Below are 115,343 nucleotides of genomic sequence, written 5' to 3'. Positions count from 1 at the left end.
TCAATACCCTGACCAATGCGGTTTGGACCACTTCCTAAAATGACAACTTTTTTTCGATCCGAAATATTCGCCTCACATTCCGTTTTATTTTCAACATCACCCTCATAGCAGCCATACATATAAGCAGTGCTCGATTCAAATTCAGCTGCACAGGTGTCTACACGTTTATAAACTTGTTTAGTACCAAACCTTTTCCTTATTGCTTCAATTTGCTCTACTTTCTTATTGCTTAACTTTGCCAACCTTGCATCTGAAAATCCCATTTTTTTCAGCTCTAACATTTCATATGCAGTTCCAGGAAGGCCATTTTCCTTGATTTTTTGTTCAGCTAATATAATTTGCTGTATATTCTGCAAAAACCATAAGTCATATCCTGTAATCGAATTTATTTCTTCTATGCTAATTCCGTGGCGCATTGCGTCAGCAGCAATCAGTAATCTGTTTGGCAGCAATTTTGCTAATTGAGATCTGATGTGATCAATATCAGTATTTTCAGGAAATACTTCATCAAGTCCTGTAAGATCAGTTTCAAGTGAATGAAAAGCTTTCTGCAGTGACTCATTAAAAGTGCGGCCGATCGACATTACTTCCCCCACCGATTTCATGGAAGTTGATAGTTCACAATTCGTCCCCTTAAATTTCTCAAACTCAAATCGAGGAATTTTAGTGACGATGTAATCAATCGCTGGTTCAAATGCAGCAGGTATAACTGGAGCGCAATCATTACGTATCTCATCGAGTGAATAGCCGATAGCAAGTTTAGTTACAACTTTTGCAATAGGATAACCTGTTGCTTTTGAAGCAAGTGCAGAAGAGCGAGAAACCCTTGGATTCATTTCAATCACAACGAGGCTTCCATCTTCTTTAGGATTCACTGCAAACTGCACATTTGCACCACCGGCGCTAACATCAATTTCCCTCAGCACTGCTATAGATGCATTTCTCATTTGTTGATATTCAGCATCACGCAGAGTCAAAGCAGGAGCAACTGTGATACTATCTCCGGTGTGCACTCCCATTGGATCAACATTTTCTATTGAACACACTATTATACAGTTATCCTTGCAGTCACGGATAACTTCCATTTCATATTCCTTCCAGCCGATAATTGATTCATCTATCTGAACTTCATTTATTGGTGAAATTTTGAGAGCACTTTCTGCGATATTGAAAAACTCCTCTTTATTGTATGCTATGCCACTACCTGCGCCACCAAGAGTGAATGATGAACGGATGATAGCTGGTAATCCAATGTAATCCAAAGCCTTTTTTATTTGTTCTTGATTTTTTATAATGATACTTTTGGGGTATTTTAGCCCTATTTTATCCATAGATTGGCGAAATAATTCTCTATCTTCCGCTTTTTTTATTGCTTCTCTATTTACTCCTATTAATTCGACGTTGTATTTGTCTAACACTCTATCATCTGCAAGTTTTATTGCACAATTAAGTGCTGTTTGCCCTCCTATTGTTGGTAATATTGCGTCTGGCCTCTCCTTAATTATAATTTTCTCTATGATTTCAGGTAGCACCGGCTCAATATAAGTTGCATCAGAGAATTCAGGATCTGTCATTATAGTTGCGGGGTTGGAGTTAACTAAAATGACTTTATAACCTTCACTTTTTAATACTTTACAGCTTTGCGTTCCAGAATAATCAAACTCGCATGCCTGACCTATAACTATTGGGCCTGCTCCTATTACTAATATAGATTCTATATCTGTGCGTTTTGGCATAATTACAATAATAGTCTCGACTCAAATAATGTTACCAATCTTTCCTGTATATGTGAATTTTTATTAAACCTAACTACCTTTAGGCTTAACGGTATCTTTGCAGATACTATGGTAATTTATTCGGGAGATTTACTAAGTGGTAAAATTTGTCCTGATATGCTACAATCTTCAGAAGCAAGTTCCACAAATTTGTCTGTCAGTTTATCAGGTGGTATCAATTCAGATGTATCTTTTCCAGGAAATGCTTGCTTGTACATTTCACTATCGACAGGACCTTCCGAATATACAGCATTTACGCACAAATTCGTATGTTTTGTCTCAGATGCATATATCTGCACCATTATTTCTAGTGCAGCTTTACTTGCAGCATACGGCATCCAATATGGATAGGAGGAAGGAGAAAGTGTCACCTCTGAGGTCATGAATATTACCCTTCCAGCATTAGATTTTTTTAGAATTGGATCTAAATTTTTTAGCAAGTACCAACTGGCAGTGAAATTTGTATTCATTATGTTCTGTAGATCTTCAATCTCATAGTCGTGAATGGGATTAAGTTTTCCTAAAATTCCAGTACACGCAACTAGTATATCAAGTGCTCCAGATTTTGATAATTTCAGGCTTTCTATCATGTTTGGCAGTACTTTTACGCTCTCAAAATCCAAAAGATCAAGTTGAATTAGTTTTACAGAGTCTTCTCTAAGCTCTTCAATTTCGTTGTATAGTGACTTAAGATTATCAAGAGATCTGGAAATCAGAATCACAGATGCACCTTCTTTTACAAATTTTTTTGCGACAGAAGAGCCTATTTCATCTGAAGCCCCGGTAATTAAAGCTATTTTACCTTCTAAGTTACCCATTTCTTTCTCCTTAGCAAGATTCATTGAAATATTTTAGCTGAAAATTAAATTTTGCTCCATATATAAAAATCAAACTTAGCACATAAAAAAATAGTAACGATACTACCACACCACCTAAACTTCCATATATCAAATTCAGTTGGTCAAAGGAAGCTTTTAAATATTGTTTGAAAGCTGAAGCAGAGATCGTCCAAAGAATAACAGCCACACAAGATCCGGGAAATACGTCTGATAAGTTTTGTTTTATGTTTGGCAATGTAAAATATAGCCAAGATACTATAGTAAAAAGCACAAACTCAATAAGTAAATATCTAGTATAACTTAGCCCTTGGTAAGAAAAATCAATTAGCATTGGCACTAATGTAGAGAACACTATAGTTAGAGTTATAATGAGTGTGATCACTAAAAATTGTAATATACTGAGCACTCTTCTCAAGATATAAGGTGGCGAAACTGGAATTTTATAGGCCTTATTGAGTATTGTTCTAAATCCTTCAATTGTCGATGAGGCAGTCCAAACAGCGCCTACAATTGCCAAGGTTAATAAGCTTTGCGGAGGGCCTGATATTATCTCCCTAATACGCGGCATTAAAGATGATAAAATATCCTGTGGCATGTTATCAATAATAAATGCCCAGCCGACATTGTATTGATCTAAGAAATTTGCGAATGTTGACGCCACAGCCATTAAAACAATAAGAAAAGGAAATATTGATAACAGAATTAAAAATGATAGATACCCTGCGTGCTCCACTCCATCATTGTAAATTGTGTCAATCAAAGCACGATAAAGGCAATAAACGATGCTATAAAATTTCTGTAGCACTTGTAATATAAATAAACTAAGAAAAGTATTCTAAATGAAATAAAGCATACTTTTAAGCAAAAAATCCTCACCGTTTACTTAAATTTAATCAAAATGATAGATAATTCAGCGTTAAATACGGAGGCATAATGAAAAATTTTCTTCTACTTGTAGCTTTAATTCTTTCCTTTGCATTTGATAATGCTTTTGCTGCTGATGTTACTGATGATGCAACAACCAATACAATATGCAAAATAGTAGGCTATACTCACGGTATAGGAGGACCTATGATTACAATAGTGATAATAGGTGCAGCTTTGCTTGCAATATTTGGCAGAATGCCATGGCCAGCGCTTTTTGCACTTGGTGCATTTACTGCTGTGTTTTTTGGTGCACCTGTAGTTGTTTCAAAAATAGTACCAGGTGGTGTGATTTGTAAAGATGGTGCAACTGCTTGCCCTGATGGTAAAAGATGGGATGCAACAAAAAATACATGCGTATAATAAGCATTAAAGCTTCAAAACATTAGCAAATGATGCTTCTTAAAGAAGCACCATGACTGTACGAACTTGTGATTTAAGAGCAATTTTTGCCAGTTCATCCAAGTACTGGTTTACTTTATGATGTTGTCATCCAAGTGTCATGCACTGGGATGACGAAGCTACTTTAATGACAAGAAAGAAAGCACTGGTCTCACATACATCTAAACGGATACATAAACTTTCATTCACAATTAGTCCTCAAATAGTCTAATTTTCTTTATCTATGAAATACAGCAACTTGTGTTTTTACCAACTGATGTACGCTTTTTTGTAGAACACTGTTCAGATTGTAATACAGACGGTTGGTCAAGTATTGGTTTGGGCTTATCATTAAAAGAAGATCGTGCTGAAGATTGGCCAAAGCCACTATCTTTAGCCGAAGCATCATCCCCACCTTTATCTCCACCATAGTAGTCGTGACTAAGGAATTTGCTTGCGTTTGGGGCAAGAGTTTGTGGTTTCATAGCTGGCACACGCGCAGGATCAATGGATAGCTTATGATCTTTGTTGATTACAGAGCTCTCTATGATCTTATCCATCACACAGTAAGCAATGTCTGGGTTAGCACAATCTATTGCATACAATCCTTGATTGTCCGATTCCAATTTCTGTGAAACATGACCCTCAACATTATTTAATATAACCATACCAAATACATTATTAACGTGCTCCGCTTCTTCTTTTGTTAAATATCTATCACCATTACTACCACTTACAATAGGAATTAAAATTGAATCTTCGTCACTGTCTGAGTAAGATGCACGCTCCGTTTCAACAACTGATATGTTTGCTTTACGAAACAAATTAACCACTGCAAATTTCAGCATGTCAGTAACTCCAATCTCGTCTTTTGGAGTATCAAAACAACGACATATCGATGATGCTCTACGCTTTACTATGTCTTGAACAAACTTAAGATCATCAAAAACGCCTTTCTTTAAATATACATAATGCCCCTTCTCTTCTAAAAAATCCTTAAAATTTTTAGGACTATTTTCATAACCTTCCATTCTCGATGAGAATAATTCTACAAAAGATTCTTTTAATTCTCGCTTATCAAAGCCCTTACAGTATAAATAAGATTTTCTGTCAAAACCCACATCATATACATTTTTTTCCACATAATCTGGACCTTTAGGATGATCGTCTATAATACTTTCTATTGTGAATCTTATAAGTTCATTAGCTAGCAAATATTTTAGATTACAAACTACCTCTTTTTCAATTGGCACTGAAAACCTATGTCTGCTATTATCTGTAGTCCATTTTCCTTGATTAAAGTTAAAAGGAAAAGAGTCTGTATAAAAAAGATCATTGGCAGCCTTTTCGACAAAAACTTTTTCATCCTCATCTTCATTATCTCCACAAAACTTTCCTACTATACTCTCTCTCATATTTTTCAAGTAGTCTTTGCACTGACCAATATTCATATCTTTATCAAATGAGAGAACAACATGATCTTTTTCTATAGTGAGATTAGTAATAGCAGTATTATCAAAAAGAAGAACACTATTAAACGCTTTTACTAATTCTCGATTTATTTTACTTTTATTAGGCATAACGCCACCTCTCTAATTAACCAACATAATTACTTACCACTCCTACTGCTGCCCTGACCACTAGATTGATTTTTCTTTCTTTCCTCTTCACGTCTAATCATGTCTCTAAAATCATCTATTTTCTTTGGATCTACTTTGCTCCGATCAACCCTTCCTCCTCCTGGAGCAGTATTATCAAATACTCTTTTTCCTGAACCATTGTTACCATGCATATCAACCTCTAAATTAAATTATTATGTAATGAGTATATTAAGAATCAATTATTAGCACAAGCAGTTTTTTAACATAAATTTTATTCACCATTTTTATACTCCTGGATTCCAGACTGGGATGACAAGAGAGAGAGCTACTTAGATGACATTCCGCCATGTCATTCCAGCACTTGATGCTGGAATCTAGAAGAAAAATGGATCCTAAACTGGAATGACAACTTTTTTTAAACTAAGTTTTCTGGATCCCAGTGTCAGCTACTTGGATGACAACGGAGGGGCCACTTGCATGACAGCCTTTTAAAATTGGTATGACACCTTTTTGGTACACAACCTTTGGTGCATTATGCACTCAAGACAATGTCATTCCAGTACTTCCTCTCTTGTCATTCAAGTAGCCTCTTTGGTGTCATCAAGTAGCTCCTTTAATGTCATTCCAGTGCTTGACACTGGAATCTAGTAAACTTATTTATTATATATGAAAAGTTATTATATTTATATACTTGCAAGTGAACGCAATGGAACCCTATATACAGGTATAACATCAAATTTGACTAAACGAATTTGGGAACACAAAAGCAAAGCCATCTCTGGTTTCACGTCAAAGTACAATGTTTGTAAACTAGTCTATTTTGAAGAATTTCAAGAAATAAACTTAGCAATTAGTAGAGAAAAACTCCTAAAAAGCTGGCAGAGAAAATGGAAAATAAACTTAATTGAAAAAACAAATCAAGAATGGAAAGATTTATATGATGAAATTGTGTCTGGATGACAGTGTCTGAGTACACAACTGTACGAACATTGCAATATGGCGCATCGTTGGCACTGGCTTCCATTCAAGACGGTGTCATTCCAGTCTGGAATCTAGAAGAGAAAATGGATCCTAAACTGAAATAACAACTCTTTTAAACTAAGTTCTCTGGATCCCAGTGTCACGCACTGGGATGACAAGAGAGGAGGTAATGGGATGACATCAAAGGAGGCACTGGAATGAAAATGAAGGGCTACCTGAATGACAGACCGGTTTTCATTCAAATTTTATTCAAGACGATGTCATTCCAGTCTGGAATCTAGAAGAGAAAATGGATCCTAGACTGAAATGACAACTTTTTTAAACTAAGTTCCTGGATCCCAGTGTCAGCTACTTGGATGACAAGAGAGGAGGCACTGAGATGACAACAAAGGGGCTACTGAAATGACAAGAGAGAGCTACTTGTCCGCCATGTCATTCCAGCACTTGATGCTGGAATCCAGATAAAAAACCAGTCTGGAATGATAAAAAGAGAGAGAACCTTTACACACCTCTCTCTTTGACTGAAGAAGCGTGGTTTTCAACTCTTACACCATCAGTTAATCCTCCTGGCAGTTCCATAGAAGCATTAGACTTTTGCTTACTATCATTAGAAAACTCTTTTCTCTTGTGTTTCTTCCCACAAACATCCTTTAATGTGTTGTTTCTTCTAATTCTCCTGTATTCCTTTTGCCGTGGAGCAGGTGGACAGACAGCTAGCTTTGGTTTTTCATTTTTCTCTTCTTTATTCATTTTTTCCAGTTTTTGTACTTCACTATCTTTGTCGCTTATAACAGGTTTAGGTAGAGTGTCTACTAATTTTTCTATAGGCTTTGGTAAAATAGCACGTTCTTGCTTATTCAGAGTGATTGGCATTGGAACTTGAGATGAAAAATTAAATAGGTGAACTGGCGCAACTTCATTCACTTTTGTTTCTATTTCTTGATGAACTTCTTTTGCTTCTGCTTTTTTGTCTTCCTTTTTCTCGGTTGCATTTTGTTCCAGTACTGCTGCTAAATCAACTGCAAAAATTTCTGCAAACATTGCAATGACTGAGCCCACGAGAAAAGTTTGCAGCTTCAATTTTAAATTTTGCAACGCTTGCAAACGTTCGAGTATTGCTATTTCCTCTTCCGGAGATAACCCACCACTTAGTAATTTCTCCTGCAATTCTTTTATCTCTTTGTCTAGCCTTTTATCCCAACTTAAATCTTTTTTGAAGATCTTTTTAACTAATTCCTTAAGCTTATCACGCAAAAACTTAATTATCGAAAGAAACAGATTTTTCTCTTTCTTCTCCTTGAGCATTTTGTAGACTTTCGGATCTACATTTACTTCAAAAAGATTAAAGAGGGATTCAAAGAAATTTGCGAATACCCCTTGATTATTATCAGTAAAGTAATCCTCATTATCTCTTATCTTTAGCTCTACTTGAGATAATGTTTCATCAATGCAACTCGCAGCCTGACGCTCAAGCTCTATTCTCTTGAGCTCAGCTTTCCTAGCAAGCTCCTCCATGAATCCTTTTAATTCATTAAGCTTCTGCTCTGCAGAGAGATCTTGCTCCCTAATTCGATTAATGAAGATTGAGCTACCGTCCTCTTCGGTGTTATTGATTAAAAAATTTTCCATTGCTTTTTCTCCATTAATTAAATTACTGTTTCTATAAGTGTTTAGAAAGATTTTTACCATTTTATCTTAAGTCTATAAAACACAATAACTCAATCTTACAATATGAAGTATTTAATAAGTATTAATCTTAAAAAGTATTAATAATTTATTGATATTTTTACATTTATACTACATACAGCCTATCATATATTACATAATCTTTCAAGAACATATTCACTATAATAGAAGACTTTCTTATTTGCCTTTAAAACACCCGCAAAGCATATAACTAAGAGAATATTATAGTGTTAGTGTAATATTATACAATGTACTAAATATGTTATAATGCTAGCATACCACTGAATTGATGCTGAGATATTCCTTTGCTTGATCAGTTAAAACACGTCCTCTTGGTGTGCGCTTTACGAAACTGACCTTGATTAAATAAGGTTCTACTGTTTCTTCAATATTGCCAACATCTTCAGATAGTGCAATAGATATGGTGTCAATTCCAATAGGTCCTGAGGTGTTAAACAAAAATCTCAGATAATCCATATCTAATTTATTTAGTCCCATTTTATCTATACCCAATTTTGATAGTGCAGAACTGGCAATTTTACAGGTAATTTTTTTATCATCTTTTACTTCAACAAAATCTCTTATTCTTCTGAGTAATCTCAAAGCAATTCTTGGAGTACCACGGGCGCGGCAGGCAATTTCCTGCACAGCATCCTTTTCGATTTCAGCACAAAGAACTCGTGCACCTCTTTTGATAATATCAATCAGTTCCTCAAAAGAATAAAACTCAAGATGCAGGGGAATACCAAAACGATCCCTCAGCGGTGCAGAAAGCAGTCCAAGCCGTGTTGTTGCCCCAATCAGTGTAAATGGTGGTAAATCTATTCTTAAAGTTCTGGTAGATGGGCCCTCACCTACTAGTATATCTAGGCAAAAATCTTCCATAGCAGTATATAAAACTTCCTCAATGCTACGATTTAATCTATGGATCTCATCGATAAATAGAACATCTTTTGCATTTAAAGTAGTGAGCACTGCAGCTAAGTCCCCAGCTTTACTAAGCAATGGACCAGAAGTTGCACGAAAGCTAACCCTTAACTCCTTAGAGACAATTTGTGCTAAAGTTGTTTTACCAAGCCCTGGAGGACCATAGAGTAATACGTGATCCAAAGCTTCAGCTCTCGTCTGTGCAGCATTTATAAACACTTTTAAATTTTGTATTAAATCTTTTTGCCCGACAAAATCATCAAGTTGCTCAGGCCTGATATTTAAATTACGTACATCTTCAGAGTATTCCTTACTACATGATATTGACTTCATATTGTTTTAAGCGCCATACGAATAATATCTTTAGTGTCCAAGTTTGGTGATTCATCTTCTATTTTTTTTATTGTATCATAAGCTTTTGTTCTTTCATATCCAAGATTGATCAAGGCTGAAAGAGCATCTTCACTAATTGAGTGAAAATGATTGTTATTTATCTCTAATTTACTTACTTTGCCATTCAGCTCAGTAATAATTCGATTTATGAGTTTCGGGCCAAGTCCACTCACCTTAAGTGCTAGTTTATCCTCATTTATAATTGCCAAAAATAGTTGCTCTGGAGTTAATTTGCTCAAAATTGACATTGCGGTTCTATAGCTGACACCGCTCACTTTAACTAATAAACGCAGACACTGCTGTTCTTCTTTACTTATAAAGCCATATAGCTGAGCAACGTTTTCTCTGCTATTTGCATAAGTGTCGATAAGTAATTTTACTCTACTTCCGATTGAACAAGCACTTAAAATTTTGGCTGAAAGATACACTATATAGCCAACATCATTCACATTCAGGATTATGTGATCGCTGCACACTTCATCAACTATTCCGCTTAGATTTCCTATCATTTTTAGTACTGTATAAAGTTCAGTTTAAATGCTCCTGAATCTTAGGTCAAGCAAACGAACATTATAGCAGTGGTTTCAGTTTCAATCATTGCAGACAAGTTTGCAGGAAATCTATTTGAATATGTTATTCCAGATCATTATGTAATTGAACCACAAGTTACTCCGATAGAAGTAGAATTGCAGTCTCCTAACTTAGCTAAGTAGTAGAAATTTCCATCTTTGGCGACATTAAGGTAATTGTTTGCTGTTTGCAAAAATATTTGCATAATTTAAGTAACACTACTTGATAAGAATTAACTATGGAGCTTAATAAGATTGCAGCATCGATTTTACTTTCTGGATTAATAATTATGATAGTTAGTAATGTAGTTGATACGCTCTATAACCCAGAGGATTATAAAATTGAACACCAAACAATAGTAGCAGCCAGAAATGGGCCTCAGCAAAAGATTGAACAAGTGGCACTTGATATTGGGGAGCTCATGCAAAATGCTAGCTTTGAAAAGGGGAAGTCAGCAGCAAAAAAATGTATAGCTTGCCACAGTTTTGAGAAAGGTGGAATGAATAAAGTAGGACCAAATTTGTGGAACGTAGTTGGAAATAAAAAGGCCCATCTTGGCAGTTCGTTCAATTACTCAAAAGCACTGTTTGAAAAAGGTGGAAAATGGGAATATGAAGAATTATTTACTTTTTTAAAAAATCCAAAAGCCTATATAAAAGGTACACGTATGGCATTTGCAGGCATTTCCAATCCACAAGAAATTGCAGATCTAGTCAGCTATTTGCGTTCGATGAGCGATAGTCCGGTTGCCTTGCCAAAGTAGTATGAATTATTGTAAATTACTTGATGGAAGTAATGGCCATATAGCATATCGAAAGCTACAAGGAAAGAAGGCTTCTATAGTTTTTCTTAGTGGTTTTGCATCCAATATGGATGGAACTAAAGCAACTACTATTTACAAATTTTGCCAAGAAAATGACGTAGCACTTGTGCTCTTTGATTATTTTGGTCACGGTAATTCAAGCGGTGACTTCGCTGATTATACAATAAGTGATTGGCAAAAAAATTGTGCTAAAGTGATAAGCGAATTAACTAGCAGCAAACAAATAATTATAGGCTCAAGTATGGGTGGATGGCTGATGCTGCTCACTGCCCTTCAATTTCCAGAAAAAATTGCAGCGCTAATTGGTATATCGTCTGCTCCTGACTTCACTGAAGATTTAATATTTAAGCAATTATCAGATAAGCAAAAAGAAGAGCTGTGTTCTAAAGGTGTAATAGATTTTACTTCAGGGTACTGCGCGTACAAAATCACTAAAAATTTGATCGAGGATGGCAGAAAGAATCTCCTTTTAAATCAAGAAACAATAGATATAAACTGTCCTGTGCGCTTATTGCATAGCATTAATGATAAAGATGTTCCTTATCAAACTTCATTGAATTTAGCTGAAAAAATTAAGTCAACAGACGTTGAAGTACACTTAATAAAATCAGCAGAGCACAATATGTCTGATAATCATTCACTGAAAATTTTATTTAAGACCATCAGAGAATTTTTGTCAGGAGAAATATATAATTGAAGTAATTTAGATGTGTTTGTCGTAAGAACTGCAGTTATAGCTTCAACAGTAGGCGCTATTCTTGATCACCTCAACATTTTCTCTTGGCAGTTCTTTAATAAATCGAGAAGTGCGCATTGGTTGCCACTGATTATTAATCTCCCTCCTATCTGCACATGAAATGACTAACCTTTCTTTGGCTCTGGTTATGCCAACATATGCAAGTCTTCTCTCTTCTTCCAAAGCTTTACCACTTTTATCTTCAAAAGATCTTTGATGAGGAAATAATCCTTCTTCCCAACCAGGTAAAAACACGCACGGGAATTCAAGCCCTTTAGCTGCATGAAGAGTCATAACATATACATTGTCATCGCTATTCATATTATCCACTTCCATCACCAAACTAATGTGCTCCAAGAAGGTTATAGCGCTGTCAAAATTCTTCAAAGATGCAATGAGCTCTTTAACATTTTCTATTCGCGCTAAACCCGTCACTCCTTCATTCTCAAGCATTTCCATATATCCTGATTGATTTGCTACGATTTTAACGAATTCATGCAGCGGTTTTACGCTTACTATTTCTTCCCAAGCTTTAATTTTATTTAAAAAATCATTTAGTGAGAGTTTTATTCTCTCAGTCACCTGATTACCATCAACTAATATTTTTGCTGCTTCAAAAAAAGAAGTCTTGTTATCTTGGGCAGTTGTGTATATCTTCTTGAGAGTTGTAGCTCCTATACTTCTTTTTGGACGATTTACGATCCTTTCAAAGGCAAGGTCATCGTTATTATTTGTCACAAGCCTTAAATGTGCGATTATATCCCTTACTTCTTGACGTTCGTAGAATTTTACGCCACTTATAATCCTATAGGGAATTGAGTATTTTATAAAATACTCTTCGAGAACTCTAGTTTGAAAAGTGGCCCTAACCAGCACTGCAATGTCACTAAATTTGTATTTGTTGAGCTTTAATATCTGTTCGCTTATAAACCTTGCTTCAGCTTTTCCGTCCCACAATTTTATTAGACTTACCTTTTCTCCTTCAATATTTGTTGTCCACAACTTTTTCTCTAATCGAGTCTTATTGTGATTGATAATATATGATGCAGTTGCAAGTATATGTGATGTTGACCTGTAGTTACATTCTAATTTTACGATTTTTGCATTTTTAAAATCATCAGAAAACTTCAAAATATTTTCAACTTCTGCACCACGCCAACTGTATATCGATTGATCATCATCTCCTACACAACAAATATTTGAGTGCTCTTTTGCAAGGTATTTTAGCCAAAGATATTGTATTGCATTTGTGTCTTGATATTCATCTACCATGATATATTTAAACTTGTTTTGGTAGTAGGACAAAATTTCGGTCTTTTGATTAAAAAGTTGTATATTGTATAGCAGTAGGTCACCGAAATCGACAGAGTTAAGGAATTTTAACCTTTCCTGATACTGGTAATAGACCTTGAGTGCAGTTACATATACTGGCCTAAATGATTGAATATCTTCCACTTCAGATGGCAATAAGCACTTCTCTTTCCATTGCTGAATAATATTCATAATGGTCTTACATTTTTCCGATAGGTAATCAGGATTTATTTCATCGATAATATTTTTTATTACCTGTAATTGATCATCCACACCAATGATTGTGAAATTGGAATTTAAGCCCACAATTTCAGCATGATGACGTAAAATTTTTGCTGCAATTGCGTGGAAGGTGCCAAGCCATGGTATATTTGTGCCCGTAAGTTCAAGCACTCTTGATATCATTTCATTTGCTGCTTTGTTCGTGAATGTAACTGCTAAGATCTCATCGGAGTAAGCGTAGCCATTTCGAATTATGTGCGCTATCCTTGAAGTGATCGTTCTTGTTTTTCCTGTTCCGGCTCCTGCTAGTATCAAAGTTGGTCCATTTACGTTAGTTACAGCTAATTGTTGCTCTGGATTTAGCAGTGAGAGATAATCGTTCATTGAAGCCCTATAGACTATGACTTCGTAAAGTTAAACCTATGATCCAAATATTGTAAAGATTTTATTGAATAGAACAGTTTAAAGAATACTTCACTCAAGTACTACATATTTAAACGTAGGTTTTGTATCTATCTTGTTTTAGTAGCTTCAGCTGTATGTAGAGTAACAACAACTTGATTTGAGGTGTTGGCACTAGAGCTTCTACTTGTTGGGTGGATAGGTGGAGTTTGGAATGGCTTAGACTTACGATTCAGTTCCTTCATCTCTATTTCCTCAGCTTTAACAGGAAGTTCTTCTGGAATATAGAAGTTATGCATTTCAGGTCGTTCAGTGAGATTTTCATATGTTTATTTCAACCAAGATCCGATATCATATATAAACTCATATGCTTCTTCTTTAAATTCTCTCCATGATCTACCTAAACTGGCTAGTGTGTTATTGAAGTAAATTTTCACATAATCTCTTGTGGTATATTGATAACTCTCTCTATTTAATTTTTTACTTTGCTTGTCACAAGTTTTGAAGTAACCAAATATGTTATACATTTTGAGCCATCACTAACTATTAATATACATATACTATAAGTTAATAAATTAAAACCGTCAAGAGTGTTTATTGCATTACTGAGAAAATGCTCTATTTAAAATGGAGCTGAAGCTTGTAGTACAATGTTTTTAAACGTTTAATATAATATTGACTTTACGGCAATAATTATTTTAAGTTAGTAACTATTGTTGCAGTTAAAGTATCGATGCCTTTTTTCTTTTATTTTTTCGCAATTCTTAGCATTTTATCTGCTATTTGTGTAATTAGTGTAAGAAATCCTGTGAATGCAGTATTATTTTTAATTTTTACCTTCGTTAACTCTGCAGTGCTTTTCATTCTCCTTGGAGCTGAATTCATTGCTATGATGGTACTGATAGTATACATCGGTGCGGTCGCAGTGTTATTCCTCTTTGTAGTTATGATGCTCGATATTGATTACATAAGGTTGCGCCAGGGTTTTGTAAAGCATTTCACTCTTGGTACTATATTATGTGTTGTGTTTTTTCTAGTCATCAGCTTTGTAATCCGCAGCTCAGCACCAAATATAAGCAATGTTATAAACTATAATACTAATAACGTGAAAGCTATCGGTAATTTGCTCTACACTGACTACATGTACGCTTTTCATCTCTCTGGTATTCTGCTGCTTGTTGCAATTGTTGGTGCAATTGCTCTTACTTTGCAGGACAAGAAAAAAGGAGTTAAAAAACAGAATGTATTAAAGCAATTGACACAATCTTCATCTGTAAAATTGGTTAAGGCTAAATTTGGAAAAGGAGTAGAATGGAAATAGGATTAAATTATTTTTTGATAGTTGCTGCTGTTTTGTTCACTATTGGGGTGTGCGGTATTTTCATTAACCGTAAGAGCATAATCAACATACTGTTATCAATAGAAATATTATTGCTGGCGATTAACATCAATTTAGTTGCTTTTTCTGCCTTTATGAATGATATAGTTGGGCAAATTTTTGTGATGTTTGTGTTGACTGTTGCGGCAGCAGAGTCAGGAGTTGGACTTGCAATATTGGTTGTATATTATAGAAGCCGTGGCAATATAGACGTTGAACAAGCAAATTTAATGAAAGAATGAAAGTATGATGAATATACTGAAATTAATAGTATTTTTGCCACTCTTTGGTTCGCTATTTGCAGCACTTTTTAGAAAAAGTCAGTTAGTTACAACGGCGGGGATTGGAATATCTGCAGTTTTATCTTGGTATGTTTTTCTCACCTTCTCTGAAAATTATCACTTGAGTTTATTTCCTCTATTTTCATTAAGTGTATTAAAAGTAAATTGGGCAATTAGTGTGGATGCTCTCTCATCCTTAATGCTTATTGTTATTACCACCGTTTCACTAGTAGTCCACCTCTATTCTATCGGTTATATGGAGCATGACAAAGGAAAGTCGAGGTTTTTTTCTTACCTATCGCTATTTACGTTTTGCATGATTGTGCTGGTTGTAAGCGATAATTTCGTGCAGCTTTTTTTTGGCTGGGAAGGGGTTGGCCTGTGTTCTTATTTACTCATAGGATTTTGGTTCCAAAAATATTCTGCAAATAATGCAGCAATTAAAGCATTTGTTGTGAATAGGGTAGGAGACTTTGCACTATTGATTGGAATCTTTCTTATTTATTATACATTTCACTCTTTGAATTTTACTGAAGTTTTTGACACAACTGATCTTCTTGGCACGCAGAACATTAGGCCATTCTGCTGTGAATTTAAAATAATTCATATAATATGCATATTACTTTTTATCGGCTGTATGGGTAAATCTGCACAGCTTGGTTTACATGTTTGGTTGCCAGATGCAATGGAAGGGCCAACCCCTGTTTCTGCACTCATTCACGCAGCAACGATGGTAACAGCAGGTATATTTTTAGTAGCAAAATGTTCTCCATTGTTTGAGTTATCAAATGTGGCACGAGAATTAATAGTTATCGTTGGTGCACTTACTGCTTTTTTTGCAGCCAACGTTGCGATTACTCAGAATGATATAAAAAAAATAATTGCTTATTCAACCTGCAGTCAACTTGGTTATATGTTCATGGCATGTGGGCTTTCTGCTTACAATTTTGCTATTTTTCACTTAATGACACACGCTTTTTTTAAAGCTCTACTATTTCTTGGTGCTGGCAATGTAATTCATGCAACGCATCATGAGCAAAACATTCAGAAAATGGGAAATTGCTGGAAGAAAATCCCTTGCACTTACGCTCTCATGTGGATTGGGTCTCTTGCGCTTTCTGGAATATTTCCATTTGCAGGTTTTTACTCAAAGGATTTGATAATTGAACATGCTTATAGCACGGATAGCTTTGCTTTTGTAATAAGCTTAGTTGTTGCATTCTTCACAGCGTTTTACTCTTGGAGGTTATTGCTTCTTGTGTTCCATAGCCAAAAACAAAGTAAAATTAATATACATGAAGCACCAAAGATTATGCTTATACCATTACTGATACTTGCTTTTGGATCGGTATTTTCTGGAGTGTGGGGAGCAAATATTTTGAACATAACTAGTAATGCGTTTTGGAAATCAAGTTTAATGGTGATTGATGAGCATGGAGTTCATAATTTCTTTATAAAACTGCTGCCAACCTTAGCGAGCCTAAGTGGAATAGCACTTGCGTACCTAATTTACCAATATCAAGTAATTAGGAAAATTAAGAGTAAATTTTTACTTAAGTTTTTGCAGAATAAATGGTACTTTGATGAGGTGTATGAGTTTGTTATAATTGCACCGATAAGGTTTATATCTAGGCTTTTATGGAAGTTTGATGTTAAGGCTATTGATTCATTTGGACCAAATGGTGTTGTAAGGTTGGTTAATGAATGTTCAAAAATTTCTATAAAGTTACAAAATGGTTATATATTTGATTATGCATTTATTATGTTTGTTACTTTAATAATCGGTGCTTTATATATTATTGGAATTAAATAGAAGGTGTTGTTACTTAGTATATTCTTGCTTCCACTGATAGGAGCGTTGATTTTATCCTCGATCAGGATTAATCATCAATCTATACACCTAAGATTCCTTGCCCTATTTTTTACTATACTTCCATTTTTGCTTAGCATTGTAACTTGTATAGAATTTGATTATAACAATGCGGACTTTCAGTTTGTCAGCTATCCAATCAAGAATGTAGGAATAGGGATAGATGGTATATCGTTGCCTTTCCTTCTGCTTACAACTTTCTTGTTTGTAATTTGTATACTCTATAACTGCAAAATGAGTTATACGAACCTAAAAGCCTATATGGCATTATTTCTACTGCTTGAGAGTTTTGTAGTCGGGTTTTTTGTTTCACTGAATGCTATAAGCTTTTATGTGTTTTTTGAAGCTGTTTTAATACCAATGTTCTTTATTATTGGCATTTGGGGAGGAAAACACAGGGTATATGCAACGTTTAAGTTATTTCTTTATACATTAACTGGCTCATTATTATTTCTACTTGGATTAGTGTACATCTATAGCATTTTTGGGACGTTTAATATACAAAAATTAGCCACATTAGTGCCAAGCCTTGATCTTGGAGTACAGTCATTGCTGTGGATTGCATTTTTTATTTCTTTTGCAATAAAAGTCCCAATGTTTCCATTTCACACTTGGCTTCCTGATGCACATGTGCAATCACCAACTTCTGGGTCTGTGATTTTAGCTGGCTTGCTTATTAAAATGGGAGGATATGGATTTTTGAGGTTTTCTATTCCAATGCTTCCTCAGGCAAGTTTGTATTTTTCAAATTTTGTTGTTGTGCTGAGCATTATTGCGGTGATATATGCTTCTCTAGTTGCGTTTGCTCAAAATGATATAAAGAAGTTAATAGCTTATTCTTCAATAGCACATATGGGAATCGTTACCGCTGGCCTCTTTTCATTTTGTGAGGAAGGAGTGCTGGGTAGCGTATTTCAAATGATTAGTCATGGCCTTATTTCTGCTGCTTTGTTTTTGTGTGTTGGAATGTTATATACTCGAACTGGAACTTTGGAAATTGCAAAGTATTCTGGCATAGTAAATACAATGCCAAAATTTGGTTTTATGTTCATTTTATTTTCAATGGCTTCAATAGGGCTACCCGGAACATCTGGGTTTATAGGCGAGTTTTTGGCTATGGTTGGAATGTTTAAGAGCATAGGGTTTTTTACAGGATTTATCGCACTTGGCACTATTTTAAGCGCAGTTTATATGCTGAATTTATGTAAGCAAATAATATGGGGGGTTAGCTATTCTAAATTATTAAATGATCGCTTGGATAGCATAGAATTTTCTGTCTTAATTTTGCTTGCAGTGTTTGTTATTTTGCTTGGATTTTACCCAACTCTTGCACTGAATTATTTGAAGCCATGTATGGCAAATTTGTTAGTAAAATATAATGCGCTATGAATTATATACAGATATTGCCGGAAACGTTCTCTATTATCTCCTCATTAGTGTTGCTACTGCTTGGAATTATATTTAACCGCCGAACTATCAACTTATTAGCACTTGGCTGCACAGTGGTAACTTTGATTATTTTAATTATTTCGGCAGAAAATAATGAAATTTTTCTCTTTAATTCGTTGTTAAAACTCAATTTATACATCAGGTCAGCCCAAGGGTTAATTCTCAGCACAGGAATTTTAATACTTTTTCTGCTGAATTTATCAAAATATGACTATAAATATGAATTTTCAATACTGATTCTTTTTGCGCTATTTGGCATGATAACCTTAGTTTCAGCAAATAGCCTGATTTCTTTTTATTTAGCTTTTGAGTTGATGAGTATATCTTTGTATGTTCTTGCGAGCTTTAATAAAGATTCAGCTTATTCATGTGAAGCAGGAGTGAAATATTTTACACTTAGTGCACTATCTTCCTGCATTATGCTATATGGAATGTCGCTGCTTTATGGATATACAGGACAAGTTAATTTCTCTGAGCTCGGTTCATTCTTGCAAAACCATCAGATAACTTATGGAATAGTTTTTGGGTTAGTTTTTATCCTTATTGGTTTGTGTTTCAAGCTTGCTATTGCTCCTTTTCATATGTGGGCTCCAGATGTCTATCAAGGTGCACCTACCATAGTAACTGCGTTTTTTTCTACGGCCCCAAAAGCTGCACTTGTAACATTTTTAATTCGATTGATGAATGAAGAGTTAGTAAATGTAAAAAGTTATGTTCAGCCTATTTTCTTATACGTTTCAGCATTGTCTGTGCTTATCTCAGCTTTTGGGGCATTGCGTCAGCAAAACTTAAAAAGGCTGCTTGCTTACAGTTCAATTGGTCACATTGGTTTTATATTTGCTTCACTTTCTATTTTTACACAAGCAGGAACAGATAGTGCCTTAATGTATCTGGTGATATATATCATCACAAGCATAGGGCTATTCTCATATCTCGTACAAATTGACGATGATGATTGTGATGTTGCAAGTTTATCTGGTATAGGAAAGAAACGCCCAATTGTAGCATTTCATCTTTCTGTACTGTTACTTTCAATGTCGGGAATACCTCCACTTGCAGGTTTTATCGCTAAATTTTTTATATTCAAAAGTTTAATAAATTCTGGCTTTATCAGCCTGTCTTTGATCCTTGTAATAGCGAGTGTGATATCATGCTACTATTATTTAAATGTCATAAAAATTATGTATTTCGATAAAGCTAGTGGTAATAAGGTTGCTTATTCTAAGGGTCTATTCATGATCACTTCAGTAGCTTCAGTGATCAACCTCGTTCTTTTCTTGTATGTAGAAGATCTTTACTCATTGATTAATTCATTGACAAATTAACAATTTAGTGTTTATAATTAGTGATTAATTAATATGGTGTAGTGAACAATGAGTAAAGGAAAAACTGTTTTGAAATTTTCAATTGCCGCTCTCTTGCTAGGAGGATCGAGCACTGTAGCTGTTTTATATTTTCCTTATGTTGCTTTAGTAATTAAATTTGGTATTGTAATTTCTACAGCTCCTCTGGCAATTTTTGCCATTTTTGTAGTTTCTGCATTAGATTCAGTAATTACATTAGCAGCATTTACTATTTCCGCCATACGCAGTAAGGGTAAATCTAATAAGGTTAGTAGCGAACCAAGAAGTAAAAATGAAGAAAAAGGACAAAGTCTAGTACAAGAAAAAGATGCACCTACTCCTACGCCACCGTTGCTTTCGCAAGAGTCTGAAAAGTCGGTTATTCCTATTCCACAACAACCACCAGCAGTGGAAGAAACAGAAACACCGCAACCTGAAAACGTTATGGTTAAAGGTGCTGATCAGCAAGCTAAACAAACAGAGGAATCGTTGCCACCATATCCAGAACCCACCTCGCCTCTAAATAGCATGGATCAACTCAAATCGTTTCCTGAATTGCCGTCAATTGTTGTGGATGCGCACAACAATTTGGGAGATGGTAGTAATTCCATCAAAAATTATCAAGAACATATGTCACTTCCAATATATTTGCCCCAACAATCTCAGACTTTACATAATGCAAAACTGGCCTTGGGGCTTAGTTATGCATTAAATGAAAGAAGGCAACAACCTAATCAGGCTAGTACAATAGATATTGACGTTTCCTGGGGCAGTGACTTTGAGGACTCAATAATTGCCAACAATAGCCTTCCTAGTGTTAGTATCACCCAAGAATTAGAAGAACGGTCAGGAGGAGTTAGGTTTTTTTCTGAACTAAATAATGTTCATGATATATTCGAGTATCGAAGACGGGTATCTCTTATGCGTAATTGCTCTAGCAGTTGTCATACTTCTATGTTTTCATCAATACAAGAATCAGAGAGTCTACAAGCAAGCTTAGGAAGTGATAATCCATCAGTGCAGTCTTTTCAACCAGAGAAGGAGCTTTTATATGATGTAAATAAAAAAAATTTTGATAGCGTTGATTATGAAGTAAATTATACTAGACTTTCTGAGAATGCAGGGGAAGCTCCTAATTACGAACGGGAATTTCCACTTACTGAAACAAATGTTAACAGCGGTCCTGAAGCAATGTCCTATGATGTAAATGATAATAGGGTTCCATGCGAACAAACTAGAGAGAACACATTATTAGATTCATTGCCTTCTTATCCAAGCACGTCTTCTCCTCTAAACAGTCTAGGTCAAGCATTGACTAGCTTACCAATGTTTGCTAAACTACGGGTAGCACTTGATCAACGTAAACAGCAACAGCCTAATAGTATTGATTTTCACAAAGCTGATGATGTATGTAGTGTAACTTCAACTGACGTTTCAATAACTACATCTGCGTCTTGTTCTAATCATGCTAGTATGGCAAATAGTTATACTTCTTGGGATACTAATTGGGGTGATTCAATTACACCATCACTAGCTTACCAATATAAACCATCTTTAACCTCAATAATTGAAGGTGTGGAAAGTGGTCCTGAAGCAACGTCCTATAACGTAAATGACAATAGGACTCCATATAGCAGTATGCAATCACCTGTATTATCAAGTTCTGCTAACCGTAGCAACAGTTTTTCTGGATAATTTTTGATAGAATTAAGAAAATGATCCCTGAAGTATTTGAGTGCTTTCATATTCATTACTACAAAGAAGTTTCAAGTACTAATAAAGAAGCATTGGATTTAATTGAGAAAGGGATATCTAATGAAACTGTCATTATTGCTGATAAACAAACAGAAGGTAGGGGGCGCACTAGAAAAAGCTGGATTTCTCTCGAGGGTAATTTTTATGCAAGTTTGGTAGTAAACCTCTTTAACAATTATCTCGATAAAAGCCCACTTTCGGTGTCATTACAGCGCGTGACGCTGGAATCTAGGAATCAAGAAGCATGGATCCCAGTGTCAAGCACTGGGATGACATCGGATGGTACTGGGATAACAGTAGGCTTAACGAGTCAAGTTAAAGACATCAGTAAATTAACAGAATTGACTTTTGTGACTGCTGTTGCTGTTGGCAATACATTACTGTCATTTATAGCTGATAGTAATGTTCAATATAAATGGCCAAATGATGTTTTGATTGATGATAAAAAAATCAGTGGAATATTGCTTGAAAGAAAGTCCAATTCGCATTGGCTTGTTATAGGAATTGGAATTAATGTCAATCATGCACCACTTCCAGGAACAATGTGCATTAGCAATTACGGTGAATCTGTGTCTAACATGGATCTATTAAAGGAATTAATAATAAATTTTAATAAGCTAAGAAAGCAATGGCTATTTGATGGGTTTTATGCTATAAGAGAAATGTGGCTCACAAGAGCATTCAAAGTGAACGAGCAAATTACTATAAAGTTAGCTGATAAATTGTATGAAGGAATTTTTGCTGATGTAGACAAAAGTGGTAAATTGGTGTTGCAGCAAAAGGATGGAAGCTTAATTTATTTTGATGCAGGTGAGTTATTTATTGGCAGTGCATTATGAATACATATGTAATTTTTGCTTACCTTATTAGTTTCATACTGATTGGTGGAAATTTGATTTTTACCGTTTCTTGCTATATAAAAAGTAAAAAAAACTTAGAAAGTCTTAAAAGCAACAATGAAGAAGAAACATAAGCGATTACTTATAACTTCAGGAATTTTCTGCTTTTTAAGTTGTGCAGTTTTTTTTATTTTAACAACGCTCAAAGAAAATATCTCATTTTTCTATACAGTAAGTGAGGCAATAGTTTTACCAAATAATCAAAAGCCAATCCGTGTTGGTGGAATGGTTGTTGAAAATAGCGTGATACGGAGCGAAAGCGAAGTAGTTTTTCAGATGACAGATTTTAACAAAAGCGTTGTGGTGAGATATCAGGGAATACTTCCACCAATGTTTTCAGAAAAAAGTGGTGTTGTTGTGCAAGGTAAAATGTCTGATAACAGTACCTTTTTTGCAGATATGGTGTTTGCAAAACATGATGAGAACTACAAGCCGAAAGTTTTAAACCAAACTCCCTAACCCAATTGTATCCAAAAAGTATGTGAAAAGAGTAACAGCCTGCTAGCACGCTATTGCTTTTATAATTGCTGCAATATAGCTATTACTCCCAGCCATCTATGTTATTATGGTTTATTGTCTCTAATTCTACAATTTCGCCTTGAATTCTATTCAAGTTTTCGATAAGTAGGTAAAATTCATTATTTAATTTAGGAACAAGTGTCTGATTAAAATCGTTGGTAAATTTTTCTATGATTACGTTAACGTAGCTAGCTGATACAGGGTTGTCTTTAATATCCTCAAAGTTTTTAGGTCTAATTTTGACTTCTAAGTCATTTATTGCTTTATAGTCAAAATCCCTCATTTCGCTCATTTCTTTTTCACTGTAATTACTCATATTAATTCCTATAGAAAAATTAAAATTATATATGCAACTTCTTCTAGCCTACTGATAGTCAAATTAAAGATGATCAGGTTAACGCTCTTATACTGCTATTAGTTCAATATTATCACCTTTAAATTGTGGAGCTTCCCATTGATCCTCGTCAGTTGGGTCTATCACATTCATTGATTTTAACTCATCTATTTCGTCTCTCAACTTCTTAAGCTGTTGTTTTAAAGTGTTTGGTATTTCATCACTACCGATCGTATTAATTAATTTACTAAAATGTTCCTCTAATAGAGGAACAAAGTCCTTATTTAGATCGATGACGACCTTATCCAGAATGCTATATAACTCTTTAGCATGTATTGTATCTTTATTTTCCAGGCTCTTACTCCTAAATTTAGGCTCAAATTTGCTTAGTATTTTAAATTCTGTGCCATTATTCATATTGACTCCTATAAAAAGTTAAAATTTCAAAATTAGTTAAACTGGATTAGACGATTTTCTCCAGATCTTTTAAGCGAACGTTATTTCATCATACGTAACTGAATACGCTATTTTATTGCTGTCAAATTCAGTATCAGTACCTTGAAAATATGGAGCCTCCCATTCATTTTCGTTAGTTGGGTCTATATCTTTACCACTTACTACTTCAAGTTTTTTAAGCATCTCAATCATCTCTTTCTGCTTTTCATTGCACTCCTTGGACTTCTTTTCCAACTTCTCGTCCAACACCTTTTTCAACATTTCAATGGTAACATTAGACTGATCTTGATTGCTGAGATCACCAATCACAGCTGTCACTTTCTCATAAGGCAGCTTGTGAATGATGTCTTTAAGCTCTTCTGCACCTAAATTATCCAAAAGTTCTTTAAACTGCTCATGAGACAGATTGCGAGCAAAAGCTTGAAGTTTTTCTGGGTTGTTAGCTAAAGACTTAACAACCATCTGAATCTTATCAGAATCATCAGTTAACTCTCGAGCTACTATTGCAAGTTTATCGTGGTCTAGCTTCTTAACTAAATTATGTAATGTATCTTCTTCTAAAGTTTTTACTAAAGTTGGAAGTCGATTTTTTAATGCTTCGTCAAAAAGAGTGCTTAAAACTTGCTCAGGTGCATCTTGTATTAGTTTTACAAACTGATCATTACTCATTGTCTTGATAACCACCTGGAGCTGATCCATTGTAAGGTGAGGGAAAATTTCTTTTACTTGATCTAGGTTAAAGTCTTTTACTAAGTTCGTAACCTGATCCTTATTTAATAAGGGGACTATTATTTTTAACTTTTCTTGATTTAATTCATGAACAAGAATGTGTAATTGGTGGTTGGTTAAATGACTCACCAAAGCTTGCCATTGATTATCTGTTAAGTGCTCTACTAAATCCTCTATTTGGCCTGGACGAAGAGTATTGGCAAGAATTTCTAACTGACCTTCTGTTAGTTCCTCAACAAAAATTTTAGCAAACATCTTTGATAGTATTATATTCTCTGGTATTTTAGATAATATATCTTTTATTGTTTCTTCACTGACATCCAGTCCAATATATTGTAATGCCTGATTGTCAGGTGAATTAATAATATTTCCTTGATAATCTGAGAAATAATATTTGTAAGTATCATCCAGCTCTTCCTGTGTTACATAATTATGTTCCGATCTCTCAGATTTAACATTATTACGCAAACTACTACCACCATCTCCTCTACTTATAAACTTCGATTCCATTGATAGCTTGACCAACATATCACCGTAATATACAAATGCACAATCGTTTTCTGAATAACCTGGTTTATTTCTAGAAAGAATACTTTTTAGGGCATTCCCCTCTTCATTCCTTATGCAATAAAACCCATCTCTAGCGATGTTATTGCCGCATAATCTTATTGGTAATTCTATCGCTTCATCTTCTTTTTCCAGTTGCACAAGCTTAACTTTTTTAACAGATTGAAACCGAAAAAAGTCAGGCCAATAGACGCTGCTACCAAATCCTTTTGATAATTCCTCTCCGGGTACCATCTTAAAGACAAGTTTTTTTCCACTCATAAGTATTATCTAATAAATTTAATTATATCTATTCTAACATTTATTGATTAATTTATGATTAAATTGGTTTGTACTAGAATTGTAATAACAAATATTACTTGCATAAAGAAAAGTTACAGAAAGAGGGATTTTTTAGGAAACTAGTATAAAACACTCCTAGATTAAAATCACAACTGTACGAACGTTGTAGTTTGGGCCACTAGTGGGGTGTCATCCCAGTGCCCAGACACTGGGATCCAGCTTCTATGCAACTTAATTAAAAACGTTTGTTTTAGCATAAGACAACGACCTTTAGCTCATCAGCTCAGTTATAAGCAAAATTTCTGGATTCCAGTGTCAAGCACTGGAATGACACCATTTGCTGTGCAATTTACCTCCAAAAATGAATGTTCGTACAGCTATGGATCAAAATAAGCTGTTTTGACAGGTTTTGTGGCGTGCTAGAGCTAATATAGACTGGTGGAGGCAAGCGGGATCGAACCGCTGACCTTCTGCGTGCAAAACAGATGCTCTACCAGCTGAGCTATGCCCCCACTTCTTGCTTAAAGCATAAATAACTCAGGCTGAAATGCAAGAAATATTTATCTGTTACTCAATAGTGCACAAACTCTGCAGTTATGTAAAATTCTCTATCTTTTTAGAGTTGTATGTCAGCTTTGCCAAATAAATCTGTTAATTAACAAGAAGTTTTCCTTCAAAAATTTTTAATTAAATTATCACTAATGCAGTACATTATGTAATTTATTTAATCACACATGAAAATTTTAGTTTGATTAAAACGGATAAAAACTATATTACTGTTTAGTGTAGCTGAAAAATAAAATGATCCCGTAGCTCAGCCGGTAGAGCAACTGACTTTTAATCAGTGGGTCACGCGTTCGAATCGCGTCGGGATCACTTAGAATCTTAAAAGCATGCTAAAAGAACAGGATAAAATATTCATAAACTTAAATGGTAAAGAAACACCACTACTTGAAGGTGCAAAAAAACGTGGTAGTTGGCAAAAAACAAAGGAATTACTGGATTTAGGATCAGAAAAAATCATTGATGAAGTAAAGAAATCTGGCTTGAGAGGTCGAGGGGGTGCAGGATTTTCTACTGGCCTTAAGTGGAGCTTTATGCCTAAAAATCCTTTAAAAGCGTATTTAGTAGTCAATGCAGATGAGTCAGAACCTGGTACGTGTAAAGATAGAGATATATTACGATATGAGCCACATAAGTTACTTGAGGGAATTCTTCTAGCTGGCAGAGCGATCAGCGCATCAGTTGCATATATTTATATCAGGGGTGAATTTTATAATGAATATTTAGTTCTAAAAAAGGCACTTGAGGAAGCCTATAAAGAAAACTTAATTGGAAAAAATACCTGCAAATCAGGTTATGATCTTGATGTATTCATTCACAGAGGTGCAGGAGCTTATATATGTGGAGAAGAAACAGCTCAACTTGAATCAATTGAAGGAAAAAAGGGCTTTCCTCGAATGAAACCTCCATTCCCTGCGGGTGTTGGACTTTTTGGCTACCCAACCACAATAAACAACGTTGAAACTATAGCCATGGTTCCAGATATTCTAAATCGCGGAGGAGAGTGGTTTGCATCTCTTGGTAAACCAAATAATACTGGCACTAAGGTCTTTTGCATTTCAGGGCATGTAAATAATCCATGTAATGTTGAAGAAGAGCTTGGAATTTCACTGCGTGAATTAATTGAAAAATACGCAGGTGGAGTGCGAGGAGGTTGGGATAATTTACTTGCTGTAATACCTGGTGGGTCTTCAGTCCCATTAATTCCAAAGTCTATATGTGATACTATTGAAATGGATTTTGATTCATTAAGGGCTGCACAATCAGGGCTTGGTACTGCTGCTGTAATAGTGATGGATAAATCAACTGACATAATAGCTGCAATAGAAAGATTATCACATTTCTATATGCATGAGTCCTGCGGACAATGTACACCATGCCGTGAAGGCACTGGATGGATGTGGAGAATTATGAGAAGAATGGTAGCAGGAAATATTAAACCTGGTGAAGTAGATAAGCTACTTGACCTTACAACTCAAATAGAAGGGCATACAATTTGTGCACTTGGCGATGCTGCAGCTTGGCCAGTTCAAGGATTAATCAGACATTTTCGTCATATAATTGAAGAGAGGATAGTAACTTAACTTATACTTTTAAATGATTTTACTACTTAGCAGCTAAAGTTAAAGAATATTGATTTCCTTCCCTTTTAGGTGCTAATTCTACTTTTGAAATATCTTCAGCGTCTCTAATTAGCCGTTCTAATTTTTCCAGTCCAATTTCAATGTTCATAAGCTCTCTCCCTCTAAATTTCATTGTGACTTTAATTCTATGTCCATGCACAAGAAAATCCCTTGCTTGACGCAATTTTGTTTCGTAGTCGTGATCACCAATATTAGGACCGAGTTTAATTTCTTTTATAGTTAATGTTTTTTGTTTCTTTTTTGCTTCACTTGCCTTCTTTTTTATATCATACTTTTGTTTGCTATAGTCCAGAATCTTACATACTGGAGGAGTTGAATCAGGTGCAATTTCTACCAAGTCTAAATTAACACTTTGTGCAACTTCCAAAGCTTGTCCTATTGGAACAATTCCAACCATTTCACCATTATGATCAACTAAGCGTACTTCCTTAGCTGTGATGAATTCATTAATTTTGTTTTTATTATTCTTTTGAACTTGCAAATTTTTCTCCCTTAACTCAAATTAATACTTTTTAAAAGCAATTCAGTAGCCTTTTCCAAAGGAAAAGACTCTTGTTCTTCTGACCCTAAATTTCTCACTGACACAGTTCTATTGATGATCTCATTTTTACCTATAACCCATAATATAGGTACCTTATTTGAACTATGCAAGCGTATCTTATAACTAATTTTTTCATTGGTCAAATCGTTCTTAATTCTAACACCTTGTTCTTTTAAAATATTGCTGATTTCAGTAGCATAACCATCAGCTTCATTTATAATGGTCAGAATAGCAAGTTGCGTTGGAGCAAGCCAAATTGGAAATTTTCCTGCATAATTTTCTATCAAAATCCCAATAAAACGTTCAAAAGTTCCAAGAATTGCTCTATGTAGCATAACAGGGTGGTGCTTTTGTCCGTCTGCTCCTATATAAAAAGCTCCAAGCCGCTCCGGTAAAATAAAATCAACTTGCAACGTTCCACATTGCCAATTTCTACCTATTGCATCTTTCAAAATAAACTCTAACTTTGGACCATAAAATGCACCTTCACCAGGATTAAGTTCATAACTAAGCCCTGCTTCTTTAACTGCTTCAAGCAGTGCTCTTTCAGCTCTATCCCACACTTCATCATTACCTGATCTAGTATCTGGACGGTCTGAAAATTTCACAGAAATTTCATTGAACCCAAGTTCTGAATATACTTCTTTTAAAAGGTCACAAAACTTTACAGTTTCAGAATTCACTTGTTTTTCCATACAAAAAATATGTGCATCGTCTTGCGTAAAACCACGCACTCGCATCAGTCCATGCAATGAGCCTGAGCTTTCATTTCTATGGCATGTGCCAAACTCTGCCATACGTATCGGTAAATCACGATAGCTTCTGATGTGAGAATTAAAAATCTGCACATGACAAGGGCAATTCATGGGTTTTATTGCTAGCTTTTTACTTTCAGATTCATCAATAATGAACATATTTTCACGAAACTTATCCCAATGTCCCGATTTTTCCCACAGCTCTTTGCTTACTAAAATAGGGGTTTTCACCTCAAAGTAGCCATTGTTCATTAACTTTTTTCTGATGTAAGACTCAAGAACATTATATAAAGTATATCCCTGTTCATGCCAAAAAATCTGCCCAACAGCTTCCTCTTGAATGTGAAATAAGTCCATATCCTTAGCAATTTTGCGGTGGTCGCGTTTTTCTGCTTCCTCCAGACGTTTAAGATAAGTATTTAATTCATCCTTATTTCTCCACGCGGTGCCATATATTCTTTGCAACATTGGGCCCTTAGAATCGCCACGCCAGTATGCACCTGCTACTTTCATAAGTTTAAACGCTTTAACTCTGCCAGTTGATGGTGAGTGCGGACCACGACATAGGTCTACAAAGTTGCCTTGTTTATAAACAGTTAGGTTTTCGTTTTCTGGTATTGATGAGACAATATCAACCTTGTATCTTTCACCTATATCACTAAAGAAATCAATTGCCTGCTTACGAGTCCAAACTTCTCGGACGAATCTGTGGTTACTTTTTATAATTTCCTTCATTTTTTTTTCTATTGCAGCAAGATCGTCCGTGGTAAAGGTACGATCTGTAGCAAAATCATAGTAGAAACCATCTTGAATTGTTGGCCCGATAGTAATCTGAGTATTAGGAAAGAGCTCTTTTACTGCCTGCGCCATTATATGAGCAGCATCATGCCTTATTATATCTAAACCCGCTTCGTCACTCAGTTGTATTACCTCTATCTCTGTATCAGATTCAATTTCACGTGAGAGATCATACAACTCACCATTTACCTTAAAGGCAATTGCTTCTCTCAAAGCATCCGGTTGTAATATATCAAAGCCAGTGACTCTACCACTGTATTCTTTTACTTTTTGTTCGGCTAAAAAGGTAACTTTTATCATTCATTAGACCTTTTATCATCCCAGTGCTTGACACTGGGATCCATGTTTCTTTCTTTTCTAGATTCCAGCGCCACGCGCTGGAATGACACCAAAAGGTGAGCTACTGATCTTTCAGTTAAATAACAGTTGTACAAGAGATCTATTACATACTTGCTGTAAGAAATTTTAATTGTTGACATACCTAGTTAATAATACGGCCTATTCTTTTTTAACCTGAGTGCAATTGCTTCTTCCCAAACTTCACCATTACGCAATAGCTTTTCTTTATTGTACATTAGCTCCTCTCTTGTTTCAGTAGCAAATTCAAAGTTAGGACCCTCCACAATTGCATCAACTGGACATGCTTCTTGGCAAAGTCCGCAATATATGCATTTTGTCATGTCAATATCATAGTGTGTGGTGCGGCGACTACCGTCTTCTCTTTCCTCTGCTTCAATAACTATTGCTTGAGCAGGGCAGATAACTTCGCATAACTTACAAGCTATGCATCGTTCTTCACCATTTGGATACCTACGCAGCGCATGCTCACCACGAAACCTTGGACTTAAAGAGCCCTTCTCCATAGGATACCTCAAAGTAACCTTTGGTTTGAACATATATTTTAATGTAATAACAAACCCTTTAATTAACTCTACAGAAGACCAATACCAAGCTAATTTCTTGAGCATAATATTTAAAACTTGTGTCAGTCATTATAAATCATATTATCAGTTTTCAAAATAAATATTTTCATCTGGATGACTTTTGTAGTTTTTCTATACAATATATTTACTAATACTGCATTTATATGAATAAGTAATATAAGCAAAAATTTTTTAGATTAGGTATTTCGATTTCTTAAATTGCTAAGTAGTTTATATAAATAATGACAAACACAAATGAAACTATTTTTGCTTTGTCGACCGTATTTGGTAAGTCAGGAGTTGCAGTAATCAGAATTTCAGGCAACTACACCCTTAAAGCTTTAAATCATTTTCATATTAAGAAAAAAATCAAACCAAGATTTGCTACTTTAGTTGATCTATATGATGATTCCAATCAATTGATAGATAATGGAATAATCATCTATTTCCCTGCTCCAAACAGTTTCACTGGCGAGGATGTTATAGAGTTACAAGTGCATGGAAGCAAGGCTGTCATAAAAATCATCTTGGAGAAATTATCAAAAATTTTCGTTATGGCCAGGCCTGGAGAATTCTCACTTAGGGCTTTTCTAAATGGTAAATTTGACTTAACGCAAATAGAAGGAATTGCAGACTTAATTGATGCTGAAACGAAAATGCAAGCTAAACAAGCGATTAAGCAGATATCAGGAGAATTGGAGAGACTATACAGCAATTGGAGGCAAAGATTAATAACGATACAATCCAAAATCGAAGCATATATAGACTTTCCAGAGGACATTTGGGCAGAAAAAAGTGAATTGGAAAAAATTAATAATGAAGTGCAATCTCTCGTGCAGTTGATACAAGAGCATTTAAATGATAATAGACGGGGCGAAAGGTTGCGTGAGGGTTTACATATTGTAATAACTGGTGAACCAAATGTCGGTAAATCAACTCTGTTTAATTTCTTAGCCAAGCGTGATATTGCTATTGTTTCTGAATATGCAGGCACAACAAGAGATATACTTGAAGCTCATATTGACATTGGGGGATACCCAATCATTCTCTCTGATACTGCTGGAATTCGTGAGAGTTCAGATCCAATAGAATCAGAAGGTATAAGTCGAGCGAAAAAAAGGTCTTTTGAAGCTGATTTAAGAATAGAACTATTTCCTTTTGAACAGCGTCATAATATCAATTGCAACGTTGTAAATAGCGATACTATTTATGTATTGAGCAAAGCTGACGATGCAATTAATGACAGAAATATACTGATTGGCGGTGTAGATTTTCTACCTATTTCTATTTTAAAGGGAATAGGTACAAACAAGTTGATCTCTCTCATAAAAAAGAAGGCAGAGGAAAAATTTGGGCATGATAGAGACACTCCTGTGATTACTCGGCAAAGACATAGGAGTCACATGCAGAAAGCACTGGAACATTTACAACGTTTTAATATCGATAATCCAATTGAGTTGATATCTGAAGACTTGAGGCTTGCTGCATTTGAACTTGGTGCAGTGATTGGAATTATTAATGTTGAGGAAATATTGGATAGTGTGTTTAGTAGCTTTTGTGTAGGCAAGTAAGATTTTTATAGATTGCTTGAAATTAAATATTGTGGTAAAAAAGAGGTGGACGGATGGCCGAGCGGTTTAAGGCACCAGTCTTGAAAACTGACGTACGGAAACGTACCATGGGTTCGAATCCCATTCCGTCCGCACTTACTTCTCAGATTTAAAATGTTAGTTAATTTTTAGAGCTTATTTAGATGGTTCATAACGCTGGAAATCTTATCTAATCTAGCCACATCTTTTAAAAATACATCCCTTTGTAAATTGACCTTGTTAGCAAAGAAAGCTAATATCTATAAATAGATCACCATCTGAATATGGAAACCGATATAGTAATAATAGGTGCAGGGCCTATTGGAATATTCACTGCTTTTCAAGCGGGAATGCTTGATATGAGATGTCATGTAATAGATGTTTTGGATCAAGCAGGAGGACAATGCACAGCTCTTTACTCAGAAAAGCCAATATATGATATACCTGGTTATCCTGTAATTACTGCCCAAAAATTAATTGAGCAGTTAATGGAGCAAGCTTCACCGTTTGAGCCTGTTTACCATTTAAGTCAAAAAGTGGAAAAGATTTCAAAGAACGAAGGTGAAAACTTTACTATCATAACGAACATAGGTACAGAGGTAAAATGCAAAGCCGTTATCATTGCTGCAGGTAACGGAATGTTTGAACCTAACCGTCCACCCTTAAGTGGTATATTAGAATATGAAAATAAATCTGTATTTTATAGTGTAAATAAAATTTCTGATTTTCAGGACAAAACTATAGTCATTGCAGGGGGGGGTGATTCTGCGGCTGATTGGACTGTAGAACTTTCTAAAGTTGCGAAGAAAATTTATGTGATACATAGGAGAAAGGAATTTCGCTGCACTCCTGAAACTAGAAATAAATTAGAATCACTTGAAAATAATGGAAAGATAGAACTGGTAGTGCCATATCAATTACACAAACTAGCAGGAGGTGATGGGCAATTGAGCGCAGTGATAGTAAAAAACATTGCCTCTAAGGAAGAAAAAGAAATATCCGCTGATTTTTTGCTGCCATTTTTTGGATTGTCAATGAATCTTGGACCAATAAACAATTGGGGTATAGAGTTAGAACATGGCCGCATAATTGTCGACCCAGCTACACTTAGAACCAGTAGAGATAGAATATATGCAATCGGAGATATAGCTACTTATCCAGGCAAACTAAAATTGATACTAAATGGTTTTGCTGAGAGCGCCATGGCTTGTTATGACATATACAAAGTAATTCACAATTCTCCAGTTAATTTTCAATATTCAACTTCAAAGGGAATTCATGGAAATAAAGAGTAACATAAACCTACATGGAGTTATCTCAAGCATAAGGGAATACAAACGAAAAGATTACTTTACAAATTTCCCCAACTCCCTTATCATATCAATAAGAGTATTTATCCTTGTTTTTAATCTCTGCAGATTTAACAACAAAATTCAGTAAAAAACTCAGGTATATATTGGCAGATTACATAAAATTATAGCGGCTGCATGTCTTTTTTATTTTTTCTACATTCAGCCAAAACGCGCTTTAAATAAGCGTTAGCACATTATTACAATGCCAATTTACATTATTATAGGGTCAAAACTCGTTACACGGGGATTCTTTTGCCTTTTTTTCTTCATTTGGTGAATTTCTTAATACTTGTAACTAAAGCTTCAGGCCAGCACTTGATGCATAGCTATACGGAGATTGAAGATGTCATTCCAGTGCGTGACACTGGAATCTAGGAATTTTTTGAGCACAAGAGAAGTCGTTTATGGTAAGTTTTTGTTGGTAAAGAAGGCTGGATCCCAGTGTCAAGCACTGGGATGACAAGAAGGGAGAGTACTCTGATGAGAAGAAGGAGGGTACTCGGGTGACAACGAAGGGCAATTTGAATAACACCATCTGACCTTACCCAGAAAAAGTAGAGAGGAAGTTAAGCCATTTTTGTTACGAAAATGATGAATCAAAATTTTCAGGAATGCACTAATTAATAGTAGAATGTCTACGCTGTTTGTTATAAAAAACTTCTATGTACTCAAATATAGCAGTTCTAGTTTGCTGAGCAGAGTGTTGCGAGGTATCAATAAGAAGCTCACGTTTGAGTGAGCTGAAAAAGCTTTCAACAACAGAGTTGTCATAACAACAACCTTTATGACTCATGCTGGAAATGATGTTTTTTGTGTTCAGCAAAAATTGATAATTTTTAGAGGTATATTGTGAACCTTGATCGCTATGGAATAGCAGATTTTGACAGGTTTGCGCCTATCAACAGCCATCAATAAAGCATCTATAACTAATCGCTTAGCTATTGTACTACTCATTGACCAGCCAACTACCATACGTGAATATAGATCAATTATTGCTGCCAAATATAGCCAGCCATCCTTAGTTTTTATGTATGTAATATCAGTTGCCCATACTTTATTTGGCCGATCAGTAGTAAAGTTTTGGTCCAGTATATTAGGAGTTATAACTCTATTATCAGTCTGCTGTTTTCTGCTTTTGAATCTTCGCCTCAGTCTAGCTTGAATACCATTTTTTTCATGATATCCTGCACTGTTTTGATATTGTAATTTTTGCCTAAAGCATTTAGTTCAGCATGAATTTTAGGTGCCCCATATCTACAATTAGATGCTTGGTATATTTTTTGAACGTCTGCTAGAAGTTGCTCCCTCATTAATTCTTTGCTGCTTTTCTTCTTGCTAGTCCATTTGTAGTAACTGCTAGCAGACACTTTCAAAATCCTGCATAACTCCTGTACTTTATAGTAGTTTCTATGCTTTTTGATAAATAAATATTTTACTCTTTGTAACTGGCAAAATATCCCAGGGCTTTTTTTAAAATGTCTCTTTCTCTAGTAACTTTTGTTAGTTCTTTCTTTAATTCAAACTTTTCTTTATCACATGGTGCCAATTTTCCCTTGCCAGGAAATGCTTCTGCTAGTGATCCTTTTTCGTTATATTTTTTTATCCAGTCACTTAGCGTACTGTTATCTATTCCTAAATCTTTAGCTATTTTGCTTGCTGACTGCCCCGTTTCCTTTACCAATTTTATTGCCTCTAATTTAAATTCCACTGTGTACTTTTTTCTGTTGTTTACCATAATAAGCCCTCGTAATCATATTTTATTTTACTTCAAAAATGGCTTAACTTCTTCTCACGTTTTTCTGGGTAAGGTCCAATCATAAGGTGAACCAGTGTCAAGCACTGGAATGACAAGGAAAGGGCTACTTGGATGACAAGAAAAAGGACGCTGATATGACACCAAAGAGGCTGACACCACCATAAAGTAAATTCCACTAACACTATAGGAGACTAACATGAACTTTTTAAAATTTATCGAACTATGCTTTCAAACGGTGATGCCGGGATGTGAGTATAACAATTATCAGTATATAAAAATTATAGCAGACAGGCTAGAAGCAGCAAGCACTGGTGAAGTGAAGCGAATAATATTCAATATGCCTCCGCGCTCAATGAAGTCTATGTGCGTGAGTGTTGCATGGCCTGCATGGATACTTGGTAATCAGCCAACCGCAAGGATAATAGTTGCAAGCTATTCTCAGCGGCTTAGCGAAAAGCATTCGCTTGACACCAGGTGCGTGATGCAGTCTAGTTGGTATAGAGTGCTATTTCCAGAGGTAGAACTATGCAAAGACCAGAACACTAAATATAAATTTCAAACAGTGCAGAGAGGATGTAGGATTGCAACATCTGTTGGTGGAACACTGACTGGTGAAGGTGGAGATTTTATCGTCGTGGATGATCCACTGAGTTCCTCTCAAGCTTTGAGCGAGACGTTTAGAAAACGTGCCACAAACTGGTTCGATCAGACTCTAATAACCAGGCTCAATGATAGGAAAAAAGGAGTTATCGTTGTTGTAATGCACAGACTACATCAAGAGGATTTGACTGCGCATCTTCTCTCCAAACCAAGAAATATATGGCATCATATTTGTTTGCCAATGATCTCTGAAAATAAGGAAATTATCTATTCAATCAAAAGATCAATTCTCCCTTCTCCTGTTCCTATTATTCAAGTAACTACAAATGAGTGCAAAAGCTCAACAGGCGCTACATCTTCAAGGATTTTATACTTAAAAAAGGAAGGTCAGCTGCTATATCCCCTAGATGTAGGAGAAATTGAAATGATAAAGGCTGAACTTGGGAGTTATGCTTTTGCTGCTCAATATCAACAAAATCCTCTGCCACTTTCAAGTGGTATAATTAAGCAAGAATGGTTGAAACGCTATAGAAATTTTCCTGACAATCTCTCACATATAACTCAGAGCTGGGACACTGCTGTTTCAACAAACGATTCTAGCGGCTTTAGTGTCTGCACCACCTGGACAAAGGTGAATAATAAGTTTTATTTACTCGATGTATACCGTGCGAAGCTTGAGTGTCCAAAACTTAAAGAACAAGTTCTATCACTAGCTGCAAGGTGGAAGCCACACGCAATTCTAATCGAAGCAAAGACAAGCGGTCAACAATTGATTCAAGAGCTAAAGGCAATACCTATTATCGGAATAGTGCCGCATAACAGTAAAATCGCTCGATTACACCAGATTGTTCCGATAATAGAATCTGGCAAGGTTTTTCTGCCGCATCAAGCAACATGGCTCAGCGATTTTGAGTATGAAATTTTAATGTTCCCAGAAACCCGCCATGACGATCAAGTAGACAGCACTGTGCAATATCTTCAGTGGATGAGAGATAGTAGTTCTCGAACCGCAGCTATACGGACATTGTGATTCAAGAGGCAATAATTTGCTACCCACAATTTCGATTATAAGCTCATTTAAAATAAATATTGATTTCTTATATTGATTATTTAAAAATTAAAATAAATTATTTAAGATTAGGATAAAAATTATGACAATAAATTATCAGCAGTGGCGGGAAGTATTAAGTACGGTTAATAGTGATAATAAATTAGATAAAAGGAACGTAATTGAAAAAGTAAAAGAAGAGCTAAAGGCAAGCAATGAAGAGGTATTTAAACAGTGGGAAGAGAGTAATTTTTATGTAAATTATAAATTTGAAGTTGGAGATAATGAATTCACATTATTACATTTAACTGCTAAGTTAGGCTATACGAGCTTGACAAAGGCTTTAATAGTAACAAAAGGGATAGATGTTAATATAAAAGATAAGAATAAAAAGACACCTTTACATTTAGCTGCTGAAAATGATTATAAAGAGGTAGTAGATGCTCTGTTGGAAAAAGATGAAATCAGGATTAATGAACAAGAAGATAAGGAGGGATGGACACCTTTACATTTAGCTCTTATGAATGGCCATGCAGACGTGGTAGAATCTCTCGTAAGAAACGGTGCGAATGTTAATATAAAAGATGACTATAGAGTGACACCTTCATCTTTGGCTATTCAAAGAGATTATGTATTTACTCCGCCAAAAAAACGTGAAGGCTCCTATGTTAATGTGAAAAATCATGCTAGAACTGCTTCTAGGAATTTAACTAAAGAGGAAAAACAACGCACATCAGCAATTGCGAAAGGTTTTTTTGCCGGTAGTGCAACTGCATTATCAGGTGTTTTAATAGCGAAAGCACTTTCTGCAACTGGAATAGTTACAGTTGAGTCAAAACGCTCTACACCAATAGCAGTGGCTAAAACTGCAGCTATAGCGCTAGTAGTTGGCAGTGCTGTATATGCATTGTCAAAACCTGATACTCAAGTTGATAAACCAGTCTTAACAAATGGACAGCAAGAAGCTGCTAGCACTAGTAGGGTTTCCTAGCGCGTATTCGACCTAAACACTGATCATAGGGAATGACATTAAAGGGACGCTGGAATAACGTAGGAGAGAGCGCTGACAACTTTCGTTTAGGCAAGATTATACCTTGAAAAAATTAAGCTTTAGTGCTATTAAATAGTTGTAAATTTTGTCTCTTTGGTAGCTTTATGAATGTTGAAAGTAAGAAAATACATGATACTAAAATAAAATTACCAATATTTCTCGATTATCAATCTACTACTAAAGTAGATCCTCGTGTTTTGGAGGTGATGATACCTTATTTTGGTGAGTTTAGTAATGCACACTCTCGTAGCCATTCATTTGGTTGGAAAGCTGAGGAAGCAGTAGAAAAAGCAAGGAAGCACATTGCTGATTTAGTGAATGCAGACAGCAAAGAAATCGTCTTTACCTCGGGTGCAACTGAATCAAATAACATGGCTATCAAGGGTGTTGCTCATTTTTATAAGAATAAGGGGAATCATATAATAACTGTCTGCACGGAGCATAAGTGCGTTTTAGATTCTTGTCGACATCTAGAAAATGAAGGCTTTAAAGTTACATATTTGTCCGTTAAGCAAAACGGAATTATAGATTTGTTGAAACTTGAGGAGGCAATCACTGATAAAACAATTCTGATTTCAGTGATGATGGTAAATAATGAGATCGGAGTAATGCAACCTGTCAAAGAAATTGGTGCAATGTGTAGAAAGCATAATATATTTTTTCATACAGACGCTGCTCAAAGCTTTGGAAAAGTTCCAATAGACGTAAATGAAATGAACATTGATCTTATGAGCCTTTCTAGCCATAAAATTTATGGACCTATGGGAATAGGTGCATTATATGTCCGTAGAAAAAATCCTCGTGTTAGGTTGACGCCACTAATTAGTGGTGGTGGACAGGAGAGAGGCATGCGCTCTGGAACAGTTCCTACTCCCCTTGCAGTTGGTTTTGGTCAAGCGGCACGTATCGCTAAAGAAGAAATGGAAATAGAAGCAAGCAAATTAGAAGAGTTGAGAGATATTTTGTACAACAAAATAAAAGAGGCATTTCCTGATGTTGTTTTAAATGGTGACTATGAAAATAGGATTCCTGGTAACCTCAACTTAAGTTTTCCTTATGTTGAGGGTGAGTCTCTTATCATGGCAATCAAGGATTTAGCAGTAAGCTCTGGTTCTGCATGCACATCTGCATCCCTTGAGCCTTCTTATGTCATAAGATCACTAAACAATGGCCACGATCTTGAGCATTCATCAATTAGATTTGGCCTTGGCCGATTTACAACTAAAGATGAAGTTCTATATGCAGCAGATCTTGTTACTAAAAATGTTGGACGGCTAAGAGAAATGAGCCCACTTTTGGAAATGGTACAAGAGGGAATAGATTTAAGCACCGTAAAATGGGATTCTCATTGAAGAATAAGACGTTAACCATTAGCAGAGTGATGGTTGTCTAAGCTCTTTCTATGGGTGAAATCGGAAACTTAGCTTTAAGTCCTTTATAGATGCCACGGAACTAAGTAGCAATCCTATACATATTAAGCTCGCAGCAGTTGTGCTTCCGCCATAGGATAGAAATGGAAGTGGGTCACCTATTATAGGTAAAAGGCCTATTGTCATTCCAATGTTTATAAAGAAATGAGCACCAAAAAAGGCGAAAACCCCGATAGATATTAACTTAGAAAAATAATTTTTTGACCTGTAAGCGATAGAGAATATTATAGCGAGGAATGTGGTATAGAGTAAAATCAAAGTCATGCTGCCTAAGAACCCCCATTCTTCACTAAGTACCGCAAAAGCAAAATCTGTGCGTTTCTCTGGCAAAAATCCAAGTTGAGTTTGACTCCCATTAACAAATCCCTTACCAAACAAACCTCCTGAACCAATAGCTATTTGAGATTGCTGTGCATTATAACCTATTCCAAGTGGATCTACTGATGAATCCAAAAATGATAATATCCTTTGCTTGTGATAAGGGCGCAAAAAAGGCCAAATAGCTGGTATTGCGAAAATGCCAAGAGTTCCAAAAATTATCAAATGAGGTCTCTCCATTATTGCTGTGAATATGATTGATGCTCCTATAAACAATATTATTACAGCCGTTCCTAAATTAGGTTGCTTCAATACAAGGAATACAGGTAAGAAAATAATTATAAGTGGCTTAAATAAGCTTTGAAATTTCATCATTTTATACACACTTTGTTTATTAAAATAACAAGCAAGTGCAAGTATTAAGCTCACTTTTACAAATTCTGATGGTTGTAAACTAATTGACCCAATTCTTATCCATCTCGTTGCACCCATTATATGCGAGCCAAAAAAATTTACTGCTAACAGCGCAATTACTGCTACTATGTAAAAAAAATAAGCGTGCTTCAAATAAAAATCTAGCTCTATAAATGACATAGCTATAGCAAGCAAAAAGAAGAAAGAGAATATGACCAATTGGTGAATTGCAAATGGAGCCCACTTTCCTCCAGCAGAAGAATATTGAACAACAATGCCAACGCAAAACAGAGCTATTACGTTAATGACTAATAATAAGTGAATCTTCTTCAGCTTATCCACAGCAAAAACTTTACAGACTTTGAGATACAATAAAACATAAGAAAATCAAAAAGCAAATTTATTAATTACCAACCGAATTGGACTACTATATATCCCAGTTATTACCGTTAAAATTGCCATAAATAATAGACAAAAGAGCATAAGCAATGGTACCTCATTAAGTGTCATTCCAGCGTTTGATGCTGTACTGTTTTCAAAATATATTTTCTCAACCATTCTCCACATATATATTAGTGCAAGAAAAGAGCCAGCAGCAAAAACTATAAGGGAAATCCATGCATGAGATTCTATAATTGCTTTCATCATATACCACTTACTTACAAAGCCATTTGTCAAGGGTACACCGATTAATGCTAAACTAAGTAGAGTAAATGCAAGTGTTGTATAGGGCATTGACTTTTTTAGTCCTGATAAATTCTCTATTTTTGTCATACCAACCTTATAAGAAATACACCCTGCAGTCATGAATAAAGACGTTTTTATCATGCTATGATTTACTATGTGAAGAACTGCTGAAAACAAACCTGCTTTTGAATTTAAACCCAGCATTAAAATTATATAGCCAATCTGACTGATACTGGAGTGAGCAAACAGTCTTTTTATATCTTTTTCGATTATTGCAGATATTGATCCAAATACAATAGCGCAAAGTGCAAGAATGATCATCACGTTGCTTAGTGGTAAGAAAAAATTTTGCTGGAAAACAGTGTAAAAGATTCTGATAAAAACATACATCATTACTTTGGTTACTGTGCCTGAAAAGAATATGCTAATGAAACTAGGTGCTTCACTATAAGCATTAATTAGCCATTTACTGAGTGGAAACAGTGCCATTTTGATTGAGAGACCAACAAAAATGAACAATGTACCAAGTCTTATTATGTTATTATCATATAATGGCACTATCCTTTCAGCCATGTCAGACATGTTGAGCGTTCCTGTCATAGAGTATAAAAGCCCGATGCCAAATAAGTAAAATGTTGCTCCTACAGTACCGCTAATTAGGTATTCAAATGCTGCAACTAAAGCTTTCTTATCCCTTCCCATTGAAACTAGAACATAAGAAGAAAGAGATGAAATTTCTAAAAAGACATAAAGGTTGAATATGTCATTTGTGACTAAAATCCCAAGTAATCCACTTAGGCACAGTAGAAGTAGAGAGTAAAAACCAGTGATTTTGTTTTTGCTAATCTCCTTTTCATTAATATGAAAGCTATAAAGCACACTAATCAGCGCTATAAAATTCACCAAAGTTAGAATCAAGGAGTTCAACATGTCGATTCTCAACTCTATTCCGTATGGAGGAGCCCAATCTCCAAGATAATAAGTTATAATTTCACCATTGTATGTTTTCACTAGCAACGTTAATGAAATAAAGAAAGTAGCTGTCGTTGTAAAAAAAGAGATAAACCAGGATACCCTATGTTTCCTGGTAAGAAAGCAGAACATCGATGCAATTATTGGTATAATAACTTGTAGAATTGGTAATTGCATTAAACTGTTGTTAATACATCGTTAAAGTATTAGTATATATAATACTTTTTGTTTTAATACCTTTATGTTATCTAAAATTTATAATTCAGTAACAAACTTATTAAGGAGAAAAGGTAAACTTATAGGTAGGGATGAAAACGGAAATTCTTACTATGAGTCAAGTAAAGGGAAAAGATGGGTAATATATGACAATGTTTCTGAGCCTACAACAATTCCTCCAGCATGGCATATATGGCTGCATTATACTGATAATGCAGTACCAATTAATAATAATACAAGAAAAACTCCTAATTTAACGGGTACAAAAGATGCATACTACCCAAAGCAAAAGGTGAAAAATTACTATGAAAGCTGGAATCTTAATAACTAAAGATGCGAAGGTCAAATATACTTGAAATAATTGCTGGATCATTTGTATTAATTTTTACTATTTTTCTTATCTTCTTCGCTATTGATAAATTATCTTACATAAAGAAAAGCTATAAGGATTGTTATAAAATACATGGCCTTTTTACTGATGCTAATGGTGTAGGAGTTGGTGATAGTGTCAAGATCTCTGGTGTGGAAGTCGGAAGCATAACTGGTGTATCACTCGACAAAGCTACCTACATAGCACGAATCGACATGTGTATAAGTAGGGATATAAAACTCCCAGTTGATAGCTCAGCCCTAATCACTAGCAGTGGAGTTGTTGGTAGTAAATTTGTTAATATATCACCTGGCGCAGATCCCAAATTAATTTCACACGGTGGTAAGATAGCACACACTCAAGCTGAAGCAAATATGGGCGGAATAATGGATAAAATTATTGGCATGTTTACAAAGTGAGAATAAGAACACATAAGCCAACTTGGCCTATGTACAATTAAGGGATTTTTCTATCAATAGCTTGAAGTTGTTCAGCGTTTGAATTATCAAGATTTCTGCTAGGTTTTACATTCCTAATAATCTCAACAAATGCTTGTACTTTCAGTATAGGAGTGTTTTTTCTTACGTCACTTAGATCTATCAAGTCAATTAGAGATATTTGTGATTTTTTTCTAAAATCCTCTTTATGAACGTCAAAAAAATTTCTGATATCAGTAAACGTCATATCTTTGAAGCTATATTGATAATGTTCTGACAAAGGATCAAGTAGTAGCTTATTATTATGTAGAAATATTTTTCTTCTTATGTCATCGGCTTTGTTGATTAAAATGTCAGCATATTTTGAATACCGTTCTTTTAAAATCTCTTTTAATTCCTTATTTAAATCTCTACCAATAAATTTGTTTCTTATATATTCGCTTTCTTCCCACATTTTAACTAGCACATTAATGTTACTTTCTCTCAGAAAGGTATATAGCACACTATTCTCTTTCTTGAGCTTTGACACTTCTTTGTTAAATTTTGAAAACCACCTTGGTAAATTCTGCAAGAAATTGTTATTTCTTTCTCTCCAGAACCTCACTAACTCATCCATAAATTGAATATTTCGCTGATTGATAAACAACCCAGCAGCTTTTAGTTTTGTAATGTGAACTATCATCAATTTTATATCTGCACTAATACCAAATTAATGAACCAAATAAGAAGCATTGCAGAGTTGTTTAACCGTGGAAGGCATAAGTGTTGAAAGTGCTATAAGTGGAGTGATACAAGGTGATTGACGGCATGTAAATTCCCTCCTGATAGTAAAACAATTGAACGTATAAAAGAATCATTAAGATCCAATGTGAATTGTAATAGTGCTATTTTGAATCCGTGTAGATTATTTTTGATTTTATAAACAAGAAATAACAAAGCCGTAATAATAATCATGTAAATATACACCTTCATGCCATTCATAGTATGGCTTAAAAAGTGCTTATATCCAAGATTTTGCTTTATAAATTTAAAGAATACCTCTATGTCCCACCTGCGCCTATATAGCTCTGTTACTTCATAAGCTAACATTTCAAGCAAGTTGGTTAAAAACCATATTTCATCTCCTGCCTTATTTCGAATTTTTATTAAACGTAGGTCATGCTTTTCTGCTACTTTACCTCGTGCACGATAAAGATTAACTATTATATCTTCTAAAATCTCTGATCCATCCGATTTTTGTTCTCCTATAACTTTGTTCCTGCTTATAACATCATGTTTTCTTCCTACTTTAACTCTTGTGATAAATTTGTACTCCTTTTCATCAAATTCGGCAAAAGTTCCAACTTTTCTGATTCCTCTATCAAATAATAAAATATCCTCTTTTTCAACTTTAGCTTCATTAATGGCTCTCACTAATGCTATATCTTCACTAATTTCTTCTTGTCCTTTACAAAATCTTATACTTGTCGGCAATTGATCCTTTAATCCTACACTCACTTTAACTTGACTGTCGTTACTTTTACCGCCTATTTTTAGCCCATCTTTTATGAGATATCCCGATAAATTTATGATTGTCGAATCAAACTTATGTAAATTATTTGATGTTTTTTGGGGTAATAGCTTTTTAATCTTGCTCATCAAATCAATATATACTCCCTTAAAATATTCTGGATTTATAACTTTTAACCTTTTTGACAAACCACTGTATGTTACTGTACTTTTATCGCTATTCTTATCCATTATACACCTGTTTATTACCATTTCTAGCGCTCTTAAGCTTGTTTTTTGCCCCATTAATATTAACTTCATTAGACCTTTAAATATAATCTTGCCCAACAATTTAGTATTACATTTATCTACTTCACTTAATTTTCCTAGCCTTTCTAAATCCTCATCTTTTATTAAATTTAGTACTCTTTCTATTTGATCCATTATTGCCTCCATTTTCTTGCAATAACAGTTCTTTATACTTTTCTGATACTACTTTCAACACTTATGCCGTGGAAGGGGAAAGAGAGGTAATAAATTTACACAAAGCATATTCAAGCAGAACAATTGTATCGTAGATTTTATTGCGTAAAATGTTCTGCTTTATATATAACCAAAACCTCTCAACAGGATTGAGGTCAGGTGAGTATGGTGGTAGGTATATAATTCGATATTTTTAGGTACCTTTAAATTTTTTCCAACTAGCGCAATCCATCACGAGAAAAGCCTTTCTTATTCCTAAATATTGCGACATCTGTTCAAGGAATATATTTATACAATCAGTGTTGACGTTTGGTGCAAATAAGCTAAAATTCTCTCCATTTCTGGGATTAACTGCACTATAGAGATAAAAATTTTCCCTACCTAATTTTACCTTAACCTGTGTCCTACTGCCTTTTTTAAACCACCCATGTCCAATTTTTGAATGTGTACCAAACCGTGATTCATCGAAGAAAAATAGCTCTTTTTCAGAATGCATGACAATAGTTTCATTGAGGTTTTTTTTAAAACTCCTCTTGCTTGTTTTTATCTTGTCCACTATGTTGGTGTGATATATGAGAATTTCATTTTTTGCATATTACGATGTATTGCGGATTTGCTGATATTCAAACCAAATCTTTCTTGGATTCTTATTCTCATTTCTCTAATAGTAATATTGGGGTTTTCCTCGGCGTTGAGGTGGAGCAAATAATTTTTCTTCTCTTCCAAATTTTATGTGCTTTATCCATGTAGTAATTGCCTTTCTCGAAATGCAACATATTTTTGCTACATCTGTTATACTGTGCTTTTTTGCTGCAATTACAGCATTTAGTTTTTTTGCAACATACGCATTATTTCTTACTCTCTTCAGCATCTCTTTTGCTGATTTTACCACTTTTTCATCCAATAATTTTGATCTTAATGCCATCTAAACCTCGCTATTTTACTTACTTCAGTATGGCTTTTTTTCCATTATTGTCTATTCGTTGCTTGTATAGCGGGAATTGGTATAAGATGACTACTTCTTAAATCATAACTACTTAAAGGAGTATCTCCTTCTCTATTAACTAAATTAATATTTGCCCCTGCTTTAAGTAAAAGTTTTATTACTTCTTTATCGTCTTCACCGCCGCCCATAACACCAACGCAATGAAGTGGAGTATTTCCCTCATCATCTGCTAAGTTAACAGCAGCTCCCTTTTTAAGCAGCTCCTCTAACAAATAACTATGTCCTCCTTCTGCTGCAATATGTAAAGGAGTCTGCATCTGATGGTTCGTTGCATTGATATTTGCCCTTTTTTAAGCAACAACTCCACTGTATTTTTATGACGGAATTAGCAGTCTCTTCTATATTGACCCACACACCATTATCTTTTATATAACCGCTATGCGCAGTTAAATATAAAGAGGTATTTCCAAAATTATCTACTGAGTTGACATCTGTTCCTATTTTTATCAAATACTCTGCTAGATCTACATAGCCACGCTGAGCAGCATGATGTAAAGGGCCATCCCATGCTTATCTACTGAATGTACACTCGTTTCAGCGTTTATTAATCTTTCAGCTTCTTCTATATTATTACTAAGAACAGCACTGAAAAGCTGCTCATTATTCCATTCATAATTTACCTCACAACTCATTTTGACATATATGAAAATAATGTTTAAAGAATTTTTTCCTGCAGTAATGAATTATTATGAAGCTTGCATTTTCTGTCGCTTACTACTGGGATAGCTTGACAGTTGCAGTATATGTCTATCAATGATAAAATAAAGATCAGTTTATTTTGATACTATGATTAGGTTACTCTTTGTTGCACTATTATTTTTTTGTGGTGGTGATGCACTTGCAAAACAGGAACCACGACCAATAGCTGGTGATAACCACATAAAGGTAATGAATTATAATCCACAGGCTATACATAAGTACACGGGCTTTTATGGTTATCAATCCAGCATATTGTTTGAGCCAGGGGAGGTAATAGAGAGTCTTTCAATGGGTGATGCAACCGGTTGGCAACTCCTTCCTCAAGGTAATAGATTATTTATTAAGCCTATAGATGATATTGCCGATACTAATGCAACTATAATTACCAATAAAAGAGTTTATTATTTCGAGTTTCATGCTGAAGAAGCAAACGGGCTAGATGATCCAAGGTTAGCATATGAAGTAAGGTTTCTTTATCCACTGTTCAACAGTGATGAAATTTATTCAACGAGTAACGGTGATATTCTAGAGCAAGCTAGTCATACCACTATCCCTGATATAAGTGATATTGAGGTTATAAAGAAAGGCTTGAATTTTAACTATTCCATCTCGCACGTTAAAGGCAGTCAATCAATAATACCAGTTAAGGTTTTTGATGACGGAAGATTTACATATCTACAATTCAATAAAATAAATTCTGATTTTCCAGCAGTTTTTATGGTTGATTCTGCAGGGTATGAGTCCTTGATAAATTTCCGTACAGTTGATGACTATCTGATAATCGAAAGAGTAAGCTCAGTATTCACCTTAAGAAACGGATCAAGCACAGTTTGCCTATTTAATGAAAGTATGCCTTTCAAAAAAGGTAAGTGATTAAGGTGTTCGTATAGGTGCAAAATTCTTTCTATGGTGTTTCGTAATCCCATAAAGGCCAATAGCGCTGAGGTGTTCTTTTGTCCCATATCCTTTATTTTTATACCAGTTATATTGAGGATGTTGATTGTGCAATTCTTCCATAAGCCGATCTCTTGTAACTTTTGCAACGATTGAAGCAGCTGCGATTGATATACTTAAGCTATCACCATTCACTATAGATTTTACTTGCCATTTTACTTCAGGTGGTTGATTACCATCAACTAGCACATAATCTAGTTCTAGATTCAAGTTTGCCAACGCACGTTTCATTGAAAGCTTTGTTGCTTGCAAGATATTGTATGAGTCTATCTCCTCTACACTTGCCATTCCTATACCAAATTTTGCAACAGACGTTATTTTTTCGTATAGAACTTGCCTACACTTAGGGGTTAGCTTTTTTGAGTCGTTTATTCCATCAATAACCGTATCTCTATCAGTAAATATTACAGCTGCAGATATCACTGGACCGGCAAGCGGACCTCTTCCAACTTCATCTACTCCTGCTATAATTCCTGATAATGTATTTTCTAATGTGAAATCTGGATATTTCATAGTTCCTATAATAAGAAAGTTAAAGCAAAAATCGAACAAACGATAGAAATTATCCAAAATTTTATAACTATTGTATTTTCTGACCACCCTTTCTTTTCAAAGTGATGATGTATTGGTGTCATAAGGAAAATTCTTCTTCCTACTCCATATCTAAATTTTGTATATTTAAAATATGATACCTGAATAATCACAGATAAAGTCTCTATTACAAAGATTATTCCAATAACGGCAAAAAGCATTTCTTTTTTAATTAGAACACTAGTGAGTCCTAAAGCTGCACCGATTGATAGGCTTCCAACATCACCCATAAATATTTTTGCTGGATGTGTGTTAAACCACAAGAAACTTAAAATAGCTCCTATAAATGCAATGCAGAAGAAAGTAATGTTTACATCTGTCCGAGTGATGTATGCAACTAGTCCCAAAAAAGCAAAGGAAGTAATGGCTTGAGTTGCAGCAAGGCCATCCAAACCATCTGTGAGATTCACAGCATTGGCAGAGCCAACAATAACAAATGCAGCAAACGGAAGATATAGATAGCCAAGGTCGATTGCTACTTCTCTAAATAGAGAAATTTTTGTAAAACCTTCAGCAGATTGTAGCTTAAGTATAGACATACAGACCAGAGTAACGACAAACTGAATAAGTATTTTGGTTTTTGCACTTAAACCTCGGTGGTGATTTGTTTTCAATTTTAAATAGTCATCAATAAATCCAAGTAGAGCAAAAAATAGGGTTATAAATACTAAAAATAAAATTTCTTGTGTTAATTGAGTCCAAAACAGGATTGGTAATAAAGCAGAAGTGAGTATTATTATTCCACCCATAGGTGGTATATTCTTTTTTGTTATTAAATGACTTTCTGGTCCATATGATCTGATTGGTTGTCCATCTTGACTTATCTTTTTTAGAAGTTTTATAAAATAGGGAAAGAGAATAAACCCAAAAATAAATGAGATAAAAAACGTCTTTTTAGCTAAGATCACTTGCCTATTCAAATTGACTAGGTATTATACCAAAAGCTTTACCTAACCTCAATTTATACCTTTTTAGCAGCTCATTTTATTTATGATAAATTAGTTGTTGATTAATTATGACAAAGTTTGCATGCTAATATTTTGTTAATGGTAAGAGGTAATATATGTTAGGTTTAGGTTATGTTAAAAAGCTTTTTGGAACCATTTCAGCATTCTATAGTACTCATAATAAGTCTAAATCAGCATTAGATAAAAACAAGCGTGGATATATAAAATTAGACAGTGATGAAGAATGGGATAAATTCTTTGAGTTACAGGGTGATTCTGACACTAATACTACGAACAAAGAGCCTTTTTCTCCGAAGAAAGGAGAATCTCACTATCATGGCAAAGAGATCATAGGTAAAATTGCTGACCAAATTAAAGCAGAGATATCTGAAGGTATGAAAAATCATACTATAGGGTCCATAATGATAAAAGAAGGCAAAAGGGAAGGTAATATTGTTTACCCCACCGTGAGAGTTGTGCTACATGCCAATAAAGAAGGAGTAGATATAGCTAAACTTCTAGGCGGTAGTATATGTAAAGAGTATGGTGTAAGAACAATTACATTTTGTCATCCTAGTCAAGAAAAAAAGAGGGGGGCATCTTGCTATATTAATAATGATAGTGATAATGAGGAAAGAGTTTATGAAATAATTAGTGGGTTATATGAAATGACTTTAAAGTGGTATGTGGATGGAAGAGAATGCAAAATTAAAGTTAACATTGATGGTAAGAATGGTGTAACTCTCCTTGAAGGCAAAGGTGTTACTGCAGAGCAGTTGCGTGCAAATAAAGAAGTCAAAAATAGGTAAGAGACGTGAGCCAAAATCTTTATATGAAGCGTTAGTACCGCAATTGCAACAAACAAAAGAGCTCTGAATCAGTCAAGGTTTTACAGCAGCCTTCAACAGATGTAACAAATGTGACAACAACACCAACTTCTACTTCTCAGAGATGCTCTTGACTAAATAAATAAGAAAAAGCAAAAATGGTATAACTTTCTTACAAATGTAAGTAACTTGTACTTCTATGATGAATAACACAATATTACCAAGAAATTTCTATGAACGGCCAACTTTAACCGTAGCTGGGGAGATGCTAGGGAAGATTCTGAAATTTTCTAATTTTAGTGGAATAATAACTGAAGTTGAAGCGTATATAGGAATGGATGACCCAGCTTGTCATGCAGCAAGAGGCTATACTAATCGAACCTCAGTAATGTTTGGTACGCCAGGGTTTTCGTACGTATATTTTATATATGGAATGTACTATTGTCTAAATATTGTAACAGAAGCAGAAGGATTCCCAGCAGCAGTGTTAATACGAGGATTAAAGCTCACTGAACCGCTTGAAGCAAATTTAGGCGGGCCAGGCATACTGTGCAAAAAATTAAACATTACAAAAGAACATAATAAACAAGACCTTACTATAAGTCATGAATTTTGTCTCTATGAATATCACCTCAAACCAGATTATGTGTGCACTCCAAGAATCGGAATTAGTAAAGGCAAGGAGAAATTTTGGCGATTTAAAAGTTGCGTTTTAGCAGAAATGCCTAAAATCATACTCAACAATAAATATAGACCTCCTGCATAAACTAGATAAAAAGGCAAATAGCCTTCTATGTTTACCAACAATAGACTTCTTGGATAACCTAAGGATATTTTTTGATCTTCTATGGGGGAGATGGTATGAATAAGTATTGCTTGGTTGGAAGCAAGAGAAGATAATGACTTCTCAGAGTGTGTAATTCATAGAGGTTATTGCAACTAATTTGTCAGATTGAGTCTGAACTAGTTGGCTTGTTAAGAGATTTGGATTTTTGAAGTGATTGTAGTTTCTGATTGTGTTTATAATTTTGCATGACAAACGACTCTTTTGATAAGATATAGTTTTTCACTTAAGCAAGGAATCGTATTTTCCAGTTCCTTATATTTTTCCCAAGGAGTTTTTCCTTGAAGAGCGCTATGAGGGCGGTGTTTATTATAATACTCTTCCCAATCCCTAAGTTTAATTTGCAATTCAGAGCTCTTGATGGTAACACTGCTGTAAAACTCATCTAAGTCTGTACGCTGTGCTCTTTCCACTTTACCATTTAAGTGTGGGGAAAACGGCTTAATAGGACGAAATTTAATTTTCCATTCCTTCAAACATTCTTGCACCTCATAAGCAAAAAATTCTTGCCCTCTATCAGTTTGAATCCTTTGGCAATGGAAAGGTATTCTTTCTCTTAGTTGTTTTAGGAAATCTAAAGTGTTTTTTGAAGTACGTCTTGAATATAATGCAACAATTTTATAACGTATCTATAGCAGTATATTGATAAAGCCCTGACGATATTTTGCACACATCCATCTGCACACGCTCTCCAGGTACTTTACAGTTATAACGCTTGACCTGTTTGCGATAATGACGTTTAACATGCAGAAGACTTACACTATGTTTTTTGAAAATTTTGTGTATAGTAGCCAATGACAATGATAAATCATATAGACGTCTTAACTCGGTTTCTTGCCCCTAGCTTTCTAGTTTGTCTTAGATGAAGAATAAGCTTGATTCATTGATCTTTTGCAAAGGTGAAGTTTTAGGCTTACTACTGAGATCTACTAATCCTTTTTCACCTAACTCTTCATAACGTTTGTACCATTTACGTAAGGTAAAACGTGAAATACCATAATGCTCTTTCCTGCATGACCCAACTTTTTGTATAGTTTTATCCAACTCAGACGTAGTTTAACCCTAGATTAACTAATTTATCCTTTGCAATTGTAATAAGGTCTATACACTACTGCAAATCCAAATTTCTATTTGACCTTACATTCTTATTGTAATAACCTCTGTGAATCACACACAGCCGTTAGCAAGAACTTTCACTTATTCCATAGCTTTGCGCTATATGGAAATATGTACGGTATTTACACAAATATTCGAGTGCTATTAATAAATATGCATTGTTTATTTGGTTTTCCTCCTCTTGCCTTTTTCTTGGCCTCTTCCTCTATTAAAATTTCTATTATTTTTCCAATGTTTTTCTTTTTACTCCTCTTAGTCTTCGAAGCTTCTCTTCATCAAGTTTACTTACCTGCTCAAAATTTATACCTTCCCTGATATTGCTTCTACTACTTGTTTCTTAAGTTATCCAAGAAGTCTATTGTCTGTTCAGATACGAGGTAGCTGCTGCCATTTGAAATATTTTATTCACCTTAAATTACATTCTACCTATTTTAAAAGTAGTTTAAAAAACTTTATAGACTGCATACAAAAGACCTAACATCTTTAGCAATGCCTTCATAAATCCTTACTAAATCCTCACTTAGTATTGAAGGATTTCCACAATCAGAAGCACTACATATTTGCGGATCTAGAGGAATTCTGCTCAAGAGTTTGACTCCCAGCTCTTCAGACATTTTTTTTGCACCACCTTTTCCAAATATGTGTATTTTTGAATTATCTTGAACAAAATAGCTCATATTTTCCACAATGCCGATAATTGGCACGCTGAGCTTTGTGAACATATCATAAATTTTTTGTGCATCGACTAAAGCAAGCTCCTGTGGAGTTGAAACTATTATTGCTCCAGTTAAACTAAAATTCTCCATCAGACTTAAATGTACATCGCCAGTGCCAGGTGGTGTATCAATGATTAAATATTCTATATCAGACCACCTTGTTCCCATTAGCAAATTGTAAAGTGCTTTTGTGATCATAGGTCCACGCCATATTGCTGCGCGGTCCTTATCAATAAAATATCCAATTGAAATAGTATAGAGACCATGTTTCTCTATAGGCATTGCTTTACCACTCTGTATTTCTGGTTTCACTTTCTCAGTGCCCAACATTTTAGGAATCGAAGGACCATATATATCTGCATCAACTAGCGCAACTTTATGTTTTAATTCTGCTAACGAAAGAGCTAGATTTAGTGCAACTGTCGACTTACCCACACCTCCCTTACCAGAAGCAACGACAATTATATTTTTCACTCCTTCGATATGAAGTTTAGCTTTTTGTTGCCTAGCTTGTTTTTGACCGGTAGCAACTACAGTAACCTTTCCTACTCCCGGTATCGCCTTAACAGCTTGCTCACAATTTTTTCTTAATTCTTCATTTGGCTCAGTAACTTCAAGAGCAAAAGCAACATCTTTACCTTTAATAACAATTGAGGATACTACACCAACATTCTTACCACTTTTCTTCTCTATAACCTTTTTTAGGCTCTCTCTTACGATTTCCTCATTAACCTGTGTAAATTTTTTCCAGAACATATGATGAAATTTTTTCTATTGGTGTATACTAACATAGAATAATTAAACTGCACTGACTTTAAAGCGAGGTTACAAGACTATGCTAAATGATAACAACTTAACACAAGCACAACGAAATTTGCATTTTAAGTTGAAAAAGTTAATATCAAATGGTGAGGGAATTAGTAATATCTTGAAAGTAGCCTCAGAGAATGATTTACTAAAAGTTCTTACAATAGGATATATTACACGATTTCCAGGAGGTGGGGAACGCACTTTAACACTACTTAGCCTCGCCATATTCAAATGTAATGACGAATGCGTTAATTCTATTTTAATACATTCTCAAAATAACGGTACACTGCAAGAGATTATTAATACTAAAAATATTATAAATCATCAAAATTGTCTGATGTACAACTTAACATCGCTTGGCTTTGCTATACATCACAATAAGCCAAGATATATTAATGATATTTTAACAAAAGCCCAGGACAGTGGAATACTACAAGATATTCTTGCTGCTAGAAATATTGTACAGTGTTTCAATACTAGGGAGTATGCTTTAACACCACTCAGTTTCTCTATATATAAAGGTAATAAAGAATGTATCAGTTCTATTTTAGAAAAAGCTCAAAATAATGATATGCTTCAAGGCGTTTTTATTGCTGAAAATATTTTACGGTTTTTAGATGGTCTGACGCATATTTTAACACCAATTAGCTTTGCTGTAGATCAGAATAATGAAGAATGTTTTAATGCAATTTTAACAATCGCTAAAAATAATGGTATATTGCAAGATATTCTCAACAATCGGACATACATTTTAACATTGCTTGGTCTTGCTATATATAGAAACAGCAGTGAAAATGAATATGTTAATTCTATTTTAATGCAAGCTCAAAATAGTGGTACACTGCAAGAAGTTCTGGTTGCTAAAAATATTGTATATTCTCTGGGTGGTTGGGAGTATAGCTTAACATCACTTGGCTTTGCTATACATGAGGGTAATCATTCACATATTAATTCGATTTTAACTCATGCTCAAAATAGTGGTATATTGCAAAATGTTCTTGCTGCTAAAAATACTGTATATTCTCCAGATCGTTGGACTTACAACTTAACATCACTTGGCTTTGCTATACATGAAGGTAATCATTCACATATTAATTCGATTTTAACTCATGCTCAAAATAGTGGTATATTGCAAGAGATTCTGACTACTGAAAATACTATAAACTATAAATACGGTCGGACGTACAGCTTAACGCCACTTGGCATCGCTATACATAAAGGTAATATTGAATGTATTAATTCTATTATAGTACGAATTAATGACATACCACAATACATCTATGCCACTTTTCAACCAACTGCAGCGATTAATGAAAGGAATACTAGGATTAGTAGTGCATTAGATAATGTATCTATTCCTCCTAGACTACAAGTAAATAGAATTACTTTCTGATTACTTTGTCCTTCCTGAACGCTCAGGTTCATAAGGAACTTTTTGCACAGAGGTTACTTCTATTCATCAAAAATCCTTTTATATTACCCAAATTTGTATTGACGCATTAATTTCAGTAATTAAACTACACTAACTTGAAAATGAGGTTACAAAAATATGCTAAATCAACAAAATTTAACACAAGAACAAAAAGATTTATATTTTCAGCTAAAAAAGTCCATATGGGATAGAAGGAGCATCAGCGATATCTTGAAAGCAGTTTCAGGAAATGATTTACTAAAAGTTCTTATCACTGGATATACTACACGATTTCCAAGAGGTGGAGGACGCACTTTAACACTGCTTAGCCTAGCTATACATAGAGACAATAATGAATGTGTTAATTCTATTTTAGAACAAGCTCAAAACAATGGTATACTACAAGATATTCTTACTGCTGCAAATATTATAAACTATCAAAATGGTTCGATGTACACCTTAACATCACTTGGCTTTGCCATACATCACAATAAGCCAAGATATATTAATGATATTTTAACAAAAGCCCAGGAAAATGGTATATTACAAGATATCCTTGATTCTAGAAATATTGTACAGTATTTAGGTATTAGAGTGTGTGCTTTAACGCCACTTAACTTTGCTATATATAAAGGCAATAACGAATGTATCAATTCTATTTTAATACGGGCTCAAAATAGTGATACACTGCGAAATATCCTTACTTCTAAAGATATTGTGCAGCTTCCAGGTATGACGTATGTCATCAAACCAATTGCCTTTGCTATATATAAAGGTAATAATGAATGTGTCAGTTCTATTTTAATACGAGCTCGAAATAGTGGCATGATACAAGATGCATTTACTGAAGTAAGTACTGTACTGTTTCCATATGGTAGATGTACTTTGAATGCTTTTGAGCTAGCTGTAGTTGTTAATGAGAACAATTCTAGTATTAGGACTGCATTAGATAATGTATCTATTTCTTCTAGATATGTTAGAAAAAATAGCAAAATTAATTAATTTCTTAGGTAACTCTTTCTTGCAAGTACTACTTTTTTATGTATCTGTTCAGGCAATGGCGTTAACTTAAGAGAATAAATTAGCAAGCTCTCCTAAAGACATGATGGCGTTTAGGCTTATCTACTTTATTGCAGCTATACAATCTTCACGTTAACTTTAGTGCTTATACTTAAAAAGGGCTTGAAAATTTTTTGGTTCCAACAAGCACCTGATAAAGTTTTTGTTTCATTATACCAAATAAAACTGAAAAATTTAAACGATACTCAGCAATTTGATCTGGGTTCCAAGGCCCTTGTGAATAACACATATGAAGTATTGCACATGACCAAGTTTGCACAAAATTCTTATCTCTAAATTTATCCCAGAAAAATTCTCTAATTCTGCTTCTACTTTGAGTCGTTTATAGCACTCCTCTATGTGCCACCTTAATAGATAAGCTTTACTGATATCTTCTTTATTGAAATAAAATAGAAACCAAAGGTCCTATTTTTTACAGTATTTTACTCCTGAACATCTTTCCTTAAATTGACGCCATTGGGCTTTGTTGCATCGCTATCTACGATGGATTAAAGATAAAAAAATGGAGAATATCAACAGCTTATTACTCTAGCATTTATAGTAAGGATAGTCAGTAAATATTTAAATCTAAGTAAAAGAAGTTTTGCTATCATTCACTAATCTAGCTAGAATTCAAGCATTTCAATGCTTTAGCTATTTAAGTAGAATTAAATTTACTAGTACAAACAATAAATTACTATTCTTAAATTTGATCAGATTGATTGCAAAAAATAAGATTTTCAATAAGCTGCTTTTATAGTTAGCCCTTCATAGGTAGTGATACAACAAAGCCCGCTGGAATCTAGTTCATATTATATATTTGTCTGATAAGTTCCATGTATGTGTAATTTATTTAAATTGACTTCTTATCATATAATTAAATACATTATTGAAAATTAAAGATGAGGTTATGACAATGGAAATTTCAAATTGGGACATATTATTGAGTTTAGTTAATGTTGACAAAGATTTAAGCAAAGATAACGTAATTGAAAAAATACAAAATGAGCTGAAAAGATATTCAAAGGAATATGAAGAGTGGGAAAAGTCTGGCTTTGATATAAATTATATTTTTAAAGATGATGAAAAGGTGGCTCTTTTGCATTTAGCTGCTTCCTGTAACCTAGAAAATATAGTGAACGCCCTCATAGAAAAAGGTGCAAATGTTAACGAAAAAGGTGTAAGTGGAGAGACTCCTTTACATGAGACTACTCATCTTAAAAGTATAAACATAGCAAATGTTCTAATAGAAAAAGGTGCCGATGTTAATTCAATAGATATGTGGGGAGAGACTCCTTTATGTGGTGCTGTTTTATGTGACAACATGGTCATGGTAGATGTTCTAATAGAAAAAGGTGCCGATATTAATGTAGTAGATATATCGAGAAGGACTCCTTTACATTGTGCTGCTTTACGTGGCAATATGGTCATGGTAGATGCTATAATAAAAAAGGTGCCGATGTTAATTCAGTAGATATGTGGGGAGATACTCCTTTACACTATCTTAATCGTCCAGCAATTAAGAAAGGGCAGATTGCTGGTGGAGCAGCTACATTATTAGGTACTGCTATAGCAGTAGCACTTTTTGCAACTCGAACAGTGACAGCTGAGTTCATACCTATAGTTATAGCAGTGATTGCAATTACAGTAGCAGCACTAACGGTTGGCGGTGTAACATATAAACTGTTAAAGCCTAATACTAAAGTTGATGGAGTAGCAGTCTTAACAAATGTGCGTGAAGAAAGTGCTAGCATTGCTTTATAGTAAGGTTTCCTAGTGCTGAGATTTCAGATCAGGTACTAAGTTGATAAATACGAAAGCTCTTTACAATATTTTTTGTGTGAAAGAAAGTGTCAGCTACTCGTATAATACCCATTTGTTCCTATAGTTGTCTTTTCCCGCCTACCTTATTTTACCACTCTGCTGAACAGATACAAATTTACTTTCTTACTTCATCCAACACAACTTTTATATGACGTTTCTTTCCTGCAGATAATTTGATAAATGGCTGACCTTCAAAGCTTTCAGAGTTTATTGTATAGTTAACATCGTTTATAGTATTGTCGTTAACTTTACATCCATTTCCCTGTATTAAACGCTTTGCCGCACCTTTTGAAGGTTCAAAACCGGTGTCATGCAGCAGGTCTATTAAGGGTATACCATTTGCGATTTGTTCTTTTGTAATAGTGTAACCAGAAAGTAGTGAACTATCTTCATTTTCAAAAGCAGAGATTGCAGCAGATCGTGCAAGTTCGGCTTCTTTGCAACCGTGACATATTTTCGTCACTTCTGTTGCCAGGACCTTTTTTGCTTCATTTATTTCTTGATCCTTCAAGGACTCTAGTTTTTTAATTTCGTCAATTGGTAAATCAGTGAAAAGTCTCAAAAAACGACCAACATCTTGATCATCAACATTGCGAAAATATTGCCAGTAGTCATAAGGCTTCAGCATAGCGCCATCAAGCCATACAGCACCACTTTCGGTTTTGCCCATCTTTTTCCCTCGTGCGTTTAATAAAAGAGGCGTGGTAAGACCAAACAACTCAGATAAATTCAACTTTTTGCCAAGTTCAATTCCGTTTACTATATTTCCCCATTGGTCTGACCCTCCAATTTGCAGACGACAGCCATATTTTTTATTCAACTCGACAAAATCATAAGCTTGTAACAACATGTAGTTAAACTCGAGAAAGCTTAGATTTTGCTCCCTATCTAGCCTAGTTTTCACACTATCAAAGCTTAACATGCGATTTACAGAAAAATGTGCCCCTATATCACGCAAAAAGTCTATATATTTTATGTTATCTAACCAATCTGCGTTGTTTACTATGATTGCACCGGTTTTTCCATCATTGAAAGATATCATCTTCTCGAGGGTTTTCTTTATACCAAGTATATTTTGATTGATATCTTCTATCGGCAAGACGCTTCTTGCTTTGTCTTTACCAGATGGGTCACCAATTTTTGTTGTTCCACCTCCAAGTAGAACTATTGGCTTATAACCGAATTTTTGTAGGTGACGGAGCATCATGATTTGAATGAGACTGCCAATATGCAAACTTGGTGCCGTACAATCAAACCCAATGTATGCAATTATATAATTATCTTGTGATAATAGCTGGTCTAACCCGTCAATGTTTGTACATTGATATAGGTATCCTCTTTCTTGAATGAAGTTTAAAAACTCAGATTTATGTTTCATAATATGTTATTTTGTGTGTAAATGGTGTTGTTAACGATGGCGTCATTCCAGTGCTTGACGCTGAAATCCAGTTTATTATGAAATTTCATCAAAAATGTTGTATAGTGTGCTCGTTTATGATTAAGTTTTCTAGATTCCAGTGTCAAGCACTGAAATGACACCACCAACTTCATAAGGGTTGCCTTCAAAATTACAACATTTGAGCAAGTGTATACCAGCTACCTGGATAATCAATTCCATAACTCTTCTATCTTATAATATTCTCTTACTTCTGGCCTGAATAGGTGAACCATTATACCTTGAAAATTCACAATCACCCAGTTACCTTCATCCATACCTTCTACATCTATTTTATCATATTGCTTGAGATTTTTCATCACGTGCTCAGCTAATGCTTTTACATGCCGGCTCGAATCACCAGATGCAATGATCATATATTTTGCAATGACAGTTTTATTCTGTACATCAAAAGTAACTATATCTTGACCTTTGTTTTGATCTATTACATCTACAATTGTATTTTTTATTGATTCTGTATCACGATTCATTATTCTAAATTATATAATTTATCTGTAATGATACACTCAAAATTTCTGAATATGAACTATTTTTGATATGCTTCTAGTGTAACGTTTATAATACATATATTTGTAATATATGATAGTTTTCTGATGGTATGATCATTTACTTAATCGGATTTTCGGGTAATGGCAAACTTACGATTGCAAAAGAGCTGTGTAATATTATTGATGGAGTGATAGTAGACAATAACCTGTTTAATAATATCATATTTGATATGATTGATTTCAGAAAAACTGAGGTTACAAGTGAAATATGAGAAAAAATTTTTGTGATTAGAGAGAATATGTTAGCAATATTGGAAAAATACCATAAAGCATTATATATTTACAAATGAAAGGAAGTTGCAAAAAAAATTGTTGAAAAAATGAATAGTAAAAAAGTAGTTGGAACTTCTATGATAGATAATTTAGCAACAGAGAGTATTTGTGATTAGTGAGGAGAAAGAGTATCGCCCTTGTGTTGGCATAATGTTATTTAACAAACAGGGAAATATTTTTATTGGAAAACGTTTTGATAGTGACTCTTATTGGCAGATGCCACAAGGAGGAGTTGATGAAGGTGAAGAGCTAGAGCAGGCAGCGCTACGTGAGCTATTGGAGGAAGTTGGTACTGATGAAGCAGAAGTTGTGGCTCAAAATAAAGAGTGGATATATTACAACTTACCCGAGGAAGTTATACCGATATGTTGGAATGGGAGATATTCTGGCCAAAAGCAAAGGTGGTTCTTAATGAAATTTTGTGGGAAGGATAAGGATATTAATATTAACTATACTGATCATCCAGAGTTCAAAGAGTGGCGTTGGCAAAATGTGGATGATTTGGTAGCCAGTGCCATACCGTTCAAAAAAGAAGTTTATAAAAAAGTGATAGAAGAGTTTTCTTCTATCATAAAAGGATCTATTTATGATAGTTGATTCTCATTGTCATCTAATTTATTTTTCTGATGATGAAATACCAAAGGTAATTTCAAGAGCAGAGCAAAATGGTGTGAGAATTTTGCATAACATATGTATCAGCATTAATGATATCCCTAAATTATTAAAAATCTCTTCATCCTATGATCAAGTCTACTGCTCCGTTGGTATACATCCGCTTGATACTAATGTGGAAAAAGGTGAATGTATAAATGCTGATGAATTGATTGAATTTACTAAGGGCAAAAAGGTAATTAGTATCGGTGAAACCGGATTAGATTTTTATAAATCTGATAATAAAAGCAATCAAAAAAAAAGTTTTGCATCACATATAGAAGCGGCAAAAGTAACAGGATTACCTTTAGTTATTCACACTAGAAATGCTGATAGTGAGATGATTGATATGTTAAATTCAGAAATGAAGAAGGACGCTTTTAGTGGAGTAATGCATTGCTTTGCTTCTTCTAAAGAGCTTGCTTATAAGGCTATGGACTTGGGATTATACATTTCATTTTCTGGAATTATTACTTTTAAAAATGCGAACTTACTAAGAGAAATTGCACAAAATGTGCCACGTGAGCGTGTTTTAGTTGAAACTGATGCACCTTATCTATCTCCTGAGCCTTACAGAGGAAGAAAAAATGAACCGGCAATGGTGAAATATGTTGTGAATTGTTTAGCAGAATTATGGAATGAATCGCCGAAACAAGTAGCAAAAATAACTACAAATAATTTTTTTAGACTGTTTTCGAAGCTTGAGCTCAAAGAAATTCTATAGGGCAATTAATTTAGCTGACAGAGCTCTTTTACTGCACTTACAGATTTATAAAACATCTCTTGTTCACTATCGTTGATTTGAACCTCTAGAACTTTCTCAACTCCATTTTTGCCAATAATAGTAGGAACACCAATGAATAAGTCTTTCACATCATATTCACCATTAAGATAAGCAGCGCATGGTAATATACGCCTTTTATCTTTTAAGTATGATTCTAGCATGCTTATGGCTGAAGATGCAGGAGCATAGTATGCAGATCCAGATTTAAGTAGATCAACTATTTCTTTTCCACCATTACGAGTGCGCTCAACTATTTCATCAAGTTTTCCTCGCGTAATCAAACCCATCTCAATGATTTGGGTAAGTGGAATGCCAGCAATTGAAGCATAATTGATTAGTGGTACCATAGTGTCACCATGTCCTCCAAGCACAAAAGCAGATACATCTTCGACAGAAATATTTAACTCACTTGCAAGAAAATAACGAAAACGAGCAGAGTCAAGCACTCCTGCCATACCAACAATCATATTAGTTGGCAGACTTGAAGATTTGTATACTACTGAAACCATAGCATCTAAAGGATTGGTAACCACTATTACAAATGCGTTTGGAGAATGTTTTTTAATATTTTCCCCAACCTCTTTCATTACTGCAGCATTAGTTTGCAGAAGGTCATCTCTGCTCATTCCAGGTTTTCTGGCAATGCCAGCAGTTATTATAATTGCGTCAGAGTTTTTTATATCTTCATACCTATTTGTACCAGTAATATTGATATTATATCGATCAATAGGAGATGATTCTGTAATGTCAAGCGCTTTACCTTGTGGTATTCCATTGCTTACATCAAGCAAAATAACATCTCCTAGCTCTCTTAGTGCAATCATATGGGCAAGAGTCCCACCGATATTTCCTGCACCAATCAAAGATATTTTTTTTCTTTGTGCTGTCATTTTCTACTCCTTTATATTTACTTTTGTGGCTTTACTACCTTCCCAAGGGGATAAGCTGTCAAACATACGAAAATCTTGTGGTAAGTCTATAGGATTATATACAACCTTTTTTGCCTCTATATCGTATCTTACTTCCTCGTAGCCAGTGAGAGGAAAATCTTTTAACATTGGATGACCTTTGAATCCATAATCCGTTAAAATCCTACGTAAATCTGGGTGATCAGAAAACTCTATTCCATACATATCAAATACTTCACGCTCAAACCACGAAGCTGCGTTAAATATCTTTGCTACACTTAGAGGTATATCACCTTCACATAACTGAAGCTTTATGTGCACTCTGATATTGTGTACAACGCTGAGCAAATTGTATATTAGCTCGAAACGTTTTTCTCTATCTGGGTAATCAACTCCAAAAACGTCAACTAATAGTTCAAGCCTACACTTTTCATTATCACGTAGAAAGAGTAAGTGATTTTCAATGTCATTCAAAGCTGAATATATTACAATAGTGCCATCATTTTTCTGAATACATTCACATTTAGTCTTTTTTTGTATGTATTTTGCAGTTTTGTCCATGCTATATATTTTTAGTTCGTTTTATTTTATTTTGTAGACATAGCATTCCATATAGCAACGCCTCAGCAGTTGGAGGGCATCCAGGAACATACACATCAACTGGCACAATTCTATCGCAACCACGGACTACTGAGTAAGAATAATGATAATAGCCACCGCCATTTGCACAACTTCCCATAGAGACGACGTATTTGGGATCTGCCATTTGATCATAAACTTTACGCAATGCTGCTGCCATTTTATTAGTTAACGTGCCAGCAACAATCATAACATCTGCTTGCCTTGGGCTTGCACGAAAGATTATGCCATATCTATCAAGATCATAACGACTGGATGCAGTGTGCATCATCTCTACTGCGCAACATGCAAGACCAAATGTCATTGGCCACAATGAACCAGACCTTGCCCAGTTCATTATATAATCTATTAAATCGCCAAATTTAGTGATAAGAAAACCTTCTTTTTTGTAACGATTCCAGTCGCCATTAGATAAATTTATTCCCATTCCAACGCACCTTTACACCACTCATAAATAAAGCCTATAGTAAGTATTGCAAGGAATATCATCATAGACCAAAATCCGCAATAGCTTATTTTAGATAAAGAAACGGCCCAAGGGAAAAGAAAAGCAATTTCTAAATCGAATATTATGAACAATATTGCAACTAAGTAAAATTTTATGTCGAAACTTTTTCTGGCTCTTGATAAAGGATTAAAGCCACACTCATATGTAGAAAGCTTTTCACCATCTGGGTTACTGACTGCAAGAAACATAGGTAATACACCTAAAGTAAAGGATACTACAATTGATACACAGATAAAAATTAATATGGTTAAATATTCACTCATTTAAAAAACATATAACACTATGAATTTACATGCTTTCCTAATCTTTTACCACCTAAAATATGTATGTGAAAGTGCGGTATAACTTGCTCTCCATCTTTACCGTGATTAGTAACTAATCTATATCCTGTTTTTTCTAAGTTATATTTATGTGCTATTTCTCTAACAGTTTTAAAAAAACTTACTATTTCCTCTTCGGAAGCTTTCAGAACAAAATCATCGTATGAAACGTATTGAGCTTTTGGTATAACTAGAATATGAACCGGTGCATCAGGATACTTATCACGAAAAGCTAGCACATTTTCATTTTTATGTACCTTCTCACAAGGTAACTCACCTCTTAATATTTGAGCAAAGATGTTATTGCTATCATAAACTTCATTGCTCATATTTTAAGAGCGACCTTTTCCTCTTCCTTTATTTCTTTCTACATCAGGCGTAGATAGTGGTTTTATTACTTCACCAGAGGCATCTTCAAAATTCAAAAAAGTACTTCCCAATCCTTCTACTTGCTTTTTGATATCTTGTTCTGATAACAGAATGTTTTTTATAGGAGAAATAGCTTCTTTACTTTTACCAAAAGGAAATTCGTTAGGATTAGTAATGTTAAAGGATTTTACTAATTCATCTGTACTTGTAACAGTTTCTGAAGACTGCCCTGGTGACTTTCCAATTTGTGCTGACCTTAGAGCTTCTGATGATTTGTTTTGGTTATCATATTCTCGATACAATTTTTCTGCAATACCATACAGCAATTTTAAGTCTGTGTGAACTTTAAATTCTCCACCAGTGATTTCTGCAAACTTCTTGAGGTCGCCTTCAACTTTATTAGCAATTCCTTTAAGAACAAGCTCTTTTATTTCTTTCTCGCTCTTGCCTTTATTATCAGGATTAGTTTTAATAGTGTTAGCTATTTCCTCAACGTTAATTTCAATTACAATTTTCTTTTCTCCTTTAAAAATAGTTATATTTGGCAGATCTTTCCTTATTTTATCTAATTTCTCCGGACTCAAGTGCGGTACATCTCCCGTCAAAGTTCTTGACGCTAAAAAACTTACCTTTCCTTTTCCTTGTTTTGTTATTTGTATACCAAGGTACTTACTAGCTTCTGTGGTTTTTATAGATGGGTCATATTTCTTTTCTTCTTCAGGTACATCTATACCAACAGCCTCTTTTAATGAAACTTTAGCATCATGCTTCACTTCGCTCATTGAAGCAAACGGTTTCTTTATAGGATAAATAAGTGCTTTAGGTACAAGAAAAAGTACCTGACCTGTAGCCTTTACACCTGTTTTAACTGCTCCACCTATCTTAGCCCAGATAGACTTTTCATTTGATTTATCTTTTGCCATACATACCTCCAATACACTTTCTACAACCTAGAGAGTAAAATACACCTAATTGTAGACGAAAATATTTAAGCTTGTATATCTATTATAAGATGAAATTATGGAGATTGCAATCATTATTTGTACATTGCCAAAACATGTAGTATTTTTGCTGCTTTTCTTGTTCAATTTACTTTTAAAGATAAATTATGTTTAAATGGAACGCAAATAATATTATTGATGCTACTGGCGGAAGAGGTGAGGGTGTTTGTAATTCGGTATATAGCTCAAATATTTCAACGGATACAAGAAGCATAAAAAAAGGTGATTTATTTATTGCTCTCAAGGGAAAGAATTTTGATGGACATGATTTTCTACATGAGGCCTTTTTAAAAGGAGCTACTTCTGCAGTAGTAAGCAAAGATAAATATAAAAAATTTCCTCTGATTGTTGTGCAAGATACTCTAAAAGCTTTGCACAATATGGCATCATATTACATTAGGAACGTTCTTGTTAATGCTAAAGTTATCGCAATTACAGGTGGTGTCGGAAAAACAACTACAAAGGACATGCTGCACACTGTTCTATCGCAATATGGAGCGTCTCATGCAAACAAAGATAACTTGAATAATAATATAGGGCTGCCTTTTACGATTCTAAAAGCCCCAAAAGACTGCCAGTACTTAATTCTTGAAATGGGAATGAATAGAGCTGGTGAAATAAAAGAGTTATCAAAGATTAGCAATCCTGATATTGCAGTTATTACCAACATCGAACCTGCGCATGTTGAAAATTTTTCATCTCTCATTGATATTGCGCAAGCGAAATTAGAAGTTCTGCATGGCATGAAAAATAATGGTACTTTGATTTTGAATAAGGATAATGAACATTATGATTATCTATTATCAAATGCTAACAGAAATGTAGTAAGCTTTGGTAAGAATGAAAGTGCTACTGTTTGTTTGTTAGACCTAATAAGAGACGATAACGGTCTAAATTTAAAAATCAAACAGAACAATAGTCAAATTGTGAACTGTAATTTACTTGTACAAGGCGAACATTTTGCATACTCTGCATTAGTTGTTACAGCAGTTTTGCAAAGTCTCGAACTTGATTTATCTAAATTACCACTAGCACTTGAAAATTTTACTGTAACAGAAGGTAGAGGTAATGTTCATCAAGCTAAATACAATGGAAAATTAGTACATTTGATTAACGACTCCTATAATGCTAACCCTACTTCAATGAAGGCTGCAATAAGAACTTTAGGTACATATTCTAATTTAAGAAAAGTGGCACTGCTTGGCGATATGTTAGAACTTGGTAATGAAAGCATAGTATTTCATACAGAATTGCTTGACTCTATAGTAGAACAAAATGTGAATAAAGTTCATACAGTTGGTAAATTTATGTTAGAATTGAATAAACTGTTACCGGAGAATATAAAAGGCATGCATTTCGATGATTCTAACCAATTGAAAAGTAATTTAGCTAATATTGTTCAAGGTAATGATGTAATTTTAGTTAAAGGTTCTCATGGAATGAGAATGGACCTTATAATGCAGGAATTCACAATAGAATATTAAATAAAACTATTGTATTAAGTTATTGGAAGTTTTAACTGTGATAAAACGTATAGTTATTTTTGGTGGAACAGGATTTATAGGAAAACACATCGTAAGATGCTTGGCAGCGGCGGGGTATTTAATAAGAATATTTACTCGTGATCAGGAAAAAGCTGCTTGTCTGAAGTTATGTGGAAATTTAGGACAAATATCAATGATTGAAGGAGATTTTTTTAATGAAAAATCAATTTTAGAAAGTATGGAGGGGTGTGATGTTGTTATAAATTTAATAGGAATACTATATGAGACAAGAAAGCACGATTTCTATGCCGTTCATGTTGAAATAGCTGAAAGAATAGCAAGAGCTGCACAAATAAAAAATGTATCCATGATGATACATTTTTCTGCTATGGGAATAGAAAATGGTAAGTTATCAAAATATGCCCAAAGTAAATTGAAAGGTGAAAAAGCTGTAACTTCGGCGTTTCAAGGAGCAATAATAATTAAGCCAAGTCTTGTATTTGGTAAAGAAGATAATTTCTTTAATAAATTTGCAAGATTAGCAACAATTCTTCCTTTTTTGCCGTTGATCAGTAGTGGAATAACGAAGTTTCAGCCTATATGTGTAACAAACTTAGCTGAAGTGGTATACCGTATTATCAGCTTTAATAAGCAAGATAAAAAAATTTATAATATAGGTGGACCAAAAGTTTACTCTTTTAAAAGCTTATTGAAGTTTATTCTGAATGTGACTAACAGAAAGTGTCTACTGATCAATGTACCTTTTCCAATGGCAAGATTGATAGCCTTTTTCTTAGAAAGCAAAGTTGTTTCTGTGCTGTTAAAACCTATAACTGGAGATGCAAGCCCTATACTTACTCGAGATCAGGTGAAAGTTATGATGAGTAGTTCAATCGAAAAGTCAGATGATCTCGAAACAATGAAAATTAGACCACTAGCAATTGAAAATGTGGTACCAGAATACTTGAAAATTTATAGAAAGCATTGATAGAAGAATGTGCCCGGTAGGATTCGAACCTACGACCCACAGCTTAGAAGGCTGTTGCTCTATCCAACTGAGCTACGGGCACACAGCATATATAAAATGCTTCTTAGTACACGTGAAGTCAAGTATTTCTTGTGAATATGATGTTTGTAATAATATCTCAAAACTTTGTCAGTACAGCATGTAACGATAAAACTGAGAAAAAAGAAGCGTGGGTAATAGGAAGTCTAATAGCGCAGTAACACAGAACCCCAGGCTAAACCTGCACCTATTGAAATCAGCAATATCAGATTTCCTGACTTTATTTTTGATTCTTGTACTGCATAGTCTAAGGCTAGTGGAATTGACGCTGCTGAGGTGTTTGCATGCTTATCAACTGTATTAATTACTTTTTCTATAGGAAAATCTAATTTCTTTACTACTGCTTCAATAATGCGAATGTTTGCTTGATGGGGAATTAACCAGTCAATATCAGTAATCTTTAAACTATTGCATTTTAGAGTTTCCTCTACTGAGGCTGTTAATTTCTCTACTGCATGTTTAAACACTTCTCTTCCATTCATAAGTATCTTTCCAGAATCACGAGTAGAGGATATTCCTCCATTTGTACATAATAAGTCCACATTGCCATCAGAGTGTAAGTTTGTTGATATAATCCTACTGCTACTCATTTCTGATTTCATTATCACTGCACCAGCACCATCACCAAAGAGTACACAAGTTGACCTATCTTCCCAATCAACAATCCTAGACATTATTTCAGCACCAATAACAAGTGCGTATTTAATTCTATCGTTAGACTTTATAAGTGAATCAGCAACTGTAACTGCATATATAAAACCAGAGCATGCTGCCTGTACATCAAAAGCAAATGCGTTTTTACACTTTAATTTACTTTGTATAATCGTTGCACAGCTAGGAAAAGTTTTGTCAGGTGTTGTTGTTGCAACTATGATCAAACCAATTTCATCTATTGAAATTTTCGCTTTTTCTATAGCATTTTTCGCTGCATTAACAGCTAAATCTGACGTTAGTTCTCCTTCATCTGCTATATGTCTTTGAACTATTCCTGTTCTTTGCCTTATCCATTCATCGTTTGTTTCAACTATCGATGCAATTTCGTTATTACTCAAAATTTTTTTTGGTAGGTAAGAACCAGTGCTCAATATGAAACTTTTATTCAATATGACTTACCCCGTTAATTATCTTCTGGTTTAAATTTTCACTGATTGCATTTACTGCAAATTTTATAGCGTGAGCAAAAGAAATAGCATCAGAATTTCCGTGGCTCTTTATAATGATACCATTTAGCCCTAGAAACATAGCTCCACTTCTAATTTTAGGATTAAAACGCTCTAATGCTTTATTTAGCTTGGGTTTCAACAATATGCCAACAAGCATTTTTGTCATCCATGAATTAAATACTTCCTGTTTTATTAGACTGATAAAAGTACCAGCAGTTGCCTCAGCTGTCTTGAGCATTACATTACCAACAAAACCATCAGCAACAATTACGTCTATATTACCATCTAAAAATTCACTTGCCTCTATATATCCTTTGAAGTTAATACTTGGAGCATTTTTGAGTAACTCAAAAGCTCCTCTTACTGAGTCAGTACCTTTCACTTCTTCTGTACCAATGTTTAGCAAAGCGACTTCAGGATTTTCAACTTTTAATGCTATTTTTGCAAATATACTCCCCATTAATGCAAATTGAAATAATGAGTCAGTATTACAGTCAACATTTGCACCAAGATCAAGCAATGCAAAGCTTTTTGTCTTAGTTGGACAGACAGATGCAATAGCAGGACGATAGATATTGGGTAGTGTTCCTAAAATAAATCTGGAGATAGCCATCAATGCTCCAGTGTTGCCTGAAGACACCATTCCAAAAGCTTTACCTTTTTTCACTGATTCAACAGCTGCCTTCATACTTGAATCTTTGCGATGTTTCAGTGCAAAAGAGGGTTTATCATTTGGAAGAACATTATCAGAGCAATGGGTAAATTCGGAGTTATCGATTACTTTTTTGTATTTTGAAAGCAAAGGAGATATTTCTTTCTGATCTCCATAAATATGAAAAAAAACTTCAACACCTGGATCAACAAGATTATCCAAGAAAAAACTAGCACCCTGAATTACGGAAAGAGGTGCAAAATCCCCTCCCATAGCATCAAGTGCGATAACTATGTTGTTGTTGACCGTGGGTAACATATCATGAGTTACTCCGCCTTTTGTTTAATGAAAACACGTTTTCCTTTGTAACTATTGTCAACTGCTATGTTGTGAGGCAACATGAATTCTCCAGTTGTTGCACATACCACAATATTCTTAGGCTTAATAGCATGATGAGAACGATGCATATTACGCCTTGACTTTGACTTTTTTCTCTTCGGAACTGCCAAAACTTACTCCAATTTAATTATATAACACAATTTGTTAGTAGCATGTTTTTTATAAGAAGTAAATAGCGAAATAAGTAAGGTTTTCTTATACAATTCAGTCTTATAAACTTAAACTCAAGCATTTTGATCAAAGTATATTGAACTTAAGATATATCTTGACTATATTCTGCGATAGAGTTAATAAAAATTTTAATAAAATCAGTAAAACTAATTTTTAGCTAAGATAAATGCAAAGTGAGTTCCTTTGATGTAAACAGTGTTAGAATAATCGGTAGGTGCTTTATCAACTTTCTGTTGAGGCTTGGTAACGCATTTGTGTTTTTTATTCAATCTCTATACCACTGCTTTGTGCCACCGTATTATTTTAGCAATGTAGCAAAACAAATTATAGAGATAGGCTTTTTCTCTTTACCAATTGTTGGGCTCACTGGAGTTTTTATAGGAGCGGTGATAGTTTTACAAAGTAGCTTAAGTGGTCTATTGATTAATCAAGAACAAGTAGTACCTAAGCTTGTTACGATCACTATCATTAAAGAGTTAGGGCCAGTTTTGATTAGCTTAATAATGGTAGGAAAGGTTGGGTCCTCAATTGCAGCAGAAATTGGCACGATGCGCATCACTGAACAAATAGATGCACTTACAACTTTGGACATCAATCCTTTCAAATATTTAATTGCACCAAGAATTCTAGCGTCAGTTATAGTATTTCCAATACTTACAGTATGTGCAGATCTAATAGGAATATTTGGAGGGTATGTCACCGCAGTCTTTGAATTTAACCACAATTTAAATATATACATAAAATATACAGCTCAATTCTTTAATATAAACGATTTTGTTGTTGGACTAATGAAAGCGACTGCTTTTGGCGCTATAATTTCTGTTTCAAGTTGTTATTACGGTTACCATTGTAGAGAAGGTGCACGAGGAGTAGGTATTGCAACAACATCAACTGTTGTTATATCTTCTATATTGATAATTTTAGCAAATTACTTAATTACTTTAATGCATGCATAGCCCCATAATATCAATATTGAATCTAAGCTTATCCTTTGATGATAGAACGATATTAAACAACATCAGTTTTAATATATCGAAGGGGGAATCATTAGTCATACTTGGTGGCTCAGGAAGTGGTAAATCTGTATTAACAAAAATAATCATTGGATTATTAAAACCAGACTTAGGGTCTGTTAAAATAAATAGTAAAAGCAAAAATAAATTTGGAGTCTTATTTCAAAATTCTGCTTTATTTGACTATGTTACAGTGTGGGAAAATATATCTTTCAATTATAAAAAACGCTTTAATATTAGCACAAAGGAAGCAAAACAGCTGGCAATCGAGAAGTTAAATGACGTTGGACTGGAAGAAAACATAGCAGATATGTTTCCAATAGAGCTATCAGGTGGAATGAAGAAAAGAGTGGCACTTGCAAGGGCGATTGCGCACAATCCAGAAATCATCGTTCTGGATGAGCCAACTTCAGGGTTGGACCCAATTATGTCAGATATAGTAAACGAGATAATAATAAAGTTATCTAAAGATCTTCGCCCTACAATTATCACGATTACACATGATATTCATAGTGCATTTAAAATAGCTGACAAAATAGCAGTATTATATGAAGGGGAGATCATTTCTCACGGAACTGTTCAGGAAATACAAAACACTAACAACGAATATATAAAAAAATTCATTTATTGTATATAGCTACAGGTTTACAAATGATATTGTGGGTGCTATAACTAGAGTAACTTGAGTATCGGCAACCTTCGGTCTGTTACTAGTGTAGTGATATAGTGTGTTAGCTATAAAACAACGCATTAAATATAGGTAAAGTAACTTATATCAATTTTTATTATCATGCCAATTCTAACTGCAGAAATTTATTTAATTTATTACTTCACGCTAAAATAATATATTTTACTATTCAACAGCAATTACAACTGATGATTTTATTTCATTCCACTACTTGCTGACTTACTTTCTGCTTAGCATATCCATTAAATCAGATTCTTTGAGTTTACTATGATCGACTTTACTGAACTTATTTACCATAGAGCTCATTTGATTATACTGCTTAATTAAAAGATTAACATCAGTTACACTAGTACCGGACCCTTTAGAAATTCTAAGTCTTCTTTTGCCATTTAAAATATCCGGATTTTGTCTTTCTTTTTCAGTCATTGAATTTATAATGGCTATATATTTTTTAACTTTATTATCGTCTGGTATACCGCTGCTTAACTTTTTTGTGAATGAGCTAGGAATGAATTTCATTATGTTGCTAATACCATCCATTTTATTGAGGGTTGTTAACATGCCCACTAAGTCGTTCAGATCGAACTTACCCTTTTTTACTTTCTTTTGCAGTTTATCAATTTCTTCCTGACCAACAATCTCAGCAGCTTTCTCAACCAATGAGACAACATCACCCATACTCAGTATCCTTTTTGCAATTCTATCAGGATAAAAATCATCAAGGTCACTTAATTTTTCACCACAAGCAATAAATTTAATTGGACAATTGGTGACCATTTTCATAGAAAGAGCAGCACCACCACGTGCATCACCATCAATACGGGTGAGGATAATCCCAGTTACACCTATTATTTCATTGAATGATTTGGCAATGTTTACTGCATCTTGACCTATCATTGCATCGGTTACTAAGATAACCTCTGTAGGTGAGGATATTTCCTTTACGGCTTTCAACTCACTCATCATATTGTTGTCGATATGAAGCATGCCCGCGGTATCCAGTATTAACACATCATAATTATCATTTTTTGCTGCTGTTAGTGCCTTTTTTGTAATTGCAATGGGCTTATCGTCTATTATTATAGGTAAAGTTTGTACATCTATTTGTTTACCTAGCACTTCAAGTTGTTTTTGAGCAGCTGGTCTATAAATGTCCAAAGAAGCAAGCAACACTTTTTTCTTTTGTTTTTTTAACTTCAGAGCAAGTTTCCCTGAAGTAGTTGTTTTTCCCGCACCTTGCAAACCCACCATCATAATCACAGCAGGAGGTTTAACCGATAAATTTAAGTCACTTTTTTCTGATCCAAGAACTGCAACTAAATTATCCTGCACAATTTTGATTATCATTTGTGCCGGAGAAACACTTTTTATGACTTTTTCCCCAATCACTTTATCTTTAATGTCGTTGATGAATTTTTTTGCAACTTCAAGTGAAACATCAGCTTCGATTAAGGCCATGCGTATTTCTCGCATGGCAAGGTTAAAATCATCTTCAGAAATGATTGATTTTCCTCTCAGTTTATTAAATACAGAATTTAAACTTTCAGTTAACGATTTAAACATAATATAATTAGTAGAATACTCATTAAAAAGAGAGAAGAAGCTGAAACAAAACTCACTGAGTTATAACTCAGCACTTCTTTAAGTTTATTAATATTATTAAAGTATAAACTAGCAGGTGAATTAGTCAAGTTTTGCAGTAGGTTGGCAGATATTTCTTTCACTTTAAAGATCAGTTGATTGAACAGCAAAGCAATATATGGTATAAGAGCTCTAAAAATCCAATCAACATCCATTTTAAAATTTATCCTTGGGTAAAACAACTTGCGTAAAGGAATAAACAATAAAGTGGTACATAATAACAAATTAAATTGCGACAAAATATTTTTTGTGTTGTACACAAAATCAAAAATCGAAGATTTATTGTAAATAGGTAAGTAAGGATTGCCAGCGATTACACACATAGATGCTAAAATAAGCATAGATATTTTACCTTCCCTCTTTGCTAAAGGTTTTGACTTACTTTTTGCAATAAATATGTAGTAAAGAAATTTGAGTCCCACGCTTAAATAAAGCAGTAAATTCAGAATCTTGTATAAATTTTTATATCCTTTTAGGGCAGCACCATTTATTTCAATTTCAGCTGCAATGTATGATTTACTGATGAATCCAGCAGTTCCAGGAAATGTAGCCATTGTGAGTACTGCGATCATAGCGCACATACCTTCCACTGACATTAGTTTACCCATTCCATTAAAATTAATTGTTTTTGTTTGTGAAATAATCGAATTGCTGACTACAAATAATAGTGATTGATAAAGAAGAGAGAAAATTATGTGTAACATCAAAATTGGTATTGCATTTTCCGAAGGGATGAGTAAACCTCCTGCAATAATCAGCAAGCCCATTTGTCCTACAGCATTATAGCATAAAAATCTACGAATATTCTGCTCAAGGGAAGCAAATATAATGCTGTAAATTACAGTAATGGCGCCTACAAGTGCTAATATTTTAGTACAATCTTGCCATAGGGTATAAGTGTGTAAAAGCATCACTAAAAAAGAGACTTTAGTGGTAAATAAAGAGAGATATGTAGTGCCATGCAGCGACGCATCAGGATACGCATCAACAACCCAAAATGAAAAAGGGAAACAAGCACAGTTTATCAATAAACCCAAAATTATCAGGTTAGTGCTTTGAAATGCCAATCCTGCTATCAATATAACTCCAACGAAAAAGTGTATACAAGCGTACCTTATTGCAGATCCACTATCTTTACAGCTAGCTGCGATAACAAAAAATGCACTGATGGTCATTAACTCAAAGAATATTATAACTAATATTGTCTGCTCAGATAATATTGCACTGAGCGAACTGATAGTGTAAGCAGCAAAGGAAAGCATCTCTGAAAAACTCAAATTTTTTGCTGGTAGAACAGCTAAAAATGCAACTGATAGAAAAGATATTAGTACGATACGAAAAGATAAATCATAATTTAGAACTGGATGAGACCAATTTAATATATTACCTAAATTTTCAGTTAATGTTAGGACTATAACTATTAATGTAGTCAATAGAAATAGAAATGAAAATTTATAAAGTTGCACAGTGATGTAAACCAGTATGGTTTATGCTACCTCAACATACAAATAAAATCAATTTGCATATTAACCACTAGTTAAGCTAATTACCATATAATTATATCAGGGTTCAGAGGGTTATAGAGAAACCGGTCAGATTAGATTTTTAATCTAATCTGACCGATAGCTTTAATAGTGAGGTAAGCTTTAATATAGCACTCCTAATTCACAGTGCTACACTCGTGCATAATTTATTTTTAATTTGTGCACGAGCGTTAGTAAATTATTTACTTTTTGAAATAAAGTTTGGCATCACTTTAATATCTAGAACTTCATTCAGTCTGTCAGTTGAGAGTTATTTACTCGCTTTTTCTTCAGTATTTGCATAAATATAATGGAGCTGCCAGTTTTTGATGCACTCATTCGACTTTGATGCTCTTCGCAATATCTGATTCTATTAAAGAATTCTTCGTTAATTTAGTTTTTTATGTTTTTTGGATAATGATATAGATAGGTTCCGCTAACACGTAATGGAATATTAAATTGTTTATCTATAGATCCCTGTATCAAGCATTGTAATGACGGCATTCGAGTAGAGATAATGGAACCAAGAGAGCTCTGAGTAGCTGTATAATGAAAATTAGATTATATAAAAACCTCTGACAACACATTCTGTGTTGTATCATTGTCCATAACTGTGTAATCAATATTATATTTATCGAATTCATTGTGCATCCTAGTTAAATGTCCTTTATCATGATCCAAAAGAACACTTACGTAGCTCAAGCTATCATTAAAAAGATCATTATAAATTACTGGAAATTGAACTGTGTAGGATGTTGTACACTCATTTTGACCGTTATTATCTTTACAAAGGGACATTTTTCCTGTTTTGCCAGTATCATCTTTAGTAGAAATAAGAAATTTCATACCTACGTCTTCGTTTTTTGCTATAAACTCCTTACACTTTCTACTTTTTGCAGAACATGGTCCTATAGCTATAGAGTAGCTTTCTTTTGGAAGTATGAATATTAACTGATGTGTCATAATACTACCTTAATAAAAATCATTATTGTAGTATAGATTTATTAATAAATAATATACATTATGGTATAATTAGTACAAAATAGGTTTAACCAATCTCAGTAGGACTGCCAGTTGGACCCATAAGAATTATTTGTTCACCTTTTTTAAAACATTTACATAAATTAGTGGAACCGCCAGTTTCAAGCACAATAGTGGAAATAAATCCTTTTTTTTTGTCTACTTCAGTGCCGGTTACTGCTATACCTTCCATAGCAAGGTTTGTATTATTGGCTTTTCTGCTATTGGTTTCAAAATTTTGCAACCTAAAGAATTGTCCAGGTTTAAAATTCTTTGCCGCAAGTGGTGCTTTGATCACTATTTCCACAACTTTGTTTGTTAAATATTGAACTTTTATAACCTTTGCAGTGAATTGCTCTTTGATTTTTTTGAAAAATTCTTTGTTAGTTAGGTGTTCTGATATTATTCCAGCGCGTGACGCTTTAGCGTACAAATGCTGCAATTTGTAGGTAATTCGCATAGCAGGTGGTGTCGTGCAAATAGCTGACACTGGAATCCAGTTCTGACTATATAACCATCTGGTGTACTCATTCAAAATTAGGTTTTCTGGATTCCAGTGTTTGGGCACTGGAATGACATCTTTTTTGGTGAAAGTTACTCTTATATTACAACATTCATACAATTGTGCATATGACTCCGAGATTCTAGCCGGAATGATATAAATGAAGCTATTAACTCTATTCAAAAGATGAGAAATGATAGGGTAACCATTCTTAGCGCTTGCCATAGCTTTGACTACACTGCCGCTATACGAGGGATGAAGATCACCAAAAAAGCTAATTGTTTTATTGCCTTCCTTATATACTAATATTCTATCTTTATCTCGCATCTTAGGAGAAAAGATAGGATCTATTTCTTTTCCCGATGAATTCAAATGAGTAAAATATCCGTTACTTAATTTAAAATGCTTTTTATCTTCTGTTGCAATAACTGTATTTGGCTTAGTACCTGCTGCTATAAAAATAGAACGTGCTTTTATATGCTTGATTTCATCAGATTTTGTGTCTATTAGTTTTATTGATTCAGCGTGGTTATATTTATCTGTTACAACTTCAATCGGCTCTAAGTTTTCAATAAAGTAAATCCCTTCTGATAGTGCATTTTGCACCTCTTCGCTATTTAATCGATAACTTGGTGAATCTTTTAGCTCTTTTCTATATACAATTTTCACTCCCCCTAGACTTTGCATTAGTTCCAATATTTTTGCTTCTCTATTCTCTTTTTTTGCTGATTCTTGCTCTTTTCGGATCAATTGTGCATGCGATATCAGCTCATTTGCAAGTTCATATTCCTCTTCTTTCCAATCTTTTTCGACATATTTCTTTCCATACTTATCAACTAATATTTCATAACGAAGAAGAAATTTTTCTACTTGAATCGGATAGTAAGCTAAAACTTCAGTAGCAGTATCAATTGCAGTGAGTCCTGCACCTATGACAACTATCGGCATACGAACTTGCAGATTTGCTATAGAATCAAATTTAAGAGCGCCAGTCAGTTGTAACGACATAAGAAAGTCAGATGCCATGCGCACTCCACGGGCTAGTATGTTTTTTATTTTGATCATTCGTGGCTTACCAGAGCCAAGTGCCAAGGCAATGTGATCAAAACCCAAGTTAAATGCGTCATCAACAGTTATCGTACTGCCAAAACGAATGCCTCCATAAAGTGCAAAATTCTCACGTCTTTCCAGCAGTAATCTAATAATCTTTAAGTAATTTTTATCCCACCTAGAAGTAATGCCGTATTCTGACACTCCACCAAATCCATCTGCCGTGCGTTCACTCAATTTTTCGTGTTCAAAATCTTTAATTAGCTGTAAATTATCGATCAAAGGTTCAATCTTTAATCCATCAATGGCGATAACGTTATGCCCATCGTTTAATAAATGATGAGCTAAATTAAAACCCGCAGGACCAAGGCCTACAACTAGGACGTTTTTTCCAGTGTTTCCTTTTGGCAATGGACGCTGAAAATTTAAAGGATTCCAGCGGCTAAGCAGAGAATATATTTCAAATCCATACGGTAAACTAAGCACATCATCTAGAATCCTTGTTTCAATTGCTGGCACATTTACGGGTTCTTGTTTTTGATATATGCACGAATTCATGCAATCATTGCATATTCTGTTCCCAGTAGCTGCACATAGCGGATTGTCTATCATCACAATTGCAAGACTTGCTATGCTGTACCCTTCGCTCTTCACCAGATTCATTTCTGATATTTTCTGTTCTAGTGGACAGCCATGCAGTTCAACTTTAAGTGGAGATTTTTTAAAGGCATTGCCATTATTAATCAGTCCTTTTGAGCAGCTATCCTTATTTTGCTTATGGCAAAATATGCAATAGTGAGCGTTATCTAATGCTTTATCTAAACTCACCTTTTTATTTGTGAGATCAAAACCATATCGCCTTTTTATTTCATTTGAATACAGGGCCTCAACTCCGTCTACTTCTTTTTTAGAGAATGATACGAGATTTTCGTGGTCAGTTTTTCTGTAGACACTAAAGAGTATACTCTGTTTGTTTTTCACTCTCCACGCTGTATATTGTGCCGCAAGTTCTATTTCCTCTTTGTGATGCTCTTTATCCTCAAACCAATGCATCACTTGCTTGGCAAAGCTTTTCTCTGTTGTCAATAAAGTAAGAAAACGATTTAATCTGTTTGCGACATAATCAATGTCTATATTTGCTATGTCAGTGTATTTCTTCAATGCATAGCGCTGAACAAACAACCTTTTGCATTTATATATTATAGCGAAGTCGTTGTGTTTTTTCCTTAGCTCTTCTATTTCTTTTTCAATATTGAAAAGTTTTGCGATAAATTCATCAAGTAAATATGAAAGATCTATAATTAGCTGGCTATCTGTCATTTGGGTAGCTGACGTCGGTTGTTCTAGCTGGGATAACACCGGAGAGTTTTCTCTCGCTTCAATCAGTGAACAAAACAAATTTTCATCGCATGATTTGATGTAATCTAAAAATGTCTCATTTAGTTTGAGTAATCCACTGCGAGTATACAGATTTGAAAATGAGATATTAAACTGCATTACAGATGAAAATTTTATGCGTTTTGCAACATGGCTAAAATTGTTGCTTCTGCAACTTTTTCTTCACCAACGTATGCGATACACTTAAATTTACATGCACTAAGACGTGCATTTTTAACATTAGCTTGAAGAATCAGTGTATCCCCTGGAGTGACTGGCTTTCTAAATTTTGCGTTTTCAATGGACATAAAATAGACAATTTTATTTTCTATTGTTTCTTTACCGAGAACACATATTGCAGATGCTTGAGCCAGAGATTCAATTATCAAAACTCCTGGCATTATCGGATGGCCAGGAAAATGACCAATAAAAAATGGCTCGTTGAAAGTCACGTTTTTAATTGCTTTTATACTCATACCAGGATCGCATTCTATAACCCTATCTACTAAGAGAAAAGGATAAGAATGTGGTAGTATTTTTATAATATCATTGATATTACATTGCATAAGTCTATTCAATGTTTTGCAAAGCAAATTCGGGTATTTCCTTGTTTACATTTTTTAATACTACATCCGATAAATCTACTTCATCCATAGAGTATAAAACTTGATTCTTTTTGGAAATAAATAGTACCAAATCTATGTTGTTTTTTTCTGCTGTTTTTTTAGCAACTTCTTTTATCTTGTTAAAGACACTTTCTACTGCTTCTCTATAATTTTCTTCTAAATGTGACATTTTCTTAGCGTAATTATCCCTAGCACTTACAGTATGCTTACTAAATTGTTCTGTCTTTTCTTTTTTTGCTTCTTCTGACAAAAGGTCAAATTCTTCTTTCGATGGCTTAAATTTTTCTAACTCATTTTCAAATTCCTTCTGTAATCTAGAATTCTGCTCCTTTATTTGTTGTTGTATATTTTGCAGAGCCAGAGATTCATTGATAACCTTATCACTATCAATAATGGCAGCCTTTGTATTAAGCGTGCTCTGAGGTTGATACCCTACAAACTTATACCCCACAAATAAGGAAATAATTAAGGCAATAACTGATGTAAATAACTGTATATATTTCATTTAAATCCCCGCTTCAATAGAAATTTTAACGTTTGTCGATGGTATTATGTCATAAGCTTCCTTTACTAAAGGAAACCCAAAATCTAATCTAATTCTACCAAAAGGAGAAGGCATTGAAAAGCCAAAACCTGGCGATACTCTTATAAGCTTACTATCGTAATATTTCCCACTATATCCCTTCTTTTCATCTAAACCAAAAAGTGTTGCATAGTCAACAAATAGTGAGCCTTTGATACCAGCATAGTCGTATAATTTAGATAGTGGAAAATCTACTTGCTGTGTTAAATTAAGATAAGTTTTGCCTCCCAATGAGCTTTGATTTTTGTCTTCTGCTCTTGGTCCAATGCCGGAAAGGTCAAATCCTCTAATCTCATTGCCACCTTTAAAGAAGTGCTGGCCAATGTTGAGCTCTTTATTAGTATAGGAAAAAATATGACCTGCTGCTACTTTAAAGCGCAATGTTATATCATCATCAATTTTGCTTAATATAGGGTGTGTATAAAAAGATAAGAATTCAGATTTTAGGAAATTTACATTTCCCCATAATCCTGAAATATCCTGACTTAAACGCAATAAATATCCCTCTTTAGGAGTGTAGAGGTTATCCAGTTTATTGTACGCTAACGTGTATCCCACTGATGAAACCTGATACTCACCTTCTTGATCTCTTATTATCTCAGAGATATCCTCATCTTTTCCACCCTTATTGTCCATGTGTATGTGATTATACTTATAAGAATATTGAAAGGAATTGGTTAGATTTTCTGAGATTTTATATGATAATTTTGCTATTCCTCCCCAGTTGCAGGTATCGAAAGTAGTGTTTGGTTTGTCTTGTTTTTCATAAAAAATACTCATGCCTAGTGAAGTATCAGAATCGTTAAAATTATTTTCAACAGCGTCTATACTAGTAGAAAGAACATATTGACTTTTTTCAAGAGCAAAAGATACCTCTTTACCACTACCAAATAAATTACGATCTGTGAAATCGGTTTTAACAAATACTCCACCAGGAAGAGACATGCCACCTGTTAAAGATAACGAGGCAGTTCTTTTTTCTTTGACATTTAAATCAAGATTTACTGTATTTTCATCCACTATATAACTATTTATTTTTACTGTTTCAAAAAAATCGCTATATATAAGTTTTCTACGTGATTTCTGAATCTCAGATGTGTTATATGCGTCTCCTTCTGCCATGCTAAGTTTTCTTCTAATTACTTTATCTAAAGTGCGTTCATTGCCATCAATGGTAATTTGGTTTATATAAATCTTTTTACCTGGTAGCACTTTGTAAGTTACATCCACAATATTGTTATGTTGTATATATTCTGGATTAACTTTTGCAAATATATATCCTTTTCCGTTTAAATGTTTACTTATTTTTTCTGCTGTATTGTTAATTTTAACTCTATTAAATATTTGATTATTTTCCTCTTTGATAAATTCTAATATTTCTTCCCTTAAACTTAAATCCTGAATCTCAGTTTCAATATCAACTTCATTATTTCCAAATAAGTATTGCTGCTTTTCATCAATCAAAAAAGTTAACTCTATTTGGTTGTTATTATCAACCTCAACAATTGGTTGGATATTATTTTGAATATATCCCTTAGATGAATAGAAGCGATCAAGTAGTTCTGTGTTAATCAGTAGATATTGAGGTGAATAATGAGTTCCGCTTTTAAAAATGGCTCTAAATAACTTACTAAATATATCATTGCTATGCCTTTTGATAACTTGCTCTAGCTCATTTGCTGAAAAGTTTTTATTACCTATGAATCGTAAACCCTTAATTTTAGACGTTCTTCCTTCTTTTATCTTAAAAATTAGGTTTATCCTATTGCTACCAAGCTTATCTAGCTCATATGCAATTTTAACACCAATTTTACCACTGTTCCTATAAAGAGTAGCTAGATTTATTAAATCGTTTTGTAATTTTGTTTCAGTGAAAATAGTTAGTGATTTTGACTGGATAACGTTATTTAACAACTCTTTACTGTTAAATAACTTATTGCCTTTCAATATTACTTTGTTAATCAATGGATTCTCATGAATTTTTACTACTAAGTTTTTTTCATCATCGATATAGGCGTTAATACTAGCAAATAACTTTGTTTTGTATAAATCTTTTATAACTGAATCTACATCATCATCATTTATATGACTACCTGGTTCTAATTTTGTATAAAACCTTATTGTTTGATCACTTACTCGCTCATTGCCAATATACTTAATATTTTTTATCTGTACTTTTTCTTTATTTTCTAGAGCAACAAGTAGAGTGGGAAAAGAAATAAATATTATTAGTATGTGAAATAACTTTTTCATATGTATCTTAAAAAAGATGCCTAATATCATTTGTGATTGCAACTGCCATCAACAAAAACAGTATGGTAGCACCAAAAGTGACTGCATATTTTTGATATTTCAAACTCAAATCTCTACGTATAACTGCTTCTATAATATAATGAAATAAATGCCCACCATCTAGTAGTGGTATTGGCAGCAAGTTAATTGCAGCTAAATTAGCTGAAATAATTGCCATAAAATATAGAACCATAATAAGTCCCTTTTTAGCTGATTGCCCTGAATATTTTGCAATTTTTATTGGCCCACCTATTTCATTTATACTCCTTTTACCAACAACAATTTGAAAGAGTGCTTTGATTGTTAAACACATAGTGTGGTAGGTTTCATTCACTGATAGGCTAGCAGCTCCAAGAAAAGATGACTGTTTTAACCCTATCATATTAATTGAGGTAATTCCTATAGTTTTTCTTTCTATTATGTTACCAAAGACATCTCTATCCTCAACTATAAACGGAGTTAGAATAGTTCTGTACTCTTCGTTATTTCTGCTATACTTAATTTCTATTCTTGTTTCAGGGTTGGACATTATCACGCGTGAAATATCTTCAAAGTATTTTATTTTGTACTCATTGATCTGTGTAATAGTGTCACCTGGTAATAGGCCAGCTTGCTTTGCTGCACTTTCTTCAATTACATTACCAATTACTGGTGGAGTACGATAATAACCTGCCACGCTGAAAAATATTGTGAAAGCTATAACGGTAAATATCATGTTTGCAAAAGGCCCTGCAAAAACTATTGCTGCTTTTTGATATCGAGGTTTTGTATGGAATGAGTATAATTTTTCTTCTTCAGTTAATTTTTGTTGATCAACAGGAACGCTTGCTGCATTAGTATCCCCTAACATTTTAACGTAGCCACCCAACGGAAAGGCACTTAATTTCCACCTAGTTCCAGACTTGTCGTTAAAACCAAAAATTTCAGGACCAAAGCCTATAGAAAAAGATTCAACTTTAACCTTGCATGCTTTAGCGACAATATAATGCCCACATTCATGCACGAATACTATGATAGAAATTATTAAAGAAAACGATAAAAAATAATATATTCCAGCGCTAAGTTGATGAGAAATTAATTCCACCTATGTTTTAAATCTTAATCAAACGTTGAGTATATTAAAATGCGCCTTGCTTGACAAGTATTTAGTTTAGTCTTTTAATTAAAAAAAAGTTTAATGACAATGATAGATATCTCCTTATTAAGAAGAAAACTGATGTATAGGAGTTGGCATAGGGGTTGTAAAGAAACTGATATACTTTTAGGGCATTTTGCATTGAAATATCTTGATAAATTTTCCTTAAGTGAACTAATTGAATACGAAAAAATAGTTGATCTTGATGATTGCGAATTATATTGTTACATAACTCGTAAGAAACTTCTTCCCCCTGATTTGAGTAGTGAGGTAGTCGATTTGATTGCTTGCTTTAATCACTTATGCACCCAATAATCTTGTTTACCCTATCTAATACTTCAGCATATTCTACTCTTTTTTCTTCCCTATACTTTTTGCATTCTTGATTTATTTCGTCTAATCGCTTTGTTAATTCTAAAATTTTGTCTTCGAGAGTCAATGCTGCAAGTAAGAAATTTAATGCATCTGAGCCCTTACCTCCAGTTCTTTGAGATATGGAGCTAACTAGCTTGTTGAAGCTATTAGCAAGTTGTAATAAATGGTCCTTCTTTTTACTTTCGCAAGATATTTTATATATGTTATTATGTATAACTATTTCTACTACTTGCATATGATGCTATAATGTACAACTTTCAAATCTACAATATAGATTTTCATTCATTTATCAAGAGGGATAACTTTTTACTGCTACGAAAATAAGTTTTAAAGTATTGATGCTTTGCAACCTTCTGTGACGTCAAATTACTTGCTTCTTTCAAGTTATAGCTTCTAATTGAAAAAGAACCAAACCCCCTGATTTCAACTCTATTATGATATTTCAACGTGTTTGAAAACACTTGAAAAAAAATATCAACTATGGCTGCTATAATGACCTTATCTAACAAAAGGTGTTTTTTTGCCACTCTTGCTGTTATATCAGATTTCGTTGCCATTTATATGAAGCACAAGAAGTTATTTGGCAGATAATATTATATTATACTTTTCAACACCTACTACTTCAACTTGTATTTTTTCTGATATAGAAAACTTTTTATTTTCTGGTAAATGCTCTTGATCTACTAAAAGGGTTACATTGTTCTCAACCTCAACGATTAGACCATTTTCCTCTCTCTTACTTACAGTAACCTGAATTTTATCCCCTACTTTAACTTTCTCTATCAGTTCTTCAAGAGGATCATACTCTATTTGCTTTACTCCAAGATAAATTCTTGTCCGATCTACGTTAGCCCTTATCACTTTTGCTTCTATTTCATCACCTACATTATACTTTTTTATCTCATCTGAATTGTTTTTCGACCAACTTAGATTTTGCATATAAATTGTTCCTTCTACGTCCTTAGATATCTCAGAATTATCAAAAGCCACAGATATTTGTGAACCATTGTTGCTTTTAACTTTACCAGAAACAATAGAACCAAGAGGATATTTATCAATAAATACTTGCCAAGGATTCTCTACGCACCTTTTTGTGCTTAAACTCATCTTATTTTTAATAATGTCAATACCGAGAATTTTTACATCCACTTCTTGTCCTATTGTTACAAAACTACTGATTGGTAAATTATTCTTGCTCCAAGTTATTTCTGATGAGTGTACCAAACCCGCAATCCCAGGTTTAATCTCAACAATGAATCCACAATCTTTTATACCCGTTACACATCCTTTGTGTACGCTGTTAATTGGACATTTTGACTCTAGATCTTGCCAAGGATTGTCTCCTAATTGTTTTACACCCAGGGAGATTTTTCCATTTTCTCTATCTATTTTTATAATTTTAGTTTTTATATGCTGACCATAAGAAAAAATTGCAGATGGATGACTTACATTACTCCAAGAGATATCTGTAATATGTAGCAGCCCATCTATAACTCCCACTGTATCTGATTCATGAATGCCAACAAATGCACCGTAGTGAGTGATGCTTTTTATTTTGCCTTCCACTACATCACCTTCATTTAAAGATTCTAAAAACTTAGTTTTTTCACCAGCATGCAATTTCTCTAATACCAGCTTTCTTGATACTACAATATTCCCCTGCTTCTTATCCATTTTAAGCACGATGAATTTTTGTTCAGTTTCAATAAGGTGATTAGCATCTTTTATTTGCTTCAAATCCACATGACTCAGCGGTAAAAACGCACTTATTCCATCACCAAGATCAACAATAAAACCGCATTTAATTGAGCGTTTAATGATTCCTGTTACTTCATCTTTTGTAACTGCGCTTTCTTCCAATTTATTCCATTTTTCGTCTCTGATTGCTTTCTCACGACTAAGAACAACATTACCATGGTAATCTTCAATTCTTTCAACATAAACTCTAATTTTCGAGCCAACAGTGATATCATCATTACAACTGAGCTCCTTAATCAGAATTCTTCCATCTGACTTTAAACCAACATCAACCACAATGTCATTAGAATTTCTTCTTGTGATTATACCTTCTACCACATCTCCTTCTTTGATTTTGTTAGCAAAAGAATCTTCACAAAAGTCATTATCTTGATTATCAAATTGATCTTGAAATATCTCTTCTATGAACCTATTTGATAATAGTCTCTTGATAGCAACTGTACTTTCCATACCTTTTAATTTTAACTTCATTAGAACTCATATATTATATAATATTAATAATTAGTGACAAGTAAATTCTCATTAATTCATTTCGAGAATTGTTTAAGCTATAAAAGATTAAGTTATGTAAGATATGCTATCTAGGAATAATAATTGGATTAGGTCATTTTCCAGAAGATCTAGGTTGAAATTGAATGTTTTGGAGAAGTATTCTATTAAAAACAGCAAGGAATCTATAAAAAAGATCGTAGACTTACAAAAAAGAATACGGGTAGAAATAGGTTTCGGTAATGGTGAAAATATGCTCCATCAGGCATTCAATGAATCTGATCTATTATTTATAGGATGTGAGCCTTATTTAAAGGGGGTCTCTTCCTTGCTAAAAAGCATAGAAGCACACAGCATAAAAAATATTTTAATATGGACAGAAGATGCAAGAGAATTAATTGTCAATTTTCCTGACCACAGTGTTGAAAAATTCTTTATTCTCTTTCCAGATCCATGGCCAAAAAGAAGTCACAAAAAAAGACGTTTAATTAATACGGAATTTTTAAATTTATTAGCAAAAAAAATACTTGTCACAGGTGAAATATTTATTGCAACTGATCATCAGGATTATGCAGAGTGGATAGAGTTACATATAAAGCAGTGTAATTTTTTAACCTATAAGGAAGATAGTTTTGCAAATTATACCCCAACAAAATACCACAGAAAAGCGCTAGAATATCAGCGTAAAATAAAGTTTTTTAAAGTAAATGTTATGTCTAAAATGACTTAGAATTTACCTCTGCTTGTTAGTACAGATGTGTACGTGAGACTCTACAGTGCAAGCAGCTCATCATGTACTGGAAATAACAGTTCACTAAATTCTTTAATCTCACTAGGAAGATCAATAAACTATCAACATTATCAGCCAGCATTGCTTTTGCAACTTCAATTCTACCTTTTTTATGATCGGTTTGGATTATTTTATAACCTATAGCATTTTGTCTAGCAACCAATCTGGTGCTTCTCTACCTTTTTCCCACTTAGCAAATCTCATCTTTTCTTTTAGGTAATATTCTCTATATGCTTCTATTGGGTTACTACATTTATATCGATCAGGTAACGCTTGTGTAAAAGCTTGTATATCAGCTGATCGAAATATTAGCAAATTCTTGTTATTATTGCACCAATCTATAACTTCTTCGGATTTATGCGTTCTTTTGTATCGCAAGCTATATTCTATACACAATTCTTTTCCATGTTTTATTAACCAATCAAAGTTTCCTTTTGATTGTCTAGCCCATAAAGAACAAGGATGGTTTTTGTGAGTAAGTTTATATGGAACTTCTATATTCTGGTTTGTAATGCTGACTAAAGGATTTGGCTCTTTTAATGCGATTGAAAAAACACTGCTAAGCAATTGAGCAGTTTCTAGCGGCATTTTTACTATGTGCTTATCGCATAACATTTGTGCTGCAGTTACAGGATTTTCGTCTAATATAAAGATATTCATCTAAGCACCCAGAGATAGAATTTTTGCGTAGTATTTATTTCAATAAACCCTAAAATATCATTCGGAAAATGGATAAAGCTCAGTTAAAAAAGTTATACACAATTCCGAGGAACCTTTTCAAGCTACAATGAACGTATAGCTACCACTCTAGCAATATTATTTCTCACCCACTGAAGATATTGCACGGTACTGTCTACTTGATCGTCGTGACGGGTTTCTGGAAACATTAAAATCTCATACTCAAAGTCGCTAAGCCATACTGCTTGGTTAGGGAGAAAAACCCTCTCAGATTCTATAATTGGGACAATTCGGTGAAATCGAGTTAATTTGTCATCATGTGGTACTATTTGAATAATAGGTAAATCACTGTTTTTCCTGAGCTCCTGAACCAATTGCTGACCGCTTACTTTTGCTTCGATTAAAATTGCGTGTGGCTTCCACCGTGCAGCCAGCGATAGAACTTTCTCTTTAAGTTTTGGATATTCAAGTTTTGCGCGATATACATCGAGTAAATAGAATGTATTATCTACCTTTGTCCAGGTAGTGCAGACACTAAAGTCACTTGTATTGTTTGTTGAAATTGCAGTATCCCAACTTTGTGTTACATGCAAGAGGCTATCAGGAAAATTTTTATAGCGCTTCAACCACTCTCGTTTAATTATACCACTTGAAAGTGGTAGAGGGTTTTGTTGGTATTGAGCAGCAAAACCATAACTTCCAAGTTCAGCTTTTATCATCTCAATTTCTTCTTTTCCTTCATTGAGGTGATATAGCAACTGACCTTCTTCTCTTGAGTATAATGCCCTTTCAGGTACAGCGCGTGACCATTCTTTTACGGTTGAATGTTCTGAATCGCGTTTTCTCGGCACTGGAATGACAGGTTCGATTGAATAAATAATCTCCTTATCTTCAGCTATTATTGGTAAACATACATGGTGCCATATGTTTTTTGGTTTACAGAGGAGGTGGCCAGTTAAATCTTCCAGGTGTAACCTGTGCATCACAAGAACGATAACTCCTTTTTTTCTGTCGTTGAGCCTGGTTACTAAAGCCTGATCAAACCAGTTTGCAGCACGCTTTCTAAATGTTTTGCTCAAAGCTTGTGCGGGACTTAGTGGATCATCCACGATAATGAAATCTCCACCTTCACCGGTTAATGTTCCCCCAACTGATGTTGCAATTCGACATCCTCTTTGCACTGTTTGAAATTTATATTTAGTGTTTTGATCTTTGCATAATTCTACTTTTGGAAATAGCTCTCTATACCAATCAGATTGCATTATGCATCTGGTATCGAGTGAGTGCTTTTCGCTGAGCAGCCGAGAATAACTTGCAACTATTATTCTTGCAGTTGGCTGATTTCCGAGTATCCATGCTGGCCATGCAACACTTACACAAATGGACTTCATTGAACGTGGCGGCATATTGAATATTATTCTTTTCACTTCACCTGAACTTGCTGCTTCAAGCCTGTCTGCTATGACTTTTATATATTGATAATCATTATACTCACACCCCGGCACTACCGTTTGAAAGCATAATTCAATGAATTTGAGAAGGTTTATATTGTTCATAAAATTAAGATTTGTTGATTTTTTTTAAGATTTTATTTATTATTAAATTAGGCTAGTGGAGATTAAAATATGAGAAAAATTAAAACACGAACTAAAGAAGAATTTATAAAAACTCAAAACGGGATGAAAATAGAGACAATTACGCTTCTTGGTAAAAATCAAAATAGTAATCAAGGTGAAAAACATCTGATATACTTTATTGGCGGAAATAGAGCATTAAGTCCTAGTAAAGATTATTCCCAAAATTGGAATTGGGCCACAGAGCAAGGGATAACTGTACATCTTTTTAATTATCCTGGACTTGGTTTAAGTAAAAACAGTTCATTGATACGTAGCAATAGAGTTAAATCTGGTATAGCAGTTGTAACTAACTTGTTGGAAAAAGGTATAAAACCAGATGATATTATATTGTTTGGAGACTGCCTAGGTGGACATGTGGCTGCAGAGGTTCATAAAAATTTTAAGTATAAGGATATACATTTAAGATGCATCGTTAGCAATGCTGCAAGTTCACTTAAACAAGCTTCTCTTTATTATTTTGGATTCATAGCAAAATTAAAAATTTTTCTTGCTCCGATAATCAAATTGGTACTGAAGATTTTTGGTTGCCACTGGAAGACATATAAAATCGTAAATTCAATTACTCCTTATACAATGTACTTTAATCGAGAGGGAGATAAAACGATAAAACAGCCAGCGCAACTTGCAACAGAAATAGAAAAAATAGATCAAAGCGGTAGAAGGAAAGATTATCAAAAGAAAGAAATATTTGAAGATTTTGAGGAATATGAAGGCTTTTTTAAGCAGCATACAACATTAAGAAAGAATGATAAATGTATTGATTCTAAAAAAGCTGATAAAGATATACATAAATTGCCAATTACGTGTTTAAAGTCTTCCAACAAAACTGATTACACTTTTCCTGAGCTGATTAGTTTATATATTCAAATAACAGATGAATATTTTTCTAAACATGGCTCATTAAATAATGAAGAGAAGATTAAAGCATTTAAAGAAAGTAAATTTTATAAAGATTTTTCAAGCTGTAAAAATTCAAAGGGCTTTTTGCATAATCACATGAAGAAGCAAGAGCATCCTTCGATGTCATTTCAGCATGTGATAATAGAATCTGGGGAAAAAAAGACCTTTCTTAACAAGTCAAAGAAGGCTAGTTGCTCTTAACTTGACGCGTATACTTTTTTTTAACATTTGAGCCATCTGTATCTGTTCAGATGCATGCAAATATTGAAACCAGTGTTTCTTTTCTTATCATCCGAGTACTGGGATCCAGAAGAATTAATTGTGAACAAATAGCTATACGATATTTTCAATAAAATTACAAAAAAGATGGATTCCAGACTGGAATGACACCGTCATAAACTGCTAGGTCTTCATAATGTCATTCCAGTACTGGTATCCAACTAAATTGGTGAACACTTTACAGCATTTTTGATGGAAAGAACTAGATGCCAGTGTCAAGCACTGACCCATTTTTCCTTAAGTTTTTGCAGCTTGTGTTCTATTACAAAACCACTGTGGTACTAACGAGCGGTAAAATGGTAGCGAATCTAAACTAAAAAGAATGCATTCTTACACTGCTTGAAAGTCTACTAAATTCATTTTTAAAGAATAATAATTATAACATACTTTGTGCGTGGTTAAGATAGCTCTGGAATAGTGTAAAGAACTATGTCATCATTGAAGAGAAATTCATCTGTTGTTTTGTACTCTTTATTAATTTTATAAGAATCATAAACATCGTAATCTGCTTTTGTATGGTAATCACAATATTGAAACTTACCCTCTTTATTGAAAGAGCCAAATTGATCAATTAATGTAGCCATTTTCTCACGTTTTGTTAATTCAAATACATCAGCTGGGCAGTGGTTTGGAGAATTCGGATTAGTAGTTCCTTCCGCAATAAAAAACGATGGTTTATCGTTAAGTAACTTGCAGAAATTTGGCTTATATTCCTTTTTCATACAGTTTAAACTTATATATTGATATTTATCTGGAACATTTGAGTATTGAGGATCATATTTTTTATGTTCAAAAAATTCATTACCTAAGAAATTACAAAACGTTAATTTATAATCATCATTATTACTGGACTTTACTACTTTAAGATAATGAAAGTTTCTAGGAATTTTTATCTCTTCTTCTGTAATGTGATTATGTATGACCAATTGATCATCAAGCATGCAGTAACCTATTTTTGGTAAAGTAGCTACAAGCTTACCGTTTAACATGATATCTGCTTGATAAATATCATCCGATAATGCTTTTCCCTTCTGCAAAGTAAAATCCTGTCCTGCCTTAGCTGTTGCTTCTGATAAACTGCACTGCTCAGTCTTAGTTAAGTTTTTTATTATTGTTGATACCTCACTGATTTCTAATATATCATGTTCATTTTTTGTGTATTGATACTTATAGCAACTACCATCTTCACATACTGGAAGACATTTTCCTTCTTCATCTGATATATAGATATAATCACCTTCTATTGTAAAATAAAGTCCACTTTTTTCTTCTTTAATCTTTTCTATTACTGGGTCATTTTCATCGTTAAAATTGATAAAATTGAGTACTCCAGTTATATCTCTACCAGACAATTTGAGGCCAAAGTCAGGACTATCTTTTATGTTGTAAAGCGAAATCAAGATAGGTTTTGATTCAAGCTTTTCTATAATATTGTTTCTATTTGTACTTATTATAGCTTCTTGTTCTACAATAAGATCCTCTTTAATAGAGTTTCCACTTTCATCAGATCTTTCTGCCTGCAGGGGTAAGTTTCCTTCATATAAAGATATTTTATCTCCCTGCTTCTTTAACTTTAAACCATTAATATTCTCTACTTTAATTGTACCAATATGTGAATGGATAACCTTACTATTTTTGTTTAATATATAATATTCAGCAGGAAGTTTAATCAATTTTTTATAGAGCGGATTTTTATCCTCTATTTTAAATATATGTTTTTCCATGATATTATCTTAAATAACCAACAACTTGCTGATTAATTTCACTTGGGCTACTAGGAGAAGAGACATCACTCATAGAACTCCTTGGCTGCTCATTATTTGCCACTCTTTTTTCAGTATTAACGAAAGCTCTTTGCTGCTCATTGTCTTTTAATCTTTTTTCCATATGATCTTTAAAAGTAAACAAACATTTACTAGTTTGTTTGTAATTAGGGAGTGATTTTTTTGCAGTTACACGCAAGAACTCCAACAACTCGTTATGACTTTCATCATTAAGTAATGACTTATTGATAATGGTTGACTGCAGTTCTACTGGATTAAAATTTAGACTTTTCTTTGAAATGCCGCATTTCACAGCTGTTTCTCCTAATACTTCTTCAAATTTTTTTACAATATCTACTGCATCTATTATTTTTGTCACTCGATTAAGCTCCTCTATTTCATTTTTTACTTTATATTCGTCCTGTCCTACCGCAGAGTAAAAGAAATTTATTACTTGAGATATAAATGAAGTTGATCTGCTTGCTCTGCTTGTCACTGATGATTTTTTAGTTTCCCTCCTTCTTCTGCGTGCACTACAAACTTGATCTGCAGGATTTGTTGTACAAAACATATCTCTTACCCTATCATGAAATGCTTCCGCATTTTCTGCGGATTGAAGTGCTTGATCAGCAGAATCTTCAGCTTCTCCTGTAAGATTCACTGTTTGATTGTGTAGTATTTTAACCTTATCTTCCGTATCTTTAGCTTGTTTGGCAAAACCTTCTGAAGCATTTTGAGCTGCCTCTGCTGCTTTTTTAGCATCCAGAGTTTCATTTTTTGCTTTTCTTATCTCACGTAAAAACTGATCAGCTAATGTAGCACCTATTCCATCTTCTCCCTTGGAACCTGGCAATCCATTCGCACCTGGAGCTCCGGTATCTCCTTTTGGACCTGGCATACCTTTAAGACCAGATCTACCAACCTGACCTTTAGGTCCTTGCACACCTATCTCTCCCTTAGGTCCTTGCAACCCATTCGCACCTGGCTCTCCTTTGTCACCTTTAGAACCTATCTCTCCTTTCTTACCCATATCACCTTTTATTCCCATAGCTCCGTCTAATCCTTTAGGACCAATATCTCCCTTTGTTCCATTTATACCTGGCTCACCTTTTATGCCTTGAGGTCCTATATCTCCTTTTAATCCGTCTATACCTGGCTCACCTTTTATGCCTTGAGGTCCTATATCTCCTTTTAATCCGTCTATACCCGGCTCACCCTTGTTACCTGTAAGACCTTGCGTACCATTGAAGCCTCTTAGACCTGGCTCACCTCTAGGACCTTCTGGACCTTGCAATCCATTTGCACCTGGCTCTCCTTTGTCACCTTTAGAACCTATCTTTCCTTTCTCACCCATATCACCTTTTATTCCCATAGCTCCGTCTAATCCTTTAGGACCAATATCTCCCTTTGCACCTTTTGTTCCATTTATACCTGGCTCACCTTTTATGCCTTGAGGTCCTATATCTCCTTTTTCTCCCTTTGGACCTTGGACTTCTCCTGGATTTTTCCTTAGTTCTTCTACAATGCTTTGTGTTAGCTCGGTATTATTTGCAAGGTTTTCTACTAATGTATGATTAGCATCACTTAGTAACACATCTGCTAGCTCTTCCATTCTGTTATCAGCTAATGCAATGGCTATTCCTGTTTGAATATCTTGATTACTAATAATTCTTCCTGCAACTTGCTTCTCTAATACTAAATCTCCGTCTTGGTCACGATATTCAAGCACCTGATTAGCAATAGTGCCATTATTAATTAATTTTTGTGCAATTTCTTCAGGACTTGCATCTCTACCTTTATCACCTTTAGACCCAGTATCTCCTTTGTCACCTTTAGAACCTATCTTTCCTTTCTCACCCATATCACCTTTTATCCCCATGGCTCCGTCTAATCCTTTAGGACCAATATCTCCTTTTAATCCACCTGTACCTGGCTCACCTTTTGGACCTTGTGCACCTGGCTCTCCTTTATCACCTTTAGAGCCAGTATCTCCTTTAGAACCTTTTGGACCAGGAAAACCTCGGTCACCCTTTAACCCCCGTTCACCGTTACGACCTGGTTCGCCCTTTTGGCCTGGAGGACCTTGTACGCCTTTAACTAACTCTTTTAAAGAATCTTCTCGCTTTACGCGCTCACCAAAAAAATGTGCTACTCTTTCTGAAAGTCCCTTGGGATTACGCTGATCTTCTTCCATTATAGCTGCTGCTAAAGGATACAGATGGGTTCTGTTAGAAGAGAATGTGCTAACAACTTGATTAATACTTGGAGTTACTCCATTAGTGCCTTGATTCCCTTTTTCTCCTTTAGGGCCTATAGGACCTTTATCTCCTTTTGATCCATGCGCACCATAAGTGTTGAAAGTGCTATAAGTGGAGTGATACAAGGTGATTGACGGCATGTAAATTCCCTCCTGATAGTAAAACAATTGAACGTATAAAAGAATCATTAAGATCCAATGTGAATTGTAATAGTGCTATTTTGAATCCGTGTAGATTATTTTTGATTTTATAAACAAGAAATAACAAAGCCGTAATAATAATCATGTAAATATACACCTTCATGCCATTCATAGTATGGCTTAAAAAGTGCTTATATCCAAGATTTTGCTTTATAAATTTAAAGAATACCTCTATGTCCCACCTGCGCCTATATAGCTCTGTTACTTCATAAGCTAACATTTCAAGCAAGTTGGTTAAAAACCATATTTCATCTCCTGCCTTATTTCGAATTTTTATTAAACGTAGGTCATGCTTTTCTGCTACTTTACCTCGTGCACGATAAAGATTAACTATTATATCTTCTAAAATCTCTGATCCATCCGATTTTTGTTCTCCTATAACTTTGTTCCTGCTTATAACATCATGTTTTCTTCCTACTTTAACTCTTGTGATAAATTTGTACTCCTTTTCATCAAATTCGGCAAAAGTTCCAACTTTTCTGATTCCTCTATCAAATAATAAAATATCCTCTTTTTCAACTTTAGCTTCATTAATGGCTCTCACTAATGCTATATCTTCACTAATTTCTTCTTGTCCTTTACAAAATCTTATACTTGTCGGCAATTGATCCTTTAATCCTACACTCACTTTAACTTGACTGTCGTTACTTTTACCGCCTATTTTTAGCCCATCTTTTATGAGATATCCCGATAAATTTATGATTGTCGAATCAAACTTATGTAAATTATTTGATGTTTTTTGGGGTAATAGCTTTTTAATCTTGCTCATCAAATCAATATATACTCCCTTAAAATATTCTGGATTTATAACTTTTAACCTTTTTGACAAACCACTGTATGTTACTGTACTTTTATCGCTATTCTTATCCATTATACACCTGTTTATTACCATTTCTAGCGCTCTTAAGCTTGTTTTTTGCCCCATTAATATTAACTTCATTAGACCTTTAAATATAATCTTGCCCAACAATTTAGTATTACATTTATCTACTTCACTTAATTTTCCTAGCCTTTCTAAATCCTCATCTTTTATTAAATTTAGTACTCTTTCTATTTGATCCATTATTGCCTCCATTTTCTTGCAATAACAGTTCTTTATACTTTTCTGATACTACTTTCAACACTTATGCCATGCGCACCTGACGATCCAGTATCTCCTTTAGAACCTTTTGGACTAGGAAAACCTCGGTCACCCTTATCACCTTTGGAACCTTGGTTGCCCTTTAGACCCGGTTCACCCTTTTGGCCTGGAGGACCTTGTATGCCTTTATCACCTTTAGAACCAGGCATACCTTGTGCGCCAGTCTCACCTTTTTCGCCGTCACGACCTTTTTTACCTATATGGCCTACACCAACTGCTCCCGGTCTACCTTGAGGACCAGGCGCTCCATCGAAGCCTCTATCACCTTTTTGTCCCCTTTCACCTGGCTCACCTTTAGGACCTTGTACACCAGTACGTTCTAATCTCTCTATTCTGTGTTTTAAAAGTTCAATTTCTGTTTCTAAATTTATATGTTCTTGAATATTCACATCAACCTCCAAAAAGTTATCAAAATTTTCTAAGTTATAATAATAAGGATATGGACCTGGTCTATTGTCGTGCTCATACCCAAAAGAATTAGGGTTAAAATTATAAAAATTTTTGCATGTGCTATTTTCATACGATATGCAACCAACATAACTATTGCCTAACTTTTTTACTGCGAAATAGGTATCTTGTGCTTTCAAGCTCTCCATTTCATGAAAAGGGAATAACTCGAATGTATTGCTTATACGAGTAAATGCTGAAAGGATATCATTCAATATGCCAACTTTTCCACCAGTTAAATTATATACCTGAGCGCTCCTATATAATTTGTATATATTTCTTGATTCTTTAAACAAATAGTCTCCTATTTCTATTTTGAGTCTTTTATCAGGTGAACTTTTAAGATCTTCCAAAATAAGACTGACATTTTTGCTACTAATTATGTCTTTTGGATCTATTAAAACCTTCCTGTTTTCTAGCAGTTCATAATAAATACTACAGCTTTCACGATTATATGCGTTAACATAGAAACCATTTGTGTAATTCCGAGGTATAAGATCAATAGTAGCTATGATAGTATCTTTGCCATCATAGTAATAATAATAAGGTTTATCAGAGGTAGTAACTAAAGCGAATTTGTAATCATTTCCTACCCTTTCTAGCTTTAATTGTGGCCATTCAGATAAGTCGTTTAGTATACTTGCCACGTCATGCTTCAAATCCCAAATTTGAAAACTCAGGCCAATATTGTTGTCGATGATAATGTAAGATACACTAGGCAGGCTAAATGTTGTTTTGTTATTTAATCTTATTTGTGCAGGTACCCTACGACCAGTTCTATTATTACAATCGTTTTGTGGAATATCTTCTTTTTCTAGTTTAAAACGCATCTCCACCTCCCTTTGCGATTAGATATAGTTAATTTATGGGTATTAATTATTGATTAATAATGATGATAAGTAAATATGATTATGCTTTATACTAATTTAATTATAAACTAATTTGTGAAAGAAAGTTATTTTTTTACAACTGAGCATAAAAATGCTTTATATTATCGAATTTCTTACTACTATAGCTCTTTCATCTGATAGATGATGTCGTTCCAGTTCTTCCATAATCTCGCTGGAAACGTTTTCAGTATAGGAATAAATTTTATTAATCTAAAGAAACACCCTTACCCTCAGGATAAAGAAGCTAGTTAAATTTGTCAAGCAATTTTTTCATGACCAGCTAGATAAATAGCTACTTCTTCAATTTGATTGAAGTAAAAAACTGGTTTCCATTGCGGTAAATAAGCAACATTACTGAATCTTTGCCGTCTTTTTTTACTGCTGAATCAATTTGTTTTTGAAAATCATTAGTATTTTCAATATCGATTCCATCTAGTTGAATAATTATATCACCTTTCTTAATAACACGTAGTGTAGAATTACTACTACTATTTACACTAGTAACTACTACACCCTTTGTGGGTGCATTATTTTTTAGTTCTTTTGGCAAATTTGAAACGGTTAAACCACTTATATAACTAGATGTTGATTTATTTTCTTCTTGATTATTACCTGAATCATCATTTGTAGATTCCTCGATTGCAACCTTGATATTGACTTCTTTACCTTTTCTAAGTAACTTAACCTGTACTTTCTTTCCGGGCTCAGTTCGTGAAACAATATGAGGTAATTGCGTCATTCTATCAATTTTTTTGCCGTCAAACTCTAATAGTATATCACCTACTTTGATTCCTCCTTTCTCTGCAGGACTGCCCTTTACTACGCTTGCAACTAATGCACCTTTGATATCTTTTAAACCCAAGGATTCAGCAAATTCTTTTGTTATAGGCTGAACTTGCACGCCAAGCCAACCATGTTTTATTTTTTTACCACTTTTTAATGTATCAATAATTGAAATAGCTAGATTAGATGGTATAGCAAAGCCTATACCCACGTTACCGCCAGACTCAGATGGGGAATAAATAGCAGTATTAATGCCTATAACTTTTCCATTTAGATGAAATAGTGGTCCCCCTGAGTTACCTCTATTAATTGCAGCATCAGTTTGAATAAATTCATTCATAGTACCAATACTAATGTCTCTAGATCTTGCAGACACAATTCCTGTACTTACAGAGCCACCCAAACCAAAAGGGTTGCCTATTGCAATAACTGTATCACCAACTCTTGCTTTATCAGAATTACCAAATTCAACAAAAGGAAGATCTTTATCAGAATTAATCTTAAGCACAGCAAGATCAGTTTTTGCATCATAGCCTAAAACTTCTGCTTTGAAATAAGTATTATCGTTCATAGTAACTGTAATATCTTGGGCATTTTTAATAACGTGATAGTTGGTTACTATGGTTCCACTTTTATCTATAATAAATCCAGACCCAAGTAACGTCACTTCTCTATTAATGCTAGGAGCTCTATCAAAAAATTGATCAAAATGCTCGAAAAATTCTCTAAAGTCATCAAAGAAATTATTTCTTGGCGTAAAGGGAATTTTAGTTCTACTGTTATTTTCTTGCTTAACTATTTGCTCACTTGAAATATTTACAACTGCGGGAATAAGTTCTTCCACTATATCAGCAAGCCCTTTGTTACAACTACATACAGGATCTGCAACTGTTTTTGTAAACAGATTAGCATGTGAAGAAAACGAAATTAAAAAATATGCAAATATAGATAAAATAATTTTCATAAACTATTTCCATCCCTTGTTCAAAATATCTAAGAAATTATTATTTGGTGAAAGCACAAATTTAGTATTACCCTCAGCAAATGATTTATTGTAAGCTTTCATAGAGCGATAAAAGTTAAAGAACTCTTCATCAGCCTTAAATGCCTCATTATAGATTCTAGTTGCTTCAGCATAACCACGGCCTCTTATTTCATGTGATTCTTTTACTGCACTAGAGACAATTCCCCTTTTTAATTTATCAGCTTTTGATCTAATTTCTTGTCCAGCTTGTTCTCCTTCTGCTCTAATTTCTTTTGCTTCCTTTTCCCTTTCAGTTTGCATGCGGCGAAATATTGCAGAACTATTTTCTTCTGGTAGATCTGCTCTCTTAATTCTTACATCTATTATTTCTATGCCAAATTTTCCAGCTTCAGAATAAACTCCACGTTGAATTAATTGCATAACTTCTGATCTCTTTTCATTCAATAAACTAATTAATGAAAATCTTCCTATATTCTCCCTTATGTGAGCTTCTATGACAGGATATAATCTTCTAACTAGCCCTGATTCACTTTTCACAGTTTGATAAAAAGTGATAGGATCTATTATTTTATATTTTGCATAAGCATCTACTATAATACGCTTTTGATCTGCAGTTATCACTTCCCTTGGAGTTTTATCAGGACTTAGATCTAAAATTCTCTTATCAAGAAATTCTACGTTATTTATAAATGGTAGCTTAAAATATAAACCACTGTCCCTAACATCTTTTACGACCTTACCAAGTTGTATAACTATCGCTTGTTTTGTTTCTTGAACAACGAAGATTGAATTAGATAAGGCAATCAATAATACAACAAATATAAAAGCAAAAACAATTTTAATATTACTACTCATGACTATTTCCCTAAATTTGTAAGAGGTAAATAAGAGAACATACCTTTCAGATCGTCTGTTATAACAAACTTATCTACCTTGCTGAAAATATTTTCCATAGTTTCAAGATAAATACGATTCTTAACAAGAGAAGGATTTTGTCTATATTCTTCATAAAGAGATAAAAAGCGATTTGCATTACCTTTCGCTTCATTTATTATTTCGTTCTCATATGCTTCTGCATCTAACTTTATCTTTATTGCCTCACCTTTTGCACGAGGTATAATATCATTACTGTAAGCATATGCTTCGTTTATAGTACGCTCCTTATCTGCACGAGCACTTTGGACATCCCTAAATGAGCTAATCACTTTTTCTGGTGGGTCAATTTTTTTCATTTGAACAGATAAAACTTCTATACCCATTTGATATCCATCAAGAATCTGTTGCAATAAAATTTTAGTATCTCTGGAGATTTCAGCCCTACCTTGACCTTCGAGTGCAAAAGAGATCGTATTTTTACCTATTATTTCTCTCATAGCACTTTCAGCAGCATTTTTAACGCTGAAACCAGGTTTATAATCCCGCACTTTGAATAAATAATCTTTGGCATCTCTAACTTGCCACTGGACCTCAAAGTTAACGTTGACTATATTCTCATCTCCGGTAAGCATCACTCCTTCACCACGATCTATATCTCGCCCATAAGAGCTGCTTATCCCAATTTCTTCACGATTTACTTCTTTAACATTCACTTTAAAAACCTTACCAATAGGGTAGGGAAAGTGATAACGCAAACCAGATGTTTCTGTATTGGAATATTTGCCAAAAGTAAGTTCTATACCTTCCTCACTCGGATGGACAATATAGAAACCAGTACAAAAATAAAACAACAAAACAATGAAAATGATGAAATAAGGTTTTTTCCCTCTATTTCTGGTTAAACCATTAAAAAAGCATCTTATATCAGACACAGCTTTACTTAAAATATCTTCATTACTTGGACCTGACGGTTTCTTTCCAAGATTCCAAGGATTACGCTCATCCATAAAAATTATTAATTGTATAACTAATACGCTGATATTACTTAATCTTATCGAAAAATGCAAAACTATTTTGTTTGCAAATTGAAACGAAGAATATTATCATACACTTTCTTTTCTCTATACAGTACGGTTGATTCTATAGAATTTTCTGGCTTTTTTAAACTCTTTATTGTCGTTTTTGATAAGTATTTTTAGTTGTATATTAATTATTAACATAAAAGACAATGCCTGGGATTTAGGAAACTTAATTTTAATCAAGTAGCTGCGTAATAAATCATTGTCAAGTGATGGAATGACATTATCTACTATGCAAATTACCTGCAAATTGCAATGTTTAAACAATTGTGTATCTGAGTTTTGAGATGACGAAACTAGGGTTGTATAATCTATACATATTTGTGATAACTTATCACCTTCGCTCAAATAACTTTTCAATATCGCTTAATTTCATTTCTATATAGGTTGGCCTTCCGTGATTACATTGTCCAGAATAAGGTGTCTTTTCCATTTGCCTCAATAATTCATTCATCTCCTCCAATTTCATCTTTCTGCCTGCTCTTATTGATCCATAACAAGCAATTGTGGCTAGTATTTTATTCACCTTATCCTCTATAGGTAATATATCTTCTATTTCTGTTAGTCTATCCACTATATCAATGAGCATTCTCTTTGTGTCTACTGTTCCTAAGATTGCAGGCACTTCTTTTACTATGATCTTATTTTCTGATTTAATTTCAATCTCAAAACCCATCTCAAAAAGTTTATCTTTATAAGTTTTAATCATCTCCATTCCAGCTTGATTTTTGATTTCAACCATTTCAGGCAAAAGAAGTTTTTGTCTTTTTATACTTGATCTCTCCTTTAAGCACTCGTATACTAGTCTTTCATGGGCTGCATGCTGATCTACTATAATTAGTTTGTCTCTTACCTCGGCAATAATATAAGTATTGTACATTTGACAGTGTGCAAACCCAAGTGGATAGTCCCTTATTAGATCGATTTGTTTCTTTTCCAAAATTGTAGTTTCCGCTCGCGGAGGAGATTTTTGCATACCAGTATAATCAAACGATTTTGAATGTTCTGATAAGCTTTTTGTCTCTATATTTGGAGAAGTAAATTCTCTCATTAACTGGTTTTCAAAAGGATCAGACCTTCTTCCATAAAATTCATTTTTAAGACTAGACCTACTAAAAGGATCTGATGATAGATGATTCCTTGTTATCTCAGTCTGGCTCACCACAGTTTCTGCAAGATCTATTCTCTTTGATAATACTTTTATTAGCCCTCTTCTCACTATTTCATATATTAGCCTCTTGTTCTGAAACCTTACCTCTGATTTATTTGGATGCACATTTACATCTACTTGATCATACGGTATCTCTAAGTGCAACGCTGCAAAGGGATATCTATTGCTTGGAATAAGATCATGATACGCATAACGGATTGCGCCAATAAGTAGATTGTCTTTAATTGGTCTACCATTAACAAATGTATAGATCTGAGTTGAATTGCTACGATTGAGAGTAGGTTTACAGATGTAGCCTGTAAGTCTAATGCCATCTTCTTCTTCACTAATTTGCAAAGAGTTTTCATGAAATTCTTTTTCTACTTCGCATAGCCTGCTAAATAATGAGGTCTGCTTAGCATACTTAAGAAGTTTCTTATTATCGGAGATAAGAGTAAACTCAATTCCATAATTGATCATTGCTAAGTTGTTTACAATATCAACAATGCTTTGTGTTTCTGCCCTTTCGGTTTTGAGAAATTTGAGTCTATTTGGTGTGGCAAAAAATAAATCTCGTACTTCAATATATGTTCCTATCGATAAAGGATAAGGAACAAGCTCTCCTATTTTTTCTTCTCCCTCATACCTTATAGACCATGCTTGATCTGCTTTGCTTGCCTTAGATGATAATTTTATTCTGCTTACTGCTGCAATTGAAGGCAAAGCTTCTCCTCTAAAGCCAAGATGCTTGATCTCTATCAACTCACTGTCACTCAATTTTGAAGTAGCATGGCGCATAAACGCAAGTTCTAAATCATCCTTTTTTACTCCGCTACCATCATCGATTACAGTAATGAGGTTACGCCCACCACTTTCTATCTTAATTTCTATCTCTGAGCTTCTGGCATCTATTGCATTTTCCACTAATTCCTTTACCACACTTGCAGGCCTTTCTATTACCTCTCCTGCTGCTATACGATTTATGGTTTTTGTATCTAAAAGAACTATTGCCATTATAATGTTGGTTTTTCTTTTACTGCTTGAGTTTGCTCCTCTCTCCATTTTTTTAATCTATCTGCAATTTCACTATTAGAAATCGACAATATAGATGCAGCAGTAATAGCGGCATTGCATGCTCCACTCTCTCCTATAGACATTGTTGAAACTGGAACACCTTTTGGCATCTGCACTATAGATAATAGACTATCTAGCCCATTTAATTGTTTGCTATGCACAGGAATACCGATAACAGGTAAATAAGTGAGCGATGCAACCATACCAGGTAAATGAGCCGCTCCTCCTGCACCAGCTATAATAACCTTAAAGCCTTTTTCTTGAGCAGACTTAGTAAAATTAAAGAGTCTCTCTGGCGTTCTATGTGCGGATATTATAAATACATCATGTGAAATTTCCAATTCTTTTAATAGGTTAATAGCATGCACCATAGTGCCATAATCCGACTCGCTTCCCATAATTACAGCAACATCCTTTTTCATTTTTTCTGTATTAGACATGATTTTATTTACTAACCAAATAGTATTTCAGAAGCAACAGATATTTAAATTAATTACGAATATGATATAGCATTCTCATTAAATAGAAACTTTAAAAATTGAAATGAATCCCTATATTAAAATATAGAGGTATAAATTTCGGATATTAAGGGTCTATTCATAATCTTTTTAGAAGCAAAGCGGTGGAAGCAAGAAGACGATTTGTAAGCTAGTATTGAATTTTGCTTATCACAATTGTCTACACTTTTCTATAAGAGTATTAGAGAATTACCTTTTTACAATACGGCAAAGATCTGTACAGTTAAACCCTTTTATTTGTTTCTTTGCAACTACTTTTTTATATATGTTTCAAAACACTTTCTTTACTTCCGCTATGTTTTTTACTTCATTTATTAAAATAATCTTGCCATTTTGAAAACATTGTTGATTCACTGAAGCCACTTTTTAGGACCTGTAACACTATATAAAATACATCCTAAATCTTCTTGATTTTGTTTCTTTCTACAGAACTCTACTCAGTTTTTCTCCTACTCATCTTGCTCTGTTTTCATAATTTACATACTCTATCTCCGGCTTTATTCCTTTCTTGATATCATGTACAGTCTCTAAAACGAGTTTGTAAAATGATTATTTCTGTATTTTAAACTTTGCAATTTCAACTTATTCTCTTTAAATAGTAAGTTTTTTATAAAATAATATTTTGAAATTACTAGTATTTTGATAAAAATTATAGTCAATTTAAAATTTTGAGTATCAGATAGTTATTGACAAGTTATATACTATTAATATATTGGTATATTAAATATTATGATATAATATTTAATAAAGCTAGTTGGTATGTGAGAGTAAAAATTATGGAAACAATATCATTAAACAATCTGGATAGTGAAGCAATAAAAAAAAAATTGCTTGGCATAATAAGTAAAATTATAGGAAAAAATACTTGGACTCAAGCTTGTGCGGCTGAGAAACTTGGTATTGATCAACCAAAGGTGTCACAAATTAAAAGTGGTAAGACAAATGGTTTTTCTTTAGAGAGACTGTTAGGTTTTTTGAAAAAGCTTGATCATGAAATAATAATTACAATAACAGAAAATCAATCAGTAAAAGCTAAAGAAGAAAAAGTAGAATGTAGAATTGGATCTCAATAGATGCGAAGTTGACATCTTATTTTTTGTGATATAGTATAAAGCTTATCAAGGTAGTATTTTATGGTTGAGTCTATTGTAGAAAAGTGTGTAGAGCAGGTACACAATCGTTTTAAATTGGTTCTGCTAGCGAGTCAAAGAACACATGATTTGAGTACAGGGGCAAGCGATCCCGTTGAAATGGTTAAGTTTAAAGGTCATAAGGATACCATAGTTTCTTTATATGAAATAGCAGAAAAGAAGGTGAATACTCATGAGTTGTTTAACCTTTTGGTGAAAAGGTGCAAGGAGTACATGAAAGGAAACACAAATAATGCTTATAGTAGTAGTTCAAGTAAGCTAGCAAGTTTGTTAAATTTTCCTGATCATCAATTTAACACAAATCTGGATATAAGTCAAAAAAGCCAAGATGATGAAATAGATGATCAAGATAATGATGAAGAAGTACCGATTTAGAAATCTGCAGAGGTATAATAGCTTGTAAATGATTAGTATTGCTATCTATGCCCTTTTATTCTGTATGAGTGTAATGTTATGTTGTATAGTATTTAGGTCAAGTGATGTGTACAATAAGGTTTTAGCATTCAATAATTTATCAACACAAGTAGTTTTACTCATAACAGCAATATCGATTATTCTGAATGATTTTTTTTTAATTGATATAGCATTACTATATGCTAGCATCAGCTTTATATCAACTATAGCACTAATGAGATTAATGTTGTTTTGATAATTTATGGTAGCATCCATTCTCATATTTTTAGGTATTTGTTTAATAGTCATTTCAAGCGTAGGAGTAATAGTATTTCCTAATTTCTATACTAGGCTACATGCTGCAGGTATTGCAGATTCTAGTGGCGCAATGTTGTTGTTGATGGGTTTTGCTTGGCAAAATAAACTTTCAATCAATACTATTAAAATTATATTATTGATTTTTATAATATGGATAGCCAATTCAACTAACAGTTATATTTTAGCGCGTACTCATTATAAAAGTAAAGACTATTAAAGAAGGTTAAGATGCTGGAAATACTGAATCTAATATTACTTTTACTGTTACTCACGGTTACAGTTTTTATAGTTCTTTCGAAACATTTGGTTGTAAGTGCTGTTCTAATGTGTGTATTTAGTGCACTTATTGCACTTATGTACTTGATTATGAATGCGCCAGATGTTGCAATTACTGAAGCTTCTGTTGGTGCAGGATTGAGCACAGTCTTTACGTTTGCAGCACTCTCTTTGATAAAGAATCACAAAGCAAATTTATCTCATAGCCCCGCCACACTTTTTTTTATGTTATCTTTGACTGCATGTTTATCATATTTTATGATTCAATTGCCAGATTTTGGCAGTCATGATGCTCCAATCCACTTGCACATTGCTCCTTATTATGTAGAAAATACTGAAAAGGCTATTGGTATTCCTAATATAGTGACAGCTATTTTAGCAAGCTTTCGTGGATATGACACATTTGGAGAAACTATAGTAGTTTTTACTGCTGCACTTTGTATAATGTTAATATTAAAAGAAGAGAAAGAAAGTGATTAAAGATCCGGTGTTAAGTGTAGTAACATTTTTGATGATACCTTTTATCATTTTATTTGGTTTATACATACAGTTTCACGGTGACTACACTCCAGGTGGAGGTTTTCAGGCAGGAATAATTGTTGCTTCTGGGATAATATTATATTCAATGTTATTTGGTATATCTACAACTTTACAAGCAATACCTTACTCTACGATCAAATTTACTAACGTGCTAGGTATTTTAATCTATGGAGGAACGGGTATTGTAACAGTTTTGTTTGACCAAAATTTTTTATCCTATAGTATATTGTCAACTGACAGTAGGACAGGTCAAAAATTGGGTATTTTCTTAGTGGAGCTGGGTGTATTACTTACCGTCTCCTCTTCCATGTTAATCATATATATAAATTTTGCTCGTAAGAGAAAATAATGACTCTATATAATTATGTAAGCATTACTATATTAATGGTGCTAGGTTTGTATATCATTGTAAATGATAAAAACTTAATCAAAAAAATGATGGGATTAAGTGTCTTACAAGCATCTGTTTTGTTATTTTACATATCTTTGGGATATATAAAAAGTTCTTTACCTCCTATATTGACTGCAAATTTTCACTTATATACCAATCCTATACCTCACGTCTTAATGCTTACTGCTATAGTGGTTGGAATTGCAACATTTTCAGTTGGATTGTCCATAGCAGTAAGAATGGAGAGAGTGGTTGATTAAGAAGAGTATGAATAAATTGACAGTATCTTGAACTATATGAAGTAGGAAGTAACTATAAATTAAGAATAAAACTATAAGCTTGCTAATTGTAAGTTTATTTGATAATTAAGAAATAAAATTATAAACTGTAAAGGTAATGATGTCAGCTATTAATGATACGGAAGATAGGAAAAAAATCATCAAAGATCTTGTAGCTAAAAGTATGAGAAAGGGTGGTGTTATCACTTTTGATGATATAAATGATAAGTTGTCAGATGAAAATTTTTCACCTGATTTTATAGATGATACTATAGCTTTATTGCAAGACTCTGGAATTAACATACTGGAAAGTAGTGAAGATGAGGAAGAAGCTCCTTCTAATGATGATGGTAATAAGCTTGATGATGATGAGACATCGTTGAATACTACTACAATTTTAGTGCAAAATGATGATCCGGTAAGGATTTATTTACAAGATATGAGCTCTGTAAAGCTTTTGTCACGAGCAGATGAAATTAAGATAGCAAAAAAAATTGAATCTGAAAAGCATAACATGTTACGTGCAATAATTGAAACATCAGTGGCATTTAACATGATCAAAACATGGCGTGATGATTTAAGTGGTGGAGCTTTTTTGCTGAGAGAAATTATAAATCTGGATGCAATTTATAACTCTGATTTCAATATGGTAGACAAAGAAGAAAGTGAAGCTGAAGATGCTGGAGATTGTATTAATGATGATGAAAAGGGAAATGAGAGTGAAGACATAAGTTCAGCTAACTTAAATATTTCTGTTCTTGAAATGGAAAGTGATTTATTGCCAAAGGTTATCACGGCATTGGATGAGATCATTGCTTTAACAAATGAAGCATTGGTATTGAAAAAAAGTTCTAAAGATTTCTCTAATGAGCTAGAAAATTTATATAATCAAATATGGTCTGTAGCATTACAAATTCAGTTTAGTGATGCTGCTATTACCAAAATTACACAAAAACTTTACGAAATAAATAGGCTAATCACGTTTGAAGAAGCTAATCTTATTACTGAGGCTAGAAAGTACGATATTGATAGAGAAAGTTTCTATAATATTTATTGTGCTGTGTTTTTAGAGCACGAATTGAGCGAAATCAATCTTCTAAAGAAGAATAAAAATCAATCCCTTTTTACAGGTGAATTAAAAAATAAATTCTTAAGGTTTGTAAACGACAACTATGAATATATAGCTAGTGCCTTAAGAAATATTAAGAATTATGTACAAGGAGATAAGGTACAAGAGTTTAAGGAGCTAATCAAGAGAATACAAAAACACGAACGAGAAGTCTCTGAAGCAAAGCAAGAGATGATAAAGGCTAATTTAAGGCTAGTGGTTTCAATTGCTAAAAAGTATTCAAAAAGAGGCCTTGATCTGCTTGATTTGATACAAGAAGGTAATATTGGTCTTATGAAAGCTGTGGATAAGTTTGATTACAAACGTGGGTATAAATTTTCGACTTATGGTACTTGGTGGGTAAAACAATCAATCACTAGGGCAATACCTGAACAGTCTAAAGTAGTTAGAATACCAGTACATATGGTGGAAATTATCAGTAAAATCAACAAAGCATTAAGAAAGATGACTCATGGAATGGGTAGAGAGCCTACATTAGAGGAATTGGGTATAGAATTGGAGATGCCGATAGAAAGAATACGCAAAGTTATGAAGATAGCAAGAGATCCGGTAAGTCTTGAAGCTCCAACAGGAAAGGATGATAGTAGTACCTTCGGTGATTGTATAGAAGATAAGCGAGTTTCTAAACCAGAGGATGCTGCAATACTTGCCGACTTGCGTGGCATCACGACCAATGTTCTTGCAACTTTAACACCAAAAGAAGAAAGAATTCTAAGGATGCGCTTTGGCCTTGGTAAAGATGGAAAGGAGCATACCTTAGAAGAAGTAGGAAAAATTTTTAATGTTACACGTGAGAGAATTAGGCAAATAGAGGCAAAAGCACTACGTAAGTTGAAACATCCAAGCCGTGCTAAAAAACTTAGGGGTTTCTTTTAAGGCAGAAGGGCTACTCAAAAAATAGGTAAAATTCAGCCAAAGTTCTATAATTTTACCCTGTTTTTCTTTTTTTATAGGTTTCATAGAGCAGTATGATTAGATATTGAATGTTATGGCAAATAAAAATAATAACTCTAATTCAGAGTGTAAAAATTTTTGTGTTCTGGGTGATAGTTTATCTGATGATGGTGCAATTATTGAAATTTTAAATAACTTATCCTTTGTAAGAAACGTAAAACTTAATGCCCTTTTTTATTAAGGAAGATCTTTTAGCAATGGCCTTGTTGTTGTTGAATATGTAGCAAAGTATTTAGGTTTAGAAGAATTTAAGCCATCATGGAGATGCTCATTTTTTGATCGATACTATGAACAACAAGGTCATAACTATGAGATTTTATATGCAACAGCATCTGAAATTCTTAACCCTATTTTTTCTTATTTCCTCAATAAATTTCGTTTAGTTAATCAGCTAAACACAGTAATTAAACATCATCCAGACGTAGGTAAAGGAGATTCATTTTTCATTATAATCGACAGAAATAATATTATGGGTGCCACTGCTTATACCAATGTTAAAACCCCAGTTATGGATTAACTAAAGCAATAAAGCTTAGAAATAGAAGGCTTTTTTGACTGAATGGAATATGAAATTAATGTTGAAAATATGTACCATAAAATTTATTGGCGATCTGTGGCGTAAGCTCAAATTTGTTTTTCAAACAACCAAAAACCGTCTCAATAATCGACCTTTTTCTCAATAAAATCTTCTCTTTTAGTAAAATCAATGCGTTTTTCATGCCTTTTTTCACTTTAGTGATAAGTTTTAGGCCTCTGTCGAAGAGTTTCTCAAAGAGCTCTTTCTTTATATAGCCCTTATCTCCGAACAAAAGTCCTGTCAAATTTTTAGTCAAATTTGGTACAGGTTTTCTGTCATCAACGTTGCCTTTAGTTAGTGTAATAGCTTGAACTTCACCTATTTCATTAATTACCAGATGTAATTTAAAACCTAAAAACCATCCATAGATAGTCTTTCCTATATTTGCTAACTCTTTGAAAGCTTTATTTTTGAAATCCTTTTTGTGTGGCAAACAGCGATTGCAGTTGTATCAATATAGGAAATTTCAGTAATTTTCGCTTGCTTGCAGAACCACTGCAAAAGCAAAGCTAAATACCATAAAACTCTCGATTTTAAAGCAACAAACCTATGATATGACGGGAGTTTTGAAAACTCAGAATTGTACAATAATTTAAGATAATTCAAGTAAAAAAAACTTGAAATTTTTGCACGGCGATTGGTGATAAAGTAAGATTATAGTAAGTATTTCTGATACAGTAATTTCAGGTATTCTTGTTGGTTTTTTGCTACTTGATATGAGCTTTTCTGAAAATTTTTCATCAGCAATGCGACAAAAATCTTCTATAAAACAGTAAAATATCTTTTTTCATGGGTAACCTCTTAATTATTGCTAAAATATTCGAGTTTACCCTATTTCCCTCTTTATTAATTCTACTATTATCTGTTTTCTAATCCATAACTAGGGTTTAAAGCAGAAAAAGTATTGAAATAAAGCGGTTAGTGAAATATGTAATGCATTTGGTTCTAAATGAATATGGTGTAAAGCATGTGATTGTTGCAAATGTGACTGAGGTTGTTTGGTTAGCTATAAAATGAAAAGTATGCTTGGTAAATATAAGAGCAAAGGGTTAAATGATCGAGATGTATACCTATCAAACATCACAGACCAGTTTGGGGGAGGGTAATTTGGAAAAAGTATAAACATACTTTTGTTGATATTTAAAGTAGGGCTTGATACTTACTATAATTCTGGACGCAGCAAAGAAATACTAAAGGATTATTTCTTTTTTGATTATTTTTATCCAACTGCAGAACCTTGTTGTGAAGTTGGTAATGAAATGTATGAGTTGATAAAAATTAGATTTCTTTTAAACATCTTTGCGGTTTGTAGTAACTATCTGCATAGCTGAATGGTAAAGGGGGGAACAAAGTAATCTAAAACATAGAGAAAATACGACGGTGCTTGATACGTAGCTATTGCGATTTTATTCTCTTTTTGTCATTCTAATACTAGAATGATATTCTACTAGTGAAGTTTATTCTTTGATATATTAACTATAAATATAGAGAGGTCTTATTAAATAAAAAAAGGTAAAAGAACCTCTGAGTAGTAAAGTTTTGACTCTATATTACTGTAAGTGGTGCTGTAATAATGTTCTAACAAGCGTGACTTGGCTGAGTATAGAAAAAATTTAAAAAAACCGCTATAATTTTACGTAATCTACCAATAAACACCTAAGTTTTTACTGGATTTTGTGATTGATTCTGCAGGTCAAAAACAAATTTTGAGTCATAACTACTTTTAGTGCTATAATAAAATAGAGAGGCTTGTCAAGTAAAGCTCTTTATTTCATTGGATGCGCTGCCAAATTGTTATGCAAGCAAGTTTTTAGTTTTCGTATACTAGAAGTAATTCTTGTGCATTGGACTTGATTAGAGTAGGACATTCTCTATCATTTAATAATGAATGCAATATTTCAATTGCACCTTTAATGTCGTTATTATGTATCTTTACTACAGCGATAGCTTCTTGGCTTGAATAAGGGTACACTGCACTTGATTCTAAATTATCAATTTTATCTTTATTTATTTTTTCATCGTTGGAGTGAAGTAAGCTCATTACCTCTAAGTATTGTGCTAACTCACGCAAAACATTAGGAGCATCTTTATCATCTGCCAAATCATTATAAATAATAGATGCTATGTCTGTTGGCATTGAATCTGAGATATGATTGAATGCGTGTTCAAAATTTGCTAAATATCCCCAGTTTGAATCTATTTCTTCTAGCAGCGGCTTACTATCTTTTTTTAAGAATAATACTTCGTAAAATTTGTCACCTGCAGTTATAGATTGTTTTTTGTTATCAATGTTGCGCAATAAGTATAATGTGATGCCAACTAACATTGGTGCGAGTGCAAGCAGAAAGATGTATTTTTTCATGGTAATATTCCAAATAGTTATATATTTATACATTAATGCTTTTGATTTGCAAAAACATATTGACATAGTGATTATATCACGTGATAATGTCCTCGAAGTTGTTTGAATAGTTGGAGATTAAAATATTTCTAAAGTAGAAATAAAGACAGCAGTATTAAGCTAAATTATTTTTTGTCGGATTTATCCGATGTACCCTCAACCTTTTGTAGGTTGAAGTCTAAATTTGAGAGTTTGATCCTGGCTCAGAATGAACGCTGGCGGCAGGCCTAACACATGCAAGTCGAACGGAGTTATATTATAGCTTGCTATGGTATAACTTAGTGGCAGACGGGTGAGTAATATATAGGAATCTACCTAGTAGTACGGAATAATTGTTGGAAACGGCAACTAATACCGTATACGCCCTACGGGGGAAAAATTTATTGCTATTAGATGAGCCTATATTAGATTAGCTAGTTGGTGGAGTAATAGCCTACCAAGGCAATGATCTATAGCTGATCTGAGAGGATGATCAGCCACACTGGAACTGAGATACGGTCCAGACTTCTACGGGAGGCAGCAGTGGGGAATATTGGACAATGGGCGAAAGCCTGATCCAGCCATGTCGCATGAGTGAAGAAGGCCCTTGGGTTGTAAAGCTCTTTTAGTGAGGAAGATAATGACGGTACTCACAGAAGAAGTCCTGGCTAACTCCGTGCCAGCAGCCGCGGTAATACGGAGAGGGCTAGCGTTATTCGGAATTATTGGGCGTAAAGGGCGCGTAGGCTGATTAATAAGTTAAAAGTGAAATCCCGAGGCTTAACCTTGGAATTGCTTTTAAAACTATTAATCTAGAGATTGAAAGAGGATAGAGGAATTCCTGATGTAGAGGTAAAATTCGTAAATATTAGGAGGAACACCAGTGGCGAAGGCGTCTATCTGGTTCAAATCTGACGCTGAGGCGCGAAGGCGTGGGGAGCAAACAGGATTAGATACCCTGGTAGTCCACGCTGTAAACGATGAATGTTAAATATGGGAAGTTTACTTTCTGTATTACAGCTAACGCGTTAAACATTCCGCCTGGGGACTACGGTCGCAAGATTAAAACTCAAAGGAATTGACGGGGACCCGCACAAGCGGTGGAGCATGTGGTTTAATTCGATGCAACGCGAAAAACCTTACCACTTCTTGACATGGAAATCATACCTATTCGAAGGGATAGGGTCGGTTCGGCCGGATTTTACACAGGTGTTGCATGGCTGTCGTCAGCTCGTGTCGTGAGATGTTGGGTTAAGTCCCGCAACGAGCGCAACCCTCATCCTTAGTTGCCATCAGGTAATGCTGAGCACTTTAAGGAAACTGCCAGTGATAAGCTGGAGGAAGATGGGGATGATGTCAAGTCATCATGGCCTTTATGAAGTGGGCTACACACGTGCTACAATGGTGTCTACAGTGGGCTGCAAGGTGCGCAAGCCTAAGCTAATCCCTAAAAGACATCTCAGTTCGGATTGTACTCTGCAACTCGAGTGCATGAAGTTGGAATCGCTAGTAATCGTGGATCAGCATGCCACGGTGAATACGTTCTCGGGTCTTGTACACACTGCCCGTCACGCCATGGGAATTGGTTTCACTCGAAGCTAATGGCCTAACCGCAAGGAAGGAGTTATTTAAAGTGGGATCAGTGACTGGGGTGAAGTCGTAACAAGGTAGCAGTAGGGGAATCTGCAGCTGGATTACCTCCTTAGGCTTTGTACGTAATTCACCATTTCAAATAATAGTGTCATTATGTACTATACTGCTGTCTTTACTTCTACTTTATTTTTTAATTTCTCGATAACGAAATTTTATGAGTAATAGGCCTCTTTCCCCACATCTAGAAATATATAAAGTACAAGTTACTAGTTTTTTTTCTATTATGCATAGATTGACTGGTATCTTGCTATTTCTTTTATTAATCATACTTTCTTGGTATTTTATATTATATGTTTACTCCCCTAAGTTAGTTGTAGTAAGGTGCTTAAATGTATTATTGTTCACTCCCCTTGCTAAATTAGCTTATATCTTATGCTTTATAAGCTTTATGTATCATTTTCTTAATGGTATTCGTCATTTATTGTGGGATGCTGGGCTTAATTTAGAAATTGCTAGTGTTTCAAAAAGTGCTATGTTACTAATAATAATGCTGTTTCTTTCTACTATGGCTTTTTTATTTATTTGTATATGAGTCAATCTGTAAATTCAGTACATCATTGGTGGATCCAGCGTGTTTCTGCGGTAATTTTACTGTTCCTGTTTCCTTGGTTTATCTATTCATTTTCTTGCAGATTTTATACTGATAGCTCTTTGCCTTTTAGTGAAAAATTTATTAATCATCCACTAGAGCTTTTGTTTTTTGTTATACTGGTGTTTTGCATTTTTTGGCATGCAGTTCTTGGAATGCAGGTAGTGTGTGAAGATTATATAGGCAGCGTACCTCTAAGGATTTTTACAATTACATGCATAAAATACTTATCAAGCATTACTTATATAGTCCTTGCTTTTACGACTTTTTTCTTTTATAGGCATATTTTCTTGTAAAATTGTTAATTCTGTGTTAATATATTATTAGTTTACTAATTTTATTATTGAACTATAGCGATTTTGGTTTGACAACATGTTCAGAGTGTTAAAAAAAGGAGTAGCAGATTTTACTCTTAAAGCAAAAGGTTTATTTGCTTCGTCTGAATCTCAAATTTATGTCAAGGATCTTAGAAAGGTAATGACATATACAGATGGAAGAAAATGCAAATACCCAAAGAATTACGATCAGATTGTAAAATCTGGGAAAGTTATAGAAAGTAAGAATAGTAATGGTGAAACTATATATAAACTTTCGTATGGCAAGAAAATTTTTGAATTAGCTCTTGTCGAGAAAACGGATGATAGGTCCTATTTTACCATTGACTTTTTAGTTAATCGGGAAGAAAACAAGGATGTTAAGCATTATGATGGCTACTATAAACCATTTGAGTTTTCAAAAATCGATCTTGAAAAACATATTCCAATTTTTGAAGCTAAAAGAACTAATGATCTGTTTGAATTAACTCACTCTTCTGTGCTAATGAAAAAGGTAAAAAATGGAGAGGGTAAAGTTCAGGGAGTTGTTGATGAAAAGGGAAGAAATGGAGAATTACTATACATTAGTAATTATAAAAAATTAAGCACTAATTTTTCAGAAATTAGAGATCAAAATGGTAGTCTAGAGCTAGATAAAAGTCTGATATCTGTTCCTATTGTTTTTGCTGCGGGTTTAGCTAAGATTTGTGCTAGGCTGCTGACTTTCATTCCTATGAAATTAGGAGAGAATTTGATAGCTAGAAAAAATCGAGTTGCAAAATCTTTTGGCTATCTTTTGTTCACCCCTGCAATGGC

General features: G+C 34.0%; 113 protein-coding genes, 4 tRNA genes, 1 rRNA gene and 7 pseudogenes (2 of these 125 only partly in view). 54 read left to right on the top strand and 71 right to left on the bottom strand.

What is annotated here, in order from left to right; all coding sequences use genetic code 11:
* From carB to BWZ41_RS02375, 3 genes are all read right to left on the bottom strand, one after another.
* Positions 1 to 1,736 carry the 5' portion of a carbamoyl-phosphate synthase large subunit gene (gene carB / locus BWZ41_RS02385; protein WP_143689286.1) on the bottom strand. Its footprint begins 1,492 nt before the window's first position, so only the first 1,736 of its 3,228 coding nucleotides appear in the window; it begins with the start codon at positions 1,734 to 1,736; its stop codon lies off the left edge, out of view.
* Positions 1,737 to 1,852: 116 nt separating this feature from the next.
* Positions 1,853 to 2,617, bottom strand: a complete 765-nt coding sequence (locus tag BWZ41_RS02380) for an SDR family oxidoreductase (RefSeq protein ID WP_143689285.1) — start codon at positions 2,615 to 2,617, stop codon at positions 1,853 to 1,855.
* Positions 2,604 to 3,419, bottom strand: coding sequence for a YihY/virulence factor BrkB family protein (locus BWZ41_RS02375; RefSeq protein WP_143689284.1), 816 nt, complete (start codon positions 3,417 to 3,419; stop codon positions 2,604 to 2,606). The genes BWZ41_RS02380 and BWZ41_RS02375 overlap by 14 nt, the downstream gene beginning before the upstream one ends.
* Before the next feature lie 128 nt (positions 3,420 to 3,547).
* Between BWZ41_RS02375 and BWZ41_RS02370 the strand changes: the two genes are divergently transcribed.
* Complete coding sequence (locus BWZ41_RS02370; protein WP_143689283.1) at positions 3,548 to 3,901, top strand: TrbC/VirB2 family protein; 354 nt, start codon at positions 3,548 to 3,550, stop codon at positions 3,899 to 3,901.
* A 260-nt stretch (positions 3,902 to 4,161) separates the two neighbouring features.
* Here the strand turns inward: BWZ41_RS02370 and BWZ41_RS02365 are convergent, their stop codons facing one another.
* Both BWZ41_RS02365 and BWZ41_RS02360 read right to left on the bottom strand, forming a co-directional pair.
* On the bottom strand, positions 4,162 to 5,499 hold the full coding sequence (locus tag BWZ41_RS02365) for a hypothetical protein (RefSeq protein ID WP_143689282.1): 1,338 nt from the start codon (positions 5,497 to 5,499) through the stop codon (positions 4,162 to 4,164).
* A 29-nt stretch (positions 5,500 to 5,528) separates the two neighbouring features.
* Positions 5,529 to 5,711, bottom strand: coding sequence for a hypothetical protein (locus tag BWZ41_RS02360; protein ID WP_143689281.1), 183 nt, complete (start codon positions 5,709 to 5,711; stop codon positions 5,529 to 5,531).
* 475 nt (positions 5,712 to 6,186) lie between these two features.
* Between BWZ41_RS02360 and BWZ41_RS02355 the strand changes: the two genes are divergently transcribed.
* Positions 6,187 to 6,480 (top strand): GIY-YIG nuclease family protein, encoded by a 294-nt coding sequence (locus BWZ41_RS02355; RefSeq protein WP_139686762.1) that lies wholly within the window; start codon positions 6,187 to 6,189, stop codon positions 6,478 to 6,480.
* A 522-nt stretch (positions 6,481 to 7,002) separates the two neighbouring features.
* On the opposite strand, the gene BWZ41_RS02350 is transcribed toward BWZ41_RS02355, so the two are convergent.
* The 3 genes from BWZ41_RS02350 to ruvA all read right to left on the bottom strand — a co-directional run bounded on the left by BWZ41_RS02350 (position 7,003) and on the right by ruvA (position 10,016).
* Positions 7,003 to 8,190: a hypothetical protein gene (locus BWZ41_RS02350; RefSeq protein WP_143689280.1), complete on the bottom strand. Its 1,188-nt coding sequence runs from the start codon at positions 8,188 to 8,190 to the stop codon at positions 7,003 to 7,005.
* A gap of 267 nt (positions 8,191 to 8,457) precedes the next feature.
* Positions 8,458 to 9,447 (bottom strand): Holliday junction branch migration DNA helicase RuvB, encoded by a 990-nt coding sequence (gene ruvB / locus BWZ41_RS02345; RefSeq protein ID WP_143689279.1) that lies wholly within the window; start codon positions 9,445 to 9,447, stop codon positions 8,458 to 8,460.
* A complete protein-coding gene (gene ruvA, locus BWZ41_RS02340) occupies positions 9,444 to 10,016 on the bottom strand; it encodes a Holliday junction branch migration protein RuvA (protein ID WP_143689278.1) in 573 nt (190 codons plus the stop codon). Before ruvA ends, ruvB begins: the two co-directional genes overlap by 4 nt.
* 69 nt (positions 10,017 to 10,085) lie before the next feature.
* Between ruvA and BWZ41_RS08255 the strand changes: the two genes are divergently transcribed.
* The 3 genes from BWZ41_RS08255 (at position 10,086) to BWZ41_RS02330 (ending at position 11,597) form a co-directional block, all read left to right on the top strand.
* Positions 10,086 to 10,220 (top strand): hypothetical protein, encoded by a 135-nt coding sequence (locus tag BWZ41_RS08255; RefSeq protein WP_264336485.1) that lies wholly within the window; start codon positions 10,086 to 10,088, stop codon positions 10,218 to 10,220.
* Positions 10,221 to 10,315: 95 nt separating this feature from the next.
* Entirely contained in the window at positions 10,316 to 10,840 is a 525-nt protein-coding gene (locus BWZ41_RS02335) for a c-type cytochrome (RefSeq protein WP_143689277.1), read from the top strand.
* 1 nt (position 10,841) lies between these two features.
* Complete coding sequence (locus BWZ41_RS02330) at positions 10,842 to 11,597, top strand: alpha/beta hydrolase (RefSeq protein ID WP_143689276.1); 756 nt, start codon at positions 10,842 to 10,844, stop codon at positions 11,595 to 11,597.
* Between the two features lie 42 nt (positions 11,598 to 11,639).
* On the opposite strand, the gene BWZ41_RS02325 is transcribed toward BWZ41_RS02330, so the two are convergent.
* Both BWZ41_RS02325 and BWZ41_RS08650 read right to left on the bottom strand, forming a co-directional pair.
* Positions 11,640 to 13,553: an ATP-dependent helicase gene (locus tag BWZ41_RS02325; protein WP_143689275.1), complete on the bottom strand. Its 1,914-nt coding sequence runs from the start codon at positions 13,551 to 13,553 to the stop codon at positions 11,640 to 11,642.
* A gap of 128 nt (positions 13,554 to 13,681) precedes the next feature.
* Positions 13,682 to 14,098: pseudogene (locus tag BWZ41_RS08650) on the bottom strand (WD_0964 family protein).
* A 206-nt stretch (positions 14,099 to 14,304) separates the two neighbouring features.
* On the opposite strand from BWZ41_RS08650, the gene BWZ41_RS02315 reads away from it, so the two are divergent.
* From BWZ41_RS02315 to ccmE, 9 genes are read left to right on the top strand one after another with little or no spacing between them, the layout of a single operon-like run.
* Positions 14,305 to 14,892, top strand: a complete 588-nt coding sequence (locus tag BWZ41_RS02315; RefSeq protein WP_143689274.1) for an NADH-quinone oxidoreductase subunit J — start codon at positions 14,305 to 14,307, stop codon at positions 14,890 to 14,892.
* A complete protein-coding gene (gene nuoK, locus BWZ41_RS02310) occupies positions 14,883 to 15,191 on the top strand; it encodes an NADH-quinone oxidoreductase subunit NuoK (RefSeq protein WP_143689273.1) in 309 nt (102 codons plus the stop codon). Before BWZ41_RS02315 ends, nuoK begins: the two co-directional genes overlap by 10 nt.
* Before the next feature lie 4 nt (positions 15,192 to 15,195).
* Positions 15,196 to 17,043, top strand: coding sequence for an NADH-quinone oxidoreductase subunit L (gene nuoL / locus BWZ41_RS02305; protein ID WP_143689272.1), 1,848 nt, complete (start codon positions 15,196 to 15,198; stop codon positions 17,041 to 17,043).
* 3 nt (positions 17,044 to 17,046) lie between these two features.
* A complete protein-coding gene (locus BWZ41_RS02300) occupies positions 17,047 to 18,489 on the top strand; it encodes a complex I subunit 4 family protein (protein WP_143689271.1) in 1,443 nt (480 codons plus the stop codon).
* Positions 18,486 to 19,874: an NADH-quinone oxidoreductase subunit N gene (locus tag BWZ41_RS02295; RefSeq protein WP_143689270.1), complete on the top strand. Its 1,389-nt coding sequence runs from the start codon at positions 18,486 to 18,488 to the stop codon at positions 19,872 to 19,874. The genes BWZ41_RS02300 and BWZ41_RS02295 overlap by 4 nt, the downstream gene beginning before the upstream one ends.
* A gap of 48 nt (positions 19,875 to 19,922) precedes the next feature.
* On the top strand, positions 19,923 to 21,587 hold the full coding sequence (locus tag BWZ41_RS02290; protein ID WP_143689269.1) for a hypothetical protein: 1,665 nt from the start codon (positions 19,923 to 19,925) through the stop codon (positions 21,585 to 21,587).
* A 20-nt stretch (positions 21,588 to 21,607) separates the two neighbouring features.
* Positions 21,608 to 22,486: a biotin--[acetyl-CoA-carboxylase] ligase gene (locus BWZ41_RS02285; protein ID WP_143689268.1), complete on the top strand. Its 879-nt coding sequence runs from the start codon at positions 21,608 to 21,610 to the stop codon at positions 22,484 to 22,486.
* Complete coding sequence (locus tag BWZ41_RS08645; protein ID WP_162848924.1) at positions 22,483 to 22,620, top strand: CcmD-like small membrane protein; 138 nt, start codon at positions 22,483 to 22,485, stop codon at positions 22,618 to 22,620. Before BWZ41_RS02285 ends, BWZ41_RS08645 begins: the two co-directional genes overlap by 4 nt.
* Positions 22,604 to 23,005 carry a cytochrome c maturation protein CcmE gene (gene ccmE / locus BWZ41_RS02280; protein WP_143689267.1) on the top strand — a complete coding sequence of 134 codons (402 nt, stop codon included), beginning with the start codon at positions 22,604 to 22,606 and terminating at the stop codon, positions 23,003 to 23,005. Before BWZ41_RS08645 ends, ccmE begins: the two co-directional genes overlap by 17 nt.
* Before the next feature lie 82 nt (positions 23,006 to 23,087).
* Here the strand turns inward: ccmE and BWZ41_RS02275 are convergent, their stop codons facing one another.
* The 4 genes from BWZ41_RS02275 to BWZ41_RS02255 all read right to left on the bottom strand — a co-directional run bounded on the left by BWZ41_RS02275 (position 23,088) and on the right by BWZ41_RS02255 (position 25,945).
* Entirely contained in the window at positions 23,088 to 23,381 is a 294-nt protein-coding gene (locus tag BWZ41_RS02275) for a hypothetical protein (RefSeq protein WP_143689266.1), read from the bottom strand.
* Positions 23,382 to 23,468: 87 nt separating this feature from the next.
* Positions 23,469 to 23,816: a hypothetical protein gene (locus tag BWZ41_RS02270; protein ID WP_143689265.1), complete on the bottom strand. Its 348-nt coding sequence runs from the start codon at positions 23,814 to 23,816 to the stop codon at positions 23,469 to 23,471.
* Between the two features lie 69 nt (positions 23,817 to 23,885).
* Positions 23,886 to 25,412, bottom strand: coding sequence for a magnesium transporter (locus tag BWZ41_RS02265; RefSeq protein WP_143689264.1), 1,527 nt, complete (start codon positions 25,410 to 25,412; stop codon positions 23,886 to 23,888).
* A gap of 457 nt (positions 25,413 to 25,869) precedes the next feature.
* Positions 25,870 to 25,945: transfer RNA gene (locus tag BWZ41_RS02255), tRNA-Ala, on the bottom strand.
* Between the two features lie 291 nt (positions 25,946 to 26,236).
* Here BWZ41_RS02255 and BWZ41_RS02250 point away from each other — a divergent pair.
* Positions 26,237 to 26,309 (top strand) — tRNA-Lys (locus BWZ41_RS02250).
* A gap of 17 nt (positions 26,310 to 26,326) precedes the next feature.
* On the top strand, positions 26,327 to 27,580 hold the full coding sequence (gene nuoF, locus BWZ41_RS02245; RefSeq protein ID WP_143689262.1) for an NADH-quinone oxidoreductase subunit NuoF: 1,254 nt from the start codon (positions 26,327 to 26,329) through the stop codon (positions 27,578 to 27,580).
* Between the two features lie 22 nt (positions 27,581 to 27,602).
* Here nuoF and infC read toward each other — a convergent pair whose 3' ends face one another.
* From infC to nuoI, 3 genes are all read right to left on the bottom strand, one after another.
* Positions 27,603 to 28,121, bottom strand: a complete 519-nt coding sequence (gene infC, locus BWZ41_RS02240) for a translation initiation factor IF-3 (RefSeq protein WP_143689261.1) — start codon at positions 28,119 to 28,121, stop codon at positions 27,603 to 27,605.
* A gap of 11 nt (positions 28,122 to 28,132) precedes the next feature.
* Positions 28,133 to 30,034: a threonine--tRNA ligase gene (gene thrS / locus BWZ41_RS02235; RefSeq protein ID WP_143689260.1), complete on the bottom strand. Its 1,902-nt coding sequence runs from the start codon at positions 30,032 to 30,034 to the stop codon at positions 28,133 to 28,135.
* 185 nt (positions 30,035 to 30,219) lie between these two features.
* Positions 30,220 to 30,702 carry an NADH-quinone oxidoreductase subunit NuoI gene (nuoI, locus tag BWZ41_RS02225; protein WP_143689259.1) on the bottom strand — a complete coding sequence of 161 codons (483 nt, stop codon included), beginning with the start codon at positions 30,700 to 30,702 and terminating at the stop codon, positions 30,220 to 30,222.
* 197 nt (positions 30,703 to 30,899) lie between these two features.
* Here nuoI and mnmE point away from each other — a divergent pair, with 197 nt between their 5' ends.
* The 3 genes from mnmE to BWZ41_RS02210 all read left to right on the top strand — a co-directional run bounded on the left by mnmE (position 30,900) and on the right by BWZ41_RS02210 (position 33,541).
* Positions 30,900 to 32,228 (top strand): tRNA uridine-5-carboxymethylaminomethyl(34) synthesis GTPase MnmE, encoded by a 1,329-nt coding sequence (mnmE, locus tag BWZ41_RS02220; RefSeq protein WP_143689258.1) that lies wholly within the window; start codon positions 30,900 to 30,902, stop codon positions 32,226 to 32,228.
* Positions 32,229 to 32,275: 47 nt separating this feature from the next.
* Positions 32,276 to 32,360, top strand: a tRNA-Ser gene (locus BWZ41_RS02215).
* A 170-nt stretch (positions 32,361 to 32,530) separates the two neighbouring features.
* The gene (locus tag BWZ41_RS02210; RefSeq protein ID WP_143689257.1) at positions 32,531 to 33,541 is read left to right on the top strand and encodes an NAD(P)/FAD-dependent oxidoreductase; all 1,011 of its coding nucleotides are present in this window, start codon (positions 32,531 to 32,533) and stop codon (positions 33,539 to 33,541) included.
* A 673-nt stretch (positions 33,542 to 34,214) separates the two neighbouring features.
* Here BWZ41_RS02210 and BWZ41_RS08640 read toward each other — a convergent pair.
* A pseudogene (locus tag BWZ41_RS08640) lies at positions 34,215 to 35,333 on the bottom strand (IS3 family transposase).
* A 217-nt stretch (positions 35,334 to 35,550) separates the two neighbouring features.
* Here BWZ41_RS08640 and terL (BWZ41_RS02185) point away from each other — a divergent pair.
* From terL (BWZ41_RS02185) to BWZ41_RS02175, 3 genes are all read left to right on the top strand, one after another.
* Positions 35,551 to 36,984 carry a phage terminase large subunit gene (gene terL, locus BWZ41_RS02185; RefSeq protein ID WP_143689253.1) on the top strand — a complete coding sequence of 478 codons (1,434 nt, stop codon included), beginning with the start codon at positions 35,551 to 35,553 and terminating at the stop codon, positions 36,982 to 36,984.
* 121 nt (positions 36,985 to 37,105) lie between these two features.
* Positions 37,106 to 37,993, top strand: a complete 888-nt coding sequence (locus tag BWZ41_RS02180) for an ankyrin repeat domain-containing protein (RefSeq protein WP_143689252.1) — start codon at positions 37,106 to 37,108, stop codon at positions 37,991 to 37,993.
* A 164-nt stretch (positions 37,994 to 38,157) separates the two neighbouring features.
* A complete protein-coding gene (locus BWZ41_RS02175) occupies positions 38,158 to 39,405 on the top strand; it encodes an IscS subfamily cysteine desulfurase (protein WP_143689251.1) in 1,248 nt (415 codons plus the stop codon).
* Between the two features lie 48 nt (positions 39,406 to 39,453).
* Here the strand turns inward: BWZ41_RS02175 and rodA are convergent, their stop codons facing one another.
* On the bottom strand, positions 39,454 to 40,557 hold the full coding sequence (gene rodA, locus BWZ41_RS02170) for a rod shape-determining protein RodA (protein WP_143689250.1): 1,104 nt from the start codon (positions 40,555 to 40,557) through the stop codon (positions 39,454 to 39,456).
* A 45-nt stretch (positions 40,558 to 40,602) separates the two neighbouring features.
* A complete protein-coding gene (locus BWZ41_RS02165) occupies positions 40,603 to 42,051 on the bottom strand; it encodes a proton-conducting transporter transmembrane domain-containing protein (protein WP_143689249.1) in 1,449 nt (482 codons plus the stop codon).
* A 64-nt stretch (positions 42,052 to 42,115) separates the two neighbouring features.
* Between BWZ41_RS02165 and BWZ41_RS02160 the strand changes: the two genes are divergently transcribed.
* Positions 42,116 to 42,421 carry an NADH-ubiquinone oxidoreductase subunit NDUFA12 family protein gene (locus BWZ41_RS02160; protein WP_143689248.1) on the top strand — a complete coding sequence of 102 codons (306 nt, stop codon included), beginning with the start codon at positions 42,116 to 42,118 and terminating at the stop codon, positions 42,419 to 42,421.
* 2 nt (positions 42,422 to 42,423) lie between these two features.
* Positions 42,424 to 42,879 carry an outer membrane lipid asymmetry maintenance protein MlaD gene (gene mlaD, locus BWZ41_RS02155; protein ID WP_143689247.1) on the top strand — a complete coding sequence of 152 codons (456 nt, stop codon included), beginning with the start codon at positions 42,424 to 42,426 and terminating at the stop codon, positions 42,877 to 42,879.
* 37 nt (positions 42,880 to 42,916) lie between these two features.
* Here the strand turns inward: mlaD and BWZ41_RS02150 are convergent, their stop codons facing one another.
* The 8 genes and pseudogenes from BWZ41_RS02150 to BWZ41_RS07525 form a co-directional block, all read right to left on the bottom strand.
* Complete coding sequence (locus tag BWZ41_RS02150; RefSeq protein WP_143689246.1) at positions 42,917 to 43,579, bottom strand: hypothetical protein; 663 nt, start codon at positions 43,577 to 43,579, stop codon at positions 42,917 to 42,919.
* A gap of 92 nt (positions 43,580 to 43,671) precedes the next feature.
* On the bottom strand, positions 43,672 to 44,829 hold the full coding sequence (locus tag BWZ41_RS02145; protein WP_158619486.1) for an IS4 family transposase: 1,158 nt from the start codon (positions 44,827 to 44,829) through the stop codon (positions 43,672 to 43,674).
* Between the two features lie 61 nt (positions 44,830 to 44,890).
* Positions 44,891 to 45,364 (bottom strand): annotated as a pseudogene (locus BWZ41_RS08430) (IS630 family transposase).
* Between the two features lie 59 nt (positions 45,365 to 45,423).
* The gene (locus BWZ41_RS08425) at positions 45,424 to 45,525 is read right to left on the bottom strand and encodes a hypothetical protein (protein WP_410543266.1); all 102 of its coding nucleotides are present in this window, start codon (positions 45,523 to 45,525) and stop codon (positions 45,424 to 45,426) included.
* Between the two features lie 4 nt (positions 45,526 to 45,529).
* On the bottom strand, positions 45,530 to 45,793 hold the full coding sequence (locus BWZ41_RS08420; protein ID WP_410543265.1) for a helix-turn-helix domain-containing protein: 264 nt from the start codon (positions 45,791 to 45,793) through the stop codon (positions 45,530 to 45,532).
* A 44-nt stretch (positions 45,794 to 45,837) separates the two neighbouring features.
* Complete coding sequence (locus tag BWZ41_RS02135) at positions 45,838 to 46,152, bottom strand: ankyrin repeat domain-containing protein (RefSeq protein WP_277750555.1); 315 nt, start codon at positions 46,150 to 46,152, stop codon at positions 45,838 to 45,840.
* Positions 46,091 to 46,324, bottom strand: coding sequence for a hypothetical protein (locus tag BWZ41_RS08415; protein ID WP_410543264.1), 234 nt, complete (start codon positions 46,322 to 46,324; stop codon positions 46,091 to 46,093). The genes BWZ41_RS02135 and BWZ41_RS08415 overlap by 62 nt, the downstream gene beginning before the upstream one ends.
* A 14-nt stretch (positions 46,325 to 46,338) precedes the next feature.
* Positions 46,339 to 46,506 carry a hypothetical protein gene (locus tag BWZ41_RS07525; protein WP_158619489.1) on the bottom strand — a complete coding sequence of 56 codons (168 nt, stop codon included), beginning with the start codon at positions 46,504 to 46,506 and terminating at the stop codon, positions 46,339 to 46,341.
* A 154-nt stretch (positions 46,507 to 46,660) separates the two neighbouring features.
* On the opposite strand from BWZ41_RS07525, the gene virB9 reads away from it, so the two are divergent.
* On the top strand, positions 46,661 to 47,446 hold the full coding sequence (gene virB9 / locus BWZ41_RS02125) for a P-type conjugative transfer protein VirB9 (protein WP_143689244.1): 786 nt from the start codon (positions 46,661 to 46,663) through the stop codon (positions 47,444 to 47,446).
* Here virB9 and BWZ41_RS02120 read toward each other — a convergent pair whose 3' ends face one another.
* Together BWZ41_RS02120 and mraY are read right to left on the bottom strand one after the other, a co-directional pair.
* On the bottom strand, positions 47,447 to 48,040 hold the full coding sequence (locus BWZ41_RS02120; protein ID WP_143689243.1) for a ribonuclease HII: 594 nt from the start codon (positions 48,038 to 48,040) through the stop codon (positions 47,447 to 47,449).
* A gap of 5 nt (positions 48,041 to 48,045) precedes the next feature.
* The gene (gene mraY, locus BWZ41_RS02115) at positions 48,046 to 49,026 is read right to left on the bottom strand and encodes a phospho-N-acetylmuramoyl-pentapeptide-transferase (RefSeq protein ID WP_143689242.1); all 981 of its coding nucleotides are present in this window, start codon (positions 49,024 to 49,026) and stop codon (positions 48,046 to 48,048) included.
* Positions 49,027 to 49,181: 155 nt separating this feature from the next.
* Here mraY and BWZ41_RS02110 point away from each other — a divergent pair, with 155 nt between their 5' ends.
* Complete coding sequence (locus BWZ41_RS02110; protein ID WP_241653860.1) at positions 49,182 to 49,874, top strand: hypothetical protein; 693 nt, start codon at positions 49,182 to 49,184, stop codon at positions 49,872 to 49,874.
* Between the two features lie 220 nt (positions 49,875 to 50,094).
* Positions 50,095 to 50,658: a DNA-3-methyladenine glycosylase gene (locus BWZ41_RS02105; RefSeq protein WP_143689700.1), complete on the top strand. Its 564-nt coding sequence runs from the start codon at positions 50,095 to 50,097 to the stop codon at positions 50,656 to 50,658.
* 181 nt (positions 50,659 to 50,839) lie between these two features.
* Here BWZ41_RS02105 and BWZ41_RS08410 read toward each other — a convergent pair.
* The 3 genes and pseudogenes from BWZ41_RS08410 to BWZ41_RS02090 all read right to left on the bottom strand — a co-directional run bounded on the left by BWZ41_RS08410 (position 50,840) and on the right by BWZ41_RS02090 (position 53,324).
* Positions 50,840 to 51,785, bottom strand: a pseudogene (locus tag BWZ41_RS08410) (integrase core domain-containing protein).
* Between the two features lie 137 nt (positions 51,786 to 51,922).
* Positions 51,923 to 52,156: pseudogene (locus BWZ41_RS07795) on the bottom strand (helix-turn-helix domain-containing protein); the annotation flags it as partial.
* Positions 52,157 to 52,304: 148 nt separating this feature from the next.
* Positions 52,305 to 53,324: an Mrp/NBP35 family ATP-binding protein gene (locus tag BWZ41_RS02090; protein WP_143689241.1), complete on the bottom strand. Its 1,020-nt coding sequence runs from the start codon at positions 53,322 to 53,324 to the stop codon at positions 52,305 to 52,307.
* 79 nt (positions 53,325 to 53,403) lie between these two features.
* On the opposite strand from BWZ41_RS02090, the gene BWZ41_RS07635 reads away from it, so the two are divergent.
* On the top strand, positions 53,404 to 54,771 hold the full coding sequence (locus tag BWZ41_RS07635; protein WP_177429450.1) for a WD_0033/WD_0034 family tandem repeat-containing protein: 1,368 nt from the start codon (positions 53,404 to 53,406) through the stop codon (positions 54,769 to 54,771).
* A 156-nt stretch (positions 54,772 to 54,927) separates the two neighbouring features.
* On the top strand, positions 54,928 to 55,791 hold the full coding sequence (locus BWZ41_RS07790; protein ID WP_241653857.1) for a WD_0033/WD_0034 family tandem repeat-containing protein: 864 nt from the start codon (positions 54,928 to 54,930) through the stop codon (positions 55,789 to 55,791).
* Between the two features lie 79 nt (positions 55,792 to 55,870).
* Here BWZ41_RS07790 and BWZ41_RS02075 read toward each other — a convergent pair.
* Positions 55,871 to 56,253 (bottom strand): annotated as a pseudogene (locus BWZ41_RS02075) (IS4-like element ISWosp8 family transposase); the annotation flags it as partial.
* A 511-nt stretch (positions 56,254 to 56,764) separates the two neighbouring features.
* On the opposite strand from BWZ41_RS02075, the gene BWZ41_RS08405 reads away from it, so the two are divergent.
* Together BWZ41_RS08405 and BWZ41_RS08400 are read left to right on the top strand one after the other, a co-directional pair.
* The gene (locus BWZ41_RS08405) at positions 56,765 to 57,322 is read left to right on the top strand and encodes an ankyrin repeat domain-containing protein (protein WP_410543263.1); all 558 of its coding nucleotides are present in this window, start codon (positions 56,765 to 56,767) and stop codon (positions 57,320 to 57,322) included.
* Positions 57,323 to 57,324: 2 nt separating this feature from the next.
* Positions 57,325 to 57,612: a hypothetical protein gene (locus tag BWZ41_RS08400; protein ID WP_410543262.1), complete on the top strand. Its 288-nt coding sequence runs from the start codon at positions 57,325 to 57,327 to the stop codon at positions 57,610 to 57,612.
* 175 nt (positions 57,613 to 57,787) lie between these two features.
* Here BWZ41_RS08400 and tyrS read toward each other — a convergent pair whose 3' ends face one another.
* Together tyrS and rsfS are read right to left on the bottom strand one after the other, a co-directional pair.
* Complete coding sequence (tyrS, locus tag BWZ41_RS02065; protein WP_143689240.1) at positions 57,788 to 59,050, bottom strand: tyrosine--tRNA ligase; 1,263 nt, start codon at positions 59,048 to 59,050, stop codon at positions 57,788 to 57,790.
* A 230-nt stretch (positions 59,051 to 59,280) separates the two neighbouring features.
* Positions 59,281 to 59,598 (bottom strand): ribosome silencing factor, encoded by a 318-nt coding sequence (gene rsfS / locus BWZ41_RS02060; protein ID WP_063630991.1) that lies wholly within the window; start codon positions 59,596 to 59,598, stop codon positions 59,281 to 59,283.
* A gap of 128 nt (positions 59,599 to 59,726) precedes the next feature.
* Here rsfS and BWZ41_RS07785 point away from each other — a divergent pair, with 128 nt between their 5' ends.
* From BWZ41_RS07785 to BWZ41_RS02045, 3 genes are all read left to right on the top strand, one after another.
* Positions 59,727 to 59,888 (top strand): hypothetical protein, encoded by a 162-nt coding sequence (locus tag BWZ41_RS07785; protein WP_241653856.1) that lies wholly within the window; start codon positions 59,727 to 59,729, stop codon positions 59,886 to 59,888.
* 169 nt (positions 59,889 to 60,057) lie between these two features.
* Positions 60,058 to 60,546: an RNA pyrophosphohydrolase gene (locus tag BWZ41_RS02050; protein ID WP_007302261.1), complete on the top strand. Its 489-nt coding sequence runs from the start codon at positions 60,058 to 60,060 to the stop codon at positions 60,544 to 60,546.
* Complete coding sequence (locus tag BWZ41_RS02045) at positions 60,536 to 61,324, top strand: TatD family hydrolase (protein WP_143689239.1); 789 nt, start codon at positions 60,536 to 60,538, stop codon at positions 61,322 to 61,324. The genes BWZ41_RS02050 and BWZ41_RS02045 overlap by 11 nt, the downstream gene beginning before the upstream one ends.
* A gap of 5 nt (positions 61,325 to 61,329) precedes the next feature.
* Here the strand turns inward: BWZ41_RS02045 and mdh are convergent, their stop codons facing one another.
* From mdh to BWZ41_RS02015, 6 genes are read right to left on the bottom strand one after another with little or no spacing between them, the layout of a single operon-like run.
* Entirely contained in the window at positions 61,330 to 62,274 is a 945-nt protein-coding gene (gene mdh, locus BWZ41_RS02040) for a malate dehydrogenase (RefSeq protein WP_143689238.1), read from the bottom strand.
* A gap of 3 nt (positions 62,275 to 62,277) precedes the next feature.
* Positions 62,278 to 62,853, bottom strand: coding sequence for an NADH-quinone oxidoreductase subunit C (locus BWZ41_RS02035; RefSeq protein ID WP_143689237.1), 576 nt, complete (start codon positions 62,851 to 62,853; stop codon positions 62,278 to 62,280).
* A 1-nt stretch (position 62,854) separates the two neighbouring features.
* Positions 62,855 to 63,358, bottom strand: coding sequence for a NuoB/complex I 20 kDa subunit family protein (locus BWZ41_RS02030; protein ID WP_007302257.1), 504 nt, complete (start codon positions 63,356 to 63,358; stop codon positions 62,855 to 62,857).
* On the bottom strand, positions 63,349 to 63,702 hold the full coding sequence (locus BWZ41_RS02025) for an NADH-quinone oxidoreductase subunit A (RefSeq protein WP_064085468.1): 354 nt from the start codon (positions 63,700 to 63,702) through the stop codon (positions 63,349 to 63,351). The genes BWZ41_RS02030 and BWZ41_RS02025 overlap by 10 nt, the downstream gene beginning before the upstream one ends.
* 17 nt (positions 63,703 to 63,719) lie before the next feature.
* Positions 63,720 to 64,088 carry an HIT domain-containing protein gene (locus BWZ41_RS02020; RefSeq protein ID WP_143689236.1) on the bottom strand — a complete coding sequence of 123 codons (369 nt, stop codon included), beginning with the start codon at positions 64,086 to 64,088 and terminating at the stop codon, positions 63,720 to 63,722.
* 3 nt (positions 64,089 to 64,091) lie between these two features.
* The gene (locus tag BWZ41_RS02015; RefSeq protein WP_241653855.1) at positions 64,092 to 65,051 is read right to left on the bottom strand and encodes a hypothetical protein; all 960 of its coding nucleotides are present in this window, start codon (positions 65,049 to 65,051) and stop codon (positions 64,092 to 64,094) included.
* 185 nt (positions 65,052 to 65,236) lie between these two features.
* On the opposite strand from BWZ41_RS02015, the gene BWZ41_RS02010 reads away from it, so the two are divergent.
* On the top strand, positions 65,237 to 66,613 hold the full coding sequence (locus BWZ41_RS02010; protein WP_143689235.1) for a UDP-N-acetylmuramoyl-tripeptide--D-alanyl-D-alanine ligase: 1,377 nt from the start codon (positions 65,237 to 65,239) through the stop codon (positions 66,611 to 66,613).
* Positions 66,614 to 66,650: 37 nt separating this feature from the next.
* Positions 66,651 to 67,601 carry a complex I NDUFA9 subunit family protein gene (locus BWZ41_RS02005; protein ID WP_177429449.1) on the top strand — a complete coding sequence of 317 codons (951 nt, stop codon included), beginning with the start codon at positions 66,651 to 66,653 and terminating at the stop codon, positions 67,599 to 67,601.
* 8 nt (positions 67,602 to 67,609) lie between these two features.
* Here BWZ41_RS02005 and BWZ41_RS02000 read toward each other — a convergent pair.
* From BWZ41_RS02000 to rpmF, 4 genes are all read right to left on the bottom strand, one after another.
* Positions 67,610 to 67,683 (bottom strand) — tRNA-Arg (locus tag BWZ41_RS02000).
* A gap of 142 nt (positions 67,684 to 67,825) precedes the next feature.
* Positions 67,826 to 68,782, bottom strand: a complete 957-nt coding sequence (locus tag BWZ41_RS01995; protein ID WP_143689233.1) for a beta-ketoacyl-ACP synthase III — start codon at positions 68,780 to 68,782, stop codon at positions 67,826 to 67,828.
* Positions 68,775 to 69,812, bottom strand: a complete 1,038-nt coding sequence (gene plsX / locus BWZ41_RS01990) for a phosphate acyltransferase PlsX (RefSeq protein ID WP_143689232.1) — start codon at positions 69,810 to 69,812, stop codon at positions 68,775 to 68,777. The genes BWZ41_RS01995 and plsX overlap by 8 nt, the downstream gene beginning before the upstream one ends.
* Before the next feature lie 8 nt (positions 69,813 to 69,820).
* The gene (gene rpmF, locus BWZ41_RS01985) at positions 69,821 to 70,003 is read right to left on the bottom strand and encodes a 50S ribosomal protein L32 (RefSeq protein ID WP_006014434.1); all 183 of its coding nucleotides are present in this window, start codon (positions 70,001 to 70,003) and stop codon (positions 69,821 to 69,823) included.
* Positions 70,004 to 70,237: 234 nt separating this feature from the next.
* On the opposite strand from rpmF, the gene BWZ41_RS01980 reads away from it, so the two are divergent.
* Both BWZ41_RS01980 and BWZ41_RS01975 read left to right on the top strand, forming a co-directional pair.
* Positions 70,238 to 71,020 (top strand): MlaE family ABC transporter permease, encoded by a 783-nt coding sequence (locus BWZ41_RS01980; RefSeq protein ID WP_143689231.1) that lies wholly within the window; start codon positions 70,238 to 70,240, stop codon positions 71,018 to 71,020.
* Positions 71,013 to 71,714, top strand: a complete 702-nt coding sequence (locus tag BWZ41_RS01975) for an ABC transporter ATP-binding protein (RefSeq protein WP_143689230.1) — start codon at positions 71,013 to 71,015, stop codon at positions 71,712 to 71,714. Before BWZ41_RS01980 ends, BWZ41_RS01975 begins: the two co-directional genes overlap by 8 nt.
* Before the next feature lie 270 nt (positions 71,715 to 71,984).
* On the opposite strand, the gene ffh is transcribed toward BWZ41_RS01975, so the two are convergent.
* The 8 genes from ffh to rseP all read right to left on the bottom strand — a co-directional run bounded on the left by ffh (position 71,985) and on the right by rseP (position 83,463).
* Entirely contained in the window at positions 71,985 to 73,328 is a 1,344-nt protein-coding gene (gene ffh, locus BWZ41_RS01970) for a signal recognition particle protein (RefSeq protein ID WP_143689229.1), read from the bottom strand.
* The gene (locus BWZ41_RS01965; RefSeq protein WP_143689228.1) at positions 73,313 to 74,872 is read right to left on the bottom strand and encodes a proton-conducting transporter transmembrane domain-containing protein; all 1,560 of its coding nucleotides are present in this window, start codon (positions 74,870 to 74,872) and stop codon (positions 73,313 to 73,315) included. Before BWZ41_RS01965 ends, ffh begins: the two co-directional genes overlap by 16 nt.
* A 618-nt stretch (positions 74,873 to 75,490) precedes the next feature.
* The gene (locus BWZ41_RS01960) at positions 75,491 to 75,892 is read right to left on the bottom strand and encodes a hypothetical protein (protein WP_143689227.1); all 402 of its coding nucleotides are present in this window, start codon (positions 75,890 to 75,892) and stop codon (positions 75,491 to 75,493) included.
* 85 nt (positions 75,893 to 75,977) lie between these two features.
* The gene (locus tag BWZ41_RS01955; protein WP_143689226.1) at positions 75,978 to 78,998 is read right to left on the bottom strand and encodes a WPE palindromic element domain-containing protein; all 3,021 of its coding nucleotides are present in this window, start codon (positions 78,996 to 78,998) and stop codon (positions 75,978 to 75,980) included.
* A gap of 14 nt (positions 78,999 to 79,012) precedes the next feature.
* Positions 79,013 to 79,444: a 3-hydroxyacyl-ACP dehydratase FabZ gene (fabZ, locus tag BWZ41_RS01950; RefSeq protein WP_143689225.1), complete on the bottom strand. Its 432-nt coding sequence runs from the start codon at positions 79,442 to 79,444 to the stop codon at positions 79,013 to 79,015.
* A 4-nt stretch (positions 79,445 to 79,448) separates the two neighbouring features.
* On the bottom strand, positions 79,449 to 80,009 hold the full coding sequence (locus tag BWZ41_RS01945) for an OmpH family outer membrane protein (protein WP_143689224.1): 561 nt from the start codon (positions 80,007 to 80,009) through the stop codon (positions 79,449 to 79,451).
* The gene (gene bamA, locus BWZ41_RS01940; protein WP_143689223.1) at positions 80,010 to 82,340 is read right to left on the bottom strand and encodes an outer membrane protein assembly factor BamA; all 2,331 of its coding nucleotides are present in this window, start codon (positions 82,338 to 82,340) and stop codon (positions 80,010 to 80,012) included.
* Between the two features lie 7 nt (positions 82,341 to 82,347).
* Positions 82,348 to 83,463: an RIP metalloprotease RseP gene (gene rseP, locus BWZ41_RS01935; RefSeq protein ID WP_006014462.1), complete on the bottom strand. Its 1,116-nt coding sequence runs from the start codon at positions 83,461 to 83,463 to the stop codon at positions 82,348 to 82,350.
* Between the two features lie 99 nt (positions 83,464 to 83,562).
* Between rseP and BWZ41_RS01930 the strand changes: the two genes are divergently transcribed.
* Complete coding sequence (locus BWZ41_RS01930; RefSeq protein ID WP_010404229.1) at positions 83,563 to 83,829, top strand: succinate dehydrogenase assembly factor 2; 267 nt, start codon at positions 83,563 to 83,565, stop codon at positions 83,827 to 83,829.
* On the opposite strand, the gene BWZ41_RS01925 is transcribed toward BWZ41_RS01930, so the two are convergent.
* Genes BWZ41_RS01925 through BWZ41_RS01915 form a run of 3 tightly spaced genes read right to left on the bottom strand, consistent with a single transcriptional unit; the run spans position 83,807 to position 86,118 of the window.
* Positions 83,807 to 84,124, bottom strand: a complete 318-nt coding sequence (locus BWZ41_RS01925; protein ID WP_143689222.1) for a cell division protein ZapA — start codon at positions 84,122 to 84,124, stop codon at positions 83,807 to 83,809. The two genes, BWZ41_RS01930 and BWZ41_RS01925, sit on opposite strands and share 23 nt — an antisense overlap.
* A 43-nt stretch (positions 84,125 to 84,167) precedes the next feature.
* Entirely contained in the window at positions 84,168 to 84,446 is a 279-nt protein-coding gene (locus BWZ41_RS01920) for an HU family DNA-binding protein (RefSeq protein ID WP_006014469.1), read from the bottom strand.
* A 19-nt stretch (positions 84,447 to 84,465) separates the two neighbouring features.
* On the bottom strand, positions 84,466 to 86,118 hold the full coding sequence (locus tag BWZ41_RS01915) for a 30S ribosomal protein S1 (protein WP_143689221.1): 1,653 nt from the start codon (positions 86,116 to 86,118) through the stop codon (positions 84,466 to 84,468).
* 103 nt (positions 86,119 to 86,221) lie between these two features.
* On the opposite strand from BWZ41_RS01915, the gene trmB reads away from it, so the two are divergent.
* Positions 86,222 to 86,866, top strand: coding sequence for a tRNA (guanosine(46)-N7)-methyltransferase TrmB (gene trmB, locus BWZ41_RS01910; protein WP_143689220.1), 645 nt, complete (start codon positions 86,222 to 86,224; stop codon positions 86,864 to 86,866).
* A gap of 198 nt (positions 86,867 to 87,064) precedes the next feature.
* On the opposite strand, the gene BWZ41_RS01900 is transcribed toward trmB, so the two are convergent.
* A complete protein-coding gene (locus BWZ41_RS01900; protein WP_143689218.1) occupies positions 87,065 to 87,586 on the bottom strand; it encodes a pyrimidine dimer DNA glycosylase/endonuclease V in 522 nt (173 codons plus the stop codon).
* A 122-nt stretch (positions 87,587 to 87,708) separates the two neighbouring features.
* A complete protein-coding gene (gene terL / locus BWZ41_RS01895; protein ID WP_143689217.1) occupies positions 87,709 to 89,160 on the bottom strand; it encodes a phage terminase large subunit in 1,452 nt (483 codons plus the stop codon).
* A 69-nt stretch (positions 89,161 to 89,229) separates the two neighbouring features.
* On the opposite strand from terL (BWZ41_RS01895), the gene BWZ41_RS01885 reads away from it, so the two are divergent.
* Positions 89,230 to 90,342, top strand: a complete 1,113-nt coding sequence (locus tag BWZ41_RS01885; protein ID WP_177429448.1) for an alpha/beta hydrolase family protein — start codon at positions 89,230 to 89,232, stop codon at positions 90,340 to 90,342.
* 476 nt (positions 90,343 to 90,818) lie between these two features.
* Here the strand turns inward: BWZ41_RS01885 and BWZ41_RS01880 are convergent, their stop codons facing one another.
* The 10 genes from BWZ41_RS01880 to purE all read right to left on the bottom strand — a co-directional run bounded on the left by BWZ41_RS01880 (position 90,819) and on the right by purE (position 103,506).
* The gene (locus tag BWZ41_RS01880) at positions 90,819 to 92,144 is read right to left on the bottom strand and encodes a hypothetical protein (protein WP_143689216.1); all 1,326 of its coding nucleotides are present in this window, start codon (positions 92,142 to 92,144) and stop codon (positions 90,819 to 90,821) included.
* A 4-nt stretch (positions 92,145 to 92,148) separates the two neighbouring features.
* Positions 92,149 to 94,581: a collagen-like protein gene (locus BWZ41_RS01875; RefSeq protein ID WP_241653854.1), complete on the bottom strand. Its 2,433-nt coding sequence runs from the start codon at positions 94,579 to 94,581 to the stop codon at positions 92,149 to 92,151.
* On the bottom strand, positions 94,547 to 95,704 hold the full coding sequence (locus BWZ41_RS01870) for an IS4 family transposase (protein WP_158619486.1): 1,158 nt from the start codon (positions 95,702 to 95,704) through the stop codon (positions 94,547 to 94,549). The genes BWZ41_RS01875 and BWZ41_RS01870 overlap by 35 nt, the downstream gene beginning before the upstream one ends.
* A 32-nt stretch (positions 95,705 to 95,736) precedes the next feature.
* The gene (locus tag BWZ41_RS01865) at positions 95,737 to 97,059 is read right to left on the bottom strand and encodes a collagen-like protein (protein WP_241653853.1); all 1,323 of its coding nucleotides are present in this window, start codon (positions 97,057 to 97,059) and stop codon (positions 95,737 to 95,739) included.
* Between the two features lie 352 nt (positions 97,060 to 97,411).
* On the bottom strand, positions 97,412 to 98,866 hold the full coding sequence (locus tag BWZ41_RS01860) for a DegQ family serine endoprotease (protein WP_143689215.1): 1,455 nt from the start codon (positions 98,864 to 98,866) through the stop codon (positions 97,412 to 97,414).
* Between the two features lie 3 nt (positions 98,867 to 98,869).
* Positions 98,870 to 99,742: a protease modulator HflC gene (gene hflC / locus BWZ41_RS01855; RefSeq protein ID WP_143689214.1), complete on the bottom strand. Its 873-nt coding sequence runs from the start codon at positions 99,740 to 99,742 to the stop codon at positions 98,870 to 98,872.
* A 2-nt stretch (positions 99,743 to 99,744) separates the two neighbouring features.
* Positions 99,745 to 100,770 (bottom strand): FtsH protease activity modulator HflK, encoded by a 1,026-nt coding sequence (gene hflK, locus BWZ41_RS01850; RefSeq protein ID WP_143689697.1) that lies wholly within the window; start codon positions 100,768 to 100,770, stop codon positions 99,745 to 99,747.
* Between the two features lie 114 nt (positions 100,771 to 100,884).
* The gene (locus tag BWZ41_RS01845) at positions 100,885 to 101,202 is read right to left on the bottom strand and encodes a hypothetical protein (RefSeq protein WP_143689213.1); all 318 of its coding nucleotides are present in this window, start codon (positions 101,200 to 101,202) and stop codon (positions 100,885 to 100,887) included.
* Entirely contained in the window at positions 101,177 to 103,006 is a 1,830-nt protein-coding gene (mutL, locus tag BWZ41_RS01840; protein ID WP_143689696.1) for a DNA mismatch repair endonuclease MutL, read from the bottom strand. The genes BWZ41_RS01845 and mutL overlap by 26 nt, the downstream gene beginning before the upstream one ends.
* Positions 103,006 to 103,506, bottom strand: a complete 501-nt coding sequence (gene purE, locus BWZ41_RS01835; RefSeq protein WP_143689212.1) for a 5-(carboxyamino)imidazole ribonucleotide mutase — start codon at positions 103,504 to 103,506, stop codon at positions 103,006 to 103,008. Before purE ends, mutL begins: the two co-directional genes overlap by 1 nt.
* 854 nt (positions 103,507 to 104,360) lie before the next feature.
* Here purE and BWZ41_RS01830 point away from each other — a divergent pair.
* The 9 genes from BWZ41_RS01830 (at position 104,361) to BWZ41_RS07655 (ending at position 109,195) form a co-directional block, all read left to right on the top strand.
* On the top strand, positions 104,361 to 104,657 hold the full coding sequence (locus tag BWZ41_RS01830) for a helix-turn-helix domain-containing protein (protein ID WP_143689211.1): 297 nt from the start codon (positions 104,361 to 104,363) through the stop codon (positions 104,655 to 104,657).
* Positions 104,658 to 104,717: 60 nt separating this feature from the next.
* Positions 104,718 to 105,110, top strand: a complete 393-nt coding sequence (rpoZ, locus tag BWZ41_RS01825) for a DNA-directed RNA polymerase subunit omega (protein ID WP_143689210.1) — start codon at positions 104,718 to 104,720, stop codon at positions 105,108 to 105,110.
* 28 nt (positions 105,111 to 105,138) lie between these two features.
* Positions 105,139 to 105,384 carry a monovalent cation/H+ antiporter complex subunit F gene (locus tag BWZ41_RS01820; protein WP_143689209.1) on the top strand — a complete coding sequence of 82 codons (246 nt, stop codon included), beginning with the start codon at positions 105,139 to 105,141 and terminating at the stop codon, positions 105,382 to 105,384.
* 6 nt (positions 105,385 to 105,390) lie between these two features.
* Entirely contained in the window at positions 105,391 to 105,663 is a 273-nt protein-coding gene (locus BWZ41_RS01815; RefSeq protein ID WP_143689208.1) for a monovalent cation/H(+) antiporter subunit G, read from the top strand.
* A gap of 11 nt (positions 105,664 to 105,674) precedes the next feature.
* The gene (locus BWZ41_RS01810; protein ID WP_143689207.1) at positions 105,675 to 106,202 is read left to right on the top strand and encodes a DUF4040 domain-containing protein; all 528 of its coding nucleotides are present in this window, start codon (positions 105,675 to 105,677) and stop codon (positions 106,200 to 106,202) included.
* Complete coding sequence (locus BWZ41_RS01805; protein ID WP_143689206.1) at positions 106,195 to 106,611, top strand: Na(+)/H(+) antiporter subunit B; 417 nt, start codon at positions 106,195 to 106,197, stop codon at positions 106,609 to 106,611. The genes BWZ41_RS01810 and BWZ41_RS01805 overlap by 8 nt, the downstream gene beginning before the upstream one ends.
* Positions 106,611 to 106,913 carry a cation:proton antiporter subunit C gene (locus BWZ41_RS01800; RefSeq protein WP_143689205.1) on the top strand — a complete coding sequence of 101 codons (303 nt, stop codon included), beginning with the start codon at positions 106,611 to 106,613 and terminating at the stop codon, positions 106,911 to 106,913. The genes BWZ41_RS01805 and BWZ41_RS01800 overlap by 1 nt, the downstream gene beginning before the upstream one ends.
* A gap of 139 nt (positions 106,914 to 107,052) precedes the next feature.
* A complete protein-coding gene (gene rpoD / locus BWZ41_RS01795; protein ID WP_143689695.1) occupies positions 107,053 to 108,936 on the top strand; it encodes an RNA polymerase sigma factor RpoD in 1,884 nt (627 codons plus the stop codon).
* Positions 108,937 to 109,048: 112 nt separating this feature from the next.
* A complete protein-coding gene (locus tag BWZ41_RS07655) occupies positions 109,049 to 109,195 on the top strand; it encodes a hypothetical protein (protein WP_006015692.1) in 147 nt (48 codons plus the stop codon).
* Positions 109,196 to 109,527: 332 nt separating this feature from the next.
* Here BWZ41_RS07655 and BWZ41_RS01790 read toward each other — a convergent pair.
* Together BWZ41_RS01790 and BWZ41_RS01780 are read right to left on the bottom strand one after the other, a co-directional pair.
* Positions 109,528 to 110,372, bottom strand: a pseudogene (locus tag BWZ41_RS01790) (IS982 family transposase).
* A gap of 1,029 nt (positions 110,373 to 111,401) precedes the next feature.
* Positions 111,402 to 112,019 (bottom strand): hypothetical protein, encoded by a 618-nt coding sequence (locus tag BWZ41_RS01780; protein ID WP_143689204.1) that lies wholly within the window; start codon positions 112,017 to 112,019, stop codon positions 111,402 to 111,404.
* Positions 112,020 to 112,172: 153 nt separating this feature from the next.
* Between BWZ41_RS01780 and BWZ41_RS01775 the strand changes: the two genes are divergently transcribed.
* From BWZ41_RS01775 to BWZ41_RS01760, 4 genes are all read left to right on the top strand, one after another.
* Positions 112,173 to 113,676: ribosomal RNA gene (locus BWZ41_RS01775) — 16S ribosomal RNA — on the top strand.
* Between the two features lie 102 nt (positions 113,677 to 113,778).
* Entirely contained in the window at positions 113,779 to 114,156 is a 378-nt protein-coding gene (sdhC, locus tag BWZ41_RS01770; RefSeq protein ID WP_143689203.1) for a succinate dehydrogenase, cytochrome b556 subunit, read from the top strand.
* Complete coding sequence (gene sdhD, locus BWZ41_RS01765; protein WP_143689202.1) at positions 114,153 to 114,509, top strand: succinate dehydrogenase, hydrophobic membrane anchor protein; 357 nt, start codon at positions 114,153 to 114,155, stop codon at positions 114,507 to 114,509. Before sdhC ends, sdhD begins: the two co-directional genes overlap by 4 nt.
* A gap of 76 nt (positions 114,510 to 114,585) precedes the next feature.
* Positions 114,586 to 115,343 carry the 5' portion of a hypothetical protein gene (locus BWZ41_RS01760; protein WP_143689201.1) on the top strand. The gene runs 469 nt beyond the window's last position, so 758 of the gene's 1,227 nt are visible here — the first part of the coding sequence; the start codon lies at positions 114,586 to 114,588; its stop codon lies off the right edge, out of view.

This window comes from Wolbachia endosymbiont of Nilaparvata lugens (assembly GCF_007115045.1).
Taxonomy (GTDB): domain Bacteria; phylum Pseudomonadota; class Alphaproteobacteria; order Rickettsiales; family Anaplasmataceae; genus Wolbachia.
The sequence above is the reverse complement of the archived record's forward strand: the minus strand, read 5'-3'. Positions and strand labels throughout refer to the sequence as shown.

Bases quoted from the DNA above. Each gene is read 5' to 3' on its own strand.
- BWZ41_RS02380 (WP_143689285.1), bottom strand. From the start codon at position 2,617: ATGAATCTTGCTAAGGAGAAAGAAATGGGTAACTTAGAAGGTAAAATA.
- BWZ41_RS02370 (WP_143689283.1), top strand. From the start codon at position 3,548: ATGAAAAATTTTCTTCTACTTGTAGCTTTAATTCTTTCCTTTGCATTT.
- BWZ41_RS02365 (WP_143689282.1), bottom strand. From the start codon at position 5,499: ATGCCTAATAAAAGTAAAATAAATCGAGAATTAGTAAAAGCGTTTAAT.
- BWZ41_RS02360 (WP_143689281.1), bottom strand. From the start codon at position 5,711: ATGCATGGTAACAATGGTTCAGGAAAAAGAGTATTTGATAATACTGCT.
- BWZ41_RS02355 (WP_139686762.1), top strand. From the start codon at position 6,187: ATGAAAAGTTATTATATTTATATACTTGCAAGTGAACGCAATGGAACC.
- BWZ41_RS02350 (WP_143689280.1), bottom strand. From the start codon at position 8,190: ATGGTAAAAATCTTTCTAAACACTTATAGAAACAGTAATTTAATTAAT.
- ruvB (WP_143689279.1), bottom strand. From the start codon at position 9,447: ATGAAGTCAATATCATGTAGTAAGGAATACTCTGAAGATGTACGTAAT.
- ruvA (WP_143689278.1), bottom strand. From the start codon at position 10,016: ATGATAGGAAATCTAAGCGGAATAGTTGATGAAGTGTGCAGCGATCAC.
- BWZ41_RS02335 (WP_143689277.1), top strand. From the start codon at position 10,316: ATGGAGCTTAATAAGATTGCAGCATCGATTTTACTTTCTGGATTAATA.
- BWZ41_RS02330 (WP_143689276.1), top strand. From the start codon at position 10,842: ATGAATTATTGTAAATTACTTGATGGAAGTAATGGCCATATAGCATAT.
- BWZ41_RS02325 (WP_143689275.1), bottom strand. From the start codon at position 13,553: ATGAACGATTATCTCTCACTGCTAAATCCAGAGCAACAATTAGCTGTA.
- BWZ41_RS02315 (WP_143689274.1), top strand. From the start codon at position 14,305: ATGCCTTTTTTCTTTTATTTTTTCGCAATTCTTAGCATTTTATCTGCT.
- nuoK (WP_143689273.1), top strand. From the start codon at position 14,883: ATGGAAATAGGATTAAATTATTTTTTGATAGTTGCTGCTGTTTTGTTC.
- nuoL (WP_143689272.1), top strand. From the start codon at position 15,196: ATGATGAATATACTGAAATTAATAGTATTTTTGCCACTCTTTGGTTCG.
- BWZ41_RS02295 (WP_143689270.1), top strand. From the start codon at position 18,486: ATGAATTATATACAGATATTGCCGGAAACGTTCTCTATTATCTCCTCA.
- BWZ41_RS02290 (WP_143689269.1), top strand. From the start codon at position 19,923: ATGAGTAAAGGAAAAACTGTTTTGAAATTTTCAATTGCCGCTCTCTTG.
- BWZ41_RS02285 (WP_143689268.1), top strand. From the start codon at position 21,608: ATGATCCCTGAAGTATTTGAGTGCTTTCATATTCATTACTACAAAGAA.
- BWZ41_RS08645 (WP_162848924.1), top strand. From the start codon at position 22,483: ATGAATACATATGTAATTTTTGCTTACCTTATTAGTTTCATACTGATT.
- ccmE (WP_143689267.1), top strand. From the start codon at position 22,604: ATGAAGAAGAAACATAAGCGATTACTTATAACTTCAGGAATTTTCTGC.
- BWZ41_RS02275 (WP_143689266.1), bottom strand. From the start codon at position 23,381: ATGAGTAATTACAGTGAAAAAGAAATGAGCGAAATGAGGGATTTTGAC.
- BWZ41_RS02270 (WP_143689265.1), bottom strand. From the start codon at position 23,816: ATGAATAATGGCACAGAATTTAAAATACTAAGCAAATTTGAGCCTAAA.
- BWZ41_RS02265 (WP_143689264.1), bottom strand. From the start codon at position 25,412: ATGAGTGGAAAAAAACTTGTCTTTAAGATGGTACCCGGAGAGGAATTA.
- nuoF (WP_143689262.1), top strand. From the start codon at position 26,327: ATGCTAAAAGAACAGGATAAAATATTCATAAACTTAAATGGTAAAGAA.
- thrS (WP_143689260.1), bottom strand. From the start codon at position 30,034: ATGATAAAAGTTACCTTTTTAGCCGAACAAAAAGTAAAAGAATACAGT.
- nuoI (WP_143689259.1), bottom strand. From the start codon at position 30,702: ATGCTCAAGAAATTAGCTTGGTATTGGTCTTCTGTAGAGTTAATTAAA.
- mnmE (WP_143689258.1), top strand. From the start codon at position 30,900: ATGACAAACACAAATGAAACTATTTTTGCTTTGTCGACCGTATTTGGT.
- BWZ41_RS02210 (WP_143689257.1), top strand. From the start codon at position 32,531: ATGGAAACCGATATAGTAATAATAGGTGCAGGGCCTATTGGAATATTC.
- terL (WP_143689253.1), top strand. From the start codon at position 35,551: ATGAACTTTTTAAAATTTATCGAACTATGCTTTCAAACGGTGATGCCG.
- BWZ41_RS02180 (WP_143689252.1), top strand. From the start codon at position 37,106: ATGACAATAAATTATCAGCAGTGGCGGGAAGTATTAAGTACGGTTAAT.
- BWZ41_RS02175 (WP_143689251.1), top strand. From the start codon at position 38,158: ATGAATGTTGAAAGTAAGAAAATACATGATACTAAAATAAAATTACCA.
- BWZ41_RS02165 (WP_143689249.1), bottom strand. From the start codon at position 42,051: ATGCAATTACCAATTCTACAAGTTATTATACCAATAATTGCATCGATG.
- BWZ41_RS02160 (WP_143689248.1), top strand. From the start codon at position 42,116: ATGTTATCTAAAATTTATAATTCAGTAACAAACTTATTAAGGAGAAAA.
- mlaD (WP_143689247.1), top strand. From the start codon at position 42,424: ATGCGAAGGTCAAATATACTTGAAATAATTGCTGGATCATTTGTATTA.
- BWZ41_RS02150 (WP_143689246.1), bottom strand. From the start codon at position 43,579: ATGATAGTTCACATTACAAAACTAAAAGCTGCTGGGTTGTTTATCAAT.
- BWZ41_RS02145 (WP_158619486.1), bottom strand. From the start codon at position 44,829: ATGGATCAAATAGAAAGAGTACTAAATTTAATAAAAGATGAGGATTTA.
- BWZ41_RS08425 (WP_410543266.1), bottom strand. From the start codon at position 45,525: ATGAGAATAAGAATCCAAGAAAGATTTGGTTTGAATATCAGCAAATCC.
- BWZ41_RS08420 (WP_410543265.1), bottom strand. From the start codon at position 45,793: ATGGCATTAAGATCAAAATTATTGGATGAAAAAGTGGTAAAATCAGCA.
- BWZ41_RS07525 (WP_158619489.1), bottom strand. From the start codon at position 46,506: ATGAGTTGTGAGGTAAATTATGAATGGAATAATGAGCAGCTTTTCAGT.
- virB9 (WP_143689244.1), top strand. From the start codon at position 46,661: ATGATTAGGTTACTCTTTGTTGCACTATTATTTTTTTGTGGTGGTGAT.
- BWZ41_RS02120 (WP_143689243.1), bottom strand. From the start codon at position 48,040: ATGAAATATCCAGATTTCACATTAGAAAATACATTATCAGGAATTATA.
- BWZ41_RS02110 (WP_241653860.1), top strand. From the start codon at position 49,182: ATGTTAGGTTTAGGTTATGTTAAAAAGCTTTTTGGAACCATTTCAGCA.
- BWZ41_RS02105 (WP_143689700.1), top strand. From the start codon at position 50,095: ATGAATAACACAATATTACCAAGAAATTTCTATGAACGGCCAACTTTA.
- BWZ41_RS02090 (WP_143689241.1), bottom strand. From the start codon at position 53,324: ATGTTCTGGAAAAAATTTACACAGGTTAATGAGGAAATCGTAAGAGAG.
- BWZ41_RS07635 (WP_177429450.1), top strand. From the start codon at position 53,404: ATGCTAAATGATAACAACTTAACACAAGCACAACGAAATTTGCATTTT.
- BWZ41_RS07790 (WP_241653857.1), top strand. From the start codon at position 54,928: ATGCTAAATCAACAAAATTTAACACAAGAACAAAAAGATTTATATTTT.
- BWZ41_RS08405 (WP_410543263.1), top strand. From the start codon at position 56,765: ATGGAAATTTCAAATTGGGACATATTATTGAGTTTAGTTAATGTTGAC.
- BWZ41_RS08400 (WP_410543262.1), top strand. From the start codon at position 57,325: ATGTGGGGAGATACTCCTTTACACTATCTTAATCGTCCAGCAATTAAG.
- tyrS (WP_143689240.1), bottom strand. From the start codon at position 59,050: ATGAAACATAAATCTGAGTTTTTAAACTTCATTCAAGAAAGAGGATAC.
- rsfS (WP_063630991.1), bottom strand. From the start codon at position 59,598: ATGAATCGTGATACAGAATCAATAAAAAATACAATTGTAGATGTAATA.
- BWZ41_RS07785 (WP_241653856.1), top strand. From the start codon at position 59,727: ATGATCATTTACTTAATCGGATTTTCGGGTAATGGCAAACTTACGATT.
- BWZ41_RS02045 (WP_143689239.1), top strand. From the start codon at position 60,536: ATGATAGTTGATTCTCATTGTCATCTAATTTATTTTTCTGATGATGAA.
- mdh (WP_143689238.1), bottom strand. From the start codon at position 62,274: ATGACAGCACAAAGAAAAAAAATATCTTTGATTGGTGCAGGAAATATC.
- BWZ41_RS02035 (WP_143689237.1), bottom strand. From the start codon at position 62,853: ATGGACAAAACTGCAAAATACATACAAAAAAAGACTAAATGTGAATGT.
- BWZ41_RS02030 (WP_007302257.1), bottom strand. From the start codon at position 63,358: ATGGGAATAAATTTATCTAATGGCGACTGGAATCGTTACAAAAAAGAA.
- BWZ41_RS02025 (WP_064085468.1), bottom strand. From the start codon at position 63,702: ATGAGTGAATATTTAACCATATTAATTTTTATCTGTGTATCAATTGTA.
- BWZ41_RS02020 (WP_143689236.1), bottom strand. From the start codon at position 64,088: ATGAGCAATGAAGTTTATGATAGCAATAACATCTTTGCTCAAATATTA.
- BWZ41_RS02015 (WP_241653855.1), bottom strand. From the start codon at position 65,051: ATGGCAAAAGATAAATCAAATGAAAAGTCTATCTGGGCTAAGATAGGT.
- BWZ41_RS02010 (WP_143689235.1), top strand. From the start codon at position 65,237: ATGTTTAAATGGAACGCAAATAATATTATTGATGCTACTGGCGGAAGA.
- plsX (WP_143689232.1), bottom strand. From the start codon at position 69,812: ATGTTACCCACGGTCAACAACAACATAGTTATCGCACTTGATGCTATG.
- BWZ41_RS01975 (WP_143689230.1), top strand. From the start codon at position 71,013: ATGCATAGCCCCATAATATCAATATTGAATCTAAGCTTATCCTTTGAT.
- ffh (WP_143689229.1), bottom strand. From the start codon at position 73,328: ATGTTTAAATCGTTAACTGAAAGTTTAAATTCTGTATTTAATAAACTG.
- BWZ41_RS01960 (WP_143689227.1), bottom strand. From the start codon at position 75,892: ATGACACATCAGTTAATATTCATACTTCCAAAAGAAAGCTACTCTATA.
- BWZ41_RS01955 (WP_143689226.1), bottom strand. From the start codon at position 78,998: ATGCAGTTTAATATCTCATTTTCAAATCTGTATACTCGCAGTGGATTA.
- fabZ (WP_143689225.1), bottom strand. From the start codon at position 79,444: ATGCAATGTAATATCAATGATATTATAAAAATACTACCACATTCTTAT.
- BWZ41_RS01945 (WP_143689224.1), bottom strand. From the start codon at position 80,009: ATGAAATATATACAGTTATTTACATCAGTTATTGCCTTAATTATTTCC.
- bamA (WP_143689223.1), bottom strand. From the start codon at position 82,340: ATGAAAAAGTTATTTCACATACTAATAATATTTATTTCTTTTCCCACT.
- BWZ41_RS01930 (WP_010404229.1), top strand. From the start codon at position 83,563: ATGATAGATATCTCCTTATTAAGAAGAAAACTGATGTATAGGAGTTGG.
- BWZ41_RS01925 (WP_143689222.1), bottom strand. From the start codon at position 84,124: ATGCAAGTAGTAGAAATAGTTATACATAATAACATATATAAAATATCT.
- BWZ41_RS01920 (WP_006014469.1), bottom strand. From the start codon at position 84,446: ATGGCAACGAAATCTGATATAACAGCAAGAGTGGCAAAAAAACACCTT.
- BWZ41_RS01915 (WP_143689221.1), bottom strand. From the start codon at position 86,118: ATGAAGTTAAAATTAAAAGGTATGGAAAGTACAGTTGCTATCAAGAGA.
- trmB (WP_143689220.1), top strand. From the start codon at position 86,222: ATGCTATCTAGGAATAATAATTGGATTAGGTCATTTTCCAGAAGATCT.
- BWZ41_RS01900 (WP_143689218.1), bottom strand. From the start codon at position 87,586: ATGAATATCTTTATATTAGACGAAAATCCTGTAACTGCAGCACAAATG.
- terL (WP_143689217.1), bottom strand. From the start codon at position 89,160: ATGAACAATATAAACCTTCTCAAATTCATTGAATTATGCTTTCAAACG.
- BWZ41_RS01885 (WP_177429448.1), top strand. From the start codon at position 89,230: ATGAGAAAAATTAAAACACGAACTAAAGAAGAATTTATAAAAACTCAA.
- BWZ41_RS01880 (WP_143689216.1), bottom strand. From the start codon at position 92,144: ATGGAAAAACATATATTTAAAATAGAGGATAAAAATCCGCTCTATAAA.
- BWZ41_RS01875 (WP_241653854.1), bottom strand. From the start codon at position 94,581: ATGCCGTCAATCACCTTGTATCACTCCACTTATAGCACTTTCAACACT.
- BWZ41_RS01870 (WP_158619486.1), bottom strand. From the start codon at position 95,704: ATGGATCAAATAGAAAGAGTACTAAATTTAATAAAAGATGAGGATTTA.
- BWZ41_RS01865 (WP_241653853.1), bottom strand. From the start codon at position 97,059: ATGCGTTTTAAACTAGAAAAAGAAGATATTCCACAAAACGATTGTAAT.
- BWZ41_RS01860 (WP_143689215.1), bottom strand. From the start codon at position 98,866: ATGAAAATTATTTTATCTATATTTGCATATTTTTTAATTTCGTTTTCT.
- hflC (WP_143689214.1), bottom strand. From the start codon at position 99,742: ATGAGTAGTAATATTAAAATTGTTTTTGCTTTTATATTTGTTGTATTA.
- hflK (WP_143689697.1), bottom strand. From the start codon at position 100,770: ATGGATGAGCGTAATCCTTGGAATCTTGGAAAGAAACCGTCAGGTCCA.
- mutL (WP_143689696.1), bottom strand. From the start codon at position 103,006: ATGGCAATAGTTCTTTTAGATACAAAAACCATAAATCGTATAGCAGCA.
- purE (WP_143689212.1), bottom strand. From the start codon at position 103,506: ATGTCTAATACAGAAAAAATGAAAAAGGATGTTGCTGTAATTATGGGA.
- BWZ41_RS01830 (WP_143689211.1), top strand. From the start codon at position 104,361: ATGGAAACAATATCATTAAACAATCTGGATAGTGAAGCAATAAAAAAA.
- rpoZ (WP_143689210.1), top strand. From the start codon at position 104,718: ATGGTTGAGTCTATTGTAGAAAAGTGTGTAGAGCAGGTACACAATCGT.
- BWZ41_RS01820 (WP_143689209.1), top strand. From the start codon at position 105,139: ATGATTAGTATTGCTATCTATGCCCTTTTATTCTGTATGAGTGTAATG.
- BWZ41_RS01815 (WP_143689208.1), top strand. From the start codon at position 105,391: ATGGTAGCATCCATTCTCATATTTTTAGGTATTTGTTTAATAGTCATT.
- BWZ41_RS01810 (WP_143689207.1), top strand. From the start codon at position 105,675: ATGCTGGAAATACTGAATCTAATATTACTTTTACTGTTACTCACGGTT.
- BWZ41_RS01800 (WP_143689205.1), top strand. From the start codon at position 106,611: ATGACTCTATATAATTATGTAAGCATTACTATATTAATGGTGCTAGGT.
- rpoD (WP_143689695.1), top strand. From the start codon at position 107,053: ATGTCAGCTATTAATGATACGGAAGATAGGAAAAAAATCATCAAAGAT.
- BWZ41_RS07655 (WP_006015692.1), top strand. From the start codon at position 109,049: ATGGCAAATAAAAATAATAACTCTAATTCAGAGTGTAAAAATTTTTGT.
- BWZ41_RS01780 (WP_143689204.1), bottom strand. From the start codon at position 112,019: ATGTCAATATGTTTTTGCAAATCAAAAGCATTAATGTATAAATATATA.
- sdhC (WP_143689203.1), top strand. From the start codon at position 113,779: ATGAGTAATAGGCCTCTTTCCCCACATCTAGAAATATATAAAGTACAA.
- sdhD (WP_143689202.1), top strand. From the start codon at position 114,153: ATGAGTCAATCTGTAAATTCAGTACATCATTGGTGGATCCAGCGTGTT.